We start from the raw sequence: 86,705 nt of genomic DNA, 5'->3' as shown, positions 1-86,705 counted from the left end.
CTGTTTCACTTTCAAGAGAAGAGGGTAGATGAGTTTTTTGAGTTAATAGTGGAGAATATAAGCAAGGTCAATCACTACTTCAAAACTGTCTTTAGAACCTTTCTTAGACACAAACAATACATCAAAAACGCACTAGAAACACATTACTCAAATGCAAAATTGGAGGGGACCAATAAGCTTATCAAAGATATTAAACGTCTGGGCTTCGGTTTTAGAAACTTTATTAACTTTAGGAAGCGTGTTTTCATCACTCTGAACATAAAAAAAGAGAAGACCTATCAGGTCCTCTCTAGATGTTAGCTTTTCGTCACCCACTACAGTTGACAAAGAGCCCAAAAGAACGACAACCAAGCGATTGTCGTTCTTATTTATGTCAAGTAAATTATGGTTTAATACGGTGCAACATGCGTGGAAATGGGATGGCTTCACGGATGTGTTTTGTTCCAGCTACGAAGGTTACCATACGTTCGATACCGATACCGAATCCTCCGTGTGGGACTGAACCGTATTTGCGGAGGTCAAGATAGAATTCGTATTCTGATTTGTCCATGCCGAGTTCGTCCATTTTAGCAACAAGAGCATCGTAGTTTTCTTCACGCATTGAACCACCGATGATTTCTCCGTAACCTTCTGGTGCCAAAAGGTCAGCACAAACAACGCGTTCTGGATTACCAGGAACAGGTTTCATATAGAAGGCTTTGAAACTTGCTGGATAGTTAACAACGAATGTTGGCACACCAAAGTAGTTTGAAATCCAAGTTTCGTGTGGTGAACCAAAGTCGTCACCGTGTTCAACGTGTTCGTAGTCAGTGTCTTCATCGTTTTCATGTTCTTGAAGAAGATCAATGGCATCATCGTAAGACACACGTTTAAATGGTTTTTCAACGTAGCTCTTCAAGAGTTCTACATCACGTTCCATGATTTCAAGCGCTTGTGGTGCACGGTCAAGAACACCTTGGATAAGAGCTTTGACATAAGCTTCTTGAAGGTCAAGTGATTCGTCATGGCTAAGGAATGAGTATTCCGCATCCATCATCCAGAACTCAGTTAAGTGACGGCGAGTTTTAGATTTTTCAGCACGGAAAACTGGTCCAAAGTCAAATACGCGTCCAAGGGCCATAGCACCTGCTTCAAGGTAAAGTTGTCCTGATTGGCTCAAGAAGGCTGGTGTTCCGAAGTAGTCTGTTTCGAACAATTCAGTTGAATCTTCAGCCGCATTTCCTGACAAGATTGGGCTATCAAATTTGATGAAGCCATTTTTGTCGAAGAAATCGTATGTTGCATAGATGATGGCGTTACGGATTTGCATGATAGCCATTTGTTTGCGTGAACGCAACCACAAGTGACGGTTATCCATCAAGAAATCTGTACCGTGTTCTTTTGGTGTGATTGGGTAATCAACAGATTCACCGATGATTTCGATGTCTGTCACATCCAATTCGTAACCGAATTTTGAACGTCCATCTTCTTTAACAATACCAGTTACATAAACTGATGTTTCTTGGCTAAGGTGTCTGATAGTATTGAATTTTTCAGCACCTTCTTCTTCACCAAATGTTTCGATAAAGTTTGGTTTGAAAGCAACTGCTTGGAAGAAAGCAGTCCCGTCACGAAGTTGAAGAAAGGCAATTTTACCTTTTCCTGATTTGTTGGCAACCCAAGCACCGATGGTAACTTTTTCACCTACGTGCTTAGGGACATCAATGATTGATACTAATTTTTGTGTCATGTTTATAATTCATTCCTTTCGTTTCACTCAAGGCACAGCACTGAATGAAAAGGTGCTGTACTTTTTGTTTTTGTCTATAATATAAGGGAGAAGACCTATCACTACTACAAATCACGGGGAGGAGAGTAAGTGAGTGGTACACCACTACCTCGCATTCTTATAGGTGTAGCCCATTCCATCAAGCACAACTAACTGTGACTAAGAGCACGTAAACTTATAATTGGATAAACGACTCGTTTGTGTAAGGAATGAGCAGTCAAGAGATAGGGACTTCTCAAATATTGATGAAGAGAGACCCCTTATGTTAATCTTGTTTACCCTAATTGTTGTGGGATTGATGTCCATAAAACCTTTGTCGTAGCAGTTATTGCCATCACCAACAAGCAAGGAATCACTGAGTACCATCGTAAACGCTTCTCAACCTTTACCAATGGTCTCATTCAGCTACGCGAACTGGATTCCTGTTTTCAATATCCTCGAAGAATCCTGCTCTATCTGCTTAGCTCACCCAAAGTATGTCAAAGCGATTCGAGGAAAAAAGACCGACAAGAAAGATGCTCAATGGATAGCCGACCTCTTTTGCTATCGCATGAAGTTAACACAACTTCAAGTCAGTGAGAAAAATCGCTATCAGAATTGTCTCACTTGGTCTAACCTTCAAATTGCAAGTGTCGTTTCCGATGTGTTCGGAAAAAGTGCTCAAGCTATTATCAAAAGCATCCTTGACAATCCGGAAAACAAACCAAATATTGAGCAGCTGGTTCACAAGAGAATGAAGAATAAACTCCAAGACTTGGAAATCGCTATGGATGGCGATGTGACACCCGAACAAGCTGAGAAAATCAGAGTTATCAAAGCGTATTACGATGCCTTAGCAATCTGTAAAGAGGACCTAGAGTAGATGATTCGGGAACTGGGACAAGACTATCAAAATCAAGTTAAACTGATTCAAACCGTACCTGGATTCAAAGATGAATTGTCCGCTCTTAGAATCATCTCAGAGATTGGTAGCGCTATGACAGTCTTTGACTCAGCTGGTAAACTCTGTTCTTGGGCAGGTTTAGTCCCAACTAACAACGAAAGTACCGGAAAGAAATATTCCACTCGCATTTCCAAAGGTGGGAGATACCTCAACCCCTTCCTTGTTCAAATTGCCAACGCTGTCGTCAAGTCTGACAAACATTCAGAATTGAGAAATAAGTATCTTAAACTTAAGAAGCGCCGTGAACACCGAAAAGCAATTATCGCTATTTGTCGAAGATTACTCGTTTCTATTTACCAAGTGCTACGAAAACAAGAAGACTACAATCATCTTCTACAAGGGCTAACCGAAATCAGAAATCCTGATAAAACAATGTCTATTCAAGACGCTATTCATTTTGCACAACAACACAGATTCAATGTCAATTAATGTCAAAAATCAGGTCTCAAGACCTCTCTTTAGTGTGCTCAAAATTAGGGTAAACAATAAATCAATTAGCTTTTATCTTTTTTCAAACTTTCTCTTTCTTAATCCTTATTTTTTAGTGATATTTTCTTCATGGAAATATGGAGACTCTTATTCTTAGTTGACCTAATTTGAACCTCGTAGCGAGAATCTATTTGACCGCCTTTCCAAGGCTGTTTATAGGTCATATAAAAGTGGTAGGTTCCTTTTTTCAAAACTTTTCCGATTAACTGGCTATACCCACCTTGACCAACCTTCCCATCTGTCATATCCGAAGGATAATCATGATAAGTTAGTTTCTCCAATTTTAAAGTTTTAGGAACATCTTCTACGACCCATTCATAGCCGGTTGTAGCATTAGATGCCACTTGGAGATTGAAGTCCTAATTAACCGTCTTATAGGAGTAGCTCCCTACTTTATCTAAGTAAGCAAGCAGCTTATTTGTTTCAAGTTTTGGCTGGCAAGTAACTGAAACAAGCAAGCCTAAACTTAACTTCCTAAGATTCATCCTAGTTCTCCATAAAATCTTTCAAGCGTTTAACAGCTTCTTTAAAGGTATCTAGGTCTGTGGCATAGCTGAGGCGGACATTTTCAGGTGCACCAAAACCTGCTCCCGTAACTAGAGCAACCTCTGCTTCTTCTAAAATAGCATTGGTAAAGTCTGTCACGTCAGTGTAGCCTTTCATTTCCATGGCCTTTTTAACATTTGGAAAGAGGTAGAAGGCACCTTGTGGTTTAACCACTTCAAATCCTGGTACTTCACAAAGCAGTGGATAAATGGTATTGAGGCGTTCTTCGAAGGCCTGACGCATGATTTCGATAGAATCTTGCGGTCCTGTTAGTGCTTCGGTAGCTGCATATTGTGACACCGCTGTGAGGTTTGAAGTGGTTTGGCTGACAACTTTTGCCATTCCTGCGATAATCTCTTCATCACCAACCGCGAAACCAACGCGCCAGCCAGTCATGGCATAGGTTTTAGAGACGCCATTGATAACAATGGTCTGCTTACGAATGTCGTCCGACAAACTTGAAATCGGTGTGAAGCTATTGCCATTGTAAACCAAGCGGCCATAGATATCGTCTGCTAAAATCAAGATATCATGCGCCACAGCCCAATCTCCAATCGCACGGAGCTCATCTGCTGAATAAATCGTCCCTGTCGGATTAGATGGACTGTTGAGTAGGAGCACCTTAGTCTTGTCAGTGCGTGCAGCCTCAAGCTGGTCCACCATCACTTTGAAGTGGTTGGCTTCTGTCGCTTGAACGAAAACTGGCTTTCCTTCAGCCATCTTGACTTGATCAGCGTAAGAAACCCAGTAAGGTGTTGGGATAATGACCTCGTCACCTGGATTGATGACCGTCATAAAGAAGGTGTAAAGAATAAACTTGGCACCAGTTCCCACAACCACTTGATTTGGAGCCACTGAATAGCCATAAAATTTTTCAAAATAACTATTCACAGCCGCCTTCATTTCTGGCAGACCACTAGCCTGTGTGTAAAAGCTAGCGCGACCATCTGAAATAGCCTTGATAGCTGCATCCTGAATATTCTTTGGTGTTACAAAGTCTGGTTCCCCCAAAGTCAAGCTAAGTATGTCTCGTCCTTGAGCTTTCAAAGCCTTAGCTTTCGCACCAGCAGCCAATGTGACACTTTCTTCCATGTTCAAAACACGTTGAGATAATTTCGTCATAAGCCCTCCCTTTTCATGAGCTCGCCTGTTTTAAAATTAATGAGATAATAGCCGTTTGTGGCTCTAACTTCCCAAATTGGATTGTCCTCACTGTAGCCGAAAAGAACTTTATCAGGATTTTTTGCACCATTTTTCTTGGCAATGGCTTGCGCTTTTGTCCGACTAATGCCCTCACTAGCATCATAAACATAGACCTTCTTATCCGCCTCACCGATGAGAACAATCTTCTCCTGACCATCTTTGGTCTTACCAAAAACGGTGTAATAAGTTGAACTGCCATGGTAAAGGTCAAATCTTGACATAGTTTGAAGGCTTGCATGTTTTTTGGCTACTGAGAATGCTGTCGCTCTTGCTTGGCTACGAGGTTTCATGGAAAGATGAAATACCACAGTTACCGATATAAGGAGTGCGATTATAACAGCTAAAAATCCCACCAGATACTGCTTCCATGGGCTTAATTTTGTCATTTTCTTCTCCTCTATACATTATCTTCTCTATTATAGCAAAAATTCTGCCATTTCAGTTAAGGAGCTTGAAAATTTTTCGTAGGAAAGTTGAAATTCTTCTTCCAGTGCTTGCGAAATCACTGGACCGTAATGTTTGGATAGGATACGGCTGTCCAAAATCAGCACTGCCGATTTCTGACCATCTCGTCTCATGGTCCGTCCGATTGCTTGTTTTAATTTCAAAATGGCAATGGGAAGCGAGTAATCATAAAAAGCATTTTTCCCTTGTAATGACAAGTATTGATTGAGTTTCTGAACGAACATGTCTTTGGGATTGTTAAAAGGAATCCTTGTCACTACAGTAATCATACGGTCTGCATTGACAAAATCGACACCTTCCCAGAAGGCTCCAGTCCCCAACAATAAGCTTGTTTCCCCACGGTCAAAGCGTTTCTTGATGTTGTAGGCTGTGCCATTTTTCTCCTGAGTCAAATGCTTAACTTCCGCACGCTCCAGCAAATCAGAAACAGCAAACATGGCTTGCTTGGCTGTAAAAAGAACCAAAATCGGCTGACCAAGCTCCCTTAAATCAGTCAAGCGCTGAGCGATTTCAAAGGCATAATCTTCAGAACTCAAAGTGCTCACATCTGGCATAGTCTTGTCCACCCAAATCTTCTGATTGAGGTTGATGTGGTGGGGAATCCGACCATAACTAATCTGGTCAAAGCCCAGCAAATCAGGCAAACTCACCTGCGGACTGATATCCAAAGTTGCCGAAATCATGTAGGTCTTGCGCGTTTCAGGCAGGAAGGCTTGAAAGTCTAACAAATCCTCACGCGCCCCCTTCAACAAGGTCAAGCGCTTGTCAGCACTCTGTTCAGTTTCAAACCAAAAAACTGTGAATGGCAGAGCGAAGAACTCTTCCATTTTTTCCAGACTGGGAACTTCTAGGGCTTGAACGCTGTTTCTAAGTCGGTCCATGTGGTCGCTATCAATCTGCGCCAGCCCATTTTGATAAAAATTCTCTGCTAAATGGCTGAGCTCAAAGGAGAGATTCTCCAAGAGACGGCGCTGTAAGAGAGGCAGAGGGCTAGTGAGGAGCTTGCTCATGGTCTGCAAATCTTGGGTCAGGTTGAGCTGACCGCGGGAAAAAGACTCGAGCGTCAAGACCAGCTTTTGTGCCTCATCAAAAATCAGCACCTTATCCTTAGCAAAAGCCTTGTCATCCTGAACCCGCTCCAAAAAATAAGCGTGGTTGGTCAATAAGAGCTTGCTCTGGCTAGCGAGGTCATACCGCCGTTGCCAAAAATCCAAATCTGCAAACAGAGAACTGGCTTCTAAATCGCCGTCATGCTTGATTTGGTCAAAATAAGCGGCAAAACGTTGTTTCTGCTTGATTTCGTCCAAGTCCCCTGTCTCAGTCTCGGTCAACCAAACCAAAAGTTGCATTTTATAACGGTTGACCAGACGATTGCTGTCTTCCTGCTGCAAACTAGCGTAGAAAACATCCAACTTAATGTAGTTGGATGGACCCTTGAGACTGGTTGCCGAGATATGGAAAACATCCTCAATCTTCTTCACTTCATTTGCCATGATTTGGTCCTGCAAAATTTTGGTTGGCACGGACACGATAATCTGTTCATCCTGCGACATGGCAAGTAAGGGCAAAAGATAGCCATAAGTCTTGCCTAGACCTGCTTGCGCCTGCAAGAAACTGGTTTCTGGCTGGTCATAAACTTGCTCGACAAGGTCTGCAAACTGGCTTTGCTGGTTTCTTGCATCCATGCCAAGAAGTCCCATGTTAAGAGCGAAGTCGGTCGATAATTTCCGCGTCGGCAGGGGCTCCCTCTGCTTTCGCAAAATCAAGCCCTGCCATTCGACGTAGTCCGCCACGTCCATCAAATCAGCCTCCGCGTAAGCCTCCTCCAGCACCAAACGGCTCTCAAAAAGCAGGTTATCCGCAAAATCCAAAAGGCGCTCCAGCAATTCCTTAGGCAGATGCTTCATTTTATCAGTCATTTTAAGAAATAGTTGAGCGGTCGCTTGGGCATCAGCGATGGCGGTGTGGGCATCCTCTAAATCAAGGTCCAAGGCGTTGGCTAGCGCACCGAGATTATACTTCTCAAGCGTTGGGTAAAAAACCTGCGCCAATTCAACTGTGTCCACGCGTGGCGTCCGCAGTTCGTAGCCTTCAAAAAAGAGTTGCTCCGCTAGCAAATTAGCATCGAACTTGACATTGTGAGCCACAAAAATGCAGTCCTCAATCAGGCTATAAATCTTATAAGCAACCTGACCAAAATCTGGTGCCTGTGCCAACTGCTCATCGGTAATTCCCGTCAAATGGATAATATGGTCATCTAGTTTTTCATGGGGATTGACATCCGTTTCAAAGGTATCGGTAATCTTGCCATTCTCAATAATGACAATGCCTACTTGAATAATGGTAGCATTGGTACCAGCACTGGTCGCCTCCAAATCTACTACCGCATATTTTCGTTTTGTCTTGGTCATAGTGATTCTATTATATCATGTTTTTAGAAATAGCATGATGCAGATTATTTTTCTGAGATAACTACCCTCATTCTCCTTAAAATTATCAGACAAATTTTTCTCTTTTATGTTATACTAATGAAAAAGCATTATTTTGGGAGCGCTTATGGTTAAAAAAACGAAACTCAATAATTATTATCTAGAAATGGAAGAACACTACTTGCATGTGCCCTATTATGATGAAGACCGTCGCATTCGTGTGCTTCTTCCTAAGGATTATGCCAAGGAAGATTGGGCGTCATACCCTGTTCTTTACATGCACGATGGGCAAAATATCTTCTACAGCAAGGAATCATTCTCTGGCTATTCTTGGAAAATCATCCCAACCATTAAATTCAACAAGGAACTTCCTAAAGTCATCGTTGTCGGGATTGATAATGCCGAGGGCAACCGTCTCAACGAATATGCACCTTGGATGACTGATGTGGGCACGACGCCTGACACCGCTAGCGTTGGGGGAGACGGCATGGCTTATGGAGAATGGGTGGTCAACACTGTCAAACCCTTTATCGACAGCCACTACCGCACCAAACCTGACCCAGAACACACCCTTCTAGCGGGTTCTTCCATGGGCGGTATCATCACTGCCTACATGGGCGCAGCCTATCCTCAGGTTTTTGGTAATCTAGGCGTCTTCTCTCTTGCCTCATGGTTTAGCGAGCGCGATTTCTTGCGTTTTATGGATAGTCATCCGCTGGCGCCAAGCACTAAAGTCTTCATCCAAGTTGGCACCAAGGAAGGCGATGCAACCGATGAAGAATTTACACCAAACATGAACCAAGCCTACATCGACTGCACCCTCCACTACTACCAATCCCTCCTCAAAACAGGCACAGCTATGGAAAACATCAAACTGCTGATTAAAGCAAATGAAATCCATCACGAAAAATACTGGGCTGACCATTTTCTGGAATTTTTACACTTTACGTTGAAAGAATGAGAACAGACATACAAAATAACTTGCAGGCTGTACTTGCAGGTTATTTTCATATTCAGTTGATGGGTTAGTTCCCTTTATGAATTTTTTCTCACGCTTACTAACATCACTTTTATTCACGTGAAGTTTTAGTGATGTTGGCTAACAACAGACTGATTCTCTCGGAATTGGTTCATTGTTCATTGACAACAGCGTGATTCTCTGAGAATTGACCTATTGTTTTTGAACAACAGACTGATTTTTTTGAGAATAGAGCGATACAAAAGCCCCTCACTAGGATTCACCTAATGCAGGGCTTTGTTCTTAGTCTTTATGTAGTTGTGGTTGTAATATAGAGGTTTGTCTTAACCTCGTTTTCTATTTTTAACGCAAACGTCCTTCATCTTCCAGACAAGCTAGGAAGTATGGCATCTGCACGCGCCACCATTCCCAGTCGTGGGCAACATCGTCTCCCCAATAATCAAACCAGCCTGGAATTGATTTAGCCTCAAAGGCAGCTTCTAGGCGGTGAGTGTCTTGGATGTGGGGTTCTTCCCAGGCACCTTGACCAACAGCGACGATAAATCTGTTTTGACGATATTGGTCTAAGAACCAAGGGTCTTCTTGATTCCACAAATTATCGATTGGTGAATTGTAATAGATGACATCATCATTGTGGAAGTCTCCTGTAAAGAAGCGGACATCGTAAACGCCTGACAAAGCGACAGCCACATTGAAGACATCGGGATGGCGAAGGGCAAAGTTGATGGTGTGGAAGGCTCCCATTGAGCATCCTGTCACCATCAAAGGTCCTTGCCAGTTAGACTCGTAGCGGATGAGCGGAACCAATTCATTGATGATATAGCGGTCGTAGGCTTCGTGGGCTAGTGCCACGTCGTGTCCAGATTTCCAGAGGTTGAGCCATGATTCATTGTCATAAGAATCTGGTGTGTAAAAAGTCACCAAGCCACGGTCAATGAAGTCCTGACAGGCTTCAATCATGCCGAAATCGCCGTATTCATTTTGGCTACCACCTGATGATGGGAAAACGATGACGGGTTTGCCGGCGTGTCCATAAACATTAAAAGACATCTCACGACCGAGTTCGCCCGACCAGTGACTGCGTTGTTGAAATTTCATAACAATCTCCTATTCTTTTACTTTGGCTTGGGCAAATTGCACCAGCTCACGCATTTCTTCCATGGTTTGCGTGCGAGCTAGGATACCATTTTCACCCATGATTTTGGCAAAGACACCTGGGACAGATTGGATAGAGATAATCTTGTCGCCAAACTCTTGCCAAATACTATCTAGGCTATGAGCGTAATGTTGATTAGCCTTGCGTGAAATGTAGACTACGTTGTAAGGACGTTGAATGTCAGCTTCAAAGAGGTTATCACGGACAATATTGGCATACTCTTTGAAAACGTCAAAATCATTAGCGTAGTTCCACATGTCGATGGTCAAGCCTCCTGGTGGACGGCAGTTAACTTCCAAGGCCATGAGTTCTTTGGTCTTTTTCACACGGAAAAATTCAAAGTGGAAGAAACGTTCTTTAACATTGAAAGCTTTGACACAAATCTTGCCAAGTTTGACCAATTCTTCAGAAATTTCGCGTGGCACATAGTAGAACATGTCCCCATCTTTTTCCACCGTATCAAGCACAGCTTCTGAGTATTCCAAGCTTGAATAGAAAACGATGTTGCCCTCATGGTCTGTCAAGCCATCAAAAGTCACGATGTCACCATCAATGAATTCTTCCATGATGTACTCGACACCTTCAGTCTTGTAACCAAAGAAATCTTCCAATTCTTGTTCAGACTTGATTTTGTAAGTGTCTGAGGCACCAACACCTGAATTTGGCTTGATGATGACTGGGAAACCAAGTTTTTTAGCCAAAGCACGCGCTTCATCATCAGAATGGAAGGTATCACCAGCAGCCACTTTCAAACCATTGGCACGGAAAATTTCCTTCATCTGGCGTTTAGTCTTGATAGACAACATGTCTTCATTGTGGTAACCGAAAACGTTGAAATCTGTACGCAATTTAGCGTCCAACTCCAACCAATATTCATTGTGAGATTCGATACGGTCAATGCGCCCGTATTTGTGGGCAAAGTAAGCCACCGCACGGTAGACTTGGTCGTAATCTTCCATGTTATCCACACGGTAGTACTCTGTCAAATTATCGCGCAGCCCTTGACTCAACTGGTCATAAGGCGTATCCGCAATACCAAGTGTATGAAAACCACCCTCATGCAGGCGTTGGGCAAAGGTTTCAAAATTTGTCGGAAAATGTGGTGAAATCATCACAAAATTCATAGGTCTAGTCATAACAATTCTCCTTGTTTTTCTTTAAGTTTAACATAAAAAACTAGTATTTTCTATAATTTTCTGAATATTGTGCTTATTGCGTGAAAAAAGCTGAGGTTACCCTCAGCTCAAACCAATTTTTAATGGAAAACCATACCACCATCAACAACAATCGTTTGCCCAGTGATGTAGTCTGAATCTTTTCCTGCTAAGAAACCGACAGCATTAGCCACATCTTCAGGTTCTGACAAACGTTTAAGGGTGATAGCTTTGGCAAATGTTTGCATGCCCCATTCGTCATCTTTACCAGCATTCTTACCTACTTCATGAGCAATGTCAAACATCATCGGTGTTTTAACGATACCAGGTGCATAAGCATTAACCGTAATTCCTTCTTGTGCTAAGTCTTTAGCCAATGTTTGAGTAATCCCGCGAACTACAAATTTTGTTCCACCGTAAACAGTCAAATTAGGGTTACCTTCGCAACCAGCTTGTGAGGTTGCATTGATGATTTTACCACCGTGTCCAAGCTCACGGAAATGTTTTTGCGAAACTTGTGAACCCCAAATAGTACCACCGACATTGATGGCAAAAGCACATGAAAATGTTTCTTCTGTAATCGTATCCAGTGGTGTTGTAGGTGCAACCCCAGCATTATTGACAACAACGTTCAAATCACCAAAATGTTCTACAACTTTTTGGAAAGCATCGAAAACTTGGTCACGTTTTGACACATCAGCAACCACAGCAAAGGCATCTTCGACTGAGATTTTTTCAACCGCAGCTTGTGCCAGTTCTGCATTATAATCTAAAATTCCAACTTTAAACCCATCCTCATGAAAATGTTCACATTTTATAATATTAGGAATAACAATGTCAATCACTTTTGTGAAAAATTCAGAATTTTTCACTTTATTATTTAAAACATCTGTATCCCCTTTCAAAAAATACAAAAATTTGTTACACTAATACTGCTATGGAAATTTATAAAACAATGAACACTGTTGCCAGTGAGAATACTTACTATTTGGTCAATCAAGAAGCGGTTATTATTGTCGATCCCGGCAGTAATGGTCAGGAGATTGTGGCAAAAATTCAATCTTTTAACAAGCCAGTTGCAGCTATTTTGCTGACCCACACCCACTACGATCACATCATGAGCCTTGATTTAGTTCGAGATAATTTTGACAATCCACCGGTCTATGTCTCTGAAAAAGAAGCCTCTTGGCTTCAATCTCCGGTGGATAACTTGTCTGGTCTTCCTCGTCATGCGGATTTGGATGACGTCATCACGCGCCCAGCTGAGCATTATTTCGATGCCACAAAAAACTACAAGATTTCAGGTTTTCACTTCAGCATTCGTGAAACACCTGGACACTCTCAAGGTGGTGTCTCAATCGTCTTCCCTGATGATGAATTGGTGCTTTCAGGCGACGCCCTCTTTCGGGAAACTATCGGGCGGACAGACTTGCCGACTGGTGACTTTGACACGCTCATCGCTAGCATCCGCCAGCAACTCTTCACCCTCCCCAACCACTACAGCGTCCATCCAGGTCACGGCATGAAGACCACCATTGCCCACGAAAAAAATCTGAACCCCTTCTTTAAATCATGACAAAACTAAGAAAAATTATCCTCAGTCTTGTCCTCATTTTGCTGGTTCTTTTGGGAATTGGCTCCGCAACGCTTTATACCCAGACCTACCGTCCTGTCCTCAAAGCGCAAGCCTTTGCCCAAAAAGCCGAGCAGTTCAATGATTACTTCTATTTTAAGGCAGTGGGCAAGGAACAGGCGACACTAGTCTTCTATCAAGGTGCCTTGGTTGAGGAAACTAGCTATGCAGGCCTCGCAGCCAAACTCACCAATCATGGCATCAGCACCTACATCCTAAAAACGCCCCTAAATCTGCCAGTCCTAGCCAGTAAAAAAGCAGACCAAGTCATCAATACTAAACATTTGAAGAATGTCTATCTGGCTGGTCACTCGCTGGGAGGCGTCGTTGCAAGCATGAACGCCAAAGACAAGGCAGTCAAGGGTCTCATTTTACTAGCCAGCTATCCATCTCAAAAGACCAATTTAGCTCAGAGCAAGCTAAGAGTGCTATCCATCACCGCAAGTCAAGATAAGGTGCTCAAATGGAATAATTACAAGACTGCCAAAAAACGTTTGCCCAAATCAACCGATTACCAGACCATCAAGGGCGGTAACCACGGACAATTTGGTAATTACGGTCACCAAAAAGGCGATGGCACAGCAACCATCACTCAAGATGAACAGGAAAGACAAGTCGTACAACTTATGTCATCCTTTATAACAAATCAATAACCATAAAAACGATCCCAAAGCTGAGATCGTTTTTTCTATGATTAAATTTTAAGGTAACGGCGCATTGAGAGAATAGCCCCTAATGAACCGATGATAATACCGATAATGAACAAGCCACCAATCACAGCTGGGAAGAAGAGGTTAGTCGGATAAAGAGACATTCCTTCCAATTGTAACTGTGCATTGGCTGTGTTGTAGATATAAGTATAGCCAAAGTAAATAATCAATGATGGGATGATAGCTCCAAGCAATCCAACCCAGGCACCTTCAAAGAAGAATGGGCCACGGATATAAGAATTTTTGGCACCCACCAAACGCATGATTTCAATATCACGTTTACGAGCCATGATGGTCATACGGATAGTATTTGAAATCAAGAAGATAGCAATGACAATCAAGACAGCCGTTCCTGCCAATCCCCAAACACGAATGAGCTTAGCGATGTTAAAGAGTCGGTCAGAATCAACACCACCATAGTTGGTCGTATCGACACCTTCGATTTTCTTGATAGCTGTGTTAACAGATTTGACTTTTGCTGATGAGGTGGTTTGAACGATGTAGGCGTCTTGCAAGCTGTCCTTGTATTGGTCATCAAAGACGTCGCTTCCGTACTGTTCTTGCACCTTCTTCAACTGCTCTTCTTTGCTAGAGTAAGTAACTGATTTAACACCAGAAATTGACTTGATTTGGTCATAGATCTTGTGATAATCCCCGTTATCAACGGTAGCTCCACCAGCATCTTTTTTTGTTTTGGAATTATCTGTTGAGCCATAATCCAAGTAAACATTGATTTTGATATTATTTTCAGCAGCCGTTGTGATGCGGGTAACGTTCATCAGGACGCCTGCAAAGATGCCAAGCAAGGTCAAGGTGAAGGTCACCATTGAGACTGAGGCAAAGGTCATCCAAAAATTGCGTTTGAGGTTTTTAATTGACTCCCATAGGTGTCGGAAAAAATTACTAATCATCGTAGCCGTAGTCTCCTTCCTCTTCATCACGAACAATGCGACCATCCTCGATAGCGATAACGCGGTGGCGAAGGGCATTCACAATAGTGCTGTTGTGGGTCGCCATCAAAATAGTCGTCCCTTGAAGGTTGATACGTTCCAACAATTGCATGATTTCCCAAGAAATTTCTGGATCCAAGTTACCAGTTGGTTCATCCGCAATCAAGAGTTTTGGATGGTTGACAATAGCTCGCGCGATAGCCACACGTTGCTGCTCACCACCAGACAATTGGTCTGGGAACGACCGCATTTTTGATTTAAGACCAACGAGTTCAAGTACCTCTGGAACACGTTTTTTAATGTTACGGCGTTTTTCACCGATAACTTGCATGGCGTAAGCCACATTTTCATAAACAGTCTTAGTCGGAAGCAATTTGTAGTCCTGGAAGACAACTCCGATACTACGACGTAAAATTGGAATTTCACGTTTTTTGAGTTTATTCATGTTAAATTCACCAACATGCATGCTCCCTGAAGTCAATTTTTCTTCACGGTAGAGCAATTTGATGAAACTTGATTTACCAGCCCCTGACGGACCAACCAGGTAAACAAATTCACCTTGGTTGATGGACACGTTAATGTCGCGGAGGGCAGTTGTTGAGCGATGATACTTCTTGGTAACATCTGTCATTTCAATAAGTGCCATAATATTTCCTTTATTTAATTAGTCTGCGATGCGCCATTTGAGATAAGCATCGATAAAGCCGTTGATGTCGCCATCCATGACCTTGTCCACCTGCGCAACTTCAAAGTTAGTTCTGTGGTCCTTGACCATGGTGTAAGGCGTAAAGACGTAGGAGCGAATCTGGCTTCCCCAAGTGATTTCTTTCTTATCACCTTTGAGAGCGTCCACTTCTTGCGCTTTTTTCTCTTGTTCCATTTGGTATAACTTGGCTTGAAGCATCTTCATGGCGCGGTCACGGTTTCCGTACTGAGTACGGTCGACCGTTGACGCGACAACAATACCTGTTGGAATGTGGGTCAAGCGAACACCGGTTGAAACCTTGTTGACGTTCTGACCACCTGCACCACCTGAACGGAAGGTATCCATTTTGATGTCATCATCACGAATCTCAACTTCAATGGTATCATCTAATTCTGGCATGACTTCCACAGAAGCAAAAGATGTGTGACGGCGTTTAGCTGAGTCAAAGGGTGAGATACGCACCAGGCGGTGGACACCCATTTCTGATTTGAGAAGACCGTAGGCATTTGGTCCTTCAAATGAGAGGGTCACTGACTTGATACCAGCTTCATCACCTGCTTGGTAGTCCAAAACTTCAACCTTGAAGCCGTTGGCATTACCAAAACGGGTGTACATACGAAGCAACATATCACCCCAGTCTTGAGCCTCGGTACCACCTGACCCTGGGTGAATTTCCAGAATGGCATTGTTGTGGTCGTAAGGTTCTGACAAGAGGAGGGTCATCTCGTAGCTAGTCATGATTTTGTCTAGCTTTTCAAGATTCTCTTCTAATTCTTCTTGAAGCGACTCGTCTTCGTCCAACATTTCAAGCAAGAGTTCTATTTCATCAGATAATTCCTGCATGTTATTGAAGGTTTCGTAAGTCGTTTTTAGTTCATTCAATTCTTGCGACGTTTTTTGGGCCGCAATGTTGTCATTCCAGAAGTCTGGCTCAGTCATTCGGTTTTCTAGGAGAGCAATATCCTCTTCCAAACGATCTAAGTCAAAGAGACCTCCTGAAGCTAGTCAACTTCTCTTGATTTTCTACTATTTTTTGGCGGATTTCAGCCACTTCCATGGTTTTCTACCTCTTTTTATTTAGTTTTGATATTTTCCTTAGGTGGTGGCGGACGCAAGCAAACCCCATTCGGACGAATGAAAAAAACTTCGTTTTTCTCATCTCCAACCTCTGACAGTCTCCCAAACTGTCAGAACATCCCTAAATTTGGAGCCGAAGTCTCCAAATTTCCGTGCCAAGTAGCAAAATTTGCTACTTGGCATATCACCACGGCGGAAAATATCTTTGTCGGCTCACTTTGTTCGCCTTGATTGCTGGCGCTGTTTTCAGATTTCTTTTGAGAATAGTGTGTCTGTGAATGGCGCACAGTCTGTGCTAATTTTACCACATCTCTGTTAGAATTGCCATTTTAAGCGGACGAGTTCCCATTCTTTTTGGCTGTCTTCGGTGGTGAGTTTGATATTTTTCATGAAATCAATCATGTCATCGTTTGGTTTTTTGACGATTTCACCGAGTGCCCAGATGGCTGTCGCGGTGTGGATGGGGTTATTATTTTTATCAATAATTTCCATCAGTTTGACTATAGCCGTTCGGTCATGGACATTAGCTAGAGCGATGATGGCATTGCGTTGCAGAATATTTTTTCCTCGCCAAGAACCTGCAATCATACCAAATTTTTCCTTGAATTGGCCATTTGACAACTCCAAGAATGGGATGAGTTCTGGTTGAGCCAATTCTGGGTCAATGTCTGTCGCCAGCGGATTGTCAATGCCCTTGTTATAGGGACAGGAAATCTGGCAGATGTCACAGCCATAGATGACAGTCTTGATTTTTTTGCGGAATTCCATGTCCATCATACCCTTGTCCTGCGTTTGGAAAGACAAGCAACGTCTAGCATTCATGGAGCCATCACCAATCAAACAGGAGGTCGGACAAGCATCCAAACAACGACGGCAATCCCCACAACCGTAATCAACTGGCTGGTCAGGTTCAATTTCTAAATTGGTAATGAGTTCCCCTAAGAACATGTAAGAGCCATATTCTTTTGAGATGACTAGCCCATTTTTTCCAATAAATCCGATGCCAGCTCGCTGGGCAACAGCTGTGTCCACAAGAGCCCCCGTGTCCACCATAGCTTTTTGCTCTACTGGAAAGTCTGCGCAGAGGTCTTCAATGCCACGCGCCAGCTTTTCCAACTTTTCGCCCACCACATAATGGTAGTCCAAGCCCCAAGAATTGGGGGTAATCTTGCCACGCTTGTACTGGGTTTTGGGCGGAGCGACTGGCAGCTTGTGGGGGTAGGCAACTGCAATGGAAATGATGGTCTTAGCCGACCCTAATAGTCGTTCTGGATAAATCCTATCCTCGATGACCTTATGTTCAAATCCGGAGTTGCGACCTTCCTTAACTGCAGCGCGCAGCGATTTCTCCAGATACTCAAAATTATCTGCGGTTGTGAAACCTATCTTTGAAATGCCAATCTCCTTGGCCAATTTCTGAATCTCTGCCTTAATATCCATACTTCTATTTTAAGGGAAAAGTGTGCCAGATACAAGGCAAAGAGGTGACAAATTGTAACGATTTTAACAGCTTTGTGCTAAAATATGAGCTATGACTAGACTAGCAATTATGAGCGACCTGCACATTGACCTCAATGATTTCGGCGCTTTCGAGACGGAGACCCTCATTAATACCCTGCAAGAGCTGGACGTTGACCACCTGCACCTGGCTGGCGATATTTCCAACCACTTCGAGGAGTTCTCTCTTCCTTTTGTGGAAAAATTGCAGAGCTTCTTTCCAGTGACCTACAACCTGGGAAACCATGACATGTTGGGGATGGCGGAAGCAGATATTCAGCAAATGGATTTTCAGTTGCATGAGATTGGGCAAAAACAGCTTTTAGCTTTTCATGGTTGGTATGATTACAGCTTTTATCCAGAGGTATCGGTGGACAAAAATCTCCGCACCAAGAATGCCCTCTGGTTTGACCGCAGGCTCAACCGAAACTTGTCCGACCCACAGATTACGCAGAAGGTACTGGGGCAGCTTGATGACAAACTCAGTCAGCTGGAGCCTCAAAACACCATTGTGGCCATGCACTTTGTGCCGCACGAGCATTTCACCATGACCCATCCACGCTTTGAGCGCTTCAACGCCTTTTTGGGCAGTCAAGCCTTCCATGACCTCTTTCAGCAGCATGGTATTCAGGATGTGGTTTTCGGACACGCCCATAGGTCTTATGGTGATGTCGCTATTGACGGGGTCACTTATCATTCCAGACCGCTAGGTTACCGCAGAGAATGGGACATGACCATCGACTTCGTCAACAAGCACCCCGACTATAATCCCACAGGAACTTGTAACCTCAGCAAACGCTATAATTTAGTGAAGAAACGGGAGGATTATCAGGCATACGCGCAAGCCATGTTCAAGGAAGAACTAAGAAAATCAATCACCTTGTTTGATTGTTAGAAATAGCTCACGCGGAAAATGCAAAACGTCAGCTCCCCCCAGAGCTAGCTCTCGCGCAAAATTGCAAAACGCCAGTTGCCCCAAAGCTGACCTCGCGATAATTTGCGAAACACCAGTTGCCCCAGGAGTTGGCGCTGCGATGATTTGCGAAATGCCAGTTACCCCCAAAGCTGACCCCGCGCAAAATTGCGAAATGCAGTTGCCCCCGGAGCTGGTGTCACGATAATTTGCGAGACACTAATTGCCCCAGCGAGACCTTCCTGCAAAACTGCGGCAAACTTATTTGACTAGACTTCCGACACAAAAAAAGCCTCTCACTAGGAGATGATTCCTAATGAGGGACTTTGTGTTGGGCTTGAGCTGTGCCTAAAGCTACTCGCGGTGATAATCTTCTAGATACTTGTCCGTTTCGATGTAGATGTAAATCTTGTAGTCTGGAATGCTGCTGCGAATTTGGCGTTCGATGTCATTGATGACCACCGATGCTTCTGGTAACCATTCGGTGTCCACTTCGATTTTCGCAGTCACCATAATGTCTGTCGCGCTTAGGTGGATGGTTTTGATGTCAATCAAATGTTTGACCTCCTTGCGGTCAAAGGATTTGCGGATAGTGGCTAGGTCAGCATCGGTCACACTTTCACCAATTAAGAGGCTGTAAAATTCACGCGCCAAGAAGAGGGCTGCCAAGCAGAGCATGATTCCGATGAGGAGACCTGAGAGGGCGTCAAACATGGCGTTGTCGGTCACCATAGTCAAAATTGTTCCTAGCAAAGCCAGTACCAGTCCAACTACCGCGCAGCTATCTTCCGCAAAAATAATTAAAATCTCTGAATGACGACTTTCTTTTAAAAAACGGATGAGTGGCAGTTTCTCCTTGTTCAGCTTTGCTATTTCCTTGAAAGCCACGCGAAGGCTGGAACCTTCGACAATCATGCCAAAAACCAAGATACCTAGCACAACCCCTGCATTTTCCACGCCGTGCTCGCCAGGTGATGAGAGTTTTTCAACAGCCTCCATGATACCAAGAGCGCCCCCAGCAAAGAAGAGCATCATGGCAACGATGGTTGAGTAAAAATACTTGGCACGCGCTTCTCCAAAGGGATGGCGGTCGCTAGCTTGATGGTGAGCCTTACGGTCACCGACCAAGAGCAAAATCTGATTACCACAGTCAATCACACTGTGGATGGACTCATTCATCATGGCAGTAGAGCCTGATAGGATAAAGCCGACAAACTTGGAAATTGCTACCAGAATATTGGCAACTAGCGCAGCGATGACACTAGCCATACCTTCTTTTTTCGTTTCTTCCATTTTAATACCACTTCAATTCTAATTCATAAGCAGCAAACAAGGCATCAGTCTCAGCCTGTTTGAGGTCATAGTCAATGCGCACGCGCTGGTCATCCCAATGTGTCACAAAATGACTGGTTTCTGTTTTCAACTGCTGGATACCAAGCGGGGTCGGAATGGCGACAAGTGCGGGAAACTCGCTGTGGAATCGCATGATTGACTTAGGATTTGAATAGCGGGTCATGGTCAATTCCTGCTCCTGACACTTGATGACCACCTTTTCCTTCTCAGAATTGATGTAGGTGATATAGAGCGACTCACCTTTTTCGACCACCTGACAGTCATGCACTTCGTGCACCAACTCCGTCTGGTCACCCAAATTGATTTTGTTGTTAATTTCTAATTTCATAGATAACTCTTTCTTTTTAGACTAAGTCCATTTTATCAATTTTTGCGCTAGCTTTCAATTTTGTCCCTTTTATTTAAAAAAACAGCTAGGCTTTTTAAGCTAATCTGCTACTGCTCTTAAGCCATATTTTAGCGTATTTTTGCTATACTAGTGGTATGAATGAAAAAGTATTTCGTGACCCAGTTCACAACTATATCCACGTTAATAATCAGACCATCTACGACCTCATCAACAGCCGAGAGTTTCAACGTCTCCGTCGTATTAAGCAGGTGCCGACAACTTCTTTTACCTTTCATGGTGCCGAGCACAGCCGATTTTCTCATTGCCTAGGCGTCTACGAATTGGCGCGCAAGGTCACTGAGATTTTTGACAAGCAGTACACGGATGTCTGGAATCCTGACGAGTCGTTGCTCACCATGGTGGCTGCCCTCCTTCACGACATTGGGCACGGTGCTTACTCGCACACTTTTGAGCATCTGTTTGATACCGACCACGAAGCCTATACCCGAGAAATCATCACCAATCCTGAGACGGAAATCAATGCCATTCTGACTAAGGTGGCGCCTGATTTTCCAGAAAAAGTGGCTAGCGTCATCAACCACACTTATCCCAACAAGCAGGTTGTGGAGCTGATTTCTAGTCAGATTGACTGTGACCGCATGGACTATCTTTTGCGGGACTCTTACTATACTGCGGCCTCTTATGGCAATTTTGATTTGACTCGTATTCTGCGGGTCATTCGCCCCATTGAAAACGGTATTGCTTTTTCGCGTAATGGCATGCACGCGGTGGAAGATTATATTGTCAGTCGCTTTCAGATGTATATGCAGGTTTATTTTCACCCTGCCAGCAGAGCTATGGAGCTCCTCTTACAAAAACTTTTGCACAGGGCTAAACACCTCTACCCAGCTCAGCCCCATTTTTTCCAACAAAGCTCGCCACACCTGATTCCTTTCTTTGAGGAGAGCAACACGCTTCAGGATTATTTGGCGCTGGACGATGGGGTTATGAACACCTATTTTCAAACTTGGATGACTAGCGATGATGATATTTTGGCGGATTTGGCTAGTCGCTTTATCAATCGCAAGGTTTTTAAGTCTGTCCTTTTTGACCAGGTTGACGAGGAAAAGTTGGCTGTTTTGCGTGATTTGGTGGCACAGGTTGGTTTTGACCCAGAATACTACACAGGAATTCATATCAATTTTGACCTGCCTTACGACATCTATCGTCCCGAGCATAGCAATCCTCGAACAGAGATTAAAATTATCCAAAAAGACGGTAGTTTGGCTGAATTATCAAGCCTTTCCCCTATCGTTCAGGCACTGACAGGCTCTGTCCACGGCGACCGTCGTTTCTATTTTCCAAAGGAAATGCTGCGCGCGGACGACCTCTTTGCGGATGTTAAGACAAGCTTTGGCCGCTACATTAAAAATGACAGCTTCAATCCAAATCCATCAACGATTGAACCATGACAAAAAGCCATATTTTTAGTAAAATAGCAGTTGGATATTTTTTTGAGAAACATGAAAAATTGGAGAAAATCATAATGTCAATTAAACTTGTGGCTGTTGATATTGACGGCACACTGGTCAACAGTAAAAGAGAAATCACTCCTGAGGTTTTTGAAGCTGTGCAAGACGCTAAAAAACAAGGCGTGAAAGTCGTTATCGCAACTGGTCGTCCAATCGCTGGCGTTCACCAACTTCTTGATGACCTTAAGCTCAACGAAGATGGCGACTATATTATCACTTTTAACGGTGGTCTTGTTCAGGATGTTGCGACTGGTGAAGATATTATCAAGGAAAGCATGTCCTACGATGATTATATGGAAGTTGAATTTCTAGCGCGTAAGCTCGGTGTCCACATGCACGCTATCACCAAGGAAGGCATCTACACCGCCAATCGCAACATCGGTAAATACACCGTTCACGAATCAACTCTCGTCAGCATGCCAATCTTCTACCGCACACCAGAAGAAATGGTCGGTAAGGATATTGTCAAAATGATGCTGATTGATGAACCAGAGCTTTTGAATGCCGCTATCGCTAAGATTCCAGCTGAATACTACGACCGTTTTAACATCGTCAAATCAACGCCATTCTATTTGGAAATCATGCCTAAAACGGTTAGCAAAGGCAATGCTGTCCTTCACTTGGCTGAAAAAATGGGGCTTAGCATTGACCAAACCATGGCAATCGGAGACGAAGAAAACGACCGTGCCATGCTTGAAGTTGTCGGCAATCCCGTTGTCATGGAAAACGGCAACCCTGAGCTCAAAAAAATTGCAAAATACATTACCAAATCAAATGATGAAAGTGGCGTAGCCTACGCACTACGTCAATGGGTACTAAACTAAAATGTTTACTTCGAAAATTGGGATTTCAGAAGAGGAACATGACAATTTTGCCAAAGCCTCTCAACAAACAAACTTACTTCAATCAGCCAAATGGGCACAGCTAAAAGATAATTGGGGCAATGAACGCATCGGCTTCTATCAAGACGGCCAGATGGTCGCGACAGCCTCTATTCTTATCAAACAACTGCCCTTAGGCTTCACCATGCTCTACATTCCACGCGGTCCCATCATGGACTATGGAAACCGAGATTTGGTGAATTTTGTGCTCAAGACTATAAGGCAATTCGGCAAGAAAAAACACGCCTTATTTGCGAAATTTGACCCAGCTCTGCTTCTTCGTCAATATAAACTTGATGAAGTGGACACAGCCACTGAAAATGCACAGGTACGCCAATTCATTGCTAATCTAGAAAAAGCTGGCGCTGAATGGACTGGGGAAACGACAACGATTGCTGAAAGCATTCAGCCACGTTACCAAGCCAATGTCTACACCCAAGAAGACATACTGGCAACCTTCCCTAAACACACCAAACGTCTTATGAAAGATGCCATCAATCGTGGGGTCAAGACCAATCGTGGTAGCCTTGATGATATTAAAACTTTCGCTGATGTGGTTGCATTGACTGAAAATCGTAAGGGAGTCGCCCTCCGAAACGAAGACTACTTCCGCAAGATGATGACCATCTACGGCGATGATGCCTACCTTCACTTGGCTCGCGTCAATCTCCACGAACGTTTAGCACAGTACAAAGAACAGTTGGCACAAATCGAAAAAGATTTGGCAGAAACAGCTGAAAATCAAAAGAAACGCTTGACCAAGCTAGCTCAGCAACAAAATTCTGTTCAAAAATACATCACAGAATTTGAAGAGTACGTCAAAGAATACCCAGATGATTTGGTCATTGCAGGGATTCTTTCTGTCCGTTTTGGCAATGTCATGGAAATGCTTTATGCAGGGATGAATGAGGATTTCAAGAAATTCTATCCCCAATATTCTCTCTATCCCAAGGTCTTTGAAGATGCCTACCAAGATGGTATCATCTGGGCCAACATGGGTGGTGTCGAAGGAACCCTTGATGACGGCTTGACCAAATTCAAGAGCAACTTCAACCCAACCATCGAAGAATTCATTGGTGAATTTAACCTCCCAATCAATAAACCGCTTTACAAATTGGCTAACTTTGCCTACGACTATCGTAAAAAGAAAGCCCATTCTCACTAACCAGTGCAGATTAAACAGTTGCGATAGAGAAACGAGTGTGGAACCAAAATCCTAATCTCGTCTCTTTATCTTGTCTTTTCTGCCACTCGTTTCTCTCAGAAAGGACGTCATATGTATCAAGAAATATCTGCCTCAGCGCATGATGATTTCGCTAAAACTTCTCAACAAACCAACCTCCTCCAATCCTCAGATTGGGCAAAAATCAAGGACACTTGGGGCAATAAGCGTGTTGGATTTTTCGATGCTGCTGGTAAGCAAATTGCTAGCGCAAGCATTCTTATCCAGCCCCTACCGCTAGGCTTTACCATGCTCTACATTCCTCGCGGACCAATCATGGACTACAACAATCTAGACCATGTCAAACAGGTCATGACTGACCTCAAGGCTATCGGCAAAAAAGAAAAAACCCTCTTTGTTAAATTTGACCCAGCCATTTTCCTAAAAAAAGGCAAACCTGCTGATTTCGCTGAAAATGCTGATAACACTGAAGGACTCAAGGCTATCGACAATTTGAAAAAAGCTGGCGCTGACTGGGTTGGACGTACGACTGACCTAGCTGAAAATATTCAGCCACGTTTTCAGGCTAATCTCTATGCAGAAACATTTAGCCTAGAGGCCATGCCTAAAAAAACACGTCAAGTCATTCGCACCTCACAAAACAAAGATGTCGAAATTCACTTTGGCGGTACTGAATTGCTAGCAGATTTCGCTGAATTGATGAAAAAAACTGAAGTACGTAAAGGCATTAGCCTGCGTGGTTTGGATTACTATCAAAAATTATTGACAACCTACCCCGAAAATTCCTACGTCACAATGGCTTTTCTAAATGTGACCAAGCGTCTCAACAAGATTCAGACAGAACTTGACAAGGCAGAAAGCGAAAAAGCCAATTTCACTGAGAAAACACGCCAATCTAAAATTGACAACAATACGAAAACAATTGAGCGTTTGACTAAAGAAAAGCAATTTCTCAACCAAGCTCAAGCAGCTGCTCAACGCGACCTCATTCCTATCGCAGCAACCATTTCTCTTGAATTTGGAGATACTTCTGAGAATATCTATGCTGGTATGGATGACCATTTTAAGACCTACCAAGCACCCATTTATACCTGGTTCGAAACAGCTCAGCACGCTTTTGACCGTGGTATGACTTGGCAAAATATGGGGGGGATTGAAAATGACTTCTCCGGCGGTCTCTACAGTTTTAAATCAAAATTCGACCCAACTATCGAAGAATTCATCGGTGAGTTTAACTTGCCTGTGCATCCATTCCTTTACAAACTGTCTAATCTTGCCTACACCCTCCGCAAGAAAGCAAGGAGTAAATAATTATGACCTTAAAAACCTTATCTGAAGCTGACTATCAAGCCTTTCTTGACAGCTTAACAGAATGCTCAGCCTTTCAAAGACCAGAAATGGCTAAGCTCCTCACCAAACGTGGCTACCAGACTGAATTTGTCGGATTGGAAGCTGAAGGCGACATCCAAGTTGCTGGACTACTTTACAAAATCCCCATGATAGGTGGGCTCCATATGGAAATCAATTCTGGACCCGCTCGTCGTGATGCCAAATACCTAAAGGCCTTTTACCATGCTCTGCAAGACTACGCTAAAGCTAACGGTGCCCTTGAACTCTTGGTCAAACCTTACGATACTTACCAAAGCTTCAACAGCGATGGTGAGCCTATTTCTCCTGAAAATGCAGAGCTTATCATAGACTTTACCGACCTTGGCTATAGCCATGACGGGCTCATGACGGGTTATCCTGGCGGTGAACCTGACTGGCATTATGTCAAAGATTTAACGGGACTAACTGCTGATACCCTTCTCAAATCTTTCTCTAAAAAAGGGCGTCCGCTGGTTAAGAAAGCCATGTCTTTCGGTACGAAAGTCCGTCGTTTAGAGCGCGATGAGCTCCACCTCTTCAAAGAAATTACCGCTTCAACCTCTGACCGCCGTGAATACAACGACAAGTCTTTAGAATACTATCAAGATTTCTATGATAGTTTTGGTGATAAATGTGAATTTGTAGTGGCGACCATAAATTTCAAAACTTACACTGAAAAACTCGAAGCAAGTAAGCAAGCGCTGAAAAATAAAATCAGTCAACTTGACAAAACACATGAAAATAATGCGGACTCTTGCAAATATAAAAAGCAACGCCAAGAATTACTCAACCAAATTGAAACTTTCGACAAACGTATTCAGGAAGGAATGGACTTGATTAAAGAACACGGTAACAAGGATGTTATCATGTGTGGTAGCCTCTTCATCTACACCAAACAAGAGGCCGTCTACCTCTTCTCAGGTTCCTACACTGAGTTCAACAAATTCTACGCGCCAGCCGTTCTCCAAGAATACGTCATGCAGGAAGCCATCAAGCGTGGCATTGCTTGCTACAATTTCTTGGGCATTCAAGGTATCTTCGATGGTTCAGACGGCGTCCTTCGCTTCAAGCAAAACTTCAACGGTCACATCGTTCGTAAAATGGGCACCTTCCGCTACTATCCAAAACCACTCAGATACAAGACCATTCAAGGGCTGAAAAAAGTTCTAGGTCGTTCATAGGCCTTTGGCCAATAGCAGAGCTAACTTCGGTTGGCTCTTTTCATAGCTAAAAATCAGTGATTTCCGAACAATATTCATCAATCTCTGATTTTTTCTTGAAAATTTACCTATCTGGTGATAGAATAGAAAAAATTTGTCTTTTGGAGGATATTATGGTTTCAACAAAAACAAGCATTGGTGCATTTGATTTTGACAACTGTCTCATGAACGCTGCTGGTGTCTACTGCATGACCCGCAAGGAATTAGAAGCAATCGAAAGTTCAGCCGCAGGCTCATTTGTCACCAAAACAGGTACCTTAGAGGCACGCGCTGGTAACCCTGAACCCCGCTATTCCAATACTGACTGGGGCTCAATCAACTCAATGGGACTTCCTAATAAGGGTGTCGATTACTATCTTGATTTTGTCACTGAACTTCAAGAAGAAGGTGGTCACAAGAATCACTTCCTATCACTTGTCGGCATGTCTCCTGAAGAAACACATACCATTCTTAAAAAAGTTGAGGCTAGCAACTACAATGGACTTGTTGAACTCAACCTCTCTTGTCCAAACGTTCCTGGTAAACCACAGATTGCCTACGATTTTGAGACAACAGATGCTATTCTATCTGAAGTCTTCAGCTACTATACCAAACCACTTGGCATCAAACTTCCTCCTTACTTTGACATTGTTCACTTTGACCAAGCGGCAGCCATTTTCAATAAATACCCACTTGCCTTTGTCAATTCTGTTAACTCAATCGGTAATGGGCTTGTGATTGATGATGAAACTGTTGTCATTAAGCCTAAAAATGGTTTTGGTGGTATCGGAGGTGACTTTATCAAACCAACTGCTCTTGCTAACGTACATGCCTTCTATCAACGCCTAAATCCATCTATCAAAATTATCGGGACTGGCGGTGTCAAATCTGGTCGCGATGCCTTTGAACACATCCTCTGTGGCGCCAGCATGGTTCAAATCGGAACTGCCCTCCATAAGGAAGGTCCTGCTATTTTTGAACGCATCACCAAAGAACTTCAAAACATCATGGCAGAAAAAGGCTATGACAGCATTGAAGATTTTCGTGGAAAACTTCACTATCTATAATCATTAAATAAGGGAAAAAGCCAGCTACTGTACACCTCCAAGAAGGTTTCTAGTAGCTGGCTTTTTGGTGTCTCTATAAAGACGCAATTAACTTACCAATCTCTGTCAAATTCACGCTCCTCGCGTTCTTCCTCAGACAGTTTATCTTTCACAGGTTTACTGATAATATTACCGTCAGCATCCACTTCAGGTTTGATGGTATCCATGTAGAGCTTGAGGATAACAAGTTTGGCGATGGTTACTAACACAAAGAAAATAAATATCAGCAAAAAAATCATATTATGACTCATCGAATCTTCCTCGGTTCTCATTTCTAATCATGGCTTTGTACATTATAGGAGATTGCTCTTTACAGGCAAACGAAAAGAGAGCAGGACGGAAATCGGTAAGACGAAGTCTTTGATTTCGTTGTCCCACCTCCGCACAGTTGAGTAGGGTTCTAAGTGCTGATTTATCAGTGTTTAGATGCCACTCAACCACTGCGACTAGTCATTATTATAGATTACATACTAAGAGGTTGGGTACTTTTGTCCCAACCTCCTTTTTATTTAGAATATAAATCCTAATTATTTAACAGCGTCTTTAAGAGCTTTACCAGCTTTGAATGCTGGAACTTTAGATGCTGCAATTTCGATTTCTGCACCTGTTTGAGGGTTGCGACCTTTACGAGCTGCGCGTTCGCGAACTTCGAAGTTACCGAAACCAATCAATTGTACTTTTTCACCTGCTGCAAGGTAGTCAGCAACTGCTGCGAAGACAGCGTCAACTGCTGCAGCTGAATCTTTCTTAGTCAATTCAGTAGCCTCTGCTACTTTTGCAATCAAATCTTGTTTGTTAGCCATGTTAACAAATCCTCCAAATAATTTCTAAGCGATAGCGATTGATACGATAACGCTTTTAACAAAATCTATAATATCTAAAAAACCGCTTAAGGTCAAGTATTTAACGTTATTTTAGGACTTTTTCTTGAAAATATCAAAGCTGAAATTATCATTTACCAAGTCAATTGTCGTAGCTTTTAGATAAATACCTGCATCGTTTTTCATGCTTTGTAGATTGATGGTAATCGTTGATTTTTTAGGGGAAATGGTTACAAAATCTGGCAAGTCATAGCTTGATTTGATGTACTGTAGGACTTCTGACTCTGGCAGAGGAAGGGTTCCCACTGAGAAGGAAGTCACCTTAAGCTGCACCGCTCCATTTTCCAAACGATTAGGCTCAAAATAAACGTAGAGTGGCACCTCGTAGCCGAGCAGCTCGTAAGAGCCTTCAAATAGGATAGAGGACGAAGCCGCATAAACCTTGTAGGTAAACTTCTTGCTCTGGTAGTCTTTGAGATAGGTCGCAACCGTGTCGTTCAGCTGCTCCTTATTGGTGGTAAAGGTACCGACTTTAACGCTCTTAGCTGTGGTCGTTTTAAGCGTTTCTGCAGAAGGCTCCCTCACCTGAATGAGGCGACTAGCCACCACACCAACAAAGGCGACATTGATAGCTAATAGGAGCAGAAGACCCCACTTCCACCAGTTAATCTTTCCACTGAGATTTTGTTTCACGTATTTTCTCCATTACTGCATTTGACATAATTTGATAGCCGATATTATTGGGATGAAAATGGTCCTCTGAGAAGAGGGCATCGTTCATAACCGTGGTCTTCTCACCATCCGTTTGGACAATACCTTCCTGACCGTCAATTCCCTTATAAAGCAGGTCGTTGATTGGGACAAAGTAGACCTTTTCATACTCGGCAACCACTGTCTCCGTCGCAGCATTCCAATTGTCGATGATATCCTGCATCTTGGTCATTTCTGGGAAGTTGAGGTAAAAAGGATTATAAATCCCCAGAACATAAATCGGAAGGTTAGGATTATCTTTTCTAGCTAGGTTGATGATCTTTCTGAGGCGTTTTTGGTAGGCAATGGCTGGCGCTTTAAAGGATTTGACCGACAAGCTGGTCAGATTTTTCCGAATGACAGCCATGACATCGTTCCCGCCAACAGTCAGAGTCATCAGGTCAGCCTTAGCCAGCTTATTTTGAATGGTCTTTTGCTTGGTCATCCGCGAGAGAATTTGGCTACTGGTGTTGCCAGAAATACCATAATTAACCGAAGTCACCTGATACTGGTAGGCATCTGTCAATTCCTGCGCCAGCAATGGGACAAAGCCACCTTGGTTGGTCGTATCGCCCACCCCTTGTGTTAGAGAATCTCCGACTGCCACGTAAGAAAACTTGGTCACCTTGCTTGCCAGAAAATCCTTCTTAGTCAGCTTGGGATTGGACTTTGGAATAGCTAGATTAAGGACCAAAACTGCTAAAAGAAGACTCACCGCGAAAAAGATGAGCCCACTTAAAAAATGTCGTTTATTCATAGCGAACCATGACCGCAAAGGCATCCTCACCAGTGTGTGTCTGGATGATTGAGCCAGTTTCTAGGACAGCAATCGGTGCGCCAAGAACTTTCAATTTTTCTTTGAAACCATTAGCCATGTCGATAGTCCCGCAATAAGAAATGCCAATTTCTGCAACCTTACGACCTTTGGCTTTTTCAATAAAGCTGTCTAACCATTTGTTAAAAGTTTTGACACCGCGACCTTTGATAACAGGAACCAGTTCATGGTCAACCATTTCCATGACAACGCGGATATTGAGGAGGGAAGACAAGAGACCTGTCACACGACCAATACGACCACCCTTTACTAGATTTTCAAGAGTTGATACTCCGATGTAAAGCTCTGATTTTTGGCGGACTTCTTCGATACGAGCAAGGATAGTATCAAGGTCGGCACCAGCTTTAGCTAATTTAGCAGCTTCGACGACTTGGAATTTTTGGCATTGGTCTGTGAAGGTGCAATCGACAACTGTCACTTTAGCGCCAGCAATGGCTGCGCCTTGGCGTGAAGCTTCAATGGTCCCTGACAAGGTGTGTGTCAAGTGGATAGCCACGATTTCATCGGCTCCCTCTGCCATCAATTTTTCATAAACTTCCGCAAAGACACCAACAGGAGGTTGGCTGGTCTTAGGTAATTCCTTGCTTGAACGCATCAAATTGAGGAATTTGCCCTCTTCTTTGAGGTCTGCATCTGAATAAAGGGTGCCACCCACCATGACTGATAGGGGAACAACCGTGATATCCAACTCTTTAACCAACTCCGGTTCGATTGTCATTGATGAATCCGTTACAATTTTAATATTACTCATGTTGTATCCTGTTCTAATAGTGCATTATTCAATACTTTATTATACCAAATTTGTGCCATAATAGCGAAAAAGAAAGAGAGAGTGGGACAGAAATCGGTAAGACGAAGTCTCCGATTTTCCCTCACGTCGTTATTCTCGGTTCGGGCTGAAACAGTCTCTCCCCAGACTGTTTCACTCCCACCTCCACTAAACCACTGCGACTCACAATTAGTCCGTATGAAAAGTGAAAAGGTTGAGATTTTTGTCTCAACCGCTTCTCTTTTATTTTTTCAATAATTCGCGAGCTTGAATGCGGGCGGCTTCGGTCACGTCGCTACCTGCCAGCATCTTAGCGATTTCTTCCACGCGCTCTTCTTCGTTCAATAGACGCACGGTTGAGACCGTTGAGTTGTCATCGCTAATTTTCTCGATGAAGAATTGATAATCAGCAATGGCAATCACTTGAGCTAGGTGAGAGATGGCCAAGACCTGACCATGAGCACCGATTTTATGGATTTTTTGGGCAATGGCTTGCGCGACTCGACCAGAGACACCGGTATCCACCTCATCAAAAACAATGGATGTTTTGTCCTCCTTACGAGAAAAAGCAGACTTGATTGCCAACATGAGACGAGACAACTCGCCACCAGATGCCACCTTAACAAGCGGTTTAAAGCCTTCACCTGGGTTCGTTGAGATATAAAATTCCACCACTTCGTTGCCGTCACGGTTGAATTTTCCCTTGGTGAATTGGACTTGGAAATTAGCTTTTTCCATGTAGAGTTCCGTCAATTCTTGTTTGATTTCAACTTCTAGGATTTTGGCAAGGGTGTGGCGTTTTTGGCTCAGCTCATTGGCTGCAGCCACCAAATCACGCTCCAAATGCTTGAGCTCACGCTCCATATCGTCTGAGGAGCCCTCGCTGCCAGTCAGCAGGGCGTATTCCTTGGTGATGTTGTCAAAGTAATCCAAAACATCATCGACACTACCGCCGTATTTACGAGTGATGGCATTGATAGTATCTAGGCGCGTCTCAGTCTCCTGCAAGAGACCAGCGTCAAAATCTAGGTCGTCAATCACATCGCCCAAACGCTTGGTCACTTCCTCCATGACATAGTAGGCCTCAGCTAGACTGCTAGACATTTCCTTGTACTCGGGGTCGAATTCTTCCAAGGTCATGAGGTCGTTCATGGCAGAGCGGACATTTGACAGGCTGGAATAATCTTCGTTGTCCAGCATGACATAGGCATTGGCCAGCGTATCAGCAATGTTTTTGTGGTTAAGAAGTTTGTCGCGTTGCTGAATGAGCTTTTCGTCCTCACCAGATTTGAGAGCAACGGCTTCAATCTCAGCAATTTGAAATTCCAGCATTTCGATACGAGCCTTGTGCTCACGTTCGTTTTTTTGCTTGTCCAGAACACGCTTGCGCAGGTTACGGTAAGATTCAAAGATGGCTTGATAGGCTGACTTGACTGCTAAAAAGTCCTCATCGCCAAATTCATCTAGCATAGCAATATGCTGGTTAGGCTTCATGAGTTCTTCTTGGTCGTGCTGACCGTGGATATCCACCAAGTATTGACCAACAGCCTTGAGAGTGGTCAGGTTGACCATCTGACCGTTGATACGGCTGACACTACGTCCATTTTGAAAGATTTCACGGCGAATAATCAATTCATCCGTAAATTCAATGCCATTCTGGTCCAATAAATCTGCCAGCGCAGCATTTTGGGCGACTGAAAAGAAGCCCTCAATCTCAGCCTTGGGAGCACCGTGGCGGATAACTTCCACACTAGCACGCGCGCCTAGCATCATATTCATGGCGTCAATGATAATGGACTTTCCAGCCCCAGTCTCCCCCGTCAAAACGGTCATGCCCGTCTCAAAATTGAGGGAAATCTCCTCAATAATAGCGAAATTTTTAATGGAAATTTCTAAAAGCATAGATTCCTCTTCTTAGTGATGATCGCGGATGTGGGTGATGATTGCCTCTCGCACAAAATCCGCATCAGCTGGCGATTTGGCAATCAAGAGAAGGCTGTCATCATCAGCAATCAAACTGAAAATGTGACTGCCCCACTCCTTAAGCAAGAATTTCTTGACCAGACGACTATTGCCTGGGATGACATCAATGTGAATCATGTGTTCTATGCCACCAGTCACTGGTGACAGTTGCAAAATACTTGTCTTAATGGGTTTTGGACGAGGGGCAATGGGCTGTTTATTTTCCTTTGACAGCCCGTAAACATAGCGTCCATCTTGCGTTGGAATTTTGACAATACCAACTTCATTCATGTCTCGTGAAATGGTTGCTTGTGTGAGCTTGAGACCGTGTTCCTCCAATTTTTTGAGGAGGTCGTGCTGAGTCCCCACTTCCTGCTCCAAAACAATTTCTCTAATTAATTCTAAACGTTCAGTTTTCTTCATTCTTTTTAAATTCCTCGTGAGCCTTCTCCACCACCTCAGTGATTTGCCCAGCAACTTGGTTTTCAGCGTCAGCCAATTTTTGCAAATGCGCTAAAAATTCGATGTTGCCATGACCACCCTGAATCGGTGAAAAATCAAGCCCTTTAACTGTAAATCCGTAATCCACGGCAAAACTTGTCACGGTTTCCAAAACTTTTTGATGAACCGCCTTATCTTTGACGATACCGTTTTTGCCAATCTGCTCGCGCCCCGCTTCAAACTGCGGTTTAATCAACGCCACAACCTCACCGCCATCAATCAAAATGCCATGCAAAGCTGGCAAAATAAGATTGAGGGAGATAAAACTAACATCAATTGAAGCAAATTCTGGCAAGCCTTCTGTAAAATCAGTGCTTTCAGCATAACGGAAATTGTACTGTTCCATGGAACGTACGCGCTCATCCTGACGCAATTTCCAAACCAACTGATTGGTGCCGACATCAACCGCGTAAACCAATTTAGCCCCCGATTGAAGCATGACATCAGTGAACCCGCCTGTTGAGGCACCAATATCAATGGTCGTCTTACCGTCAACGGAAATGCCAAAAACATCCAGCGCTTTCTCTAATTTGAGTCCGCCACGACTAACGTATTTGAGCTTTTCACCCTTAAGTTTTAGTTCAGTGTCGTCAGCAATTTTTTCGCCTGGCTTGTCATAGCGCTCGCCATTGATAACATTGATGACTAGCCCAGCCATGACACCACGTTTAGCTTGTTCGCGCGTCTCAAAAAGCCCTTGTTTATAGGCAAGGACATCCACCCTTTCTTTAGCCATTGAGTCGTAACCTTTCTATAAGTTGCTTGATTTGAGCTTGGTCAAAGCCCTTGTCATCTGCTAGTTTTTGGAAAATAGCTAGCGCTTGATTAAGAGCATCGTCTAGCACCTGCTTAGACTTGTCCAAACCAAGAAGACTTGGATAAGTTGATTTTTCAGCTGCCAAATCTTTCTGCGGTGTCTTGCCGATTTCTTCAAAAGTCGCTGTCACATCTAGAATGTCATCACGAACTTGAAAGGCAAGACCGATCAATTCACCAGCCTTGCGGAGCTCTGCTAAACTGTCAGCTTCCAACTGAGCAATTATTCCCCCAGCCACAAATGGAAAGGTCAGTAATTTACCTGTTTTGTTGGCGTGGACTTGGGCTAATTCTTCTAGGGATAGGTGGGCTTCCTCGCCCTCCATGTCAAGCATTTGCCCACCAACCATGCCAAATGTTCCAGAGCCAAGGGATAGTTCAGAAATCAACCGAACCCTAACCTCCACTAGCAAATCAGCGTCAGCGATTAAGCCGAAAGGGTCTAAAAAGAGGGAATCCCCAGCCAAAATAGCTGTCGCTTCATCAAACTTCTTGTGGTTGGTCAAATGACCACGACGATAATCGTCATTATCCATAGCAGGCAGGTCATCGTGAATGAGCGAACCCGTATGAATCATCTCAAGAGCCGCAGCCACATCGTAATGCGCCTCGGTCAAATCAAGACCAAAGCCTTCCAAGACCTCAAGAAGAATGAGGGGACGAATACGCTTGCCACCCCCATCAACCGAATAAAGGACTGCCTCAATCAAATCTGTCGAAACAGCGGGATGGGTCTTCTCGTAATAGCCATGAATGGCTTCATCAATCTTTTCAATTTTAACCATTAAGCATCCATTTCCACTTCTGTACCGTCTGCCTGCATAACTTTAACCAAGGTTTCTTCGGCTTCCTTAAGCGTTTTTTGCAAGTCTTTTGACAAGACCATGCCTTTTTGGAATTCTACGATGGCATCTTCTAGAGCGACATCACCCTGTTCCAACTTAGCCACGATGGTCTCTAATTCCTGTAAATTTTCTTCGAATGTTGCTTTATTTGACATCTTTCACCTCGACTTCTAGGCTGCCGTCCTGCATCTGAATCTGCAAAAGGTCGCCTTTTTCTACTTGTTTTGTGCTTGAAATAGCTTTTTGATTTTTTTGGACAATGGCATAGCCACGCGCTACGATACGACTGGTATCAAGAGAGAGGAGCGCATCCTGTGCCTTCTCAAAGCGAGCCACCTTACTGTCATATTGACTGGTCATAGTTGATAGTAAGAGGCGCCTGTTCTGCTCAATAATTTCACGGTAACGCTGGATTTTTCCAGTCAAATCAATACTTTCCAAACGCTGAGCCAGTAGCTGCTCTGCTTGTTGAGCCTGTCCATACTGCTGGCGAATGGATGCGACTAAACTCGTCTCTAACTTATCTAACTTTTGTAAATAGCCGTCGTAGAGTCTTTCTGGTTGTCGGAAGATGACTGACCCGCGAGACTTATTAAGCTGTTCTTCTTTTTGTTTGATGATGCGGAGCGCAGCTTGGTAGGCGCGGTTTTGTCGCTCTGCTATCCAGGCGAGAATATCTGCCTTGGTCACTGGGGTTGCTAACTCTGCCGCTGCTGTCGGTGTTGCAGCTCTGCTATCGGCCACTAAGTCGGCCAAAGTCGTATCAGTTTCATGTCCGACACTGGAAATGACCGGTAAGCGTGATTCAAAAATAGCCTGCACGACAATCTCCTCATTGAAGGCCCAGAGATCCTCAATGGAGCCACCGCCTCGCCCAACAATAAGCAAGTCCAAATCGTCGCGCTGGTTGGCCGCTGCAATGTTGGCAGCTACTTCCTGAGCTGCGCCCTCGCCCTGAACCTTGGTCGGAAAGAGAAGAATCTCTACGCCAGGAAAACGGCGAGAAACAGTGGTGATAATATCACGAATGACTGCTCCGCTGGGACTAGTCACCACCCCAATTTTCTTGACAAACTGGGGGAGAGCTTGTTTGTGACGGGCATCAAAATAGCCAGCTTCTGTCAACTTTTTCTTGAGCTGTTCAAACTGGACGGCTAGAGCACCGATACCGTCTGGATCTGCTTTTTCAATGATAATGGAATAGCTACCGCTAGGTTCGTAAAGCTGCACGCGCCCCACAACATTGATTTTCATGCCTTCTTCAAGCTCAAAGCCTAGCTTTTTAAACTGACCAGCCCACATGGTAGCTTGAATGACCGCTTTATCATCCTTAAGAGAGAAATACTGATGACTAGGACGCTTGCGGAAATTAGACACCTGCCCTGTCAAATAGACCCTCTCTAAATAAGGGTCCTTGTCAAATTTCAATTTCAAATATTTGGTCAAGGATGACACGGATAAATAATCTGACATAAGCCCCTTCTTTCCTTGCATAAGTAGTTTATATTATATCAAAAAATGACTAATAATGCATAAAAGGATTAACTAACTGTGATATGATAGAAAGGTCTCATTCACTATGCTGCGCAAGCAGGAGGTAAAGTTCTCATGCGTATCTTCTTCGAACTTGCTCTGTTTCCGTTGCTTGTCAACGTAGCATCTGTGCTTACGGTGGAGCGGTTAAATCTATCGGACAACAGACAAAGGCGACAAATAACTTAACCTGAGTATCTTGAGCAAGTACAAAAAAAACACTTCGACGGCAATCGGAGTGGTTTTTCTAATGCGCTTATTTCCTCGAAGTTTTAAGCACCTTTATTATAACATATCCTTTAAACTTAGCAAAGAAAAATAGTTCTTGCTTATTTTTTTATGCGCAGCTAGTTTCTTAGCTAACTTACGATGGACGGTGACGCGGCGGATGTGCCAATGTGATTATAAGCGTAAGCCATTGCTACAAAGAAAAGGACGGCAATGAGGCGACTGCTATTGAAAAGGACGACCAAGCTAAGCCCCAGAATGCTAATCACGGCGTAAGCCAGATAGTGGTACTTGTGCAGACGAAGGCTAGCGTCATTGTAGACCGTCAAAAGCATAAGACTTGCATAATACATGACCAGACCGATGGCAAAAAGAAACATACCCCACTCGCGGTGATGACTGTCAGCCCATAGCTCCGCTGAGACGGTGAAAATGTTAAGGTCAGTAATTAAAACCAGATGAGCTAAGACTAAGGCATTGGCCCGAGTGACTTGATGATGGTTGATGTTGAGATAGGTCTGGGAAATGTAAGAGATAAACATGAAAGACAGACCAACAAAAATAAGGAATCCCAGCAGGGCTTGGCTTGACATAGGGTAGGAACGAATGATTGCCAGCACAGCTTCGCCATAAGTGATGATAGTAATCAGCTGACAGCGCTCAACCAAGTGAGGAAAGTTGATGAGATGATGGTCAAAGTTTCTAGCAAGCACCCAGGGAATGAAGGTCGGCAAAATCCACAGAATAAAAAAGTAGGAATTACTGTGAAGGGCTGGCGTCAAAATATAAATTGCTGTCAGAACTGCAAAAGCCAGAGCCGATAAGGATAGAGACAAATATTAGTCTTAATATCCTCATGCATGCCTACTTTACGCCCCCGCAGATAATACTGTAAAACAATCAGCAGATAAGCGACAATCAGGAGCCCGTTGTAATGAAGCACATCTGTAACTGAATAAGCAATCTTGCTGATAATCTGAGCAAAATTTCCCACAATATACATGGCTGGAATGTTGATGTAAATATCTAAATGATCCCGCTCACCAAATTTATTGAGATAAAAAGTCTGCTGCATCCAAATACTGAGAGCAAGCTGTTGACGATGAAAACCACAACCGCACTGGGATTGTCTACCACATGATGAAGCGTTGATGTCAGCCGCGAAATGGCCAAGACAAAAACCAAATCATAAAAAAGCTCGTAGTTGGACACGCGCTTTGCAATTACTTTTGCCATAAGTCCTCCGAAACTATAATCTTCTTAAGATTATAGAAAAGAAGATGGAGGTTGGCAAATAAAGGAAATCAGGACGGTGTTAAAGCTTTTGATAACCTGCCGTAGATTTGACAATGCCTGTCCGCTGGGCGGTGGGGCATGCTGGTTTGCGACAGATGCTCCGCCCGGCGGACACCTTGGAAAAAGTCCCCTCCTCCCCCAACAACAGAAGACCCGAGCAGAGAACACTCTCCGCTCGGGTTGCTTTTTCTATTAAACTTAACTTTCACTCAGCGCCTTCATCCACCTCGGAAGCTCCGCACTAATTGCTGTCGGCAGGACCACATAAGCATGGGCGCTCAGCTCCTCTGCAATAGCTGAGTGGACATAGACTGCTGCTGCAACCACTTCATACGAGCTGCCAAACTGGGCGACAAAGCCCGCGATGGATCCTGCTAGCGTATCGCCCATGCCACCTGTCGCTTGGTAGGGACCGCCGACGGTCAGCCCCCCGACTCGGTCGCGCGTGATGACCTTGGTAGCGTCGGACTTAGCTACCAAGACCGTCTCTTTTGGAAAATGGTCTAGCGCTTCTTGACTAGCCTCTGCTGTCTGGTCACTAATCACTAAACCAGACACGCGTTCCCACTCCTTTTGGTGGGGGGTCAAGATGACCTTATCCGTTGGCCAGTTGATAATCTCTTTCTCAGCCAGCAAGGTCAAAGCAGAGCCGTCAATAATCAAGGTCTGCTCAAAAGATACATTTGCCAGAACTAAATCTAGAGTTTCCTGTGCTAGACTATCTTCTGCCAGACCGGGACCGATTAAGATGATGCTAGCAGCTCTTATCTGCTCAGTCAAGCGCTCTGTCTCGTTCATGGCGAAAGCCATAGCTTCCGGTAGATGAGCATGCAAGGCTGTGATGTTATCTTTGTGCGTAGCCACCATGGTCAAACCAGCTCCGCTATTGACACAAGCAAGGGCAGCCATGATAATAGCGCCACCGTAGGGGTAGTTGCCACCAATCAAGAGGGTGCGTCCGAAAGTGCCTTTGTGGCTCTTTTGAGGTCGTGGACGGACCACTTGACGGGCAAGTTCGCGGTCAATAATCATGCGTGCACACTTCTAAGGACAGCTTGGTAGGTCTGCTCAAGAAGCATGGTGATGGTCATAGGACCAACGCCACCAGGAACGGGCGTGATGAGGCTAGCGACCTCCGACACCTCATCAAACTTAACATCACCTATCAGCTTGCCGTTGTCGTCGCGGTTCATGCCAACATCGATAACCACCGCACCCTCCTTGACGAAGTCCTTGGTCACAAAATGTCCCTGACCAATCGCCACGATGAGGATATCCGCTTGACTAGCCACTTTTGCCAAATGGTGCGTGCGTGAGTGGGTCAGCGTCACCGTCGCATTCTTGTCTAGAAGTAGCTGAGCCATGGGCTTGCCAACGATATTTGAGCGCCCGATAATGACCGCATTTTTCCCTTCAATGTCTACGTCATATTCGCGCAGAAGCGCCATAATCCCTGCCGGTGTACAAGGTACCATGACTGGACGACCAGACCACAAGTGCCCAGTATTCATAGGGTGGAATCCGTCCACGTCTTTATGTGGCGCAATAGCCATGACGATTTTCTTTTCGTTAATATGGCTAGGAAGGGGCAGTTGCACTAGAATCCCATGCACGGTCGGGTCTTGATTGAGCCCTTCAATGATTTCAAGCAGCTCTTCTTCACTAACATATTCTGGTAAACGGATAGTATCGCTCTTAAAACCAACTTTTACGGCCGAACGTTCCTTGTTGCGGACATAAACTTGGCTGGCAGGATTATTCCCAACTAAGATAACAGTCAAGCCCGGCACAATCCCGTACTTGTCCCTCATCACTGTCACTTTCTCCGCCAGCTCCGCCTGCATTTTCTGCGCTAGCGCCTTTCCATCAATAAGTATCGCCATATAATAATCTCCTTGTTATCGTTTTCTTCATTATACCATAAAGAGGTGAGTCTCCCCACCTCCTTTTTTCTATTTATAATTTATAATAAAACTAGTTTTTAGGATATTTTCTTAGGTAGTGCGGACGCAAGCAGCTTCCTAACGGAATCTCATTGCTAATTTTTGAGCCTAATGTCTCAAAAATCCCGTTATCAGTGACACTTTCATTGTCACTGATAATACCACTACGGCGAAAATATCGGTTTGGGCTCACTTCGTTCGCTCTTATCCTTGATAAACATTTTTGTTTCTGAAACGGACGAAGTTAATTTTTGATTTTTACTTAGTAGTATGTGCTTGATTCATTTGGTCTTTGACTGGGCATGAACAGTCGCAATCGCCGCATGAGCCTTTTTGTTTAACATAGTGACGGATAGATAGGGCGACAGCGCCAGCAATGATGAGGGCAATAATAATGGTAGACATAAGTTATCCTTTCTGTGCTTGTGCAAGGGTTTCAAGACTGATGATGTCATCTTCTTGGTGTTTTGGTTTGCGGACAATCATGTAAATCATAGCGATGACTAGAACACCTGCAACAGCAGTCCACATAGTCATTGGTTTGCCGTAAAGGACAACCAAGCCAAACTGATACATGACAAGACTAACCACATAAGCAAGACCTGTTTGGAAGCCGATAGCAGCCCAAGTCCAACTAAGGTCACCCATTTCACGCTTGATAGCTCCCATAGCCGCAAAACATGGGGCGCAAAGGAGGTTGAAAGTCATGAAGCTGTAAGCAGCAAGGGATGTATAGTCTGCTTGGAGACTAGCCCAAAGTGCTTTACTTGTTTCACTAGCGTCAGCGGTGTGGTAGAGAATACCAAAGGTCGCCACAACAGTTTCCTTAGCTGCAAGTCCAGTAATGGCTGCGACAGTCGCCTTCCAGTTCCCGAAACCTAGCGGTGTGAAAATCCAAGCCAAACCACGGCCGAGGGTAGCTAGGATAGATTGTTCCGTTGAGACAGCTTGCAAGGTGAAGCTGTAAGATGACATGAACCAAATGAGGACAGTCAAGCTGAAGATGATGGTTCCTGCGCGTTTGACGAAGCTCATTCCTTTCCCAAAGGCATAGCGGAGCACGGCAGTCCATTTAGGGAGGTGATAGCTTGGGAGTTCCATGATGAAGGGACTGGTATAACCACCCAGCATTTTAGTTTTCTTAAGGGCAATCCCTGAGAGAACGATGGCTCCAAAACCAAGGAAGTAGGTGCTTGGCGCTACCCAAGGGGTGTGTGGGAAGAAGGCACCTGCAATCAAAGCAATGATAGACAACTTAGCCGAACATGGCATGAAGGTGGTTGTCATAATGGTGATACGGCGGTCACGTTCATTTTCAATGGTACGGCTGGACATGATACCAGGAACCCCACAACCAGTTGAAATCAACATGGGAATGAAGGATTTTCCTGATAAACCGAAACGTCTAAAGATACGGTCCATGACAAAGGCGATACGACTCATGTAACCAATGTCTTCCAGAATACCGAGACAGATGAAGAGGACGATAATCTGTGGCAAGAAACCAAGCACAGTCCCGACACCAGCAATAATCCCGTCAACAATCAAGGATTGCAACCAGCTGGCAACGTGCAGACTTTCAAGCCCAGCATTTGCCCAATCAGGAATGTATTTTCCAAAGAGGACGTCGTTAATCCAGTCTGTCCCCATAGTCCCCACGGTTTGGATAGAGAGGTAATAAACCAAGTACATGACAAGGACGAAGATTGGAAGGGCAAGGAAACGGTTGGTGACCACGCGGTCAATCTTGTCTGATAGATTGAGTTTGAAATCGTCAGACTGACTTTGTGCCAACTGGCAGACACGCTCGATGAAGGCATAGCGTTGGTTGATGACGATTGACTCAGCATCTTCGGTGAAGATTTCTTCGGTAATCTTGACGATTTCCTTGATTTCTTTTTCTTGGAAGGTTGATAGATTGACACTATCCCAAACTAGCTTGTCACCTTCAAATAACTTGATGGCGTAGAAACGACGTGAACGTTCAGGCACGCTGTCGCCTAGCACTTCCATCATCTGAGCTAGCGCAGCTTCAAATTGGTCATCATAGGTTGGGAAAAGGACATTGTCCACATCAGCCTTAGTAGTCTGAGAGGCTTTTTTGATGACCTTATCCACACCAGTGTTTTGCAAAGCACTGATAGAGATGACAGGTGTTCCCAGTTGGTAAGCCAATTTTTCTTCATTGATAGACTTGCCTTGGCTGGTTAGAAGGTCTGTCATGTTGAGGGCAACCGTCACAGGGATACCAGTCTCAATCAGCTGAGTCGTTAGGTAAAGGTTGCGCTCTAGGTTGGTGGCATCCACCACATTCAAGATGCTGTCGGCGTGGTTGCTAAGCAGATAATCACGTGCCACCTTCTCCTCAGGACTGTAAGGGGACATAGAGTAAATTCCAGGTAAGTCTTGCACGGTCACATCATTGAGATTCTTGACGCTACCACTCTTACGCTCAACCGTCACCCCAGGCCAGTTACCGACCCGCTGACTAGACCCTGTCAAAAGGTTGAAAAGAGTTGTTTTCCCCGAATTGGGGTTCCCGATAAGGGCAATCTCTGTCATCACGCTTCCTCCTTCACTTTAGCTACGCTAATCAGCTGCGCTTCAGACTTACGAAGGCTAAGCTCGTAGCCCCGCAAACTGATTTCCATTGGGTCACCGAGCGGTGCCACCTTACGCAAATAAATCTTGGTATGGCGAGTTAGCCCCATATCCATGAGACGACGTTTGGCTTCGCCCTCGGCAAAAATACCATCCACATAGGCAAAGTCACCAACCGCTAGTTCAGACAAGGGAAGAGTTTCTAACGCTTCCTCGACAGGCTTAACCGTCAGCTTAGACAAAATAGAATCGTCAAAAGCAAGACGCGACGCCTTAACCATCAAAATGGCACTGGTCTTGGTTTTAGAAATGATTTGAAAACGTGTCCCCACCTTCAAACCTAGATTAGACAAATGCCTGAGACTCTCCTCAGGCAAATCTATTGATAGAATCTCGTAAGACTTATCGAGACTCAATTCACTTGTAAGCAAATTTCTTGACCTCCTTATCGAAATGTGTTAAGAAACACCTCTAGTATATCAAAAAGAAAGGAGCATTGCTAGACAATTGTTAGAAAATTTAGATAGAAGCCAGCATTTTTTTAGATTTTCTCATCAAATGAGGAAGTTTTTACTCATCACCGGCCTACTTTAACCCTATTTTTTAAGCTAAAAAGGGCTAGTCAATTGAGGATAAAAAGGAGGAATTTTGGGGATATTGAGGATAAAAAATACTGGACAGCTACCGTTTTAAACCTTGTTTTATCAAGTTTTCTTTGATGTTTTCATTTTTCTAGTCCTCTCTTTTTAAAGGAAGTCTTGGAGGCAGAAATATTTCCCCTTTCCAGTCACACGCTTGACCAGCAAGTTCAAACCAAATCTTAATAAGAATCATTCTTATTTATTAAAAAAACAAGGAATGCGGATAATCTTTTTTAGGTTATAATAAAGGTCATTCTTTTCTTTAGCTGGTTTGTTAGGTGATGAGCTGGCTTCTTTTAGTAAGTGAGCGACTTAGCAGGTTGACAGAGGCGAGAGGTGATCGGGGAAACTGACAACACTTGAGACAGTTTCCTGCAAGCTTGCGACAAGATGAATTTGGGTAACTTATCGCACAATTCTTGACTGACTTTGATAGTAGCCAAGTGGAGATTGAAGATGACTTGCTCACTACCCTAGTCGGTGACTTGCGCAAGCAATTAGCCCTCTATCACAAGACCAAAGAGACCGTAGTTATCATTAACTCAGCTGATGACATTGCCTCAGCCAATGAGCACCGTGACCATGACTTAAGCGCTCTGCTATCTTCCATAACTCCCTTCGCCACTAGTCGCTATCAGGAGGAAAAGGAAAGCTTACACCCTCCTCAAACCACTCTTTGACGCTTACCGTAATACTGCTAGAGCCAACTACGAAAGCGAAACAGCTGAAATCAATCACCTGCTCAAACAAACTGAGGATGAAACCATCAGCTCTGCTATTGAGAGTCTGGGATTGACTCGCTTCATCAAGCGCCTCAAGGCAAGCCAAGAGACTTTCGTCAAGCTCTATAATGAGTGCTCAACCGTCAAGACCAAACAAACAGTCTATGACCAAAAGACCATCCGCAAGGAATTGATGGCTATCTATCAAGACCTCATCGAACTTGTCGGCATCTACCAACGCCGCAAGACAAGCACAGACTACCGCCCACTCATCAAAGTCATCAACAACAGCCGCAAAACCTACGCTGACCTCATCGCCCGCCGAAAAGGGGTGGCTAAGGAAGCAAGTACGGCTACTGCTGTTAAAGACGCTTAGCTTAATAGATTAAAACACCGATAGCCAGGGACTTATCGGTGTTTTTAGGCTTTTATCTAGTTATTGCTTGTCACTAACTCACGCGCACCCGCCACTAGGTCTTCCACAATAGCTGTATTCTGCTCATCAAAAAGATGGTCAAATAGGGCAGTCAGATTGCTTTCGAAATCTTTTGGTAGGTGTGGACAGGTCTTCTTGGCGTAGGTCAACATGCGCTTTTCGCCAGGGTGAGTTTGCTCATTAAAAGCGAAAATCAGGTCAAAGTAGGAAGCCAGAAATTCAGCCACCCGATGATTGAGCGCTACCCAATCGCCACGCTCCAAAGCCTTCTTGATTTGGCGAGGATAAGCTGGCATCTTGGTTTCCAGCAGTTGCAGCTGGCGAGTGACGATATTATCTTTGAGCTCTTTTGGAAATGGCAGAGCTAAATCCTTTTGCAGCTCAGCATAGCGTCCCTTGCGGTCAAAGATAATCTTGCTGTGGAGCAGATTGTGCCACATAGCTGTCGTGTAGCTATTGTGAGCCTGATGTTCCAAGACCACCGCTTCCACTTCCCCACGAAAATCATCCAAATTACGGTAGATAAACTCAATCTCAATGCCATTCTTGAGCACGCCGTCATCTTCCAACTCCCAGAACTGATTGCTATACTCCATGTAAGAACAATACTTATCCAACACCGCTTGACGCTTGTCCACCGCCAAAGGCCCAGTCAGATAAACATAAACATCGTAGTCTGACTGCTCATCAAAGAACTCGCCAGCTCGCGAACCACCCAGAGCGATAGCTTCCACTTCATCATAACGGGCTAATTCTTCAACTAATTGATTAAACATAGGATTTCCCTCTACTTCTCACCAACTTAAAAGTGCTTAGGTTACTCTTATATTATAGCACTTTTACCTCGTTGAATAGCTAGCGCAGCTGTCTTTTCAAGTATTTTCTTTGAAGAAAGACTGATAAAAGGACGATAAGAGCTGAATAAACAATGAAGCGCAGCCACATGGTCATAGGTAGAGCAAGATGAACGGATTCCATTTGGTTCATGAGACTAGCTAATTTTGATGAAGCTAGGACGTAGCCCAGCTCTGGAACTACATTTTGCGCTGTCAGGATAAAACCGCCGAGACCAAGGAGCATAGAGAGAGCAACTGGCGGAGCGAAGCTTTTGACAACTAGAGAAAGGTAAGACTGAATGGCTATCAAGGCTAGGGAGAAAAGGCTAGCAGCCAAGGCCCAGAAAATCAACTCCAAAGGATAAGCCATAGTGAAATGGAAAAAGAATCCACTCAGAGAATATAGAACCAAAAAATATGCCTGAGACAGCATGACCAAGCCAAAGGCAACAATCATTTTTGCCCAGATGATTTGTCTTAATGAATAGGCTGAGGTCAAGAGCAGCTTAATGGTATTGTGCTTGTACTCACTGTACCAGACATAAGCACAGACAATCCCAATCATACAAGGAAAGAAAAAACTGCCATAAAAGAGATAAACCTGTGTCCAGAGACTGAGCCACTGGCTCTTGAGCACTTCTTGATTGCCAGCAAAGTTGATACTGCCGTAGAGGACAGACAAAAGGGGTAAAATCATCAGTGGCAACCATAATCTTGCCCGTCGTAATTTTAAACATTCAATTTTTAATAAGGTCATCTTAATCTCCAATCTTCACACGCTTACCAAGTTGATAAAGAACCAGCGCCACAATGAGGGAAGCTATCAAGGGAAAATAGTTAAAAGCAGTCACATGATAAACAAAGGTATCCCCCACACGCTCGGGCTCGGTTGCCATGAGAAGGGCATACCAGCTGTAAGGCACCACATACATAACTGCCTTGGAGATAAAAATCAGAATGATACTGACCAAGGAAGCCAGAACAGCAACCGACAAGGAAATAAGCTGATTAGCCCAACGAAGCGACAAGAGATAGTGAATGAGCATAATGACCGCTGAAATCCCCAAAATGGACAAGCCATACAAGACCAGACGCCCTATTGGTAGACTGACAGTGTAGCCCCGCCATTTGACTAAAGCAAGCGTAAGCAGCCACTCCAAAACCTGCATGACCAGATAAGCACTATAGATATAGAAGAACTTTACAGCATAAATGGACTTGTAATCAACACCACTGCTGGTCAAAACCTTCCACATTTGGTGACGATTTTCCACTTGAACGGATAAACTAACCAGACTAGCCAGAATGATAGGTTGGACAATAATCTTAAACATGGCAGCAGCATCAAATATCTGGTAGAACTTGCCAATATTCGTCAAATCAGCCGCGCTCTTGGCATTAAATATCTGAATACAAGAGAAAAAAATAGACATAGCGAGAGCCACAAACAAGAGCCTGAAAACGGGCAGACCTCGGTATTTCTTGGTCTCAATCTTAAATAACTTCAGCATGACAACCTCCTACAAAACATCGCTGGCCGTAAAGTCAATAAAGAGCTCTTCCAAGGACTTGTTGACCTCAAAGATACGGTAAACGGCTATGTCAGCTAGCACTAAGCGCTTCACCAAATCAGCTACCACATCATCAGGATAATTTGACAGCATCAAGCCCTGCTCCGTCACTTGAACACGACTAGCATCCAGCTTCAAAAGCGCAAGCGCCTTGTCATCAGCTGACGTCTTAAGACAGATTTGACCACTGTGCTGACTCTTGAACTGACGAATAGTTCCTTGGTAGAGCAATTTGCCTTTACCAATAATCCCAATCTGGGTCACCATTTTCTCAATTTCATCCAGCGCATGAGAAGAAATCATGACTGTCGTCTGAAACTTCTCAGGCAAGCTACGAATGAGCTTGCGGATTTCTTCACGCGCCTGCGGGTCAAGCCCATTTGTCGGCTCATCCAGCACAATCAACTTAGGTCGTCCCATGATGGCCATGGCAATCCCTAAACGCTGTTTCATGCCAAGCGAGTAATGCTTGACGCGCTTATTTTGATGGTCAGTCAAGCGGACAATGGCTAGCGCCTCTGTCACATCCTGGTCAGTCAGACCTTTCAGCTCCTTGAGAATCTGCATATTTTCAAGACCCGTCAGATTATCATAGTAGGCTGGCTCCTCAATCAAGGAACCAATTTGCTTCAAAATACCGATACGATTTGCCTCAGACATGGCGACACCTGCCACCGTAACCTGACCAGAGCTGGGCTCAAGCAAACCACAAATCATCTTCATAATGGTTGACTTGCCCGCACCGTTGGGACCGATAAGTCCATAAATCTCGCCTTGCTCTAAGCGCAAGTCACTCAAATCTACCGCTACTTGCTTGCCGAAAACTTTCTTGACATCTTTTAATTCAATCATTGTAGCCATCTCGCTACCTCCTTACACTACCAGTATAGCCGCCCCACCTTACGCCTCCTTGCTGCCTTCCTTAATTCCTCCTTAATTTTTAGGGAAATGGCAGAGTTGCTAAGACGATTATGCTATACTAGGGTTGAGGTGACGGATATGAATGTAAAAGATAGAAAACTTTTGATTTTAGATGATAATCCAGATATTTTAGAGCTAGTGACGGAAAGCCTGTCCATTGCTGGCTTTAGTCAGCTGACAACTGCTAGCAGTAAGCAAGAAGCCTTGGATTTACTGGCTCAAGAAAGGTTTGACTTGGCTATTTTAGATATTATGCTACCAGATGGTACTGGCTTTGAGGTGCTGAGAGAGATTCGCAAGACCTCTGACATGCCAGCTCTCTTTCTCTCAGCCGTCTCTGACATTGAAAAACAGTATCAGGGATTCGAACTAGGAGCCGATGACTATATCGTCAAGCCCTTCCGCCCTAAAGAACTAGAATTACGGCTCTTGTCCATTCTAAAGCGCAGCTATCCCCAGCAAAATGAGCTGGTCACACTTAGTGCCTGTCAAATTGACTTTGAGCGCGCAGCTATTCTCAAAGATGGTCAAGAAATTCCACTAACTGCCAAGGAGTTTAGCCTACTTAGGGCGCTTTATGAGCATAAAAATAAGATTGTCACTTTTGACAATCTGCTGGCGACGGTATGGGGCGACAGCTATCAGGGCTACGAGAACACGCTCATGGCTCATATCCACAAGGTGCGGCAGAAGATTGAGAACAATCCTTCTAAGCCCGTCCACCTCATTACCATTAAGGGGCTGGGCTACCAGTTGAGGGTGGACTAGATGAAGACCTTCAACTATTTTTCAAGAACCCTGCGGATGTATTTCCTAAGCCTACTTCTGGTCTTTAGTGTCGCTGTCTGCCTGCTTATTTTTGGCCTTTATAGCACCATCAATCAGTCCTACTACAAGGACAAACTACCAACAGATGTCGCACGAAATCTTGTCATAAAAGATGAGCTCCAGCTGACAGCGGATAACAGAAAGCTGTTGGACAAGGTCAAGGTCTGGCTCATGTTGCTGGATGACAAGGGAGAGGTGGAACAATCCTATCGCCTACCTAGTAAGTTGAAGCGCACCTATTCTCTAGTAGACATTGCTCGTTCCTCCCGCTGGTATCTGGATGATTATCCTATTTTTACTTATGCGGTCGGCCAAAAACTGTTAATCTTGGGCTATCCCAAGGACAGCTATGCTAAGCTTCCCAGCAACTACTTTCTCATTCAAAACTTCTACCGCTTGCTTCGTCTGGTACTTTGGATTGGACTGACACTCCTACTTCTGATTTTCTTGATTTTCCTTCGTTCTCAATGGAAGTTGCGAAAAGAATTCAAGCCCATCACCCAAGCGCTGGCTGATCTGTCTGATAACAAGCCTGTCCTGCTAGATGAAAAGGGCAATCTGTCCGAAATCAAGTCTGCCCTTAATCAGACGTCGCAACTGCTCATTGAAAACAAGGACATGCGCAGCCACTGGATTCGTGGCATCAGCCATGACCTGCGCAATCCCTTAACTCTAATCTTGGGCTACACCAATCAGCTGGAAAGCCTGCAAGGCAGCAACAAACAAACCCAGCAGATTGAAGTCAACATCCACAAGATGGAGCACATCATTGCCAACCTCAACATGAGTTATCTGCTGGAAAGTCAGGAAATTGCACAAGAAATGACCAGTTTTGACCTCAATAGTCTACTTCGCCAAATCATCGCAGATTTCTACAACAATTATCCTGACCTCAAGTTAGGCTTTGACCTACCTACCCAAGCCACTCCAGTCATGGGAAACAAAAGTCTGTTAACCCGTGCTATTAGCAACATTATCCTCAACAGCCTGACCCACAATCACAATGACAGTCCTAACTTGACCGTCAAGCTCAGTCAAACTGATGGACATGCCTTACTATCATTAGCCGACGATGGCAAAATCAATGCAGAAACCATCGCAGAACTCAATCAAAAGTCCCGCAACTACGACACCCACGGCATGGGTACCCTCATCAGCAAGCAAATCGCTGAATTGCATCATGGGAAGATTCAATTCAGCGATAATCAGCCTGGGCTGCTCGTTAGGATTGAGTTGCCTCTCTCAAATTAAAATGAAAACCGTGGTAAAAGGACCATTCTGTTTGGGAGTGACCAAAACCACAGTCAAATAACTAAAAAACAAGATCCACCAACTCGTGAATCTTGTTTTTGATTATCATCAATTTAGGCAAAGACTAGCCTTCCGCATTGGTAAAGACATCCTGCACATCGTCGTCATCTTCCAACTTGTCTACCAAGTTGTCCAATTTTTCCATTTGTTCATCAGTGAGGGCAACGTAGTTTTGTGGAATCATGCTGAGTTTGGCTTCGGCAAAAGTCAAATCTTGTGACGAAAGAGCTTCTTTGATAGCTGGGAAATCTTTGGGGGCTGTGATAATTTCAAAGATATCCTCAGACGTTTTTAAATCTTCAGCGCCAGCTTCTAAAATGGCTTCAAACATAGCATCTTCGTCCAAATCAAGCCCCTCGCGCTCAACGACAAGGTAGCCCTTGCGGTCAAACATGTAGGCAACCGAACCAGATGAGCCCATATTTCCGCCATTACGGCTGAAAATGGTGTGAATATGAGCGTCTGTACGATTTTTATTGTCTGTCAGCGTGTGCACCAAAATAGCCACACCACCAGGACCATAGCCCTCGTAAGTAATCTCGTCGTAGTTAGTCGTGTCGTCCACATCCGTCGCCTTCTTGATAGCACGATTGATGTTATCCTTAGGCATGTTGGCCGCACGCGCCTTGTCCAGCACCAAGCGAAGCGCCGCATTCATACTAGGGTCGCCACCACCATTTTTCGCCGCCATAAAAATCTCACGCGACAGCTTATTGAAAACCGCACCACGCTTAGCATCCGCGTCACCCTTCTTGTTCTTAATCTTACTCCATTTATTATGTCCAGACATAGCTGAGCCCCCTTCTGATTTCTTGCCTCCATTATAGCATAATCTTAGATTACAACGGGCTTATACCAAGTAAAAATCAATAACTAAACTCGTTTCACAAAAAATCACCATCACAGACCAGAGCGAACGAAGTGAGCACAAAACGATATTTTCGCCAAAATAATTTTTATAAAAAACAAACAAAAAAAGTCGAACCGCAGTCCGACCTTTACATCTTATAGAACTTTCCCAAGGAAATCTTTGGTACGTGCTTCTTTGGTATGCTCGAAGACTTCTTCTGGTGTGCCTTCTTCGACAATGTAGCCGCCATCCATGAAGATGACGCGGTCTGCTACTTCACGGGCAAAGCCCATTTCGTGAGTGACGATTGCCATGGTCATCCCTGACTTGGCTAGGTCTTGCATAACGTTAAGCACTTCCCCAACCATTTCTGGGTCAAGGGCTGATGTTGGTTCGTCAAAGAGAAGAACATCTGGGTCCATAGCAAGCCCACGCGCAATGGCAATACGCTGTTGCTGACCACCTGATAGACTTTGTGGGTAAGCGTCAGCCTTTTCTTTCAAACCAACCTTTTCAAGCAGGTCGTAAGCCTTGCTTTCTGCTTCTGCTTTTGATACTTTCTTGGTTTTGATTGGTGACAAGGTAATGTTATCAAGAACCGTCATATTTGAGAAGAGGTTGAATTGTTGGAAAACCATTCCCATTTTTTCACGCATCTTGAAGATGTCATTTTTCTTGTCTGTGATGTCCACACCTTCAAACTTAACCACACCTTTGGTTGGCACTTCAAGAAGGTTCATGGTGCGAAGGAAAGTTGACTTACCAGAACCTGATGGTCCGATAATAACAACCACTTCACCTTTTTTAATATCAAGGTCAATGCCTTTCAAGACTTCGTTTTTACCGAAATATTTGTGAAGTCCCTTGATTGAAATAATGTTTTCAGCCATTAGTTCTTCGTTCCTTTCCCTAGTTTATTTTCCATGAGTTTAAGCAAGCCTGACAAGACGGTTGTCACCATCAAATAGTAGAAGGCCGCAAACAAGAGCGGTGATACGGGTTGGTAAGTCGACGTTACGACTGACTGAGCACCGTTCCACAATTCCATAACCCCGATGGTTTGCAAGAGTGAGCTATCTTTGATGATAGTGATAAATTCATTCCCAAGCGCAGGCAAGATATTTTTGAAAGCCTGTGGCAAAATGACATAACGAAGAGTGTTTATCGGACGGATACCAAGTGAGTAAGCCGCTTCCACTTGTCCTTTTGGCACAGCTTCGATACCGGCACGGACGATTTCAGAAATATAAGCACCGCTATTTAGCGAAATAATGATAACCCCTGGAAGCAAACGAGAAAAGTCAAGGTCCAAGACACCAAAACCAATGGTTGGCATGTTATTAAAATGCATCCAAGCAAAGGCAATCATAATCTGAACAACCATGGGTGTCCCACGGAAAACCCAGACATAAAAGTTAGCCAGCCAAGTCAAAATTTTGATATCAGTGCGTTTAATTAAAGCGATTAAAACCCCAATGATGGTCCCAAAGAGAACCACACAAGCGGAAATCATGATAGTTACCAGCACACCATAGTTAAAGTATGACCAGTAAGACGATAAAAATGAAAAGTCCATTGATTACTCCTAATAAAGATAAATTCTCTTATAGTTTAACATATTCTGAATAAACATACAACTTTTTTGCATATTTTTATAAATAAATAAGAGCTAGGACAACCCAGCTCTTACTTTCATTTTAGTACAACAAGTCGTAGATTTCCATTGCAATCAAGTCAATGCTGTCAAATGAGTAAGACTCACGCGCTTCAACATCACGCAATGTAAATACCGGACCGTTTTCAGGGTCATTGCTGAAAGAAACTTCTGCAACAACAACACCATCACGTTCAAAATTACGTTTAAGATTACCACCATCAGTCGCCATCAATTCAAGGCGGTTGATGATTCTCACCAAATGTGATTCCATATTTTATATTCTCCTATTTGCTTTCTAGTCTTTACTATTTTAACACAAAAAGGACAAATCTCACAAGCAAAGTTGGATAATTAGCGCTTTTTTCTCAAATTATTAAAGCGGATTCAAGCTTTGATACATAATTGCTTTGATGGAATGCATACGATTTTCAGCCTCTTGGAAAATGGTAGAACTGTACTTCTGAAAAACTTCATCCGTGATTTCCAATTCAGCCAAACCGTATTTATCATAAATTTCCTGACCAATTTGCGTGTTGAGGTCATGAAAGGCTGGCAGGCAGTGCATAACTGTCACATCAGGATTTCCCGTTTTTTCAACCAGCGCAGCATTGATTTGATAAGGCAAAAGCAGGTCGATACGCTCCTTGAAGTCCACCTCTTCGCCCATAGACACCCAGACATCCGTGTAGAGCACATTCGCCCCAGCGACCGCCTCGATATCATCCGTAATGGTCAAGTTAGCACTATTATTGTGGGAATGGGCTAGCGCTACTATCTCATCTTCTGGCTGCAAGCTGGCTGGAGCGATGATTGCCACATCAACACCCAAGATGGCTCCCGTCACCAAGAGCGAGTTGGCCATATTGTTACGACCATCACCGACATAAGCAAGTTTCAATCCCTCTAAAGAGCCGAAATGCTCTTTCATGGTCATGAAATCCGCAACCATCTGAGTTGGGTGCCATGTATCCGTCAAGCCATTCCAGACTGGAACTCCAGAATAGGTTGCCAAATCCTCCACATCAGATTGCTTGAAGCCACGGTATTCAATCCCATCAAACATAGAACCCAGAACCTTAGCCGTATCGATAACCGACTCCTTCTTGCCCAGCTGAATATCACCAGCGCCAAGGTAGGTCACATTCATGCCCAAATCCTGACCCGCAACCGTAAAAGCCGAACGCGTTCTGGTAGAAGTCTTCTCAAAAATCAAGGCAATATTAAGCCCGTCCAAATATTTATGCGGAATTCTATTTTTCTTCAAGTCTTTAAATTGCAACGCTGAATCAATCAAGCCCTCCAATTCCGATTTTGTAAAGTCAATTTCCTTTAAAAATGATTTACTTGTCATCTCTCTTACCATCCATTTTATAAATATAAAGATATTTTAGAATATTTATACACAAAAGTCAACATAATTCTGAATAATTTTATAAAAATTCACTTAGCACTCTTGCGCTAATAGTGCTAAAAAATCAAACTTTTTACTTGATTTCTAGGGACTGGGTGCTATAATAAGACTATAAAGTTTGACCAAATTTGACTATCTTACTAGGTCAACGATTGTAGAAAGGGGTAGCTTATGCTCTGTCAAAATTGTAATCTAAATGAATCAACGATTCATCTCTATACAAATGTGAACGGCAAACAACAACAAGTTGACCTTTGCCAGAACTGCTATCAAATTATTAAAACTGATCCAAATAACGCCTTCTTTGCAGGCTTAAATAATCCAAAACCATCTTCATCTCAAGGAAATAGCGGTGCTTCAAACAGCATCAATCCATTCTTTGATGATTTCTTTGGAGACCTCAACAACTTCCGTGCCTTCGGAGGTCAAGACCTTCCAAACACACCACCAACACAAGCTGGTGGTAACCGTGGTGGTGGCAATGGTAACCAAGGCGGAAATGGCAATAATGGTGGCAACCGTCGTCCAAATTCAGGACCTCAGCAACAACAGCCTCAAGGATTGCTTGAAGAATTTGGTATCAACGTGACCGATATTGCCCGACGTGGCGACATCGATCCAGTCATCGGTCGCGATGCTGAAATCATCCGTGTTATCGAAATTCTCAACCGCCGTACTAAAAATAACCCAGTCCTCATCGGAGAACCCGGTGTCGGTAAAACCGCTGTTGTTGAAGGTTTAGCTCAGAAAATCGTTGACGGCAACGTTCCTCAAAAACTGCAAGGCAAACAAGTTATCCGCCTAGATGTTGTCAGTCTCGTTCAGGGCACTGGTATCCGCGGTCAATTTGAAGAACGCATGCAAAAGCTCATGGAAGAAATCTGCAACCGCAAGGATGTCATTCTCTTCATCGATGAAATTCATGAAATTGTCGGTGCTGGCTCTACAGGTGACGGCAACATGGATGCGGGTAACATTCTCAAACCCGCTCTTGCTCGCGGTGAATTGCAACTGGTCGGTGCGACAACGCTTAATGAATACCGTATTATTGAAAAAGATGCTGCGCTAGAACGTCGTATGCAACCCGTCAAGGTAGATGAACCTTCAGTTGAAGAAACCATTACCATCCTCAAAGGCATTCAAAAGAAATACGAAGACTATCATCATGTCAAATATTCCGACGATGCCATCGAATCAGCTGCGGTACTATCAAATCGTTACATTCAAGACCGCTTCTTGCCAGACAAGGCCATTGACTTGCTTGACGAAGCTGGTTCTAAGATGAACTTGACGCTCAACTTCATTGACCCTAAGGAAATCGACCAACGTTTGATTGACGCTGAAAATTTCAAAGCGCAAGCCACTCGTGAAGAAGATTATGAACGCGCAGCTTATTTCCGCGACCAAATCGCTAAACTCAAAGAAATGCAAAATCAAAAGGTTGATGAGCAAGACACGCCTATCATCACTGAAAAAACGATTGAGCACATCATTGAAGAAAAGACTAACATCCCAGTTGGTGACCTTAAAGCTAAGGAACAGTCACAATTGATTAATCTGTCCGATGATTTGAAAAAACATGTCATTGGTCAAGATGAGGCCGTAGACAAGATTGCTAAGGCCATCCGCCGTAACCGTGTTGGACTTGGTACGCCAAACCGCCCAATCGGAAGCTTCCTCTTTGTCGGTCCTACTGGTGTTGGTAAGACTGAATTGTCTAAGCAATTGGCGATTGAGCTCTTCGGCTCTGCTGACAGCATGATTCGTTTCGATATGTCTGAATACATGGAAAAACACAGCGTGGCTAAATTGGTCGGTGCCCCTCCAGGTTATGTCGGCTACGAAGAAGCTGGTCAACTGACTGAAAAAGTGCGTCGCAATCCTTATTCTCTCATCCTGCTTGATGAGGTTGAAAAGGCTCACCCAGACGTTATGCACATGTTCTTGCAAGTCTTGGACGATGGCCGTTTGACAGATGGTCAAGGTCGCACCGTCAGTTTCAAGGATACCATCATTATCATGACTTCAAATGCTGGTACTGGTAAGGTTGAAGCCTCTGTTGGTTTCGGTGCTGCTCGCGAAGGTCGTACTAATTCTGTTCTCGGTCAACTCGGTGACTTCTTCAGCCCAGAATTCATGAACCGTTTTGACGGTATCATCGAATTCAAGTCATTAGACAAGGATAATCTCCTCCACATCGTTGACCTTATGCTGGATGATGTCAATGATCGCTTGGCTCACAATGATATTCACCTTGATGTTACTGATAAAGTTAAAGAAAAATTAGTTGACTTGGGCTACGATCCTAAGATGGGTGCCCGTCCACTCCGTCGTACCATTCAAGATAACATTGAAGATGCCATCACAGACTTCTACCTTGAAAATCCAACTGAAAAAGAGCTCAAGGCTGTTATGACAAGCAATGGCAAGATTGTCATCAAGTCTGCTAAAAAAGCTGAGAAGGTTGAAGAAACCTCAGACGCTAAAACTGAAGATTAACAAATAAGAGTTAGACAAAATCGTCTAACTCTTATTTTAATGCTTTCATTATCATTTTCGTCAAAGGGGTTCGATAGTAGAGAAATATAGCTAGCGCTGCTCCCACAAAAAAAGCAATAATATCAAATGGCAATTTTAAGCTAGCATAGCTTGGCGTTGCGTAAAGATAAGAACGACCGATAAAATAACCAACAATATCCATAATCCCTCCAACGACAAAAGCCAATGAAATTTGAGCGAAACTAACCCTTTCCCTTTTACCAAGCCCAATCAAACTCGCCATGACAAAAGTCTGAATCGAATGCGTTACTAAAGTCACAAACATAGGAGCTGGGTAAAAGAAAAGATCTCCTAAAAATGACCCCACACCCGCAATAACCACCGCTTCCCAAGGCTCAAAGTAAAGGCAAACCAAGAAAATCAATACCGTATTAAAGTAAAAATGTCCCCCAGGAACTGGTACGGAAAACATACTTGAACTTAAAATAATCATCAGGACCATGAAGAAAGCCCCGACTGTTAAGCGTTTTGTTGACATAAAACTCCCCCTCTTCCTATGTAAATTTATTCTAGCACCTTTTGAAAAAAACTCAAGTCATTCCTAATTTTTCAAAAAATTTCCATGATTTATAGAGCAATCTCTATCAGATTTTAGTATAATAAAGGAAATGACTACTAAGAAAAGGAGCTCTGCTATGAACAATCCAACTTTCGGAACTAAAAAAGAAGGGGTTGATTACACCGCACGCTACGGTGTCTATGCCGTTATTCCAAACGAAACTAAGGATCAGATTATCCTGGTTCAAGCGCCAAATAGCGCCTGGTTCTTGCCTGGTGGCGAAATTGAAGCTGGCGAGGACCATTTGAAAGCTCTTAGCCGTGAGTTGATTGAGGAATTGGGATTTACCGCAGAGATTGGCAAATATTACGGACAGGCTGACGAATACTTTTATTCAAGTCATCGGGACACTTACTTTTACAACCCTGCCTATATTTACGAAGTGACTCACTTCACTTCTGTCGGTGCACCGCTAGAAGATTTCAACCATCTAGCATGGTTTCCGATTGAAGAGGCTAAAGCCAATTTAAAACGCGGCAGCCATAAATGGGGAATTGAGGCCTGGCAAAAAAATCATCAATAAGCTTCCTCTTTGTCCTAAAATAGTGATATAATAATAGCAAGAAAGCCTTAGGAGGTAACCGATGAGACTTATCAATACAACAAGTAGTCATCCCGAATTAGTTCGTAATCAACTTCGTAATACCGATGCTCAACTAGTTGAAGTTTATTCTGCGGGAAATACTGACGTGATTTTCACACAAGCGCCCAAACACTATGAACTCTTGATTTCCAACAAATATCGCGCTATCAAAGATGATGAAATTGAAACCATCCGCGAATTTTTCCTCAAGCGTAAAATTGACAAATCAATTGTTCAACTCGACCAACTCAGAACATTACACACTGCTAAGTTGATTGAAATTTCATTTCCAACAACTGTTTAATACTTCAGAGCCATTAAGGCTCTTTTTAATTTCAATTTTTTGGCTAAACAAAAACAATCGGAGAACCAGGTTCCTCGATTGTTTTTCATATTATTTAGCTTTAACTTCAAATCCTTCAGCAACTACTTGAGCAAAGTTAGCTTCAACGATTTGGGCACAATGATCACAAATTGTAGCATTATAGGAACGTTCTTTTGTTGTTTCATCCACACGACGGCAACGCTCACAAACCTCACCATGAGCGTGTTCGACAGTGAAAGCTACGTCTTCAAATTTAACAGCATCAGCTGGCGCTGATTCATCAGTAACCGTCAAACCTGAAACAATCAAAAGTTGAGCCACATCACTATCAAGGGCAGTCAACAATGTTTTCACTTCTTGACTAGCATAGATTGTCAAATGAGCTTCCAATGATTTACCAATGACTTTGGCATTACGCGCTTCTTCCAAGGCTTTTTGAGCTTGTGTACGAAGAGTCATGAAGGCTTCCCATTCTTCAAGGATGGCTTCTTGGTCCGCAAAGTTTTCCTCCTCTGGCATTTCTGACAACTGAACAAATTCTTCTGCTTCAAATTCAAGGTATGACCAGATTTCTTCTGCTGTGTGAGGCAAGATTGGTGTCAATAATTTAGTGATTTTCACCAAGATGTCGTAAAAAACAGTTTGCATTTGACGGCGAACCAAGCTATCTGTTGCTTCGATGTAAACAACATCCTTGGCAAAATCAAGATAGAAGGCTGACAAATCAACTGTGATGAAGTTAACAACTGATTTATAGATAGCCATGAAGTCATAGTTTTCGTAGGCTTCTTTGATTGTGGCTACCAATTTGTTGAACTTGATTGTCATGTATTTATCAACTGCACGCAAGTTTTCGTAAGCAACTGCATCTGTATTTGGATTGAAATCTGCTGTATTGGCAATCAAGAAACGAAGTGTGTTACGGATTTTACGGTAAGTTTCTGATGTTTGTTTCAAAATATCCATTGAGATACGAACATCGTTGCTAGAATCAACGCTAGTTACCCAAAGACGCAAGATTTCTGCACCAAATTGTTTTTCAACATCGCTTGGAAGGATTGTGTTTCCAAGTGATTTAGACATTTTTTCACCCTTACCATCAAGAACGAAGCCTTGTGACAAGACTGATTTGTATGGTGCATGACCGTTAACCGCAACTGATGTGATGAGTGATGAGTTGAACCAACCACGGTATTGGTCAGACCCTTCAAGATAAAGGTCAGCTGGATAGTTCAAATGTTCACGAGCATTCATAACACCGTTCCATGATGAACCAGAGTCAAACCAAACATCCATGATGTCAGTTTCTTTTGTGAATTCACCATTTGGAGAACCTGGGTGAGTGAAACCTTCAGGAAGTAAATCTTTAGCTTCACGCTGCCACCAAACGATTGAACCATGTTCTGCAAATAAATCAGCAACGTGGTCTGTCACTTCTTTAGTCATAATAGCTGTGCCATCTTCAGCGTAGAAGATTGGAAGGGGAACACCCCAAGCACGTTGACGAGAGATAACCCAGTCACCACGGTCACGAATCATGTTATAAAGACGTTTTTGTCCCCAAGCTGGCTTGAAGCTTGTTTTTTCAATTTCATCAAGAATATCTTGACGGAATTTTGAAACGGAAGCAAACCATTGTGGCACGGCACGCCAGATGATAGGTTTTTTAGTACGCCAGTCAAATGGGTATGAGTGATTGATAACTTCGCTAGCAAGCAAAAGGTCACCCAATTTTTCTTGAACAAGTGGTGTTACTTTATCATAGAATTGACCTTCGAAGTCAGCGCCAGCATTTTCCATCATCAACCCACGTTCATTGACCGTAACAACAACGTCAACACCGTATTTAACACCGACATTGTAGTCGTCCTCACCAAAACCAGGAGCCGTATGGACGATACCAGTACCTGAATCAAGAGTAACGTGATCGCCAAGAATGACAAGTTCTTCAATTTCAGCGTCCCAAGGGTGTTCAGTTGTAATCATCTCAAGTTCAGCACCTTTATGGCGAGCAAGAACTTCAGGAGATTCCCAGCCAAATTTTTCAGCTAAGCTGTCAAGAAGTCCTTCAGCAACCACATATTTACGGTCTTGACCAGCAGGTTTAACAACCACATAATCCATATCAGCACCCATAGTCAAGGCACGGGAAGCTGTGATAGTAAATGGTGTAGTCGTCCAAACAACGATGTAAGTGTCTGTATCAAGGACGCCCTTACCATCTTTAACTTTATTTCCGTAATAAAGTGATGTTGAATCAATATCGTGGTACTCAATTTCCGCTTCAGCAAGAGCAGATTCTGATGACCATGACCAGTAGACTGGTTTGGCACCACGATAGATGTAACCCTTATCAGCCATGGCACCAAATACACGAACTTGATCAGCCTCGTATTGAGGTTTCAAAGTGATGTATGGATTTTCCCAATCAGCAGAAACACCAAGGCGTTTGAAGTCTGCACGCTGTTTATCAACTTGGCTAAGAGCGTAATCACGACACATCTCAAGGTAGTCAACCAAGTCCATTTCTTTACGTTTGACACCTTGTTTAGCCAAAACTTGTTCAATTGGAAGTCCGTGTGTATCCCAACCTGGAACGTAAGGAGCACGGAAACCAGACATTGATTTTGAACGAACAATAATATCTTTTGAGATTTTATTCATGGCGTGACCAACGTGAATATTTCCGTTGGCATATGGAGGGCCATCGTGCAATTGGAAGGAAGGTTTACCTTCGTTTAACTGTTGACGTTTGTTGTAAAGATCTGCCTCCTCCCATGCTGCTTGCCATTGAGGTTCCTTGGTTGGAAGACCAGCACGCATTGGAAAAGCTGTTTTCCCTAGATTTAGGGTGTCTTTTAATTTCATCTTTGCTCCTTTAATAATTAAAATATATCTTATCACTTCTACTGCTTCAGCAGAGAGATAGTATCAAAAGTAAGGTTCATAGCTCTGCTATTTCCCAAAAATAAAAGGCTCCCGCCAAAAAGGACGAAAGCTCGTGGTACCACCTTAGTTCAGAGTAGAAATACTCTACTCCCTCTTGCGATTCGTAAGGTGAATCCAACCTCTCATCCTACTTTATTCAGACAAGATGACTGAAAATGATCTTCTAATCCTCAGGGAATGTAGGGCTTCCACCATCTCCTACTCGCTGTTAATGTAAGAATCAGACACTGTTTTTCTTAATCTTCAATATTTAGTTTAAATGTTTGTGTTTCACCAAAATCCAAGACTGGCTCTACCGTTGTTGCAGTTGATGTCTCAATGGTTTCTGACTCAACAACACCAGCAGCTTCTAACTGCTTGTTACTTACTTCAACACGACGTTGTAGTTCTTCCATTTCTTCAGGGGTAAACTGACGAGTCGCATCAAATGAAGCAGAGTCATCCTCTGTTTCAATGTGTTCATCAAGAACTTTCTCAACAACTTCCTTGAAAGCTACATCTGAATTTTGAAGATAAACAGCAGTTGGTTTCAATAATTCATCCCAAACTGGTGAATTTGCAAGTCCTAATTGACCTTCAACTTCTGCAATCAAACGTTGGTGGAAAATACGTGTTTGACGTTTCAATTCTTCTGTTTCAACCGCGACACGTTTTGCCTCATCAGTTGCTTCACGAAGAATGTCATTTGCTCTTGATTTTGCTTCATCAATCAAGTGTTGTGAGTCAAAGTTAGCTTTGCTGACAACGTTAGCTGCTTCATCATGAGCAGATGTTTTCACTTTTTCAGCCGTCTCTTGTGCCAAAATAACTGATTGAGAAAGTGACTCTTTCATCTCATTGAAGTAAGCCAATTTTTCTTCAAGCGTCTTAATTTGACTTTCTTGTTCATGATTTTTGCGAACAAGTGCTTCATAATCCTCAACAACAATGTCAAGAAATTCATTAACTTCTTCTTCGCTATAACCGCGGAACTTAACTGAAAATGTTTTATCTTTAATTTCAAGCGCTGTAAGTGTCATACCTTCTCCTTATTTATGTATCAATTTTTCTATTGTTAACTTAATTTTACCATTTTTGGTCAAGCCATTTTCTTGAATGATTGTAAAACGACCAAAACCTCGCACACTGACCATATCATCTATAGCTAGTAGCTCAGCGGTTCTTCCCACATTAGCATAGTTGACCTTTACCCTATCGGACACAATCAACTTAACTGCCTCTTGCCGCGACAATTTCAAGACAGTAGCTATTAGTTTATCCAATCTCATGCTTGAGACAAGTACATCCATTGTTTGATAGTCTTGTTCTTGAGTCAGTAACTCTTGAAAAGGAACTTCTTTCAATGAGACGCTAGCTCTGCCGATTTTTTGCACTGAAGTCATCAAATAGGAGACCAAGCTCGATTCAACAACTAACTGGGCTTTACCATTCTGAACCAATATATCCCCTAGTACAGAACGTTTTATCCCAAGTTGATTGAGAAGAGTTCCCATGATTTGCGCATGCGTCAATTGATTAAATTTAGCATTATAATCAATTGCAATCAAGGTCATTTCAAAATCAGCTTCATCAAAACTATAATATTCTGGCGCTAGGATAACCTTAGCATACTCTGTCTGATAATAGTCTGAAGAAAGGTAATAAGTCATACCACGCTGACCAAGGATGCTCTTGACAATCTTAACTTGACGCGGATTAAGAAACTCCGTCACATAGTAAGTATAAGTGTCCTCAACCCTCTGAGCCAAGTTATCTATCCGATCGATAAAGGAAATTTCTTTAGGCCGAAAATGCTGATAAATATCTTTAGCAACCATTAGGCAAATATCATAATCAGAACACGACTCAACCAGTTAAGTGCCAACATGACAACTAATATGGTAAAGTCTAAACCTGCAAATTGTAAATGAAGCTTTCTAAATGGTTTAATGACTGGCTCAACAAGCTGTGACAATAACTGACCAAGCCATGTGTCATAAGCTCCAGGAAACCATGATAGTAAAGCATAGGCAAGCATCAAATAGGAATAAACGTTAAGGGCTCTCAATACTATTATCAATAATAACATAAGAATTCCTAGCGTCGTTTCATATCAAAGTCAAAGCCAGACTCTGGATTGGTTTTCGGAATATTCATTTCCTCAATATCAACAACAACATTGGCTGGCGTCAATAAATACATTGAACTACCAACTTTTTGCAACGAACCATAAAGTACACGACTCGCTCCATCAATAAAATCAAGGCAACGACGTGCTTGAGCATCAAGCATATACTGAAAATCAATCAAGACACATTCATTAACAATCAGCAAGTCTACAATTTCTTGAGCATCCTCATATTTACGTGGATACTTCAAAGCAATCGTGATTTGTTCTTGTTGACTAGCTAAGGCTTCTCTGCGTTCTGCCATTGCATTTACCATTTCTTTTTGAGCTGATGTTCCTTCGTGATACGGTGCTGTCGCATAAGGTTGACGTTCCCTTTGTTTTTGCTGTGGTTGACTTGGAGTCGATACAGCTGGACGTGGTACTGTTGGCTTAGGTTGTGGACGAACAACTTCGTCCTCAACAGTTTCCTCAACATCGCTCACATCATCGGTATCAAAGTAAGAAATAATCTTTTCAAATCTATCTTTTAATGCCATTGTTTCCCCCATTATTTAAAGAAAGATGTGCCAATTCTTACGAATGTAGAACCATTTTGAATAGCAATCTTATAGTCGCCACTCATTCCCATACTGAGTTCTGAAAATGGCATATATTTCATCTTTTTATCTGCTAACTGTTGTCTTAAAAGATTGGTTTTGCTAAAAATATCAGCAATTTCTTTCTCAGTCGCAGCAATCGGCGCCATCGTCATCAAACCAACCAACTCAACTTTATCGAAGTCGGCCATTTGCGCCAACGCATCTTCAACTTCCTCTGGGCTAAAACCATGCTTGCTCTCTTCACCAGAAATATTAACCTGTAAGAAACATTTAACAGGATGCTCTGCACGTTTTTGAATTTCTGCGGCAAGCTTCACAGAATCTAAGGCATGAAAATAATCAACATAATTGATAACATCTTTAACCTTACGACGTTGCAAAGTTCCGATTAAATGCCATGTCAAGTCATAATCTTTTAAGGCCTGGTATTTATCAAGAAACTTATCCACACGATTTTCACCGATGTGAGTCACTCCTATGTCCACAAGAGCGCGAGCAACCTCGCTATCAACATATTTAGTAACAGCAACAACAGTCACGCTATTTTGAGGCCGTCCTGCTTCAATAGTTGCTTGAGCAACTTGGTTAAAAATCTTTGTTTTATTTTCTTGTAAAGTCATCATTAGCGGTTTTTAAAGAATGGAGGTGTTTCTAATTCGTCGTCTGAGTCAACTTTACTAGAGAAAGTTGACATTGACAATTTACTGTCTAATTCGCCTTCTGTTGGGCGTGTGATATTATCACGACGTAAATCCCAACTACCAAAAGCTGATGGCTGATTATGATTTACAGACGCTGATGGTGTTGGCTGAGCAGGCATTTTTCGTGTTTCTGACATGTCAAAATGTGATGGTCGTTCATAGCTTGGTTGAGGAGCTGGCTCTGAAAAGGCACCAGCTGATGAAGCAGAACGATTAGCAGATGAAGCTGTAAAGCCTGAAACTTTATCAGTCTTATCCTTACGAACACCTGTTGCGACAACTGTTACACGGATTTCATCTTTCATGTCCATGTCGATTGAAGTACCCAACCAGATGTTAGCACCTTTACCAGCAGCTTGACTGACAATTTCAGATGCTTCTTCAGCTTCTGTAAGGGTCATGTCCATACCACCAGTAACGTTAACGATAACGTCTTCAGCACCGTCAATTGTTGTTTCAAGAAGTGGTGAATAGATTGCTTTACGAGTTGCTTCTGTGATGCGTTCTTCACCAGAACCGATACCAACACCCATCAAGGCATTACCTTTGTTTGCCATAACTGATTTTACATCGGCAAAGTCAAGGTTGATAAGACCTGGGTTAGTAATCAAATCTGTAATCCCTTGAACACCTTGACGAAGGACATTATCAGCTTCGCTCAATGCTTCAAGAAGTGGCGTCTTCTTATCAACGATTTCAAGAAGATTGTTATTTGAAATAATAAGCAATGTGTCAACTTGTTCACGAAGTTCTTGAATACCTTCGATTGCGTAGTTAGCACGCTTGTTTCCTTCAAAGCCGAATGGGCGTGTAATAACTGCAACTGTAAGAGCACCTAGACTTTTAGCAATGCGAGCGATAACTGGTGCAGCACCTGTACCAGATCCACCACCCATACCAGCAGTGATGAAGACCATGTCTGCTCCAGTAAGAGCTTCTGTCAATACTTCCTCACTTTCTTCAGCAGCTTTACGACCAACTTCAGGTTGACCTCCAGCACCAAGACCACGAGTCAATTTAGGTCCAAGCTGAATAACAGTTTCGGCTTTTGAACTGCTTAGTGCTTGAATATCTGTGTTGGCTGCGATGAATTCAACACCTGCAACACCTTCATCAATCATACGGTTAATGGCATTACCGCCACCTCCACCAACACCGATTACTTTAATTACCGCACCTTGAACTGATGCTGCATCAAATGAAAATACCATTTTATTTCCTCACTTACTTGTTAATCAAACATGCTACCAAAAATACCACGAAGACGATCTGTCACTTTTACTTTAGGTTGAGCTGGTTGTTTTGGTTGAGTTTGGGGTTGAATTGGTTCCATAGCTGGTGTTGCTACTGGACTTGGTTCAACATAGGTTGACGTTTGCGTTGGGGTAGGGACCATAGGCTCAGGAACATCAAAAGCAACTGGCTGATGACGTAGAGCTTCTTCCCCTGTCACAGCATGCTGAGCAATAATATCAACATCTGACAACATACCAACGTAATCAACAATACTAATAACATTAGCAAAAATCGGATTACGAATACCAACTTGGTTTGGAACATGAAGTTTAACCTGTGTTCCAAAAACTTCTTGAGCAACGTCAACCACACCCGGCATAATTGCACCACCACCGACTAGAATAATACCACCAGGCAAGTCCAGCAGGCGTCCACGACTCAAATCCTGTTTTACATTTTCAAGAATTTGGCGAATGCGTCCAGAGATAATTTGAGATAAGTAGTTTTCTGTGATTTCAATTGGTTCATCGCTACCAACAACGTTAACTTGAACCGTCTCAGTCATGCTAGCTTCCTCAACATTAGCCTGACCAAAATTAAATTTCAAAGCTTCCGCAATTTCCATGGTTGTGCGCAAAACTTTTGAAATATCTTTTGTAACGTAATCGCTACCTTCTGGGTAAATGTTGGTGTATTGTAATTCTTGGTTGCGCATTGAAGCGACAGTCGTTTGACCGCCACCCATATCAATAACGGTTGCACCAAATTCACGTTCACCTTCGTTCAAGACTGACTTAGCTATGGCAAGCGGCGTGATAACAACGTTTTCAACCTTGATACCAGCACGTTCAACCGTCTTACGAAGATTGTGCATAATAGTTGTTGGACCAGTGTAAATCAAGCCACGCATTTCAAGGCGAATTCCCATCATGCCACGCGGATCACGAATCCCCTGGAAACCGTCAACGATAAATTCTAAGGGAACCAATGAAATAACTTCACGTTCTGGAGTGATACTCTTGGTCAAAGCTGATTTAACAACACTTTCAACATCTTCATCTTTGATTTCTTTTGAGTCACTCGGAACAGGAATCATTCCTTGGGTTGGTTCGATTTGAAGAAGATTAGCGGGTAGTCCAACATTGACTTTATCAATGGTAATCCCTGCTTTTTCTTCTGCTTGTTCTATAGCTACCTTAATTGCGGCAGCTGCTGCTTCAATATCAATAATAATGCCATCTTTTACACCGGTACTTGGAACATTACTAACGCCAATCACATTCATTTCACCTGAGATGAACTCAGCAACCAGTACTTTGATTGAGCTTGTTCCTATATCTAAACCAGTAAAAAAGCCATTTCTAGCCATTCACTTGCCCTCACTATCTTTCCGTTCGTTTACTAATCAAAAACTGCCTAAAACAGAATTATTCAGAAAATATTATATCATAAAAAAACATAAAATGTCAGTATTTTACGTTTTTTGTTATGGAATATTAATCTGGGTTATTGAGCCGTTTCAGCTGTATTCTCTGAGCTTTGCTCGATTGCAGTTACATCTGTAGTAGTCTCCACCTGCTGGTCTGCTTGTGTGCTTTGTTCAGTCGTTGTTTCTGCCTGGGTAGTCGAGCTTTCTTCTGTAGTTTGCGTGTCTGATGACTGAGTGTTCTCTTGAGAAGTGGCTGCGCTGTCTGTAGCCCCTGTCGTTGTGTAAACACCAACTTCCATATCTACTGTTGAAACCTCTGTCAGATTTTTCTTCACCGTATTATAATATGGCAACTTATTCGCTAGAGTCGACAAAGGAACCAAGACAGTATTCCCATCACGCATTTCGATATTTAACAAATCCTTCGTCGTCTTAGACCCAGCTGATCTAACAATCTGAATCTGACTAACTAAAGATTTTGGCATAGACTGCAAGGTAGACACCAATTGCTTAATCATTTTCTTATCCGATAAATTTACAGTCAAATAAGTACTTGGCAGTTTTGAACTATCGAAGGGCTCTGTTGTCAACTGACCATTTTCTAAAATGGGTTGATAGCCCGAATTGGTCTGGGCGTAAACATAGATGGAAAATTCCTTGATAGCAAAATTAAACTGATTAGGAAATTTATAAGTCAAGCTTGCTGACTTGACCCATTCATCATTAGCCACTGCTGATTGTTCGTAGGTTTTATGATGTAAAATCAACTGGGTAATATAATCATTAGCCTTGATTTTCGCAGCACTAATCACGGTCTCTGATGCCGTATTTTTCGCCCCCGAAACAGTAACAGTCTTTTGCTTGCTGAAAGGTGTCAAGAAAAAGATTGAAATAAGCAATATCGGAATTGCTAAATACAATAAAGGTCTCGCTCTATTTCTCGGATTTTTAGCACGTTTTTTTGCCTTAGCTCGGCGTTTTTCACCTCGGGTAGGCTTTTTCGGCTTAGCTTTCTGATTTTTTTTAGGTTTTGGAGCTTTTCTTTTGTTCTTTTTAGGATCGTCAACCTCTTCGTCTTCGGGCTCCAAGTGATATTGCCGACGTTTTTCCAAGCGTAACTTTTCACTTAGTTGCTTTTGTTCTTCCTCGTGTTCCTTACGTTTTTTCTGAAACTCTAAATTACGCTTCTGCCATTCAGTCAGCACAAGCTCTTCTCTTTCAGAACTTTCTGGTTTATCTTGTTTATCTTTAGGCATCGTTATCCTTTTGTCACTTTAGCCATGTCGCTATTTAATAGGTCATAGAATTCTTCTTGAGATTTGATTTCTTGAGATTCTGCCATGGCTTTTCGATAGGTTTCTTCTTGGGTCAATAACTGAGCGACTTTAGCATCTAAATTCTCCAAAGTAAGATCAGACTCCATCAGCTGAACAGCGTAGCCCTTTTTCTCAAAATAAGCCGCATTTTCAAGCTGGTCACCCCGGCTCGCTTCTTTTCCAAGAGGAACAATCACATGGAGTTTTTGCATGGCTACCAACTCAAAAATCGTATTAGACCCACCGCGTGTCACAACAACATCAGCCAAATCCATCAAGGGTTGGTAGAGGTCAGTGACATAATCCACACGGTAAAGGTTCGGTTTTAGCTGATTGAGAGACTTATCTCCAGAAATATTGATGACATTGTATTTCTCAGTCAAAGCTGACTCATTCGTGATGAAATCATTAAAGACTTTGGCACCAGCTGAACCACCAATGAACAAGAGGGTCTTCAAGTTTGGATTGAAGGTTCCCTTGATTTTAGCCAATTCAGGATGCTCAGTAGTGCTCTTTTCTTTGGCAACTTTGGTAATGGCACCAACGTGTTTTGCTTTAGTCAGACCATGAGCCTGTTCAAAGGTTGTGTACATGGTTGTCGCAAATTTGTAGGCAATCTTGTTAGCAAGCCCCATAGACAGGTCTGATTCATGGACAAATACCGGTACACCAAGTGTACGCGCAGCAATGACCGGAGGTACAGAAACAAAGCCACCTTTTGAAAAGAGAGCCTGTGGACGAATTTTAGCAATGATAGCTAGAGACTGGAGCACTCCCCAGCCCACTTTGAAAACATCCAGCATATTTTGCCATGAAAAATAGCGGCGGAGTTTGCCTGTCGCAATAGAATGGAATTTAACATCCAAACCAGACTTGGTGATTTGTTCGTGTTCAATACCGTGCTTGTCACCAATATAGTGCACTTCCCAGCCGTCTTTCAAAAACTTAGGAATCAGAATCAAATTGAGGGTCACATGCCCAACTGTTCCACCACCTGTGAATACAATTTTCTTGACCATGTTATTCTCCCTTTAAGGCTTCAAAAATAGCAATGAACTCATCCCCACGCACTTCAAAGCTCTTGTACATATCCCAAGAGGCATTGGCGGGGCTGAGAAGGACAACGTCTCCTGCTTCTGCTAGGTCAAAGGCCTTCACTGCAGCGTCTTTGACATCTGTCGCGTCACTGTAAACAACACCCGCTTTATCCGCTGCACGTTTAACACGCGGAGCTGATTCTCCCAAAATCACCATGTGCTTCAAGCCAGTAATATCTGGAACCAACTCATCGAATTCATTTCCACGGTCAAGACCACCTGCGATGAGGATAACCTTGCTGTTATCAAAACCTGACAGAGCCTTTTGGGTTGCTAGGATGTTGGTTGATTTAGAGTCGTTGTAGAATTTCACACCTTTGATGTCACCAAGAGATTGAAGGCGGTGTTTAACCCCACCGAAGTGAGCAAGAGTTTCTTTGATAGCTTGGTTGTCGATGCCTGATAATTTTGCGACAGCAATGGTTGCCAAGGCATTTTCAACGTTGTGGCTACCAGGAACGCCGATTTCATCAGCTGCCATGATAGCTTCGCCTTTAAAATAAAGCACACCATCTTGAGCATAGGCACCATCAACCACTTCTGTTGTTGAAAATGGGACAACCGTTGCTTGCGTTTTAGTCGCCAAGTCTTTTGCCAATTCCTGATTGAAATTAAGCACCATAAAATCAGTCGCCGTCATGCGATTTTGAATATTCCATTTTGCAGCAACGTAATCTTCAAATGAGCCATGGTAGTCGATATGAGTAGGCATCAAATTGGTAATGACAGCAATGTGTGGATGGAAAGCGTCTACTCCCATCAACTGGAAGGATGACAATTCCATCACCAAAGTATCTGTAGCCTTGGCTTCTTGGACAACTTCGCTGGCAGGAAAACCGATATTTCCTGACAAGAGACTTGATTGACCGCCAGCATTCAAAACATCAGCAATCATAGTTGTCGTTGTTGTCTTACCATTTGAGCCTGTAATCCCAATAATTGGCGCTTCTGAAACAAGATAAGCCAACTCAACCTCCGTGTAGACTGGAATACCTTTTTCAAGAGCACGCGCCACCATTGGATTATCATAACGAATCCCTGGATTTTTCACCATCAATTCAAAATTTTCATCCAAGAGTTCAAGAGGGTGGTGACCACAAATCACCTTGATGCCTTCTTCTAATAGGGCTTGCGCTGATGGATTTTCATCAAAAGGTTTGCCATCATTGACCGTCACGATGGCACCAAGTTTGGTCAAAAGGCGAGCTGCCGCTTCCCCAGAACGCGCCAAACCAAGAACAAGCACTTTTTTATTTTCAAATGTCTTAATTGCTTTCATAATCTGTCCAATTCTATCTGTTTTTATCTCTACTATTTTACCCTTAATCAAGAGCTTTTTCAAGGCAAAGACAAGTCTTGCTTTTGACGTTCAAGCAAAAAGAGAGCCGAACCTGAAGCTCAACTCTCTTTCTATTTTTTAGGCAATCGGAGAACATCTCTCATTGCAAGACTACCAATTACAATCATGATGACACCGACAAATACTTCGCCAGGCAAGGCAATGATTTTAATAAAACTCATCACTGACAAGACAACCAGTAATGCAATCAAACCAACAACACCGATAGCATTGAGGGTTGATTGAACGGATTTTGGCGCCATGAAAATATAATAAAGGGCGATAAGAATGGCAATGATTAAATAGAACATAATCGAGACTACCTTATATTAACTGATTATTCAGCCGATTTCTTCTTTTTATTTGCTTTGTCACGCGCAGCTTTGTTCAAGATTTGTTTACGCAAACGGATTGATTCTGGCGTTACTTCCATGTACTCATCATCTGCCAAGAATTCAAGAGATTCTTCCAAAGTAAGGATACGTGGAGTCTTGATAACAGCTGTTTGGTCTTTGGTTGCTGAACGGACGTTGGTCATTTGTTTAGCAGTTGTGATGTTAACACCAAGGTCATTATCACGTGAATTTTCACCAACAATCATCCCTTCGTAAACTTCAGTACCTGGGTTAACGAAGATTGTACCACGTTCTTCAATACGCATGATTGAGTAAGTTGTTGCTTTACCATTTTCGATAGAAACAAGGGCACCACGGTGACGTCCACCGATTTCACCTGCAACAACTGGCAAGTATTGGTCAAAGGTGTGGTTCATGATACCGTAACCACGTGTCATTGATAGGAATTCAGTTGAGTATCCGATCAAACCACGGGCTGGAATCAAGAAGATAAGACGAGTTTGTCCATTACCGACCATTTGCATATCAAGCATGTCACCCTTACGTTCTGACAAGCTTTGGATAATAGCACCTTGGTATTCTTCTGGTGTATCAATTTGAACACGTTCGAATGGTTCGCATTTCACGCCGTCAATTTCTTTGATGATAACTTCTGGACGTGATACTTGAAGCTCATATCCTTCACGACGCATTGTTTCGATAAGGATTGACAAGTGCAATTCTCCACGACCTGAAACTGTCCATTTATCTGGTGAATCAGTTGGGTCAACACGAAGGGATACGTCAGTTTGAAGCTCAGCCAAAAGACGTTCTTCAACTTTACGAGATGTAATCCATTTACCTTCACGACCTGCAAATGGTGAGTTGTTTACCAAGAAAGTCATTTGAAGAGTTGGTTCATCAATACGCAATACTGGAAGCGGTTCAACGGCATCAGTCGGTGTTACTGTTTCACCAACGAAGATGTCTTCCATACCTGAAACGGCAATCAAATCACCTGCTTTAGCTTCTTGGATTTCGCGACGTTCAAGACCGAAGAAACCGAAAAGTTTTGTAACGCGGAAGTTTTTAGTTGTGCCATCAAGTTTTGAAAGGGTAACATTATCACCAACCTTAACAGTACCACGGAAAACACGTCCGATACCGATACGCCCAACGAAGTCGTTGTAGTCAAGAAGTGACACTTGGAATTGAAGGGGCTCATCTGAGTTATCAACTGGCGCTGGAATGTGGTCAATGATTGTATCAAAGATCGGTGCCATTGTTTTTTCTTGGTCAGCTGGATTGTCTGACAATGAAGATGTTCCATTGATAGCTGATGCGTAAACAACTGGGAAATCCAATTGGTCATCATCGGCACCAAGTTCAATGAAGAGCTCAAGAACTTCGTCAACAACTTCTTGTGGACGAGCTGATGGTTTATCGATTTTGTTAACAACAACGATTGGTGTCAAGTTTTGCTCAAGCGCTTTTTTCAAGACAAAACGTGTTTGTGGCATTGTACCTTCGTAAGCATCGACAACCAAAACAACACCGTCAACCATTTTCATGATACGTTCAACTTCTCCACCGAAGTCCGCGTGTCCAGGTGTGTCCATGATGTTGATACGAACGTCGTTGTAAGCAACAGCAGTATTTTTAGCAAGGATAGTGATTCCACGTTCTTTTTCAAGATCGTTTGAGTCCATTGCACGTTCTTGCAATTCTTTACGTTCGTCAAGTGTGTGTGATTGTTTCAGCAATTCATCAACAAGGGTTGTTTTACCGTGGTCAACGTGGGCGATGATGGCTACGTTGCGGATATCATTTCTTAATTTTGTCATGTCTTCCTCTAATTTATTCAGTTTAAATTCTTTTAACTTATGAATTATAACATAAAATATCCAAAAAATCAGAGATAAACTTAGTGTAAATGTTTTCACCTAAGTGAATATCGTCTTTATTTGAATAGGAATCCTCTTCTAAAATTGTTACAAACTTTAGCAGATTTTACTTTTCCTTGAGTGATTTAGAGATTTTTCTCAGCTTTAATTTACCTGCAAAGCCAAATAGTAGACTAGAGAGAGCTAATAAAGCACCGACTACATAGTGAGTTTCTGTCTTGTCACCTGTACTTGGTAAGACTGAAGATTTAGTAATAGAAGTGACTTGAGGTTGAGAATTAGTTGTTTGTTTTACTTCCTTGATATTATCGCTCATAGGGAGGCTGGTTTGAGGTTTGAAGATTGGGGCAGGCGTGCTAGTTTGTGTAGACTTATGCTCTGAATTGACTTTGCTTTCTGAGTTAGATTTATAACTTGATTCATTGCTTCGTTCTGTTTTAACCTTGCGGGACAGCTGTGCTCTATGCTCTAGCTCTGCTCTTCTATTCAGACTGACGTTTTAATTCAGCTTCGCGTTCCAAATCAAATTTACGTTTCAAGTCTGCTTCATGCTCCAAGTCTGCTTTATGGGCTGATTCGTATTGACGTTTCAATTGAGCTTGGCGCTCTAGCTCTGCTCTCCTATTCAATTCAATTCAGATTGGCGCTCTAATTCAGCTTCACGTTCCGAATCAAATTTACGTTCTAAGTCCGCTTCATGTTCTAATCCTGCCTTGCGTTCCAACTCAGCTTGGTGTTCTAATTGAGCTTGGCGCTCTGCTTCGGCTTTACGTTCCGCTTCAAAGTCCACAAAGCAAACAGGAATAGCTACTTTGTCAATGCTGCCATCCGCATAGTGGATAGACACTTTGGCGAATCCCATCTCTCCAGCCTTGGTCGTTTTTGGTGTTTCATCGACTGTCACATAGTAAGAGTCTGCCGCTTCTGAGACAACTACCTGATTAGACAGTTGCTCGGCTGTTACTATTGAACCCTGCTCCACCTTCAATTCCATCGCTCTAACATCAAAATGATTACGATAAACATGTAAAATCTCATTACTGCGATAATTTGACAAATCAATAGCAGACAATTTCACTTCATTATCACCGTATTTTAGTGGAATAATAATATCTTTTTCAATTTTAACACCGCCTTTTAGACTGTAAAGACTAGTGTGGTCAACCGAATCTATCAAGGAATCGTCCTGGTACAACTTCAACTTCAAGGAATCGTCCGTCGCAACAACATGTACTCTAGCCCCTATCCGAAGTTAACTCACGCTCAGCAATCGTCGAGCCAATACTTGGGCTCTTTTGGTCAAAGAACATCCGTCTGACAATGCTTGCTCTTTCACCCCCTCAGTTACAACCTCAGCACGAATGGCAGTATTGAACCGACTGAGAAGCATTTTCGTCGCAAAGGTGTACTGCTTACCAGCATACAAAACTGTTCGTCCACTTTCCAGCGGTTTTGTATTTGTATGCAAGACTGTCACTGGGATAATAATCGCCTCTCCGACCGTATTGCCCTCGTCATCAACCTGCTTCACTTCCACATATTTTATCTTATCGCCTTCTTTGATATGACCGACCACACCCATCACAGGAATAACCTTACCATTTAGGGTCGCTTCGCTAGCTGTTTCTAGCAAAACTGGCGTCATTAAAAAGACTGATGGGTATTTATGGTCACTATCTCAAACCTTCCTTAGCTTCGCTCTTAGCCAAAGCTGTGTTGAGACTAGCAGACTGACGGTAAGTGAAATGCAATTTGGCATCAGCTGCTACATTGAAACCAATCGTCACTGTTTCAGCATCTTAAAAACAAGTATTAAATTGGGATTTCAACAGCATCTTTCCAACACGTTCCTTAGCGATAAAAATTGGTACTTTCTTCCCATTTTCTTCAATTTTCAGCGTTCTTTCGGATGATACCTGTTTCTTGAAAATTAAGACCGTCCAAGCTTTTTCAAGTATCATGCCAGTTGCCTTGGGCACCTCTTTGCCGTTCACGGTAATGTTATCGTAGGCGTAATAAGTCAGCACCCACTAGACTTAGATGAGCTGATTTTTTCGGTTGTCGTGTCTAAGTATTTTTCAGCTGTATCTGCTGGTTTTGGCGCCTCAATTGTAGCTGTTCACATTATTTTCAACAACTTCAAAATAACTTGGAAAATGCGTCAATTCTTTCTTCTGACCGTTTTGAACTAAGTAGATTTTCTTGACTTTTGTTGCCGCTTCGCTGGTCTTAAAGAGCATTTCCAGCGTGACGGTACCTGTTTTTGCTGTCACCCATGTTTTGACATCAGCGGGTGTATTATTGAGGCGAATAGAGGTGACATTAGCCAGGTCAATCTTAGACAAGTCTAGGGCTACATCTTTTTGCTCAGCCAAGGCTTTCATAGCCCCATCTTTAAATTCTGTCATGATTTCAGAGCTAGAGTCAATGTTGTCAATCGTAAATTCTAAACGACATTTTCCGGCATTATAAGTCAGTTTGTAAGTCTTGCTCAAATTAACATTTTGTTCGTCATTTTTAAGAATATCCTCCACATTTTTTTACCGCATTGAGACGGCGGACAGGGAGTGAGGAGATGTGACGACTATCATCTGGAAGTGCGATACCGATCTTGACAGATTTTGCAGTTGTTGCTGTGCGAGAATGCTCCAAAGGCTCGTCATTAACATAAATCTTACCGCCCTTAGATGTGATGGCTGCATAACTTGAAAAGACTAAGTCGTGGTAATCTTTGGTTTCACCTGTGGATAACTGTTCAAAATGGGTATTGCTCAAATAATCCACAGCCGTGATATTCACAAATTTGGTATCTGCAAAATAATCTGCTGTGACGGTGATTTCCTTGTTACGATGTTTGTTGCGGTAAACACTCAAAGTCGTATTATCGAATTGATTCTTATTTAAAGCCTCTTTTGGAATAACGAGCTTGCCTCCTTCAACTTGCAAAATGTTATTACCAACCTTGGTTGCTTTAGCCGGGTCCATCCACAAAGGCAATATGGAGGGACTTGGCATATTTGATAGCACCAGCTTTATCTTCAACAGAATTATCCACAGATTTAGTTGGTTTTGTGCCCGGCGGTGTGCTTAAATCATAACTTGGTTTAACAGGTTTAGTTCCCGGTGGAGTAATCAAATCAAAATTATTTTGACTGCCACCGACGTATTTGACAGATTGGATGTAAAGGTCTTTTAAGTCAATGCCACTATCTTTAACCTTAAAGGTCACACGTTTCCAGCGGTTGCCAAGATTTTCTAGCTTAGTCTCTGCTTTGGCGCTAAGGTAAGGCTTGTTGTTGTCCATTTTAATGTAATAATGGTAAATTTGAACACCTTCGCCGCCGATGCCTTTATTATTCAGTTTGGCCTTGATTTGGTAAATATAAGTCTTGTCACCTTCTGCTGGTTTACCCTTGATTTTACCGTCCCAAACGGAATCTGGCATCATAGCAAAACTATTTCGATAATCCAAACGATACAACTTACGGATATCGTGCGATTTCCCGATAACGTGCAGAACTTCTTTGGTCGTTCCGTCTAAAATAGAATACTCGATTGACTCCATATTACGCAGAGCTGCGATAAGCCAATCAAGTGGCCCGATGAAGACAAGAGTGGTTTTGCCTGCACATATTCTCTTGAAAAATAGACTTTCTTTACACCAGTAATCGACTTGATTTTTTCGATTTCACTCGCCAAAACATCAAAGGCAGCACCATTGACAATGGCGTTATAACGCTTGACCTTTTCTTTATCGATAGCAACTGTTTTTGAAATCTCATCAAGAATCTTATCCTGTTCTTCTTTAATTTCCCGCAGTTTTTTCTCAATTTCAGCTTGGCTTAATTGGGCAACAGTCTTTTGCTGCTGACTAGCATAATCTAACATAGAAGCCTTGGCAAACTCAACAATGGCACGCACACACTGCTCATTAGGAATTGTTGGACTTGGCGTTTCAGTTGCCACAGGATTGGATTCTGTAATAGGTGCACTTGTTTCAAGGTTGGAGTTCTTGTCCTCATCAGACGTCACGGACTGCTTGTCTTTAATCAGTGACTCAGCAACCGGTGCTACTTCTTGATTAACCTTATCAGAAATGTCTGATTTGACGATTTCTTATGCTGCTGGCTTAGAAGCTGTGCTAGTTTGGGCTACTGGCTCTGGGACTTCTGGCGTCTTTGAACTAGATTCTTCCGTGACCGGCTCTGCTATCATTTCAGATTTAGTAGTCAATGATGAATCTGATAGTTGTGTTGTTGACTGCTTTTGAGAAGAAGCACTGTCTTGGTCAGCGACCGCTTTTGCTACTTCTGTAGTTGCTGTTGGATTAGAAATAGCTTTCGCTACTGTGCTGACTTCTGTCCTTGTGTCTACATTTGTCTTGCTGGCAGGTGTTACCGTCTTGACCGTAGAGGAAATCGGCGTTTCATCCGCTTTTACTGATGTAGCATTAGTTGCAAGACTTGCCACCGCTACTGTTCCCAAGAGAGCACCGCACAAACTGCGACACACCTTACTTTTTCTGAAGCCAAATTTGTCTGTCTTTTTATAAAATGTCATACCTTCCCCATTTCTAATAATCTCCTTCGCACCCTTCATCCTATGCAAAAAGAATCCCTCGCCTGATTTCCGGCAAGGGGCATACCTTATCATCACTATCATCATAAATAAAGTGATTCTGATGTCCAAAATTTTTTACTTCATCCACTACACAATTCTTAAGAAAGATAGTAGTGCCCTGACAGGATGGCGACAGTTGCAAAAGATGAAGATGCGAATCAATTAAAAAGACTTTTGTCGATTCTTTTTGAAGAGGCAAATCAATGTAAACATTACCATCATACTGACAAATTCGACAATCATTTTCCCTAATCTCTAGGCGATTTGAGGGCATTTCTTGGTATTTATCATGAGCCATGGTTTTACCTCTTCAAGAATATTAATCAGTTAATTAACTAGTTAAGCGTAATTTTAGCACTCGACTTTTACCTTGTCAATAGGAAAAGGACAAATCAGTTTTTTTAGAAAATAACAGCCCCGCAATTCTCTAATATCAACAGAAAAATAAAAAAATCTAATCCTGAAAAAATCAGAATTAGACCTTTTAAAAAATTGATAATCATCTTATTTAGTTTTACCAGTCCAGTAATCAAAACCATCTTTGAGGACATAGACATCAGTAAATCCAGCTTTTTTGAGCATGAAAACGAGACGAGGAATTGCTTGACCGCGACTAGCATCGTAAATTAAAATCGGTTTGTCCTTACGAAGTGCTGACAAGCTCAATTTAAATTGGCTGGCAGGAAGATTACGAGCCCCCATGATGTGCTTGGTGTGAAAAGCTGTTGACTCACGAACATCAACGATTTGTCCACCGTGCATCAAGCCTTCAAAGGTTTCATTGTCAATAAATTTAGCTGCGCGACGCACACGGTAATAGTTCCAAGCTGTCCAAGCAAGAAAAGCTAATACAATAATCAGAATTAAAATCCAGCTCACGATAAACTCCTATTCTGCAAATTGGCTTGCAAGGCTAGCAGCACCGATGATACCCGCATCATTTCCAAGCTCAGCAATTTTAATTTTTGTTGATTTTCGAACTTGTGGAAAAGCAAATTTTTGGAAGTTATTTTCAATACGGCTACGCAAAAATTCACCTGCGGCTGACACACCACCACCGATAACAACTGAATCTGGGTTCAAAATATTAGAAATGTTAGCTGACGCAAGTCCAAGGTAGAAAGAGACTTTATCCACAACGGTGTTGGAAAAGTGGTCACCTTCTTTAGCAGCGTCAAAAATGTCCTTACTTGAAACAGCTTCACCATTGTCAATAGCTGCTTTAATCTTAGAGTCGCCTTCGTATTCTTCAGCCAATTTACGAGCAACACGGACAACACCTGTTGCAGAAGCGACAGTTTCCAAACAGCCATGGTTTCCACAAGTACAGTCAAAACCGTCTTCCGGCTCAACAACAATGTGACCGATTTCGCCACCAGCACCAGCGACACCGTGAATGAGGTTACCATCAGCGATAACACCGCCACCGACACCAGTACCAAGTGTGACAAAGACAACGTCTGGATTGTTAGCGCCAGCTCCCACCCAGCGTTCACCTAGCGCAGCCACATTGGCATCATTATCAATAGCAAATGGAATACCGAGTTCGGCTTCGATGACTGAACCAACTTCTTGTGTGCTTGCCCAGTTAAGATTGAAAGCGCCTGTAACAGTTTTCTTATCGCGGTCAACGGCACCAGGAGACCCCATACCGATACCAACGAAGTCATCTTTGGTCAAATTATAAAGTGCCAAACGGTGTTTCAATGAAGCAACGATGTCTGGAACAATGTGTTTGCCATCTTCCAAAATGTTGGTTTCGATTGCCCATTTTTCTTGAACTTCTCCTTCAAGAGTCAAAATCCCAAATTTAACAGTTGTGCCGCCAAGGTCAATTCCAAGTAATTTTTTAGCCATTGTGTTTTTCCTTTTCTAATTCAATACGGTGCTCGCGTCGTAAAATCAATTCAGCAACCATGTAGTCTTCCTTACTAACAAGGCTGTTATCGTATAAACGTTCCAGCTCAATCTTCATCATCTCGATGTCGTAGAGGCGTTTGCCAAGATAAACGTAAATACCAAATCGTTTCAACAACTGCTGCACATCATATAAAGTTTTCATAACTAAATTTTACCAAAACCAGACCAACTTTTCAAGGAAATTATGCAAACGGTTGCTTATTTGATAAAAAAGGAGAGTGGGACAAAAATCGCGAAGATGAAGCCTTCGATTTTGTCGTCCCACCTCCGCACAGTTGAGTAGGTCTCTAAGTACTGATTTATCAGTGCTTAGATGCCACTCAACCACTGCGACTGATCATTATTATAAATTACATACTAAGAGGTTGGGTACTTTTGTCCCAACCTCAATTAGTCTAGATTATTTCAACCCTGGTGCTTGACCAAGTTCTGCTTGGAGCATCCAAACTGTCTTTTCAGCATCGGTTTGTGCTGCGGTAAATAGATCATTGCTTGGAGCATCGCCTTCTTCGTCAGTCACTTGGAGACCAACTTGGTAAAGGTTTGAAAGGTAAGTGTAAACCTCAACCAAGCGTTTCAAATGCTCTGCCATGCTCTTGTCAAAGCGTCCTGGCGCTTCCTTCAAACCAGAATGTTCATCAAATTCTTTCAAGGTTGAATAAGGAGCACCGCCAATGGTAATCAAGCGTTCGCTCATCTCATCCAAATGGGCATTCAAGCCATCCATCAACTCATCCATTTTAGGATGAAGGTAGAAGAAGCCTGTACCACGCATGTACCAGTGTACTTGGTGAACAATTGAAGCTGCCTTAGACAAATCAGCTACCGCTTGGTTCAAAACTGCCTTAGTCTTAGGATTCTTGCTAGCACCTGCTGCTGGAATATTATGGGTAATAGAAGCATAGATTGTTTCAGTCATTGTTTGTGTCATAATCGTTTCTCCTTTTTAGAATAATTATTATTTACAGTTATATATTAGAACTAATCTAAATAAAAAGCAAGAATTCTGCTCAGCTTTTACGAATAAAAAGATATGATTCATTTTTTATTGATTGGCATGAGTTTTTGGCTCTCCTGCCACGATTATCGTCACCAAGAATATCCTCTGTGGATTTGGTTGGTCTTTAGCCTACTAGCCTTACTTTTTGCGCCACTCAACCTACTTGTGATCTGCTTCCTCCTCCTAGCTATCCTAGCCGAAATCATTGATTTGCGGATTGGCAGCGGGGACTTTCTCTACCTAGCTACGCTCAGTCTCTGCCTGTCCCTCACGCAGATTCTTTGGCTGATTCAAATCGCCTCATGGGCCGGCATCCTAGCTTTCCTCGCCATCAGAGACAAGCAAAAAAGGATAGCTTTCCTACCCTTTCTTAGTGTTGCTTATGTGATGATTTTACTGGTCAATAGCTGGCGCTAAGCTCTGCCATTTTCCAGACTAATCCAAATCATCGGGGAAATGATAAAGTTGCGGGTAATGGTCACACTCTGGATTTTTGGGATGACAGATAGCTCTGCCAAAAGAAATCATGGCCTGGTGAGCAGCCAGCCACTCTTTCGGTGGCAGAACATCCATCACGCGCTTCTCAATCTCAAGTGGTGTAGCCGATTGCTTACAAATCTGATGGTGCTTGCAAATTCTGGTCACGTGCGTGTCCACCGCAAAAGCTGGAATGCCAAAGCCTACGCTGAGGACAACGTTAGCCGTCTTGCGACCAACACCCGACAAAGTCTCTAGTTCTTCACGCGTCCTAGGCACCTGCCCATCAAAGTCCGTCAACAACTGCTTAGCACATTGGTGCAGAAAACGCGCTTTATTGCGGTACAAACCGATTTTAGCGATGTAGGGCTCGATTTCCTTGGAACTGGCTTGGGCAAAAGCAAGCGGGTCTGGGAATCGTTTGAAAAGCTCGGGAGTCACCTTATTTACCGCTGCATCCGTCGTCTGAGCTGATAGCATGACAGCCACCAAAAGCTCAAAGACATTATTAAAATTAAGACTTGGTTTGGCATCAGGGAATAATTTGATGATTTCTCGGATGACATAACGGGATTTGGCTTTTGACAGCATGGGCGCTCCATTTCTTCTTTACTTTCTTAGAGTCATTATAACACGCTTGAACTTTATCTGCGATTATCTTGATTCAAAAATGAGCTGAGCATCCGCATCCGCCCAACTCATGGTTTCTATTAGTTGTCAGCAACCACAACCAATGATTTAATAGTACGGCGTTCATCCATGGCTTTGTAGCCTTCGTGGATATCTTCCAAGTCAAAGCGTTGGGTGAAGACTTTTTCGGGATTGATGTCACCATTTAAGACAGCATCAAGTAGGACAGTTTTATCGTGGGTTGTGACTGAGGCAATACCGCCACGAAGTCCGATATTTTTCCAGAAAGGACGGTTAGTATTCATTTCAGCTTTTTGGGGAACACCGACACGTCCAACAATAGCACCTGGACGGCAAGCACTGATGGCTGTTTCAACTGATTGCTCTGTTCCGACGCATTCAAGAACGGCATCAGCCCCATTACCATCTGTAAGCGCCATAACACGCTCAACCGCTTCATCACCGCGCTCTGCCACAATATCTGTCGCTCCAAATTCAAGCGCTAGCTTTTGGCGGTCCTCGTGACGGCTCATGGCAATAATGCGCTTAGCGCCCAGCATCTTAGCCGCAATAACACCGCAGAGAGTCCAACGGCACCGTCACCCATGGCAACAACCGTGTTACCTTTCTTGACCTCAGCTGTGTAAGCAGCGTGGTAGCCTGTCGCCATGACGTCTGAGAGGGCAAGGAGGGAATTCAATTGGGTATCGCTGTAATCGCTTGGTTGACCAGGCACTTTAACCAAGCCACCGTTAGCATTGTAGTAACGCACATATTCCGCTTGGTAGCCGATATCCTTGGCGCCAGGATTGTTCATGCAGTTGCCATCAAAGCCAACTTTACAGGCAGCACATTCCCCACAGCCATGCGAAAATGGTACGACAACAAAATCGCCTGGTTTAACAGATGTCACGCCAGCACCAACTTGGTCAACAATCCCAATGGCTTCATGTCCGCAGAGCGTATTGGCTGCGCGGTCTGAAATACCACGGTACCACCACAAATCAGACCCACAAACACAGGCTCTCAAGACGCGGATAATGACATCCGTATCGGCTTGCAAAGTTGGTTTAGCGACTTCTTGAACCTCAACTTTTCCAGATTCTATAAAAACAGTTGCTTTCATTTGATTTCCTCTTTTCTAATGATACTTTCATTGTAACATAGAAAGCTAGCTGAGATCAGAAAAAAAGAAACCAGATCCAAGAGGATCTGACCCCTTAACGTGTAGCTTGATAGGTCAGCTGACTAGCGTGTTCCTTGACAAAAGCATTCATCTCATCATCTGGAATACGGCGCAGATAGAGATTAGCTCTGATGGTCGTATCCTCTTCGCGACAGGTTGATAAGACCAGGTAATGGTCGTTAGCATCAGCCTTAGCGTCAGCCTTTTTACTAATAGCGTCCTTAGCTACCTCATTCAACTGCTCTGCAAATTGTTCCTTGCTATCAAAAGAGGTGCGGTAAAAGGCAGTGGTTTCAGGCACGACGATGAAGAACATAGCTTCATAATAGTACTTCCGACTAGGCGTTTCCAAAACTACATAAGGATGTTGGTCAAAATAGCTTTGCTTATCATAAAAATTGACATCGTTAAACATCCGATGGTCAGCCACCTGACTCCCACGCGCATGCCCAAACAACCAAGTCAAAGAATCGCTGAAATCCTTCCGATTATCCTTATCCATAAAGACCGTTCCCATGAAAGGCTGATAACTGCCGTCAAAAGTATAGTCCAGATAGTGACTGTTGTCTGATGTCTGCACGACAGGCTCATCTAGCATGGTTCCTGGTGCGTAGATGTAGCCAACCACCTCTGGATTGACCGCCGACAAGTCCGCAAAGCGCTGCTTGAGGTAGGCGACTTCTTCCTGACTCGGCGCATAGGCGACCCCAGCAGAGACGGAGGCAGAAGCCGATGACGACTCTTTCGTTTTGGGGATAATGGCAGAGCTCGACTGGCTGGTTTTACTAGTGTGAGCTGGTTTTGTACTGGAAATCTTTGAAAAAGCACACCAAACTACCGCGACCAATACAAAGACTAAGAAAATAGCAAGCAGGTATTTAAGCAATGAAAGATGATGGTTAGGATGATTTCGGGACATAGTAGCTACCTCATTTTAGGCTAAAAAGGCGTCTCTTAACACTTTCAGTCTAGCATGATATGCCTTGGATAGCAAGAAAAAAATAAGACGTTTTCATCTTGCTCGAAAACGTCTTATTTTTGTGGAATTTTGATGTAAAGAATTTTGGCTTCCCTGCTAATCAACCCTTCCAAATGATTAAAAATCATCATGAGCCATGTGAAGGCAAGTAGGAAGGCAATGATTTCAAAGGCTGTCAGGGAGAGGTAGTGAATGCCTTCAAAGGCGAATTCTAAGACAACCAGGGAAGCTCCTATCAGGTAGGAGGTGACTAGAAAGTCTCGGGTGACTTTTGGGAGCAGCCAGCGCACCGATATAATGAGAATGATAATCAGGTAAACCAAGTACCCAGCTACCTTGGTGTGGATGAGGTGGGAGGTAGCGTCATTTGGAAAATAGCCTACGGCTGCCAAATCCAGCCCCAGCAAGGTTAATAAAATCCGTAGCGCAAGCAATTTTCGGCTCTGCCCATATTCTTCCCGCAGAGCTACAAAAACATAATCGACAAGAGCAATCAGGATAAAGGCTGCTAATATCAAGGTCACGTTGAACTGCCAGCTATTTCGTGCCCGCTGTGTTCCTAAAAAACTGAGATTGACCTGCCACCACTGACGGGAACTATTGGTCGCCATGGCAATGAGGATACCCAAGGTCATGACTGTCGTAAATAAACTGGTCAGCCAAGACGCCTTGAGTCGCTCTGCCACTTGCCCCCAAAACATGCCAACCGCATAGACCATGGTCGCTAGTAAAATCGAAGCCGTCACAGGGTCAAAGGAAGCTCCCTTGAACAGCTGCTCCAAGAGCCAAGAAAATCCTAGCAAGACCACCAGCAAAATGACGGTGAAAGCTACCACGATAACAGGCAGCATGCGCCAGAAGACACGGCTTTTCAAACCGCCCAGAAAGCCCTCGCGATTGTAAATGAGATTGGTGGTGAAATAACCCGTCCCAATCAAACCTCCATAGACAATCAAGAAGGTGGTGATGGAAAAATTACCTCCCAAGGCAATCTGCCCATAGCCCTGCATCCTAGCTGCGCCGTAAAAAATGAGGGTCATCAGAGCAACCAAGAAGAACATGAACCAAGTGGGCATCTTCTTACTATCCTTGGCTTCTTTTTTATAAACGATGATTTTGTCATCATCAACTTCCACTTTAAGGTCTTGACCTGCCACCAGACCAAGCTCTTCTAAAACTTCTCTTTGAATGGTAAGAGTCCTCCGTTTCAAAATCTTATAGTTCCATTATAGACGAAAAAGGGGGAGTTTGCCAATTTGATTTTTTGGGGGTTATACTTAATTCTGTTTTGATATTTTCTAACGTAGCAAGTTTATCAATGATTAAAATCACTGATAAATTACGGTAATCGCTATGGCGATTTACCTAGCTACCTTACTAACCCCATTTTCAAAATAATATCGATTTTGAAAATTCCGTGTCGTTAGGTAGTGCGGACGCAAGCGACCTCCTTCGGAAGAATGAGAAAAGCTTCGCTTTTCCTATTTCCAACCTCAAACAGTCTCCCATACTGTTTGAGCATCCCTAATTTTCGAGTCCCTTCGCTGTTTTGTTTCTAGGTTCAGGCAGAAAATGTCCAGTGGACATTTTCTCTCTCAAAAATTCCGTTCATGAGGTTGGGACAAAAGTACCCGACCTCTTAGTATGTAATCTATAATAATGTTCAGTCGCAGTGGTTGAGTGGCATCTAAGCACTGATAAATCAGTACTTAGATGCCACTCAACTGTGCGGAGGTGGGACGACAAAATCGAAGACTTCGTCTTCGCGATTTTTGTCCCACTCTCATAAATCCCACTACGGCGAAAATGTCAGTTTATGGCTCACTTCGTTCGCCTTATCTTATCTGTATAAAAACTCCCTACTTGCAAAAGTGAGGAGTTTGGGTAAATGAATTTAGTCTGCTTGTAGGGCAGTTGTTTATTTTTCTTTCCCCGCTACAGCCTTTTTACTTTTACGCTTCTTCAAACTTTCCGCGTATCCACTGCGGATGAGGTTGAGGCTGGCAAGGACTTGTGAGTAGGTAGTATTGTCAGTCAGGTAATGACTAGCCATTTCAATCTGGTTGCAAAAGTCGATGTAGCTGGTTTGTAGGGCATTACGCTTAACCTTTGCTTCAGAAAGTTTATGACCACTTTTGGCTTCGTGGCGTTTTTGGTAGGCTTCCTCAAAGCGGGTCTGACTGTCGGTTAGATTGGTAATAAAAGCTTGTAGGCTCAAGGTTTTGAGTGCTGTCTTATATGGCTCCTGCCCCAAGCTAGCAAGGAGCGCTTCGATTTGCGCAGTTTCCTTGTTTAAGTTGGAGGTTTCTATATTTTTATAATGGCTGAGCAATCCAGCTAGTTGCGTGTAGGCTGCTTGTTTGTCAGTGTTACGGCTTTTGGCATAGGCTCTGAGCCCTGATTTAAAAGCAACGAGGTCATCATCACGGTCAGCATCCGCTTCAGTGATGGCTGTGGTGTTTTGATCCAGATGCTGTACTTCAAGCGACTTTTTAAAAGCCGTCGTATCCTAGCGCAATTGAGCAAGAATAGTTAAAGACAGGTCATCTTCTAAACTATAACCTTTTTGGTCAAAATCTTTTAATGAACGCAAAGTAAGGTCCGCTAATTCATGGTTTTGGAGCTTGGCAATGGCAAGCGCTGTGAGAGACAATGTTGTCATAGAAGTTCCTCCTTATTTTGGCCTAGTCTGTGTGCTCCTTTTCAAAAAAAACAGAAATGCTTTTGCCACTCTCAGGAAATTCATAATCAAGCGATAGATTGTCTTCCCAGAAGAATTTGAAATGGCAATCAACCGCTAGTTTGGCTTCTTAGAATAATTTGAAATAACAATCCAGCGCTTGGTCAGTCCAAATCTCAATCAGACATCAAGAGCAAACCACAAAGACAGCTCTGCTATTTCCCTAAAAGATAGAAAGAAAGATTAGTGCTCTTCCTCAAAGGGTGCACAGGCTAAAATGTAATGTTATCTATAAGGCGCAAAACCTTATAAAGGCTATTATAAGCGAAAATGGGGGATTTAGAAAGCGGTTTACATGAAAAACTTGAAAATTATTGAAAAAAACGCTGATGATGTACTGACCCCAAAAAGTTAGACATTTAATTTATCCAAAGGATTTAGTTCTGTATTGCACAGGACTGAGTCCTTTTAATTTTACCTTAATTCGTTTGTTGTTGTAATAATCAATATAGTCTACAAT

At 43.1% G+C, this 86,705-nt stretch carries 92 protein-coding genes and 4 pseudogenes; 20 read left to right on the top strand and 76 right to left on the bottom strand.

Features of this window, described 5'->3' with window-relative positions:
* A pseudogene (locus IYQ92_RS05195) lies at nt 1-293 on the top strand (transposase); the annotation flags it as partial.
* Nucleotides 294-382: 89 nt separating this feature from the next.
* On the opposite strand, the gene asnS reads toward IYQ92_RS05195, so the two are convergent.
* Complete coding sequence (gene asnS, locus IYQ92_RS05190; RefSeq protein ID WP_195675667.1) at nt 383-1,729, bottom strand: asparagine--tRNA ligase; 1,347 nt, start codon at nt 1,727-1,729, stop codon at nt 383-385.
* 333 nt (nt 1,730-2,062) lie between these two features.
* On the opposite strand from asnS, the pseudogene IYQ92_RS10495 reads away from it, so the two are divergent.
* Nucleotides 2,063-3,140 (top strand): annotated as a pseudogene (locus IYQ92_RS10495) (IS110 family transposase).
* A gap of 98 nt (nt 3,141-3,238) precedes the next feature.
* On the opposite strand, the gene IYQ92_RS05180 reads toward IYQ92_RS10495, so the two are convergent.
* The 4 genes from IYQ92_RS05180 to IYQ92_RS05165 form a co-directional block, all read right to left on the bottom strand.
* Nucleotides 3,239-3,544, bottom strand: coding sequence for a protease inhibitor I42 family protein (locus IYQ92_RS05180; RefSeq protein WP_195675666.1), 306 nt, complete (start codon nt 3,542-3,544; stop codon nt 3,239-3,241).
* Between the two features lie 142 nt (nt 3,545-3,686).
* Nucleotides 3,687-4,868: a pyridoxal phosphate-dependent aminotransferase gene (locus IYQ92_RS05175; RefSeq protein WP_195675665.1), complete on the bottom strand. Its 1,182-nt coding sequence runs from the start codon at nt 4,866-4,868 to the stop codon at nt 3,687-3,689.
* The gene (locus IYQ92_RS05170; protein ID WP_195675664.1) at nt 4,865-5,335 is read right to left on the bottom strand and encodes a DUF5590 domain-containing protein; all 471 of its coding nucleotides are present in this window, start codon (nt 5,333-5,335) and stop codon (nt 4,865-4,867) included. Before IYQ92_RS05170 ends, IYQ92_RS05175 begins: the two co-directional genes overlap by 4 nt.
* A gap of 30 nt (nt 5,336-5,365) precedes the next feature.
* Nucleotides 5,366-7,825 (bottom strand): bifunctional DnaQ family exonuclease/ATP-dependent helicase, encoded by a 2,460-nt coding sequence (locus IYQ92_RS05165; protein WP_195675663.1) that lies wholly within the window; start codon nt 7,823-7,825, stop codon nt 5,366-5,368.
* A gap of 145 nt (nt 7,826-7,970) precedes the next feature.
* On the opposite strand from IYQ92_RS05165, the gene IYQ92_RS05160 reads away from it, so the two are divergent.
* A complete protein-coding gene (locus IYQ92_RS05160; RefSeq protein WP_195675662.1) occupies nt 7,971-8,804 on the top strand; it encodes an alpha/beta hydrolase in 834 nt (277 codons plus the stop codon).
* Nucleotides 8,805-9,164: 360 nt separating this feature from the next.
* Here IYQ92_RS05160 and IYQ92_RS05155 read toward each other — a convergent pair whose 3' ends face one another.
* The 3 genes from IYQ92_RS05155 to IYQ92_RS05145 all read right to left on the bottom strand — a co-directional run bounded on the left by IYQ92_RS05155 (nt 9,165) and on the right by IYQ92_RS05145 (nt 11,977).
* Complete coding sequence (locus tag IYQ92_RS05155) at nt 9,165-9,920, bottom strand: esterase family protein (RefSeq protein ID WP_195675661.1); 756 nt, start codon at nt 9,918-9,920, stop codon at nt 9,165-9,167.
* Nucleotides 9,921-9,929: 9 nt separating this feature from the next.
* Nucleotides 9,930-11,114 (bottom strand): ATP-grasp domain-containing protein, encoded by a 1,185-nt coding sequence (locus tag IYQ92_RS05150; protein ID WP_195675660.1) that lies wholly within the window; start codon nt 11,112-11,114, stop codon nt 9,930-9,932.
* Between the two features lie 119 nt (nt 11,115-11,233).
* A complete protein-coding gene (locus IYQ92_RS05145; protein ID WP_420705748.1) occupies nt 11,234-11,977 on the bottom strand; it encodes a (S)-acetoin forming diacetyl reductase in 744 nt (247 codons plus the stop codon).
* A gap of 92 nt (nt 11,978-12,069) precedes the next feature.
* Between IYQ92_RS05145 and IYQ92_RS05140 the strand changes: the two genes are divergently transcribed.
* On the top strand, nt 12,070-12,708 hold the full coding sequence (locus tag IYQ92_RS05140; RefSeq protein WP_195675659.1) for an MBL fold metallo-hydrolase: 639 nt from the start codon (nt 12,070-12,072) through the stop codon (nt 12,706-12,708).
* Complete coding sequence (locus IYQ92_RS05135; RefSeq protein WP_195675658.1) at nt 12,705-13,418, top strand: alpha/beta family hydrolase; 714 nt, start codon at nt 12,705-12,707, stop codon at nt 13,416-13,418. Before IYQ92_RS05140 ends, IYQ92_RS05135 begins: the two co-directional genes overlap by 4 nt.
* A 41-nt stretch (nt 13,419-13,459) precedes the next feature.
* Here IYQ92_RS05135 and ftsX read toward each other — a convergent pair whose 3' ends face one another.
* The 4 genes from ftsX to queG form a co-directional block, all read right to left on the bottom strand.
* Entirely contained in the window at nt 13,460-14,386 is a 927-nt protein-coding gene (gene ftsX / locus IYQ92_RS05130; protein ID WP_195675657.1) for a permease-like cell division protein FtsX, read from the bottom strand.
* On the bottom strand, nt 14,379-15,071 hold the full coding sequence (gene ftsE / locus IYQ92_RS05125) for a cell division ATP-binding protein FtsE (RefSeq protein ID WP_195675656.1): 693 nt from the start codon (nt 15,069-15,071) through the stop codon (nt 14,379-14,381). Before ftsE ends, ftsX begins: the two co-directional genes overlap by 8 nt.
* Before the next feature lie 18 nt (nt 15,072-15,089).
* Nucleotides 15,090-16,188, bottom strand: a protein-coding gene (prfB, locus tag IYQ92_RS05120) for a peptide chain release factor 2 (RefSeq protein WP_195675655.1) whose coding sequence is annotated in 2 segments (ribosomal slippage) — nt 15,090-16,115 and nt 16,117-16,188 — 1,098 coding nt in all. Because the reading frame shifts where the segments join, the coding sequence is not laid out codon by codon here.
* Between the two features lie 335 nt (nt 16,189-16,523).
* Nucleotides 16,524-17,648 carry a tRNA epoxyqueuosine(34) reductase QueG gene (gene queG / locus IYQ92_RS05115; RefSeq protein ID WP_195675654.1) on the bottom strand — a complete coding sequence of 375 codons (1,125 nt, stop codon included), beginning with the start codon at nt 17,646-17,648 and terminating at the stop codon, nt 16,524-16,526.
* Between the two features lie 91 nt (nt 17,649-17,739).
* Here queG and IYQ92_RS05110 point away from each other — a divergent pair, with 91 nt between their 5' ends.
* Nucleotides 17,740-18,600: a metallophosphoesterase gene (locus tag IYQ92_RS05110; RefSeq protein ID WP_195675653.1), complete on the top strand. Its 861-nt coding sequence runs from the start codon at nt 17,740-17,742 to the stop codon at nt 18,598-18,600.
* A 372-nt stretch (nt 18,601-18,972) separates the two neighbouring features.
* Here IYQ92_RS05110 and IYQ92_RS05105 read toward each other — a convergent pair whose 3' ends face one another.
* A complete protein-coding gene (locus IYQ92_RS05105) occupies nt 18,973-19,911 on the bottom strand; it encodes a cation diffusion facilitator family transporter (protein WP_195675652.1) in 939 nt (312 codons plus the stop codon).
* A gap of 1 nt (nt 19,912) precedes the next feature.
* Complete coding sequence (locus IYQ92_RS05100) at nt 19,913-20,299, bottom strand: DUF1934 domain-containing protein (RefSeq protein ID WP_195675651.1); 387 nt, start codon at nt 20,297-20,299, stop codon at nt 19,913-19,915.
* Nucleotides 20,300-20,454: 155 nt separating this feature from the next.
* On the opposite strand from IYQ92_RS05100, the gene IYQ92_RS05095 reads away from it, so the two are divergent.
* The 6 genes from IYQ92_RS05095 (at nt 20,455) to IYQ92_RS05070 (ending at nt 27,529) form a co-directional block, all read left to right on the top strand.
* On the top strand, nt 20,455-21,771 hold the full coding sequence (locus tag IYQ92_RS05095; protein WP_195675650.1) for an HD domain-containing protein: 1,317 nt from the start codon (nt 20,455-20,457) through the stop codon (nt 21,769-21,771).
* A 74-nt stretch (nt 21,772-21,845) separates the two neighbouring features.
* Complete coding sequence (gene yidA / locus IYQ92_RS05090) at nt 21,846-22,655, top strand: sugar-phosphatase (RefSeq protein ID WP_195675649.1); 810 nt, start codon at nt 21,846-21,848, stop codon at nt 22,653-22,655.
* Nucleotide 22,656: 1 nt separating this feature from the next.
* Nucleotides 22,657-23,877 (top strand): aminoacyltransferase, encoded by a 1,221-nt coding sequence (locus tag IYQ92_RS05085; protein ID WP_195675648.1) that lies wholly within the window; start codon nt 22,657-22,659, stop codon nt 23,875-23,877.
* A gap of 111 nt (nt 23,878-23,988) precedes the next feature.
* Nucleotides 23,989-25,206 carry an aminoacyltransferase gene (locus IYQ92_RS05080; protein ID WP_195675647.1) on the top strand — a complete coding sequence of 406 codons (1,218 nt, stop codon included), beginning with the start codon at nt 23,989-23,991 and terminating at the stop codon, nt 25,204-25,206.
* Nucleotides 25,207-25,208: 2 nt separating this feature from the next.
* The gene (locus tag IYQ92_RS05075; RefSeq protein ID WP_195675646.1) at nt 25,209-26,444 is read left to right on the top strand and encodes an aminoacyltransferase; all 1,236 of its coding nucleotides are present in this window, start codon (nt 25,209-25,211) and stop codon (nt 26,442-26,444) included.
* 152 nt (nt 26,445-26,596) lie between these two features.
* Nucleotides 26,597-27,529 (top strand): dihydroorotate oxidase, encoded by a 933-nt coding sequence (locus tag IYQ92_RS05070; protein ID WP_195675645.1) that lies wholly within the window; start codon nt 26,597-26,599, stop codon nt 27,527-27,529.
* A gap of 92 nt (nt 27,530-27,621) precedes the next feature.
* Here IYQ92_RS05070 and IYQ92_RS05065 read toward each other — a convergent pair whose 3' ends face one another.
* The 19 genes from IYQ92_RS05065 to IYQ92_RS04975 all read right to left on the bottom strand — a co-directional run bounded on the left by IYQ92_RS05065 (nt 27,622) and on the right by IYQ92_RS04975 (nt 42,899).
* A complete protein-coding gene (locus IYQ92_RS05065; protein ID WP_195675644.1) occupies nt 27,622-27,819 on the bottom strand; it encodes a hypothetical protein in 198 nt (65 codons plus the stop codon).
* Nucleotides 27,820-28,095: 276 nt separating this feature from the next.
* On the bottom strand, nt 28,096-28,371 hold the full coding sequence (locus IYQ92_RS05060; protein ID WP_195675643.1) for an HU family DNA-binding protein: 276 nt from the start codon (nt 28,369-28,371) through the stop codon (nt 28,096-28,098).
* A 111-nt stretch (nt 28,372-28,482) separates the two neighbouring features.
* Nucleotides 28,483-29,082, bottom strand: coding sequence for a YpmS family protein (locus IYQ92_RS05055; protein ID WP_195675642.1), 600 nt, complete (start codon nt 29,080-29,082; stop codon nt 28,483-28,485).
* Complete coding sequence (locus IYQ92_RS05050; protein WP_324253060.1) at nt 29,054-29,896, bottom strand: SGNH/GDSL hydrolase family protein; 843 nt, start codon at nt 29,894-29,896, stop codon at nt 29,054-29,056. The genes IYQ92_RS05055 and IYQ92_RS05050 overlap by 29 nt, the downstream gene beginning before the upstream one ends.
* Nucleotides 29,889-30,725 carry a DegV family protein gene (locus IYQ92_RS05045; RefSeq protein WP_195675640.1) on the bottom strand — a complete coding sequence of 279 codons (837 nt, stop codon included), beginning with the start codon at nt 30,723-30,725 and terminating at the stop codon, nt 29,889-29,891. Before IYQ92_RS05045 ends, IYQ92_RS05050 begins: the two co-directional genes overlap by 8 nt.
* 261 nt (nt 30,726-30,986) lie before the next feature.
* A complete protein-coding gene (gene recN, locus IYQ92_RS05040) occupies nt 30,987-32,645 on the bottom strand; it encodes a DNA repair protein RecN (protein WP_195675639.1) in 1,659 nt (552 codons plus the stop codon).
* Nucleotides 32,646-32,657: 12 nt separating this feature from the next.
* Nucleotides 32,658-33,128 carry an arginine repressor gene (locus IYQ92_RS05035; protein WP_195675638.1) on the bottom strand — a complete coding sequence of 157 codons (471 nt, stop codon included), beginning with the start codon at nt 33,126-33,128 and terminating at the stop codon, nt 32,658-32,660.
* Complete coding sequence (locus tag IYQ92_RS05030) at nt 33,115-33,942, bottom strand: TlyA family RNA methyltransferase (RefSeq protein WP_195675637.1); 828 nt, start codon at nt 33,940-33,942, stop codon at nt 33,115-33,117. The genes IYQ92_RS05035 and IYQ92_RS05030 overlap by 14 nt, the downstream gene beginning before the upstream one ends.
* Nucleotides 33,935-34,807, bottom strand: coding sequence for a polyprenyl synthetase family protein (locus IYQ92_RS05025; protein ID WP_195675636.1), 873 nt, complete (start codon nt 34,805-34,807; stop codon nt 33,935-33,937). The genes IYQ92_RS05030 and IYQ92_RS05025 overlap by 8 nt, the downstream gene beginning before the upstream one ends.
* Entirely contained in the window at nt 34,807-35,022 is a 216-nt protein-coding gene (locus IYQ92_RS05020; RefSeq protein ID WP_195675635.1) for an exodeoxyribonuclease VII small subunit, read from the bottom strand. Before IYQ92_RS05020 ends, IYQ92_RS05025 begins: the two co-directional genes overlap by 1 nt.
* Nucleotides 35,012-36,340 carry an exodeoxyribonuclease VII large subunit gene (xseA, locus tag IYQ92_RS05015; protein ID WP_195675634.1) on the bottom strand — a complete coding sequence of 443 codons (1,329 nt, stop codon included), beginning with the start codon at nt 36,338-36,340 and terminating at the stop codon, nt 35,012-35,014. The genes IYQ92_RS05020 and xseA overlap by 11 nt, the downstream gene beginning before the upstream one ends.
* 419 nt (nt 36,341-36,759) lie before the next feature.
* A complete protein-coding gene (locus tag IYQ92_RS05010; protein ID WP_195675633.1) occupies nt 36,760-37,410 on the bottom strand; it encodes a low temperature requirement protein A in 651 nt (216 codons plus the stop codon).
* A gap of 14 nt (nt 37,411-37,424) precedes the next feature.
* Entirely contained in the window at nt 37,425-37,703 is a 279-nt protein-coding gene (locus tag IYQ92_RS05005; protein ID WP_195675632.1) for a hypothetical protein, read from the bottom strand.
* Nucleotides 37,655-37,864 carry a low temperature requirement protein A gene (locus tag IYQ92_RS05000; RefSeq protein WP_195675631.1) on the bottom strand — a complete coding sequence of 70 codons (210 nt, stop codon included), beginning with the start codon at nt 37,862-37,864 and terminating at the stop codon, nt 37,655-37,657. Before IYQ92_RS05000 ends, IYQ92_RS05005 begins: the two co-directional genes overlap by 49 nt.
* 258 nt (nt 37,865-38,122) lie before the next feature.
* Nucleotides 38,123-38,956 carry an NAD(P)H-hydrate dehydratase gene (locus IYQ92_RS04995; protein ID WP_195675630.1) on the bottom strand — a complete coding sequence of 278 codons (834 nt, stop codon included), beginning with the start codon at nt 38,954-38,956 and terminating at the stop codon, nt 38,123-38,125.
* Nucleotides 38,953-39,807 (bottom strand): bifunctional methylenetetrahydrofolate dehydrogenase/methenyltetrahydrofolate cyclohydrolase, encoded by an 855-nt coding sequence (locus tag IYQ92_RS04990; RefSeq protein ID WP_195675629.1) that lies wholly within the window; start codon nt 39,805-39,807, stop codon nt 38,953-38,955. Before IYQ92_RS04990 ends, IYQ92_RS04995 begins: the two co-directional genes overlap by 4 nt.
* A 318-nt stretch (nt 39,808-40,125) precedes the next feature.
* Nucleotides 40,126-40,272, bottom strand: coding sequence for a FeoB-associated Cys-rich membrane protein (locus IYQ92_RS04985; RefSeq protein ID WP_195675628.1), 147 nt, complete (start codon nt 40,270-40,272; stop codon nt 40,126-40,128).
* Nucleotides 40,273-40,275: 3 nt separating this feature from the next.
* The gene (gene feoB, locus IYQ92_RS04980; RefSeq protein ID WP_195675671.1) at nt 40,276-42,429 is read right to left on the bottom strand and encodes a ferrous iron transport protein B; all 2,154 of its coding nucleotides are present in this window, start codon (nt 42,427-42,429) and stop codon (nt 40,276-40,278) included.
* Nucleotides 42,429-42,899 carry a ferrous iron transport protein A gene (locus tag IYQ92_RS04975; RefSeq protein WP_195675627.1) on the bottom strand — a complete coding sequence of 157 codons (471 nt, stop codon included), beginning with the start codon at nt 42,897-42,899 and terminating at the stop codon, nt 42,429-42,431. The genes feoB and IYQ92_RS04975 overlap by 1 nt, the downstream gene beginning before the upstream one ends.
* A gap of 629 nt (nt 42,900-43,528) precedes the next feature.
* Between IYQ92_RS04975 and IYQ92_RS04970 the strand changes: the two genes are divergently transcribed.
* Together IYQ92_RS04970 and IYQ92_RS04965 are read left to right on the top strand one after the other, a co-directional pair.
* Nucleotides 43,529-43,789 carry a hypothetical protein gene (locus tag IYQ92_RS04970; protein WP_195675626.1) on the top strand — a complete coding sequence of 87 codons (261 nt, stop codon included), beginning with the start codon at nt 43,529-43,531 and terminating at the stop codon, nt 43,787-43,789.
* Nucleotides 43,743-44,207 (top strand): DUF6261 family protein, encoded by a 465-nt coding sequence (locus IYQ92_RS04965; RefSeq protein WP_324253062.1) that lies wholly within the window; start codon nt 43,743-43,745, stop codon nt 44,205-44,207. Before IYQ92_RS04970 ends, IYQ92_RS04965 begins: the two co-directional genes overlap by 47 nt.
* A gap of 56 nt (nt 44,208-44,263) precedes the next feature.
* On the opposite strand, the gene IYQ92_RS04960 is transcribed toward IYQ92_RS04965, so the two are convergent.
* The 4 genes from IYQ92_RS04960 to IYQ92_RS04945 form a co-directional block, all read right to left on the bottom strand.
* A complete protein-coding gene (locus IYQ92_RS04960; RefSeq protein WP_195675624.1) occupies nt 44,264-45,043 on the bottom strand; it encodes a DUF4037 domain-containing protein in 780 nt (259 codons plus the stop codon).
* Between the two features lie 79 nt (nt 45,044-45,122).
* Nucleotides 45,123-45,860, bottom strand: coding sequence for an ABC transporter permease (locus tag IYQ92_RS04955; RefSeq protein WP_195675623.1), 738 nt, complete (start codon nt 45,858-45,860; stop codon nt 45,123-45,125).
* A gap of 1 nt (nt 45,861) precedes the next feature.
* Entirely contained in the window at nt 45,862-46,614 is a 753-nt protein-coding gene (locus IYQ92_RS04950) for an ABC transporter permease (RefSeq protein WP_195675622.1), read from the bottom strand.
* Between the two features lie 9 nt (nt 46,615-46,623).
* Nucleotides 46,624-47,535: an ABC transporter ATP-binding protein gene (locus tag IYQ92_RS04945; protein ID WP_195675621.1), complete on the bottom strand. Its 912-nt coding sequence runs from the start codon at nt 47,533-47,535 to the stop codon at nt 46,624-46,626.
* A gap of 138 nt (nt 47,536-47,673) precedes the next feature.
* Between IYQ92_RS04945 and IYQ92_RS04940 the strand changes: the two genes are divergently transcribed.
* Together IYQ92_RS04940 and IYQ92_RS04935 are read left to right on the top strand one after the other, a co-directional pair.
* The gene (locus tag IYQ92_RS04940) at nt 47,674-48,363 is read left to right on the top strand and encodes a response regulator transcription factor (protein ID WP_195675620.1); all 690 of its coding nucleotides are present in this window, start codon (nt 47,674-47,676) and stop codon (nt 48,361-48,363) included.
* The gene (locus IYQ92_RS04935) at nt 48,364-49,674 is read left to right on the top strand and encodes a sensor histidine kinase (protein ID WP_195675619.1); all 1,311 of its coding nucleotides are present in this window, start codon (nt 48,364-48,366) and stop codon (nt 49,672-49,674) included.
* A 124-nt stretch (nt 49,675-49,798) separates the two neighbouring features.
* On the opposite strand, the gene IYQ92_RS04930 is transcribed toward IYQ92_RS04935, so the two are convergent.
* The 5 genes from IYQ92_RS04930 to argF form a co-directional block, all read right to left on the bottom strand.
* On the bottom strand, nt 49,799-50,524 hold the full coding sequence (locus tag IYQ92_RS04930; protein WP_195675618.1) for a YebC/PmpR family DNA-binding transcriptional regulator: 726 nt from the start codon (nt 50,522-50,524) through the stop codon (nt 49,799-49,801).
* 215 nt (nt 50,525-50,739) lie between these two features.
* Nucleotides 50,740-51,474 (bottom strand): amino acid ABC transporter ATP-binding protein, encoded by a 735-nt coding sequence (locus IYQ92_RS04925; RefSeq protein ID WP_195675617.1) that lies wholly within the window; start codon nt 51,472-51,474, stop codon nt 50,740-50,742.
* A complete protein-coding gene (locus tag IYQ92_RS04920; protein ID WP_195675616.1) occupies nt 51,474-52,160 on the bottom strand; it encodes an amino acid ABC transporter permease in 687 nt (228 codons plus the stop codon). The genes IYQ92_RS04925 and IYQ92_RS04920 overlap by 1 nt, the downstream gene beginning before the upstream one ends.
* Nucleotides 52,161-52,281: 121 nt before the next feature.
* Nucleotides 52,282-52,512: a YkuJ family protein gene (locus tag IYQ92_RS04915; protein ID WP_195675615.1), complete on the bottom strand. Its 231-nt coding sequence runs from the start codon at nt 52,510-52,512 to the stop codon at nt 52,282-52,284.
* Between the two features lie 102 nt (nt 52,513-52,614).
* Nucleotides 52,615-53,604, bottom strand: coding sequence for an ornithine carbamoyltransferase (argF, locus tag IYQ92_RS04910; RefSeq protein WP_420705747.1), 990 nt, complete (start codon nt 53,602-53,604; stop codon nt 52,615-52,617).
* A 219-nt stretch (nt 53,605-53,823) separates the two neighbouring features.
* Between argF and IYQ92_RS04905 the strand changes: the two genes are divergently transcribed.
* Entirely contained in the window at nt 53,824-56,151 is a 2,328-nt protein-coding gene (locus tag IYQ92_RS04905; protein WP_195675614.1) for an ATP-dependent Clp protease ATP-binding subunit, read from the top strand.
* 31 nt (nt 56,152-56,182) lie between these two features.
* Here the strand turns inward: IYQ92_RS04905 and IYQ92_RS04900 are convergent, their stop codons facing one another.
* The gene (locus IYQ92_RS04900; protein WP_195675613.1) at nt 56,183-56,689 is read right to left on the bottom strand and encodes an ECF transporter S component; all 507 of its coding nucleotides are present in this window, start codon (nt 56,687-56,689) and stop codon (nt 56,183-56,185) included.
* A 157-nt stretch (nt 56,690-56,846) separates the two neighbouring features.
* Between IYQ92_RS04900 and IYQ92_RS04895 the strand changes: the two genes are divergently transcribed.
* Nucleotides 56,847-57,293 carry an NUDIX hydrolase gene (locus IYQ92_RS04895; protein WP_195675612.1) on the top strand — a complete coding sequence of 149 codons (447 nt, stop codon included), beginning with the start codon at nt 56,847-56,849 and terminating at the stop codon, nt 57,291-57,293.
* Nucleotides 57,294-57,354: 61 nt separating this feature from the next.
* Nucleotides 57,355-57,657 carry a DUF1827 family protein gene (locus IYQ92_RS04890; RefSeq protein ID WP_195675611.1) on the top strand — a complete coding sequence of 101 codons (303 nt, stop codon included), beginning with the start codon at nt 57,355-57,357 and terminating at the stop codon, nt 57,655-57,657.
* A 90-nt stretch (nt 57,658-57,747) separates the two neighbouring features.
* On the opposite strand, the gene ileS is transcribed toward IYQ92_RS04890, so the two are convergent.
* The 26 genes and pseudogenes from ileS to IYQ92_RS04755 all read right to left on the bottom strand — a co-directional run bounded on the left by ileS (nt 57,748) and on the right by IYQ92_RS04755 (nt 80,164).
* Nucleotides 57,748-60,546, bottom strand: a complete 2,799-nt coding sequence (ileS, locus tag IYQ92_RS04885; protein ID WP_195675610.1) for an isoleucine--tRNA ligase — start codon at nt 60,544-60,546, stop codon at nt 57,748-57,750.
* A gap of 317 nt (nt 60,547-60,863) precedes the next feature.
* Nucleotides 60,864-61,646: a DivIVA domain-containing protein gene (locus IYQ92_RS04880; protein WP_195675609.1), complete on the bottom strand. Its 783-nt coding sequence runs from the start codon at nt 61,644-61,646 to the stop codon at nt 60,864-60,866.
* Between the two features lie 9 nt (nt 61,647-61,655).
* Nucleotides 61,656-62,444 (bottom strand): RNA-binding protein, encoded by a 789-nt coding sequence (locus tag IYQ92_RS04875; RefSeq protein ID WP_195675608.1) that lies wholly within the window; start codon nt 62,442-62,444, stop codon nt 61,656-61,658.
* Nucleotides 62,444-62,695: a YggT family protein gene (locus tag IYQ92_RS04870; protein WP_195675607.1), complete on the bottom strand. Its 252-nt coding sequence runs from the start codon at nt 62,693-62,695 to the stop codon at nt 62,444-62,446. Before IYQ92_RS04870 ends, IYQ92_RS04875 begins: the two co-directional genes overlap by 1 nt.
* 8 nt (nt 62,696-62,703) lie before the next feature.
* Nucleotides 62,704-63,273, bottom strand: a complete 570-nt coding sequence (locus IYQ92_RS04865) for a cell division protein SepF (RefSeq protein WP_195675606.1) — start codon at nt 63,271-63,273, stop codon at nt 62,704-62,706.
* Nucleotides 63,274-63,284: 11 nt separating this feature from the next.
* Complete coding sequence (locus tag IYQ92_RS04860) at nt 63,285-63,959, bottom strand: YggS family pyridoxal phosphate-dependent enzyme (protein ID WP_195675605.1); 675 nt, start codon at nt 63,957-63,959, stop codon at nt 63,285-63,287.
* Nucleotides 63,959-65,248: a cell division protein FtsZ gene (gene ftsZ, locus IYQ92_RS04855; protein WP_195675604.1), complete on the bottom strand. Its 1,290-nt coding sequence runs from the start codon at nt 65,246-65,248 to the stop codon at nt 63,959-63,961. Before ftsZ ends, IYQ92_RS04860 begins: the two co-directional genes overlap by 1 nt.
* Before the next feature lie 20 nt (nt 65,249-65,268).
* The gene (ftsA, locus tag IYQ92_RS04850; protein ID WP_195675603.1) at nt 65,269-66,642 is read right to left on the bottom strand and encodes a cell division protein FtsA; all 1,374 of its coding nucleotides are present in this window, start codon (nt 66,640-66,642) and stop codon (nt 65,269-65,271) included.
* 137 nt (nt 66,643-66,779) lie between these two features.
* Complete coding sequence (locus IYQ92_RS04845) at nt 66,780-67,958, bottom strand: FtsQ-type POTRA domain-containing protein (RefSeq protein WP_195675602.1); 1,179 nt, start codon at nt 67,956-67,958, stop codon at nt 66,780-66,782.
* A gap of 2 nt (nt 67,959-67,960) precedes the next feature.
* Nucleotides 67,961-69,037, bottom strand: a complete 1,077-nt coding sequence (locus tag IYQ92_RS04840; RefSeq protein ID WP_195675601.1) for a UDP-N-acetylglucosamine--N-acetylmuramyl-(pentapeptide) pyrophosphoryl-undecaprenol N-acetylglucosamine transferase — start codon at nt 69,035-69,037, stop codon at nt 67,961-67,963.
* Nucleotide 69,038: 1 nt separating this feature from the next.
* Nucleotides 69,039-70,394, bottom strand: coding sequence for a UDP-N-acetylmuramoyl-L-alanine--D-glutamate ligase (murD, locus tag IYQ92_RS04835; RefSeq protein ID WP_195675600.1), 1,356 nt, complete (start codon nt 70,392-70,394; stop codon nt 69,039-69,041).
* Nucleotides 70,395-70,525: 131 nt separating this feature from the next.
* Nucleotides 70,526-70,765 (bottom strand): DUF3165 family protein, encoded by a 240-nt coding sequence (locus tag IYQ92_RS04830; RefSeq protein ID WP_195675599.1) that lies wholly within the window; start codon nt 70,763-70,765, stop codon nt 70,526-70,528.
* Between the two features lie 26 nt (nt 70,766-70,791).
* Nucleotides 70,792-72,633 (bottom strand): translational GTPase TypA, encoded by a 1,842-nt coding sequence (typA, locus tag IYQ92_RS04825; RefSeq protein ID WP_195675598.1) that lies wholly within the window; start codon nt 72,631-72,633, stop codon nt 70,792-70,794.
* Between the two features lie 166 nt (nt 72,634-72,799).
* Complete coding sequence (locus IYQ92_RS04820) at nt 72,800-73,009, bottom strand: LPXTG cell wall anchor domain-containing protein (protein WP_195675597.1); 210 nt, start codon at nt 73,007-73,009, stop codon at nt 72,800-72,802.
* A 166-nt stretch (nt 73,010-73,175) separates the two neighbouring features.
* The gene (locus IYQ92_RS04815) at nt 73,176-73,322 is read right to left on the bottom strand and encodes a hypothetical protein (RefSeq protein WP_195675596.1); all 147 of its coding nucleotides are present in this window, start codon (nt 73,320-73,322) and stop codon (nt 73,176-73,178) included.
* Nucleotides 73,319-73,870: a Rib/alpha-like domain-containing protein gene (locus IYQ92_RS04810; protein ID WP_195675595.1), complete on the bottom strand. Its 552-nt coding sequence runs from the start codon at nt 73,868-73,870 to the stop codon at nt 73,319-73,321. The genes IYQ92_RS04815 and IYQ92_RS04810 overlap by 4 nt, the downstream gene beginning before the upstream one ends.
* 75 nt (nt 73,871-73,945) lie before the next feature.
* Entirely contained in the window at nt 73,946-74,338 is a 393-nt protein-coding gene (locus IYQ92_RS04805; RefSeq protein WP_195675594.1) for a hypothetical protein, read from the bottom strand.
* 154 nt (nt 74,339-74,492) lie between these two features.
* Nucleotides 74,493-74,720, bottom strand: coding sequence for a hypothetical protein (locus IYQ92_RS04800; protein WP_195675593.1), 228 nt, complete (start codon nt 74,718-74,720; stop codon nt 74,493-74,495).
* 84 nt (nt 74,721-74,804) lie between these two features.
* Nucleotides 74,805-76,054, bottom strand: a pseudogene (locus IYQ92_RS10260) (hypothetical protein); the annotation flags it as partial.
* Between the two features lie 176 nt (nt 76,055-76,230).
* Nucleotides 76,231-76,725 (bottom strand): hypothetical protein, encoded by a 495-nt coding sequence (locus IYQ92_RS04785; protein ID WP_195675591.1) that lies wholly within the window; start codon nt 76,723-76,725, stop codon nt 76,231-76,233.
* An 84-nt stretch (nt 76,726-76,809) separates the two neighbouring features.
* The gene (locus IYQ92_RS10605) at nt 76,810-77,253 is read right to left on the bottom strand and encodes a putative cross-wall-targeting lipoprotein signal domain-containing proteiin (RefSeq protein WP_324253059.1); all 444 of its coding nucleotides are present in this window, start codon (nt 77,251-77,253) and stop codon (nt 76,810-76,812) included.
* A gap of 40 nt (nt 77,254-77,293) precedes the next feature.
* The gene (locus IYQ92_RS04775) at nt 77,294-77,611 is read right to left on the bottom strand and encodes a hypothetical protein (protein ID WP_195675590.1); all 318 of its coding nucleotides are present in this window, start codon (nt 77,609-77,611) and stop codon (nt 77,294-77,296) included.
* 206 nt (nt 77,612-77,817) lie between these two features.
* Complete coding sequence (locus IYQ92_RS04770; RefSeq protein ID WP_195675589.1) at nt 77,818-78,192, bottom strand: rhodanese-like domain-containing protein; 375 nt, start codon at nt 78,190-78,192, stop codon at nt 77,818-77,820.
* Nucleotides 78,193-78,201: 9 nt separating this feature from the next.
* Nucleotides 78,202-79,170: an ROK family glucokinase gene (locus tag IYQ92_RS04765; RefSeq protein WP_195675588.1), complete on the bottom strand. Its 969-nt coding sequence runs from the start codon at nt 79,168-79,170 to the stop codon at nt 78,202-78,204.
* The gene (locus IYQ92_RS04760) at nt 79,163-79,375 is read right to left on the bottom strand and encodes a YqgQ family protein (RefSeq protein ID WP_195675587.1); all 213 of its coding nucleotides are present in this window, start codon (nt 79,373-79,375) and stop codon (nt 79,163-79,165) included. Before IYQ92_RS04760 ends, IYQ92_RS04765 begins: the two co-directional genes overlap by 8 nt.
* Before the next feature lie 258 nt (nt 79,376-79,633).
* Nucleotides 79,634-80,164, bottom strand: coding sequence for a Dps family protein (locus IYQ92_RS04755; RefSeq protein ID WP_195675586.1), 531 nt, complete (start codon nt 80,162-80,164; stop codon nt 79,634-79,636).
* A 102-nt stretch (nt 80,165-80,266) separates the two neighbouring features.
* On the opposite strand from IYQ92_RS04755, the gene IYQ92_RS04750 reads away from it, so the two are divergent.
* Nucleotides 80,267-80,650: a prepilin peptidase gene (locus tag IYQ92_RS04750; RefSeq protein WP_195675585.1), complete on the top strand. Its 384-nt coding sequence runs from the start codon at nt 80,267-80,269 to the stop codon at nt 80,648-80,650.
* A gap of 18 nt (nt 80,651-80,668) precedes the next feature.
* Here IYQ92_RS04750 and nth read toward each other — a convergent pair whose 3' ends face one another.
* The 7 genes and pseudogenes from nth to IYQ92_RS04715 form a co-directional block, all read right to left on the bottom strand.
* Nucleotides 80,669-81,301: an endonuclease III gene (nth, locus tag IYQ92_RS04745; RefSeq protein WP_195675584.1), complete on the bottom strand. Its 633-nt coding sequence runs from the start codon at nt 81,299-81,301 to the stop codon at nt 80,669-80,671.
* A 119-nt stretch (nt 81,302-81,420) separates the two neighbouring features.
* A pseudogene (locus tag IYQ92_RS04740) lies at nt 81,421-82,466 on the bottom strand (zinc-dependent alcohol dehydrogenase family protein).
* 94 nt (nt 82,467-82,560) lie between these two features.
* On the bottom strand, nt 82,561-83,445 hold the full coding sequence (gene srtB, locus IYQ92_RS04735; protein ID WP_195675583.1) for a class B sortase, LPKTxAVK-specific: 885 nt from the start codon (nt 83,443-83,445) through the stop codon (nt 82,561-82,563).
* Between the two features lie 113 nt (nt 83,446-83,558).
* Nucleotides 83,559-84,716: an AbrB/MazE/SpoVT family DNA-binding domain-containing protein gene (locus tag IYQ92_RS04730; RefSeq protein WP_229311314.1), complete on the bottom strand. Its 1,158-nt coding sequence runs from the start codon at nt 84,714-84,716 to the stop codon at nt 83,559-83,561.
* Between the two features lie 707 nt (nt 84,717-85,423).
* The gene (locus IYQ92_RS04725; RefSeq protein ID WP_324253061.1) at nt 85,424-85,954 is read right to left on the bottom strand and encodes a DUF6261 family protein; all 531 of its coding nucleotides are present in this window, start codon (nt 85,952-85,954) and stop codon (nt 85,424-85,426) included.
* A gap of 60 nt (nt 85,955-86,014) precedes the next feature.
* Complete coding sequence (locus IYQ92_RS04720; RefSeq protein WP_195675581.1) at nt 86,015-86,167, bottom strand: hypothetical protein; 153 nt, start codon at nt 86,165-86,167, stop codon at nt 86,015-86,017.
* A 442-nt stretch (nt 86,168-86,609) separates the two neighbouring features.
* Nucleotides 86,610-86,705 (bottom strand): IS3 family transposase (locus IYQ92_RS04715; RefSeq protein ID WP_133162783.1); only part of this gene is annotated, 96 nt, incomplete at its 5' end.

This window comes from Streptococcus sp. HF-1907, assembly GCF_015594605.1.
Lineage (GTDB): Bacteria > Bacillota > Bacilli > Lactobacillales > Streptococcaceae > Streptococcus.
Note: the sequence above shows the minus strand (reverse complement) of the source record. Positions and strands in the feature narration are given on the sequence as shown.

Coding starts and splice junctions, on each gene's coding strand:
- asnS (WP_195675667.1), bottom strand. CDS start 1,729: ATGACACAAAAATTAGTATCAATCATTGATGTCCCTAAGCACGTAGGT.
- IYQ92_RS05175 (WP_195675665.1), bottom strand. CDS start 4,868: ATGACGAAATTATCTCAACGTGTTTTGAACATGGAAGAAAGTGTCACA.
- IYQ92_RS05170 (WP_195675664.1), bottom strand. CDS start 5,335: ATGACAAAATTAAGCCCATGGAAGCAGTATCTGGTGGGATTTTTAGCT.
- IYQ92_RS05165 (WP_195675663.1), bottom strand. CDS start 7,825: ATGACCAAGACAAAACGAAAATATGCGGTAGTAGATTTGGAGGCGACC.
- IYQ92_RS05160 (WP_195675662.1), top strand. CDS start 7,971: ATGGTTAAAAAAACGAAACTCAATAATTATTATCTAGAAATGGAAGAA.
- IYQ92_RS05155 (WP_195675661.1), bottom strand. CDS start 9,920: ATGAAATTTCAACAACGCAGTCACTGGTCGGGCGAACTCGGTCGTGAG.
- IYQ92_RS05150 (WP_195675660.1), bottom strand. CDS start 11,114: ATGACTAGACCTATGAATTTTGTGATGATTTCACCACATTTTCCGACA.
- IYQ92_RS05140 (WP_195675659.1), top strand. CDS start 12,070: ATGGAAATTTATAAAACAATGAACACTGTTGCCAGTGAGAATACTTAC.
- IYQ92_RS05135 (WP_195675658.1), top strand. CDS start 12,705: ATGACAAAACTAAGAAAAATTATCCTCAGTCTTGTCCTCATTTTGCTG.
- ftsX (WP_195675657.1), bottom strand. CDS start 14,386: ATGATTAGTAATTTTTTCCGACACCTATGGGAGTCAATTAAAAACCTC.
- ftsE (WP_195675656.1), bottom strand. CDS start 15,071: ATGGCACTTATTGAAATGACAGATGTTACCAAGAAGTATCATCGCTCA.
- queG (WP_195675654.1), bottom strand. CDS start 17,648: ATGGATATTAAGGCAGAGATTCAGAAATTGGCCAAGGAGATTGGCATT.
- IYQ92_RS05110 (WP_195675653.1), top strand. CDS start 17,740: ATGACTAGACTAGCAATTATGAGCGACCTGCACATTGACCTCAATGAT.
- IYQ92_RS05105 (WP_195675652.1), bottom strand. CDS start 19,911: ATGGAAGAAACGAAAAAAGAAGGTATGGCTAGTGTCATCGCTGCGCTA.
- IYQ92_RS05100 (WP_195675651.1), bottom strand. CDS start 20,299: ATGAAATTAGAAATTAACAACAAAATCAATTTGGGTGACCAGACGGAG.
- IYQ92_RS05095 (WP_195675650.1), top strand. CDS start 20,455: ATGAATGAAAAAGTATTTCGTGACCCAGTTCACAACTATATCCACGTT.
- yidA (WP_195675649.1), top strand. CDS start 21,846: ATGTCAATTAAACTTGTGGCTGTTGATATTGACGGCACACTGGTCAAC.
- IYQ92_RS05085 (WP_195675648.1), top strand. CDS start 22,657: ATGTTTACTTCGAAAATTGGGATTTCAGAAGAGGAACATGACAATTTT.
- IYQ92_RS05080 (WP_195675647.1), top strand. CDS start 23,989: ATGTATCAAGAAATATCTGCCTCAGCGCATGATGATTTCGCTAAAACT.
- IYQ92_RS05075 (WP_195675646.1), top strand. CDS start 25,209: ATGACCTTAAAAACCTTATCTGAAGCTGACTATCAAGCCTTTCTTGAC.
- IYQ92_RS05070 (WP_195675645.1), top strand. CDS start 26,597: ATGGTTTCAACAAAAACAAGCATTGGTGCATTTGATTTTGACAACTGT.
- IYQ92_RS05065 (WP_195675644.1), bottom strand. CDS start 27,819: ATGAGTCATAATATGATTTTTTTGCTGATATTTATTTTCTTTGTGTTA.
- IYQ92_RS05060 (WP_195675643.1), bottom strand. CDS start 28,371: ATGGCTAACAAACAAGATTTGATTGCAAAAGTAGCAGAGGCTACTGAA.
- IYQ92_RS05050 (WP_324253060.1), bottom strand. CDS start 29,896: ATGAATAAACGACATTTTTTAAGTGGGCTCATCTTTTTCGCGGTGAGT.
- IYQ92_RS05045 (WP_195675640.1), bottom strand. CDS start 30,725: ATGAGTAATATTAAAATTGTAACGGATTCATCAATGACAATCGAACCG.
- recN (WP_195675639.1), bottom strand. CDS start 32,645: ATGCTTTTAGAAATTTCCATTAAAAATTTCGCTATTATTGAGGAGATT.
- IYQ92_RS05035 (WP_195675638.1), bottom strand. CDS start 33,128: ATGAAGAAAACTGAACGTTTAGAATTAATTAGAGAAATTGTTTTGGAG.
- IYQ92_RS05030 (WP_195675637.1), bottom strand. CDS start 33,942: ATGGCTAAAGAAAGGGTGGATGTCCTTGCCTATAAACAAGGGCTTTTT.
- IYQ92_RS05025 (WP_195675636.1), bottom strand. CDS start 34,807: ATGGTTAAAATTGAAAAGATTGATGAAGCCATTCATGGCTATTACGAG.
- IYQ92_RS05020 (WP_195675635.1), bottom strand. CDS start 35,022: ATGTCAAATAAAGCAACATTCGAAGAAAATTTACAGGAATTAGAGACC.
- xseA (WP_195675634.1), bottom strand. CDS start 36,340: ATGTCAGATTATTTATCCGTGTCATCCTTGACCAAATATTTGAAATTG.
- IYQ92_RS05005 (WP_195675632.1), bottom strand. CDS start 37,703: ATGCAGCAGACTTTTTATCTCAATAAATTTGGTGAGCGGGATCATTTA.
- IYQ92_RS05000 (WP_195675631.1), bottom strand. CDS start 37,864: ATGGCAAAAGTAATTGCAAAGCGCGTGTCCAACTACGAGCTTTTTTAT.
- IYQ92_RS04995 (WP_195675630.1), bottom strand. CDS start 38,956: ATGATTATTGACCGCGAACTTGCCCGTCAAGTGGTCCGTCCACGACCT.
- IYQ92_RS04990 (WP_195675629.1), bottom strand. CDS start 39,807: ATGGCGATACTTATTGATGGAAAGGCGCTAGCGCAGAAAATGCAGGCG.
- IYQ92_RS04985 (WP_195675628.1), bottom strand. CDS start 40,272: ATGTCTACCATTATTATTGCCCTCATCATTGCTGGCGCTGTCGCCCTA.
- feoB (WP_195675671.1), bottom strand. CDS start 42,429: ATGACAGAGATTGCCCTTATCGGGAACCCCAATTCGGGGAAAACAACT.
- IYQ92_RS04960 (WP_195675624.1), bottom strand. CDS start 45,043: ATGTTTAATCAATTAGTTGAAGAATTAGCCCGTTATGATGAAGTGGAA.
- IYQ92_RS04955 (WP_195675623.1), bottom strand. CDS start 45,860: ATGACCTTATTAAAAATTGAATGTTTAAAATTACGACGGGCAAGATTA.
- IYQ92_RS04950 (WP_195675622.1), bottom strand. CDS start 46,614: ATGCTGAAGTTATTTAAGATTGAGACCAAGAAATACCGAGGTCTGCCC.
- IYQ92_RS04945 (WP_195675621.1), bottom strand. CDS start 47,535: ATGGCTACAATGATTGAATTAAAAGATGTCAAGAAAGTTTTCGGCAAG.
- IYQ92_RS04940 (WP_195675620.1), top strand. CDS start 47,674: ATGAATGTAAAAGATAGAAAACTTTTGATTTTAGATGATAATCCAGAT.
- IYQ92_RS04935 (WP_195675619.1), top strand. CDS start 48,364: ATGAAGACCTTCAACTATTTTTCAAGAACCCTGCGGATGTATTTCCTA.
- IYQ92_RS04930 (WP_195675618.1), bottom strand. CDS start 50,524: ATGTCTGGACATAATAAATGGAGTAAGATTAAGAACAAGAAGGGTGAC.
- IYQ92_RS04925 (WP_195675617.1), bottom strand. CDS start 51,474: ATGGCTGAAAACATTATTTCAATCAAGGGACTTCACAAATATTTCGGT.
- IYQ92_RS04920 (WP_195675616.1), bottom strand. CDS start 52,160: ATGGACTTTTCATTTTTATCGTCTTACTGGTCATACTTTAACTATGGT.
- IYQ92_RS04915 (WP_195675615.1), bottom strand. CDS start 52,512: ATGGAATCACATTTGGTGAGAATCATCAACCGCCTTGAATTGATGGCG.
- argF (WP_420705747.1), bottom strand. CDS start 53,604: ATGGTAAGAGAGATGACAAGTAAATCATTTTTAAAGGAAATTGACTTT.
- IYQ92_RS04905 (WP_195675614.1), top strand. CDS start 53,824: ATGCTCTGTCAAAATTGTAATCTAAATGAATCAACGATTCATCTCTAT.
- IYQ92_RS04900 (WP_195675613.1), bottom strand. CDS start 56,689: ATGTCAACAAAACGCTTAACAGTCGGGGCTTTCTTCATGGTCCTGATG.
- IYQ92_RS04895 (WP_195675612.1), top strand. CDS start 56,847: ATGAACAATCCAACTTTCGGAACTAAAAAAGAAGGGGTTGATTACACC.
- IYQ92_RS04890 (WP_195675611.1), top strand. CDS start 57,355: ATGAGACTTATCAATACAACAAGTAGTCATCCCGAATTAGTTCGTAAT.
- ileS (WP_195675610.1), bottom strand. CDS start 60,546: ATGAAATTAAAAGACACCCTAAATCTAGGGAAAACAGCTTTTCCAATG.
- IYQ92_RS04880 (WP_195675609.1), bottom strand. CDS start 61,646: ATGACACTTACAGCGCTTGAAATTAAAGATAAAACATTTTCAGTTAAG.
- IYQ92_RS04875 (WP_195675608.1), bottom strand. CDS start 62,444: ATGGTTGCTAAAGATATTTATCAGCATTTTCGGCCTAAAGAAATTTCC.
- IYQ92_RS04870 (WP_195675607.1), bottom strand. CDS start 62,695: ATGTTATTATTGATAATAGTATTGAGAGCCCTTAACGTTTATTCCTAT.
- IYQ92_RS04865 (WP_195675606.1), bottom strand. CDS start 63,273: ATGGCATTAAAAGATAGATTTGAAAAGATTATTTCTTACTTTGATACC.
- IYQ92_RS04860 (WP_195675605.1), bottom strand. CDS start 63,959: ATGATGACTTTACAAGAAAATAAAACAAAGATTTTTAACCAAGTTGCT.
- ftsZ (WP_195675604.1), bottom strand. CDS start 65,248: ATGGTATTTTCATTTGATGCAGCATCAGTTCAAGGTGCGGTAATTAAA.
- ftsA (WP_195675603.1), bottom strand. CDS start 66,642: ATGGCTAGAAATGGCTTTTTTACTGGTTTAGATATAGGAACAAGCTCA.
- IYQ92_RS04845 (WP_195675602.1), bottom strand. CDS start 67,958: ATGCCTAAAGATAAACAAGATAAACCAGAAAGTTCTGAAAGAGAAGAG.
- IYQ92_RS04840 (WP_195675601.1), bottom strand. CDS start 69,037: ATGGTCAAGAAAATTGTATTCACAGGTGGTGGAACAGTTGGGCATGTG.
- murD (WP_195675600.1), bottom strand. CDS start 70,394: ATGAAAGCAATTAAGACATTTGAAAATAAAAAAGTGCTTGTTCTTGGT.
- IYQ92_RS04830 (WP_195675599.1), bottom strand. CDS start 70,765: ATGTTCTATTTAATCATTGCCATTCTTATCGCCCTTTATTATATTTTC.
- typA (WP_195675598.1), bottom strand. CDS start 72,633: ATGACAAAATTAAGAAATGATATCCGCAACGTAGCCATCATCGCCCAC.
- IYQ92_RS04820 (WP_195675597.1), bottom strand. CDS start 73,009: ATGAGCGATAATATCAAGGAAGTAAAACAAACAACTAATTCTCAACCT.
- IYQ92_RS04805 (WP_195675594.1), bottom strand. CDS start 74,338: ATGACGCCAGTTTTGCTAGAAACAGCTAGCGAAGCGACCCTAAATGGT.
- IYQ92_RS10605 (WP_324253059.1), bottom strand. CDS start 77,253: ATGACATTTTATAAAAAGACAGACAAATTTGGCTTCAGAAAAAGTAAG.
- IYQ92_RS04775 (WP_195675590.1), bottom strand. CDS start 77,611: ATGGCTCATGATAAATACCAAGAAATGCCCTCAAATCGCCTAGAGATT.
- IYQ92_RS04765 (WP_195675588.1), bottom strand. CDS start 79,170: ATGGCTAAAAAATTACTTGGAATTGACCTTGGCGGCACAACTGTTAAA.
- IYQ92_RS04760 (WP_195675587.1), bottom strand. CDS start 79,375: ATGAAAACTTTATATGATGTGCAGCAGTTGTTGAAACGATTTGGTATT.
- IYQ92_RS04755 (WP_195675586.1), bottom strand. CDS start 80,164: ATGACACAAACAATGACTGAAACAATCTATGCTTCTATTACCCATAAT.
- IYQ92_RS04750 (WP_195675585.1), top strand. CDS start 80,267: ATGATTCATTTTTTATTGATTGGCATGAGTTTTTGGCTCTCCTGCCAC.
- nth (WP_195675584.1), bottom strand. CDS start 81,301: ATGCTGTCAAAAGCCAAATCCCGTTATGTCATCCGAGAAATCATCAAA.
- srtB (WP_195675583.1), bottom strand. CDS start 83,445: ATGTCCCGAAATCATCCTAACCATCATCTTTCATTGCTTAAATACCTG.
- IYQ92_RS04720 (WP_195675581.1), bottom strand. CDS start 86,167: ATGACAACATTGTCTCTCACAGCGCTTGCCATTGCCAAGCTCCAAAAC.